This is a genomic window from Alteromonas sp. 07-89-2, assembly GCF_013113925.1.
Classification (GTDB): domain Bacteria; phylum Pseudomonadota; class Gammaproteobacteria; order Enterobacterales; family Alteromonadaceae; genus Alteromonas; species Alteromonas macleodii.
Window position 1 is genome coordinate 115,344 of record NZ_VTYM01000009.1, and the last position, 109,785, is coordinate 225,128.

Genomic DNA, 109,785 nt, shown 5'->3' on the forward strand with positions numbered 1-109,785 from the left:
AGACCTGCATCAACGCCGTGCTCTTCTAGCAAATCGTCAATACTGATTTCAGGCTTATCGTCCTCATCTTCTACGCTTGGCAAAGATGAAACACTTTCTGTTTCTTCGTCAGCGTCAGATAAATCATCAACTGAACTGGCAAGCAACGCGTCGATATCGTCTTCATCAACATTGTCAGATTCAGCGGTTCCGTTGACCTCGGCAAGGATATCGTCAGGGTCTATATCGCCCGACTCATCTAGCTCATCACTCTCAAGTTCTGCCGCGTCTTGGCTTTGTACATCATCAAGCAAGTCATCAATGTCAAAATCATCGTCATCTGTCGATGCAGCCTCGTCAGCAACTTCCGTCTCTGGCTCGCTTTCATCGGCAGAATCTTCATCAAAGATGTCGTCATCCCCTGACAGGTCGAAGCCTTCAAGGTCGTCAGCGTCGTTTTCGTTTAATACTTTATCTGACAGGTCATCGTCATCGAACAGACTATCTAGTTCACTTTGATCAAGCTCATCATCGCCAGCTTCAAACAAGTCATCACTGCCATCGTCTGGCACCAACATATCGTCTTCAAGGTCGGCGAAGGTTTCTAGCTCATCATCTAGGCTTTCTTCTAAATCTGAGGTAAGTACGTCATCGAGCAAGTCGTCGTCATTAAATAAATCGTCATCTGACAACTCTGCTTTGTCATCAAAGTCAGAGGCTAGTGCACTTGAAAGATCGCCTATGTCAGAGTCAGGTACCGGCACTTCATCGTTGTCAGCTGTAATAGTAGGAGCAGCCGCAGGCGCTTCTTGAGGCTTATTGCTGCGTTTAAGCAGCCACATGATAAGGCCACCAACTAACAATAGTGACAGAATTGCCGAGCCTATAATTAGACTCAGAGGGCTGGTAAGTGCGCTCAAAAACGAAGACTGCTTTTCTGCTTCGCGCTGCGCTTGCTCGGCCTTGATCATGTCGAGCAATTCTTGCTGAAGTGCCACTTGCATATCAAGCTGGCTCTTGACGTCGCCTTCGACTTGCCCACGCAAGGTTTCTAGTTCGCCATTAACGGCCTCAACACGCTCGTACAAGCGTCTGTTTTCGTTAAGAATCGCTTCAACATTCTCAAGTGAGGCAGCAAATTGCATACGCAATTCGTCAAATTGTCGGGTTTGTTCCTGATCTAAGCGAGTGATTTTCTGCTCAATATCAGTTTGGGTTTGCGTTAAGTCTTGTTGATTTACTAGAGGCGATGCGGGCTTGATGTTTCTTACGCTACTGCCAGGTTTATTAAGCATTTCAGCAAATGCTCTATCATCCTGCTCAGCGCGCATCTGGGCTTTTTGCTTATCAATTCTGGCGATATACCGCTCTGATGGTAACTTTAATACCGCACCATCAACTAATAAATTTAAATTGCCGTTTTCAAATGCGTTTGGATTGAGCTCGTAAATGGCGGTCATAACCTGATATACGCTCAGGTTATTGTTTTGGCGATAGCGCTCAGCAATGCGCCATAGGGTATCGTTGGCGTCGATGGGCCCATATTCCAGGCCCGAAAACTGATCAGTTGCGTCTTTGGGACCTTTTAAGAAGGTAGCGCGTTCTTGTGCATCAACAGTGATAATAGGGCCAGACAAACAAAGTGTTAGTAAAAGTAAGCCCGTCAAATGCAATTTCATAGCAGTCCTATATGCCCTCAAGCGTCTTTACCACCCGAAACGTATGGGCGGATTTTCTAGCCAATCAGTACGGAAGAAAATATTGGCTTTTATTTTTATTCTTAAGCCACCTTGAAACCATTAATAATCAAGCCAGCGTTTTACAGTCTTTTTTAACTTAGCAGTAAGATTTATTCGCGCTTTATAGAGTTCTTACCCTTCGCCTAAGTGTCTGACTGAGTATTGTTTTTAACGTTGTTCTATTCCTAACTTTACAAACTATAAACCAGTTATTAAGGGTGATCTAGTTAGACAGTAGTATTGAAGCGCTCTAATGCTCAAATTTTCGCTAAAAACCGTCATTTCGTTGCTTCAAATACATTCACTCTATCGTATTGAACACTGCCGCTTTGATGCATTAAATGCTTTTATCAATTGCAACAGGTTATGCCCCTTTCATTGCGTATCGGCAAGCACAGAAAAATGTTTACCTTTTCCTGTGCTTATCCGATTAATCAGAGGCTGAACCTCTGTAGAATATTTACAAGTAGTCGCGAATGAGTGTCTCAGCAATTTGAATGCTGTTTGTCGCTGCACCCTTGCGAATGTTGTCTGACACTACCCATAGGTTTAAACCACAAGGGTGAGTAATATCATTCCTGATACGCCCTACATGCACAATGTCGTTGCCGCTAGCACTGCTTACTTGCGTTGGGAATTGCTCATTACCGTCGTAAACTGTTACGCCTGGCGCATCGGCTAAAAGCTCTTTAACATGCTGCGCATCTATTGGCGAACGCGTTTCAAGGTGAATAGCTTCAGCATGACCATAGAAGACCGGTACACGTACAGCCGTCGCGTTTACCAAAATACTTTGATCGCCCATTATTTTTTGGGTTTCCCACAGCATTTTCATTTCTTCTTTGGTGTAGTCGTTGTCTTGGAATACGTCGATTTGAGGGATAACGTTAAAGGCAATTTGGCGACTAAACGATTCTGGCTTTACCTCACGTGCGTTTAGCAAACCTGCGGTTTGTTTAGCCAGCTCTTCCATGGCTTCTTTACCGGCACCAGAAACTGACTGGTATGTGCACACGTTAATACGGTCAATACCAACCGCGTCTTGAATAGGTTTAAGTGCAACCAACATTTGAATGGTTGAGCAATTTGGGTTCGCAATAATGTTTCTATTGCGAAACTCTGCCAGTGCATGGGCGTTAACTTCTGGCACCACAAGTGGGATATCTGGCTCGTAACGAAACTCTGAAGTATTGTCGATAACAATACAGCCTTCCTCTGCCGCTAGCGGAGCAAATTTTGCAGAAATGCTGCCTCCGGCTGAGAAAAAGCCAAATTGCACTAATGACCAGTCGAAATCATCAGCATCTAATACTTCAATGTCTTCGCCTTTAAACGACACGGTACTACCTGCTGAACGTTTACTGGCAAGCGGATACAAACGGTTTACCGGAAAGTCTCGCTCTTCTAATAGTTCAATCATGGTTTGGCCCACTAAACCTGTGGCGCCAAGTACCGCTACGTCAAACGCTTGCGACATAATGCTTTTTGCTCCTAATGTAAAAATAACTAAACCAGACTTACGTGAAAGCCCAGTTTGGTGAATGTGTCTTGGATTTGCTTACTGGTGTTTTTTGGCAAGTGTAACGCATAGGCGCTGCACTCGCGACGCACTCTGTATTGCTTACGCAATGTAGAGAACGTATTTGCAATGTGTGTCTCTGGCGTTTCATTATGGCCTGACGTAAACGCGTTTCGCGTTATCTTATCGTCAATAGCTACATCATACACATCGTGGAATACGGCAATGAGATCCTCAATCGACAACCGCGATGCCTCTGGCGAATTTAACGCAGCTTTGATCGGGTTGGTTTTCTCTAAAAAGTCGCTAAGCACTTTGTCTGGGGCTGTGCCCACTACGTCACAAATTTGCTCGTAAATCATTTGCGTACCGCGCACTTTGCCTTCTACAGAATGCCCCGCGATATGCGGTGTAACGAACCAAACATAGTCAAATAATGCTGTATTTATGGCAGGCTCATTATCGAATACGTCGAGTACCACCGTTGGCGGTTTTTCCCCTTGAATTACGCTAAGTAGTGCCACTTCATCAATAACCTCACCCCGGCATGCATTGATAAGCAGCTGGTTTGACGTTAACTCTTCCAGAAACGCTTCGTCTATCATCTGATATGTAGGATATTCGCCGCCTTTAATAAAAGGCACGTGAAGCGAGATAACATCGCACTTTGCTATTTGCGCTAAGTCTACAAATGACTGACCGTTATGCTCCTTCTTACCAGATTTTGCTAGCGCTTGCTGTAGCGGTGGGTCATACAGACAGTGTTTAACGCCAATTGCCGTTAAAATTCTTGATAATGCAGTTCCCACATTACCAGCACCTACTATTCCCACTGTCGCATTATATAAATCGAGCTTTTGGGCTTTTTGCGCGTGCAGCAAAGCACTTAACACGTACTCGGCAACCGCTACGGCATTACAGCCTGCTGCACTGCTATGCATAATACCCACGCTATCTAAATGCGTTTTATCTAAATGATTGGTTCCCGCCGTTGCGGTAGTAACAAACTTAAGTTTGTTAGCGCTCGTCAGCAGTTCAGGGGTAACTTTGGTAGTAGAACGCAGCGCAAGAATATCTACATCGCGCAGCATTTCAGGCACAAGAGATTGCCATGCATAGGTTTCAACTTCACCTACGTTATTAAGGTAATCGGTGCCAAACGGAATGGTGTCTTCAAGAAGTATTTTCATGGCGCTAAGTGTACCTCAACTTAGGCTTTTAGTAACCCAGCGCCCACGATTTATCTTGTCGGTGATTCGTTTAATTTACGTCATTTTGATGCACGTTTGGCCGCAACATTAAGAGACGGCCGAAGTTCATACAACCTTTTAAAACGGGAGCGCTTAAACCAAAGCGCTTAAGCTCGCGTTTTTTCTCCACCTCTCGCTTTGCGATCGTGGTGTTTGATAACGTTAACTCTAAATAGTTACTTATCGTATCCAGGGAAACGGCGTTCAACGCGTCGTTTAATACCCGGCCATGCTAACGAACCACCAGCCTGCCGGGTAACTTGATCGGCCTGTGTTCGAATGCCATCTAGAATTGCCGAATGAATTGGAATAAGCGGCTTGCCTGTGGCCTGCGCTTTTAACTGAATTTCACAGGCGCGCTGCATAATAAACATAAACAAGAATGCATCGGGAATATTGTCTGCACAGGTTAAAAGCCCGTGATTGCGCAAAATCATAAATTGGGTATCGCCAAGGTCGCGAACCAATCGCACTTTTTCTTCTGGGTTTAGCGCCACGCCTTCGTAGGCATGATAGGAAAGCGACGCCAGCGGAAAAAGCGATTGCTGCGAGTATGGCTGCAACCCTTCTTCTAAAATGGATACCGCCACACCTTCTGCTGTATGCAAATGCAAGACACATTTTGCATCGTCTCTAGCCTCATGAACAGCGCTATGAATAGTAAAACCTGCTGGGTTAATATCGTATTCACTTTCCATTACTTTGTTACCGTGAAGATCAACTTTAACCAAGCTTGATGCCGTAACTTCATCAAACATTAAACCGTAGGGATTAATCAAGAAATGATGGTCAGGCCCAGGAACACGAGCAGAAATGTGAGTAAAAATGAGGTCGTCCCAACCATACATAGCGACTGCGCGGTAGCATGCGGCTAGATCAACACGGGTTTGCCATTCTTCACTGCTAACTTTCGACTTTACTGAATCTGTCATAGCTTTACTCTTTTAATGTATAAATTAATTTCATTTGAGGCGGGAAAGCCCTAGGTGGAAGGCTCGATACCAAGAGCGTTTCAATGAAACTTCCACTTACTTTTTCTTACTGCCTACATTACGCGCAGTAATTGCTATACACTGTCGGATATACGACATTGTAAGAAATTTGTTAAATGGAAAAATTTAAACCTGTTCTCGCTAGCTCTACTTGGTTTGGCGCGCTCCCACCCTATTTGCAGGAAGCCATGTTCGACAAGATGCGCCTAAAACACCTAAAAGCTGGGCAGCAACTGCATGCCAAAGGTGAAGACGGTGTCGGTTTTTATGGAGTGTGCGAGGGCCGTTTAAGAGTTGTCACTGTGGGCGTGGATGGTCGCGAAATGCTATTTGCGCTACTGGGCCCCGGCACCTGGTTTGGTGAGATATCGATGTTTGACGACCTCCCTCGTACTCACGACAACTTCTGTGAGACAAATTGCACCGTGGCGATTATTCAAAAGAACGCGTTTAAAGCACTGCTTGAGCAGTTCCCTGAACTTTACCCGCATTTCACCCGCCTTTTATGCACACGAGTGCGCAGCGCGTTTCAATTTATTGACTCAAGTGCGGGTCTTAGCCTTAAGCACCAGCTGGTAAAACGGCTTTTAATGCTTACCACTAGCTATGGTCAGCATTTGCCAAAACATAACGCGATTACACTTACGCTTTCGCAAGAGTCTTTAGCGCAAATGATAAATAGCAGTAGGCAGACGGTGAACCAGTTATTAGGTGAACTTCAACAAGAAGGTTTGGTAAAACGGCATTACGGGAAAATCACTATTCCCGAGCCAGATACCTTGTTTAGTCGTTATCAGTTTATTTAACTTGACGCTTCCGCCACATTACTGGGTCTTTCCTTCGTATTTCAATCGCATAGATGTATAGAGTATTTCATCTGTTGATGAAGTACCCTAATGACGAAAATGCCGTCATCGACTTTTTTATAGAAGACCATGTGCCTATGAACTGGCAGTTGAAAGTAATTCTTTCTGATATCCTCTGCTGAAGTACCGATACTAGGGTTTTCCGCCAGAATAACTAGAGCTTCGTGTAGGGCAACAAGATAGGCTTCAGCTTGAGTTACGCCATGAATATTGGCTGAATAATCGTAAATCCTGGAGATATCTTCCTCTGCTTTATTAGAGAGGGTATATTTATTCATTCTGAGGCTCGAGTTTTCTTAGCTTGAATAATATCTAAAACATTCTTATCACTTTCCCCACTCAATTCACCTTCTATGAGAGCTAAGCTAATTGCCTCTCGCTCACTCTGATTGCGACGTACTAAATCGCGAATATAATCACTAGCATTAGCAAATTTGCCAGTTTTTACTTGTTCATCAATCCACGTACGCATTTCGTCAGGAAGCGACACATTTAAAGTTGCCATTGTCTATTTCCGAATGCTCACCACCCTAAAATTATGGCAAACATTGACAAAGATTGCCAATTAAGTAATGAAAGTTAGGTTTAGCCGATGACTCAGAGCACTTAGTTGAACGACAAATTTAGCGACACTCGAAACACTGCGCTTAATAAAAATTTGACATTCTGCTTCACGGACAAAACACACAATTACAATCGCTTAAGCGGCCGCTTCTGAAAACACAGGTTTTATTAAAAATAACAGCAACAAAAAAGGGCGTAAACACAAGCACCCGCGGTGCTCAGGTTTACGCCCTTTTGTCTTCTTTGAAACTTCTTAACTGAAGTTAAAAAAGCTTACTGGTTCAAGCGGTTTTAATTAACCGTTATAACGCTGCATAACAAGCGTTGCGTTAGTGCCGCCGAAACCAAAGCTGTTAGACATAATTGTGTTTAACGTTGCTTCACGTGCTTGGGTAACAATATCTAGCCCTTGTGCCGCGTCGTCTAGCGTGTCGATGTTAATTGATGGCGCAATAAAGTTATTCTCCATCATCAACAAGCTGTAAATAGCTTCGTTTACACCCGCAGCTCCTAGTGCGTGACCTGTCAGCGACTTGGTTGCACTAATTGGCACACCCGCTTGACCAAACACTTCTTGAATAGCGGCAAGTTCTTTCACGTCACCTACTGGCGTTGACGTACCATGAGTATTTAAGTAATCGATAGGCGCATCGATATTTTGCATTGCCATTTTCATACAGCGAATTGCGCCTTCACCCGACGGTGCAACCATGTCGAAACCGTCTGATGTAGCGCCGTAACCTACTACTTCGCCGTAGATTTTTGCGCCGCGTGCAAGCGCGTGCTCAAGTTCTTCAACAACAACCATACCGCCGCCGCCAGAACTTACAAAGCCGTCGCGTGCTGCGTCATAAGTACGTGATGCAACGGCAGGATTGTCGTTATATTTAGAGCTTAGTGCGCCCATAGCGTCGAATTGGCTTGATAGTGACCAATGTAATTCTTCACCGCCACCGGCGAATACTACGTCTTGCTTACCAAGCTGAATAAGCTCTAGCGCATTACCAATACAGTGGGCACTAGTTGCACACGCAGAGGCAATTGAATAGTTCACGCCGCGAATTTTAAACGGCGTCGCTAAGCACGCCGATACCGTAGATGCCATACAGCGAGGAACCATGTATGGACCAACACGCTTAACGCCTTTTTCGCGAAGAATATCAGCAGAAAGCACTTGGTTTTCAGAAGACGCGCCACCTGAGCCAGCAATAATACCTGTACGCTCGTTTGAAATGTCGCTTTCTTCTAAACCAGAGTCTGCAATGGCTTGTTGCATCGCTACGTATGCGTAGCCTGCCGCATCGCCCATAAAGCGCATAGCTTTACGGTCAATATGGTCTTTCAAATCGATGTCGATGTTGCCCCAAACTTGGCTGCGAAGGCCCATTTCGGCGAACTGTTCTGAAAATGTAATTCCAGACTTACCCGCTTTAAGTGAAGCAAGTACGTCTTCTTTATTTACGCCGATGCTTGATACGATACCAAGACCGGTGATAACTGCTCTTCTCATAGTTTACCCTTTGCGTTGTTGCGGCTTATGGTAACGATTTTGAATGGTAAAGTGGTCTGCTCTGCCAATTGCCATACTCAAATTTGCTAAACTTAAGCGTTGCATTACCTGTTTTAATTCTGGGCTTGTGTGTATAAACAGGTAGTTTCCCACTTCCCTTCTTTTTCGTTTTTGCCGTCTTCGTCTAAGCTCTCTTATTCGGAATATTTCCAATGTAGCACGAATGTACAGGGTCATGACCAGCGTTAATTTATACCTTCATAAAACCTTCAAAATAGCTCTAGCGGTTTCTTTTATTGACAAAAGCGAGCTCTAAGTTTGTTCTTAAATATTTTACCCGTATCTTCTCTGGGTAGAGCATCGAGTATTTGCAACATTTTAGGCCACTTGAACCGCGCTAGTTTGCCATCTAAATACTCGTTTAGCGCATCAATCGACAGCGCATTGTCGGGTGAGCATTGAACAGCCACCACGACTTTCTCGCCATACTCAGCATCAGGCACACCGAATACCGCGCAGTCTGCAACCTCAGGCATTTCTATGATGACGCTTTCTATTTCAGCAGGAAATATATTGGCGCCACCTGAGATGATCATGTCTTTTTTCCTATCGCAAATATATAAGTAGCCATCTTCGTCCACATAACCCATGTCACCTAATGTCGTGAATTCACCAACATGTAAGTCGCTTTGCGTGCCCGTAGTATTGGTATATTTGAATGGCGCGAACATGGAAAGGTGTGCATATATAACGCCAACATCACCTACTTCGCACTCCTCTTTATCGTCGCTCAGTATTTTAATCGCGGCACCGGGAATGGGCTTACCCACAGAATTTGGCTTATCTAATGCTTCTTGAGATGAAATTAGGGTCATAAAGCCTAATTCACTAGCGCCATAAGACTCATAGAAAATTGGACCAAACCAGTTAATCATTGCTTCTTTCACGTCGCTTGGCAGTGCTGACCCTGTTGATAAGGCAAATCGCAAGCTTGAAGTGTCGTATTTACTTCTTATCGACGCGGGCAGTTTAAGTAGCCTCACCATCATGGTAGGAACAATATAGGCGTGAGTCAGCTTAAACCGCTCTATGTCTTGTAAAAAGCGTTCGGGGTCGAATTGAGGCTCAATGTATACATCAATATTACCCGCTGCTAAACAGCAGAGCGTAAGCGCGTGTGGTGCACTGTGATAAAGCGGTGCCGAGACGAAAAAGCGATCACCTATTGATAGCTGCATTAACGCTTCAGACAGCCCTTTAAATATTAAATAAGGGTCTGGCCGCGTTAGGTCTACATCTCGCTTAATACCTTTAGGTTTTCCAGTGCTGCCAGATGTGTAGGGAAACATGCCCTTAAAGCGCTTGGCCGGTTCATTGTGGCGCTTTGCGTTTGAGGCAGCTAATAGCGTATCAAGGCACAGATACTGCTCCCCGATTTTCGGTTCTGTCGCCAATTCAGAATCACCTGTAAGATGATAGCGCTCTAAAATGCTTTTTGGCGTTTTAATCGTGTATATCGCAGACAAGGTGGGAACTTGTAATAACGTTTCGTGGGCATTCCCACCCTTTAATAAATCGCGATGAGCGAACAGTACTTTAGCGCCACAGTCGTCCAGAATAGGCAAAAGTTCGGCAACGGGGCTGTGCCAATTAAGCAGAACGTAGCGCGACCCCACATATCGGCATGCCTCGACTATTTCAAATATACCGACGTGGTTTCGCATAAGAATAGCTACCACATCGTTATCGCACACACCTTGCTCAGCAAGTGCACGTGCGATGATACGTGCACGATCATCCATTTCGTCTCTAGTGCGTTTGCAAATGCTTTGACCACATTGGTGAAACACGCCCGCCATACCTTCTCCCTGAACTATCCTCAATAGACTTAGCGCTAAATTTAACAAATCATTTACAACAACAATTAAATAAACGTATTGTTTTTACTGATAGATTGTTATTTGCAGAAGCAATAAGAAAAGAAGAGTTTTAAGCAGGTACAAACTTTTGCGGAAAAACAAAAAGGTGACAGGTAGAATACGCGGCCAAACGTTCGAAATTTAGATAAAACTGAAGATTGCTGTGTTATTAAAAAAGCCAAGAACCATTGCTCTACGCATTTTCCAAAGTGCGGTACCCCGACTTTCTTTCGTAGTGGCTGCCTTTATCATTGCTTCTGCAGCGACTGTCTCTTCAACAGCTGCGCCTATCGTCCTCCCCGCGCTACCAGAGCCAGTTTCAAACAATGCCGTAGCTTCTGTCACCATAAACGACACGCAATATGTAATTAGTTTTATGGGGCTGGGCAAAGGAAAAACCCATAAAGATGTGCACAACCGTGCTTGGCAGCTTGTTATCAATAACAAAGATAAACCTTTACGGTGGCAGGCTCTTTCCCCCGTTCCATCCAGCCTTGCGCTAAAAGGCCGCTTGGCATCAGTAGCAGTGGGCGTAAAAGACAGCGTTTACATTTTTGGCGGTTACACGGTTGATGAAGATCACAATGAAATTAGTACGCCAGATGTTTATAAATACGCTCCTGTAACAGGGGAATATACGCTATTAACGCCTATGCCCGTGCCTGTTGATGATGCAACTGCTTTAGTTTACCAAGACCGTTACGTGTACTTAGTTTCTGGCTGGCACAACGATGGCAACGTAAATCTTGTGCAGGTTTACGATACGCAAACCGGCCAATGGCAACAGGCGAGCCCTTTTCTTGGCAATCCGGTATTCGGTCAAGCTGGCGGCATCGTTAACAGCACTATGGTAATTTGTGACGGCGTTTCTGTAACACCGCACAGTGATAAACGCCGCAGCTTCGCGCCAGAAACCGCCTGCTTTAAAGGCGTAATTGATAAGCAAAACCCTTTAAAAATTGATTGGCGTACACTTGACCATCCAACGGGTACTGCGCGCTATCGCATGGCGGCAGCGGGAGATAAGGCCACCAATAAAATCTATTTTGTTGGCGGCTCAATTAATCCGTACAATTATAATGGCATCGGCTATAACGGCGAGCCTTCAACAGCAGATGACGCCATATGGACCTTTGATATTGCCGAAGGCACTTGGGTTATCTCGAAAACAGAAGCTGAAGCACCTACGATGGATCATCGCGGATTAATTAACGTTAATGGTTCGTGGAGCACTATTGGCGGTATGCTTGGCGCACAGCACGTGACCAGTAAAGTAATTCCTCACTTTTCAACACTCGAAGAAATGTCTTGTTTATCTAAAAGCCAGGCTAATTCTGGCGCTTCAAATCAAGCATCGGATGGGCAAGCTGATGAAGTAGTGAAAACTGCCCCTAGTTCAAAGTGCCAACACCAAAACAATATAAACGGAGAAAAATAAACAGTGAAATCTAAGCATGCACAGGTTCATTTTAATGAGAGCGGTACGCCTGTCGCCGACCATTTTGACGACGTTTATTTTTCTAACGACAGCGGCATTGATGAAACCCAACACGTTTTTGTTGCAGGCAACGACCTTGCTGAGCGCTGGCAACAGTGGCGCAATCCTACTTTTGTCATCGCCGAAACTGGTTTTGGAACTGGGCTGAACTTTTTGGTCGCCATGCGTGCCTTCAACGAATTTAAAGCAGCAAACCCTGACCATCCGTTAAAGCGCCTGTATTTTATCACCACGGAAAAGTTTCCACTGCCTCAACAGGATATGCAGCGTGCGCTAGAAGCTTTTCCTGCTCTTAAAGACGAAGCGCAAGCACTCGCTTCACTTTACCCCATGGGCCTTGAAGGTTGTCATCGCCTTCATTTTGACAACCATTCAACCACACTCGACTTGTGGATTGGTGATGTTCACGAACTTCTACCTCAATGGCATTCTCCTGTAAATGGCCTCATCGATGCCTGGTTTTTAGATGGTTTTGCACCAAGCAAAAACCCTGATATGTGGACCGATGCACTGTTTAGCCAAATGGCTCGGTTGTCAAAAACAGGTACAACCTTTGGAACCTTTACCGCCGCAGGCATCGTAAAACGTGGGCTTGCTGGTGTGGGTTTTACCATTAAAAAACGCAACGGTTTTGGCCGTAAGCGTGACATGCTCACTGGCGTTTTTAACCAAAAAAATGAAAATGTGCAGCATAAACTTCGCCTGCCTGCTGGCCCCTATTACAGGTACGCTAACGGCAGCTTAGATAAAACAAGTAAAGTCGCAGTAGTCGGTTCCGGCCTTGCTGCAGCTACAGCATGCCTGGCTTTAGTAAATCGCGGCATTAGCACTACTTTGTATTTTGATGGTAACACCCTTGCAAGCGGCGCGTCTGGCAACCCGCAAGGCGGTTTTTACCCGCAGCTTCATAGCGAAGCAAGTATTGCCAGCCGCATTCAGGCGCACAGTTTTTTATATGCGCGCCAACGCTACGACCACACCATTGAACATGCAAAAGTCTCTGGCCTAGCCGACGTTGCCCATGATTTCTGTGGCGTTATTCAACTAAGCTTTAACGACAAGGTAGCAGAACGCCAAAATAAACTGGCAGCAGCCGACGTATGGCCTGAAGCTTTGATTAAGCCCGTGGACAGTAAAGAGGTGAGCGATATCGCTAACCTAGCTCTTCCCTACTCTGGCTTATACATTGGTTTGGGCGGATGGATTTCTCCTCCACAGCTAGTTACTGGCATGATTGAAGAAGCACTTCAAAGTGGCAAACTCACGCTGAAACCCAATCATACCTATGTATCTCATGAGGCAGTTGAGACAACAAAGCAGCGGGTGCGGATTCGCTTTAACTTAGATAGCGCTGAGAATGAAGAAGTTATTACTGCCGATCATCTTATCCTAGCCCTTGGTGCAGGTGCGGTAAACGCTAGCGATTTTAACAGCCTATCCCTTCGCCCTGTTCGCGGCCAGGTTGAAGCTATTCCCACCCAAATGCCAATTGAACAGCTTAACACTGTGTTGTGTCACAAAGGCTATATGACACCTGTATTCGAAGGTCGACATGCGTTAGGTTCAACCTACGTTAAAAACGACTTAAGTACCGATATACGAGGCGATGAAACTGAAACGAACCTTGCCACACATGAACAGGCGCTAGCAAACACCGACATTGTGCAAGCATTACACCATGACGGTAAAGCCAGAGCTGCTACCCGTTTAGGTTCACCCGACCACCAGCCTGTTGTCGGTGCACTACATAACTTTGACTCATTAAAAGAACACTACACTATGCTAGGCGTGGGCAAACCGTTGACTAGCGCGCCAGTGTTGCCAAACAGCGTAGTTTCCACCCTTACTTGCCTTGGGTCTCGAGGGTTAACCACAGCGCCTTTAATGGCAGAGGTCTTGGTGAGTAGTCTATGTAATGAGCCGCTACCTTTAAGCAACGATCTGCTTAATGCTGTAAACACAAGCCGCTTTATGACTCGCGAAGCAATAAGAAGTCAGGGTTAATAAACGGAGAGGTCTTTGTGAAAATTCTACCGTGCCTAGACACAAAAGATCGGATGTTTAGAGGTTTTAAAGCGAATATGAAATGAGTTCGCTTTCGAAAACAGAGTGCAAAGGAAGTAAATGGCTAGTTTACGCTAGCCATTTTATTTAAATCCATCACGATAAAAGCGGGAATGTATACGTTGGCGCTTGCCACCACTTGTTTATTTTCCAGCGACACAATACGGGCGTTTACGCGTACGCCTCTGTCATCTTCAATGATGGTGCCAGTTACAACATGGTCCATTTCAACCTGTTTAGCGAGTGCAGTACCATCTCGAGTAAGTACGAAATCGCCGATTGGCGTTACGGTAATGCCACCTGCAAGCTTAAAGTCGACAACCGCTAACCCAAAGTCTTGTAGCTCGGCTATTAGATACTCTGAAAGCTGATTGCCTAACACGGTGCTGTCGCTCAACGACTGATTAAGCCTAACAAAACTCGCCACCCCCACCATATCTTGCTGCGTAAGACGGGTTGCATTGTCCATTAACTCCATCGCAAGTTGCGAGGCGTAATCATTTAAGCGCTTGTGCGTTTGTGAAGGGGAATAGCCATGGTGTAGTGGGTCTTTATAGCCGGGTTCGACTTCCACGTGCTGTTGATATTGTCTATCGCGAGAATCTGGTGTGTACTCCAGCCCTGAACGGCTTGGTACAGGCACTGGCTCGGCGTGATGCGTAATTTCACCGTCTTCACCTAGCCAAAACGAGCCAGTAGACTCTGTGCTAGTGCACCCTGTCGTACATACACTTAGCATTATGCCAACGGCTACCCAACTGCTAGGCAAAAGCTTCTTTGTAAACACCATGCTGAAACTCCTAGCCGCGACTTAGCTTAACGCCATCGCGCATACCGTTTTGCTGGCTACCGTCACTTGGAATAAGTGCATCTACCACGTAGAACGGCACTAACATTTGCGCAGTTGCCACCACTGCGCGCGACTCCATACCCAAAATACGAGCGTTAACTAACACGCCACCTTGGTGCTTGGTCATTGTTCCGGTTAACACGTATTCAATAGGAAGGCTGCTGCTCAATTCCAAATAGTCTCGGCTCAATACAAAATCGCCATCGTCAGTAATGCGAATATACTCGGTGGCTTTGAAGTCGATAACCGGCACGCGGAATTTATGCAGTTCGTGAACAAAAGATTCCGCCATCTGACGACCAAGCAAATCTGTTTTCTGCAAGTCAGTATCTAGTAGTGCGAAATGGGTTACACCAATAGGTGTCTTGTTATTCACATATTCCATATTGGCAATTAAGTCTTGCGCCATGTTCTTCACATAGTCGCCAATATGCTTGGTTAGAGGTCGACCTTTATACGCGCCCTGTACGCTCGAATACAAAGGAGGTTGACCGATAGCGCCGTACGCGTCCATACCCTGAGACTGGGTATCACTGGTATTTTCAACTGGCTTTGAGGGAGCGCGGTCGGCGGCAGTAATATCAATCACGTTCATGGCCGGGCGCTGAGGCGCTTGTTCGGCTACCTCTTCTTCCCCCATCATCATAGAGCACCCGCTGACGCTTAGCAGTGAAGCACAAAGCGAAAGCGCCGCGTATTGATTTCGTCTTTTCATGGGGTTACCTCGTACCTTCAGTTCTGTATAACTTGCCGTTTCTGGTGGTTACTTGTTCTTCGCGCCAAAACAGTTCGGCAGGGAAAAAGCGTGTTGCTGCAGCGACAATGTTTTTATTTCTAGCGTTGATAATTCGAGCGTTAACCACCGCGCCAGACTCTTGATAAACCATAGTGCCGGTTATATAAAAATCGACGCGCTCAATGTTGGAAAGCTTGTCGATATCGCGGGTTAACACTCTGTCGCTTTCGTTACTAACAATTATATCGTTCGAAAGCTTAAATTCTTGAGTAGAAAAGCCTCTTTTCGTGGCCTCAGTAATCATTCCCTGTTCAAGTTGATGACCCAACAACATTAGCGGATGTTGATGATCAGCACTGTATTTCATAGTATCGGCAGGTACAAAGCCAACTACCGCATAGCGAGACTGACGTGCTGGACCCACATCAGCAAAAAGTTCGTTCGCCAGCATATAGGTGTGGTATTCCACATTACCCAATGCCGATACGTCGCTGGCATCGGTTTGCGCAAATTGACTCTTAGGTTCGTCAGATGAAGAGCAACCAGAGAGTAAGCCCAAGATAAGCGCGGTATATGCCAAGGCTTTCGCGACTAAGCGACCATTTTCTGTCAGCAAAGCGTGAGAGACAGGTTTTGTCTTACTTTTCATTACACGTGTCCAGTGAAAAACGTCAAATTTCTATCGGAAAGAAGCAAAAACTCATCGAAAAACAGTGATCAGCTACTACGCAAACCGACATTTCCAGTGTCTTTAAACAGGCTTTTGCAAAATTCACACCAAAGAGAGGCTACAAGTCGCGTTGAGAACGCTACTTTTAAGCGTGTTAGATAAGGCGGCTACTTTCAGGGGGATATAGCTTTTCAGTGCTGAAGGAATTTAAGATTCAACGCCATCCAATTCATAAAAAGCGGAGGGGACTTGCCGCCTTAGGACAGAAAGCTGCCGATAATTAATAGGCAATGATCACAATGCTAAGTGACTAAAGAACTTGAGGACTCCTGGGACTCTCATGCCGCGTTAATGACCAATTAGCTAAATAAACCTGCACATGCCTAAACCTAAGCTCAGACCATCGCGAGGTTCAAAACCGAATTTAAGATAGAAACTTTCCTTACCATGCGCAGCCAACAAGCCAATGGTTGCGCCAGGTGCGCAGCAAGACTCCAAATGTGCAATCAATGTGTTCATTATTTTCGATCCCAAGCCTTTATTCTGATGTTCTGGATGAATAATGACGTCTTGAATATAAAAATACATTGCGCCATCGCCAATCACCCGACCACAGCCTACAAGGTTGTTGTCGAGGTAAATTGTCGCCCAAAACAACGAGGCATCAAGACTTTTTTGAACAACCGATAGACACGGGTTACTCCATCCAATCAATTTTCTTAAACTGGCAAAGTCTTCAACTGACGGAGGGCTTTCTTTAACGGTGTAATTCGTATGCATCATTCGTCATTCCGTCCCTCGTTCTCGCCAAAGCTAGCTACCTAATTCGGTAATGTGAAGTAGTTCGCCCGACGGGCCCCACAGATAGAAAACACTTCCCCAATGTTGTTGCTCAATTGATGAAATTTTCGTTTTATGTAACGAGCGCGAGCACAAATCAAAAGCGTACTGAATGTCTGCTACACATATTTGTAGCATAAAGTTATTCGCCAATTCAGGATTATAAAAGCGCTGAAGAAAGAAGAGACAATCACCATTTTCAAACAGTGTTAGGTCTTCATTTACGTATTCTGCATTAAATCCAATCTCAGAATAAAATGCTTTAGAAATGTCGTAGTTTTTGCTTGGTATAAAAGTCTTAATATCTATGACATCCATATCTTGAGATCCCTCGCATTTCGCTGCTTTAAATTTAAGTCGTGGCTAAATGGCAATAACAGCAAGCATATCTTCGCCATCTTCATCTAACCCCACCTCTTCGAAACCAAAGCTTGAATAGAAGGCTTTGGCGACAGGATTCTTGGGGTTATAGCATATCTCTATCTGTTTGAGCTCAGAAGTTTGCTTTATAAGCGTGATAGCTTGAGATAAAGCAGCTCTGCCAATTCCATTATTCTGATGGCTCTCATCAATCATAAAGCGCCAAATGGACACTTTGGTTGGCGTTTCCTGAACCCACATGAAGAACCCTACGGGCTGGTCGTTGCAATAAATGGCTTTGCAGGTATGGTTCTCGTTGTAAAAAGACTCAACCAACGACCACATATTGCACGCAACAAAGGCTTGCTGATTTTCTGCCACATCCAAGTCACAAACCTGCTCATAGTTAGATTTGTTTATTTCTTTCAGTGAAATTTTCATCCTGTTTTCTTTTTCCAGTTAATTATTAAGAACAAATAAATAATTGTGGCTGTTTTGGTATTTTAAACTTTCTTATCAGCAATTGAGGTAAGTAATTTCGTTATTCATTGTGATATGTTGTTCTTGGTTCGTGTTTTAATCTTTATAATATAGTGACACGCTTTACAGGACTGTTGGTTAAGAGCATAAGGAATAGCGCTTTTTGACAGAGGCAATCTTCCCCACAACAAGCACAACCTCTTTCAGTTATTGAAATAAGGATATTTATATTGAAAAAACTCTCTTTTGTTTTGACCGTAGTACTGTTCACTACTGTGGGTTACTTTATCGGTTCGTTAACCAGTGAACCACTAATTCAGAAGAAAGACCAAGCAACTAACCTGAACAATACAGCAGTTCCCCTAGCGGATAAGTCAGGCTCAACTTCGTATCAAGCACTGACTTCAGCGGAAGAACTTATGGTGACGAAAATTGATACTGACGCTGAGCTAAAAAATGAAAAGCTAACTAGTAATGAAACCAAGGTTCACGCTTTAATTGAACCAGAAGAACCCATTGACGATACAAGTCACATTTTGAAGGTCAATAACGACGTTGCCACATTGGATACTAAGCGTTTAGGTTCTTTAACTATTACAGAATTAAGGGGCCTTGTAGAGACGATAAAGTTTGCTCCAAAAACTAGTGAAACCCTTTCAATAGAAAGCGATCTGCAAGATTCACTTATCGACAGACTAAATGAGCAAGACGCAGCACTGTATCAAGAGGCCGTTTGCAATAATGACCTTTGTGCAATAGAGGTGGTGTCAGATGACGCTGAAATATTAAATAGTCTAGTAGATGACTTAATGTTTGATGCAGACATTAAGTCCAGTATGCAAGGAGGCTTTGTTAGGCTATACAGTGAAGATAATCAGCACGTTGCTACATTTCTTGGCGTCAGAAAAGGTAAGGCATCAACTGTAATAATCGCCAACTGAGTAACCCCAGTCGCCTTTTATTTTACTAGCTAATGCCTTCCCTAGCCAGATTCTGTCTGGCAGTCTGCAGCTTCTATTTGTATTTACCGCTCGACCAATTCCATGACTATAAGGACAGGGCGAGCCTTAGAACCAATGCCGCAAGGTACAACCCTAAGCCAAATACTGCATGGTTTAAAACGCTGTGTAGACGGACAGCGCTAGGATTAGGCGTTTTCGATGCCGCAATACCCGCCCCCATACCTGGCTGCAATATAAAGAACGGTGCAACGACTGTAGCGATACCGAGCGCCACCGCTGGACCCAGCGTCGGTTCGAACAACCAAGATTCTCCGCATATGAAAATAAGCAGTGCTGCATAGGCAATTCCAATTAGGTAATGGGCTGTCCACCCAATAGTACTTTCCCCGTGAACAGCATGGGCACTTGAAATAGAAGTATGACGAACCTGCCCTTTTCTCATGTGCCCTATCCAGCGCCCCACCATGCCCCAATTGGTAGGGGCAATACCAAACAATTGCTTTCTCAACAAGGCCCATAAATCCATCACTAAAGTAGCTCCAATACCTATCAGCAAGATAAAAACAATACTTTCCATATTCACTCTCAATAACTAGTTTCAATTAACATGAGATGCTAGCCTACAACTTCAAGTTAACTTTAAGTCAAGTGCCTTTATGGGTAACAAGTATGGAAATATCTCGAGTAGCAAAAAAGTCAGGAGTGTCGGCATCAACACTGCGCTTTTATGAAGAAAAAGGCCTTATCAAATCTATTGGTCGACAAGGTATACGTCGCGTATTTAGCTCAAACGTACTAGAGCGCCTTGAATTAATCGCACTAGGCCGCGCAGCAGGTTTTTCACTGGAAGAAATTGCAGGAATACTAGGAACCGATGCAAAGCCTGATATAGACCGCGCTCTACTACTTAAAAAAGCGAACGAATTAGATGGAACAATCAAAAAATTAGAAGCCATGCGTGATGGTCTGCAGCATGCAGCTGCTTGCACGGCACCGAGTCATTTGGAATGTCCGAGGTTTCGTCGGTTGATGAACCTTGCAGCCGCAGGGGTGATTGAAGGCGTTGCCGCGAATAAAGCAGTAAAATAAATATCCGTATCAATGGAAACCACTCAACGCTTTGCGGGTCCTAAAGTCACCATCGAAGAGCTACCTCAAAATGGCAAAAATATGGCTATCGTAAAAACGTTCGTTTTTAAAAATGGCGCGTTGCAATATCGCTTCTTGCTTAAACCCTACATCTAGCAGCAGTCTTTGCGAAGCAAGATTGGATGAAAATACACAGGCAAAAATGCGCTCTATACTTGTGTTTGAGAAAGTAAGAGCGATAATTTGGCGCAGCGCGTCACGCATAATCCCTTTTCGCCAATGTGATGAACAAAGCCAGTACCCGACCTCTCCGGCTCTTTCATATTCAAAGTTTCCTGGGTTAACACCAATACACCCTACTAACTCGCCGTCGTACTCTACAGCTCTTATAAAACCTTCTTTGCTCCCCTCTTGAATCCACCATGTGGCATCTTCTTTTGTATAAGGGCTGGGAATTTTTGTCGACAGAAATTGCGTGACTGACGGTTGATTCAAAATATCTACCAGTCTACCCACATCGCTCATTTTAAAATCTCTGAGTGTTATCAGGCGCTTTACTTCCCACCCGCTAAATCAATAAACGACCCTGTAACATATGAAGACTGAGGTGATAGAAGCCAGGCTATCGCCTGTGCGACTTCATCTGCTGTACCGCCCCGCTGCATAGGAATTTGTAAGCTTAACCGCTCTACTCTGCCAGGTTCACCGCCATCGGCGTGAATGTCTGTTTTAATAAAACCAGGCCGGACGCTGTTTACACGAATGTTCTTCGCAGCAAGTTCTAATGAAAGCCCTTTGGTGAATGAATCCATTGCCCCTTTCGATGTTGCATAGTCGACGTATTCAAAAGGAGCACCAGTACGAGATGCAATGGACGAAACATTAACGATTGCGCCTCCAGCAACGCTTTGTTTGACAAAAGCCTTTGAACACAAGAATGCGCTAAGCACATTGGTATTAAGTACTTTAATGAAGCGCTCTGCACTGACGTTAATTAACTCAGTTTTGGTGAACAAAACACCCACATTGTTAACCAGGTGCGTTATTTCACCCCATCGGCCGTTCACAGTCTCAAACATGTTCAGCACTTGCGCTTCATCTGAAACATCGGCTTTATGAGCAAATGCAACGCCACCGTTGCCAGCTATCGACGCGCACACCCTATCCGCAGCATTTTTATCTGATAGGTAATTAACGCAAACCTTATAATCGTTACTTCCCAACAATTTAGCAGTTGCGGCACCGATACCGCGGCTCGCCCCAGTAACAATGACTACTTTTTCCACTCGATATCCCTTTCTAAAAAATTTGTTTACTCTTAACTCAGCAATCGCTTTATAAAATACGCTTGAGTACAACACACAATCACAATTAACGTTACTGAAATTTCTGAAGGCATTCCCAATTGTGCAAGAGCGATAACAGGCTCAGGTAGCTTCCCACCGATAAATATTAAGTGGCGAAGGTCAAAAAAGACTGGGAAAATTGAGTAGCATAGCAGGTCATAAAACATAAAAGCGCCGAATACACACACTTTTCTCAAGATACCCACAGGGCTGCATAGCCAAAGGAAAATGGTACATAGCAAAGAGATTAAGTAAGTTGTACCACTTCCCATCAAAAGCACGACCGCCACACGGTTTTGGTCGTATAAAACGCTGCTATGCTGTATGTTTATGATTGGCTTTATAATGTAAGAGTTAAATTCGCGGTGAATATCAACACTTAAAGATTTTACCTCTGGAATGAAACTAACAACTGCTACCGCACTGCCGGGCCAATGCTTTATATGATTCAGCGCCCCCATTTCCGGAAAAATTTCGAAGCCAGGCCAAACAGCAATGACTAACTGCCCCATCCCTAATATTTTCCCTACTATTCCGTGCCCTAGCTCGTGTATTAAAACTGAAATAATAAAATAAATGAGTGCTACACAGATTAGTGTAAATCCTTTTTTAAACGTAATCATTCCTTGTTCTCTTAGCTAATCGATTTGGGGCAATAAGTATTAAAGTTGAAGCTGTTGGTTTTTAATACAAATACTAAGAGGTGTAAATTACATCAAGGTTCCCAAGATAATCGTGATTAAACATAGAGCACCATTTTCGAAAGGCACAGCAGGCTAATAAGCTCTACTGAGGAATAACACCATTGACAGGTAAACAGAAAACTTCACAATGGTTCTACTTTATATTCACTCGCGATCATTAATGCTGTACCTTTCTGAATTTCAAATAAAGCTTTCTAATCAATACATTACTCCTGCATTTTCGCTAGCGCTCTGTACTGAAAGTGCGCCGTCGCACTTCCTTATCGCAGGCAGAAACAGTAGCGGAAAGTCACTCTTAATTTCCGCGCTTGCCGGTAGTGGGAAGGTCGTAAGCGGTAGTCGTGAATGTAGTTCGGTTGTTGCAGAAGTATCGGTTTTTAAACAGCAAGCGTTAATTGAAGAAGAAAAACAAAAAGACAGTGCGGATATTTTAGACGTAATAGCTGAGCCAACACAGGTTCGCGAACTATTCGCGGGCATCAATAAAGATTACCAAAGTCATCGTTATTACAACGAGCTAGCCTCTGCGCTTAGAATTGAGCATTTGCTAGATAATGGGTTTCTTTCACTTTCAACAGGTGAAACCCGCAAGATTATTATCATGTTGGCATGGTTAAGTAATGCCTCTATTATTTTGCTTGATGAACCCTTCGAAGGTTTAGATGTTGAAGCGATAAGCGCATTTAGTCGCTTTCTTGTCTCTCAGCAGCAAGCTTCTTTAGTACTTACCGCCAACAAACTCGCAGATATTCCCAAGAATATGCAAGCCCAGTTGATTGTCATGGATGACTTGGCTATTACGTGGAAATCTGAAGATAAACTTAACTATGACGGTTTGCGCTCAGAATTAAGCACCTGGTTTGCACTAGAGTCTGATGATATCAATGTTCCCTTAGCCCTTAACGCTAAAGACAAGCACGGCGATGACCCCAATCGCAATGACCGAAACCTCAATGAGCAAAACAGTGAGTTAGATTCACTACCTCATACCTTAATTCAGCTTAAAGATGGGTTCGTGCGCTTCGATGAGCGAACCGTATTTGAAAAGCTTAACTTTACGCTTAACAAAAATGAGCATTGGCAGATCACTGGTCCAAATGGGTCAGGCAAAACCTGTTTGCTTCAAATGTTTACCGGTGATAATTCCCATTGTTATATCAACGATTTAACAATGTTTGGCATAAAACGTGGCACAGGCGAGAGCATATGGGACATTAAAAAGCACATTGGAATTATGTCGAATGCGCTCCACATGCAGTACAAAGTGAATGCAAGTGTTGAGCACGTTATCATTTCAGGCTTTCACGACAGTATTGGTCTGTACACTCGCCCCACGCTAGCGGAACGCATGGTGGCAGAGCAGTGGCTTGAAGTACTGGGGTTGAAACAGAAAAAGAACACGCCGTTTCAGTCACTGTCTTTTGGTGACCAGCGATTAGTACTTATTGCACGTTCTATGGTTAAGCACCCCGCCGTGCTTATTTTGGATGAACCTTGCAATGGTTTAGACGACTTCAACCGACAGAAAGCGCTTAAGCTTATTGATATATTGGCTAGGGCTGGCACAAGTACACTGCTGTATGTGAATCACCATGCAGAAGAACGCATTCCTAGCATTCACAATACGTTAAATATGAAAGACTATAATGTTTAAGGGTATATGTTGAAAAACTTGGCTTTTCAGGTCTTCGCTAAAAAGGTGTGGCACTTGCCTGTTAGGCAATTAGCCTTAAAGCTGGAAGCTTAAAAGCGGATATTTAAGAAGATTAGCGAGGCTAGGTACCGAGAGAGAAAAAAGCGCTATCACAAGGGAAAACTCATGGAAAAAGTGATAGCGCCGAAGTAACCGAGGGTGAGGTACAATAAGTACTTAAAAACTACATGGGATCCAGGGTAAGCAACACGCGATGAGTACCAGAGATGACTTTGCAGGACCGGTGCACGGCGGCAAATTCTTCATGGCCCTGCCACGACTTACCTTTAAGTAAACCCACATCAAACGCGTTCATTTGCCTAACGCTGCTCTCTCGATAATGCTGGCCCAACCTATTCTTAGTAAGCCCTTGTGTATTCGCGTCGTTAAGACCAATCATTGGGCGTGTAACCACACTTTCTTTCGGTAGCCACTCTGTTCCTTCGCCCAAATAGGTATTCACCAACCGAACAGGAATATTGTCCACATGAAAGCTTGGGCACATTGCTGATGAAAGGGGCACTAACCTTACGCCCACACTGTCACAGTCAAATAGCGTGGTGAGCATGTCAGACAGCAAATAAATATCGTCAATGGCAGCCTGCTTTCCGGCACTATTTCTTCCATCAGGTAAAAGCTTTGCGATTTCCTCTTTCAGTGATGTTAAAGAGAAAACACCGCGAATCCCCATTCCTAATGATTTAAAAACGTCGACATAATATTGCGTGACAAGTGGTACTTCAGGCCTTGTCCATAACGCAACGCTTATCCCTTTTTCAAAGATATCGCCCAACACCATCGCATCGGCGCTTGAACGCCAAGAGTCACTGTGTTCAAAGGAAGTAATGTGGTCTTGTAACGCCTGCATATTAGTGCTCCCAAGCAGGAAATGGGTCAGGCATTTCAGCCCAAACATGATGACCTTGAATAAGCTGTTCGTCTGTTAACAAGCAACTATCTAACCGCTCGATAATGTCGTTTTTATTAAGCCCTTGTCCAATGAACACCAGTTCTTGACGCATGTCACCGAAGGGCTCCATCCATTGTTCTTCAATCGCTTTAAGGTATTCAGGGTCTTCAGGCCACTGCTCTTTGGGTACGGCTTTCCAAAACAGCCCAGCGGCCCCATATCTCGCCATACCGCCAGCTTGGCTCCAGCTGCCAGCTAATTGAGGGCGTGTTGCCAGCCAGAAGAAGCCTTTTGAACGAATTAACTTACCTGCAATGTCTTTACTATGAATAAAATCATAAAACTTCTGCGGATCGAACGGACGTCGCGCTTCGTACGAAAAGCTGCTTATACCAAACTCTTCAGTCTCTGGTACGTGCTCGCCACGCATTTCTTTCAGCCAACCAGGCGACTGCTGAGCACGCTCGAAGCTAAACCGCCCTGTGTTCAGCACTTTGTCGAGGGGCACTTTTCCATGCTCGATAGGAACTTGAATAGCCTCGGTGTTGAGGGTTTGCAGAATACTTTTAAGCCGCGCCAACTCTTGTTCAGAGACTAAGTCGGTTTTGCTTATTAGCAATATATCAGCAAATTCCACTTGTTCGACCAACAAGTCTGCCACACTTCGCTCGTCTTCCTCCCCCAAGCTCTCACCCACTTCGTTGAGAAACTTAGCTTCGTCATAGTCTTTAAGAAAATTCAATGCATCGACAACGGTAACCATCGAATCGAGGCGTGATATTTCCGACAAGCTTTTACCGTCTTCATCGGCAAACGTAAAGGTCTCAGCTACAGGCAAAGGTTCCGAAATACCTGTAGACTCTATTACCAGATAATCGTATTTACCTTCATGCGCTAAACGCTCTATCTCTTCAAGCAAATCTTCTCGCAACGTGCAGCAAATACAGCCATTGCTCATTTCAACTAGCTTTTCTTCGGCTCGATTAAAGCTAACTTCATTTTTCACCGTAGCAGCATCGATATTGATTTCACTCATATCGTTAACAATGACGGCTACTCTTAATCCATCACGATTATTCAGAATATGGTTTAGAACCGTGGTCTTACCGGCGCCTAAAAAGCCCGAAAGTACGGTAACGGGAAGCTGAGTTTGAATTGACATAACGACTCGCTAAGTTTCACTTTAAATATCGAATTTAATAAATGTTATAACATAACAATTGAAATGAAAATAACGATATGATTAATTTATTGCAAAACGCTTGCGGTATTCCACCGGACTAAGCCCATACTCTTTACGGAATATCTTCCTAAATGCATTGACGTTTTGATAGCCCACGTTGAATGCAATATCAGCAATGCTGCGCATTGATACTTCAATTCGCTGACAAGCATGATGACGCCATTGGTCATCTATTGGCGCTGGATTCTATGCAAGCACGTGGTATTGACATTGTATCGATAGAAACTGCATTTGCTTAGCTCCGACTTGTTTCGCTCATCACGTTGTTCGACTACTTGATGAGCGCTAACACTTCTCGGAATTTTGGATGCTGGCATGATTTTAAAAGGCCAAAAAGTGTCATCTCAAAACTGCTGATCCGTGCGCCCTGCTCACGCATATTTTGGATGGCGAGTACAGCATTTGAAGACTCTCTTGAAGAAATGCATTCCTGTATTACTTCCACAGTGTGATTATTTTCCAATAAACCCGTTACCGTTTGATAAACGCATACGTGCGCTTCAATTCCTACAACCAGCCATCGACTTAATTCCATTTCACCAATGTACGCCAGTATTTCGGACGAGCACTGGTCAGTACCCGCTACAGCGTTAAAAGTAAACTTCTTAAAGTGAGGGTCGCTTGCGACATGAGTTTCAATTTCAGGGACTGTTCTCCCCAAGCCATCAGGATTTTGCTCAAGTACAACTACGGGAATATTGAGCAATTTACAACACTGTATTAGCTTTGCGGTTTTGCATATCATTGCTTTGCTATCGCTGACTCTTCGAGCCAGCGCGCCCTGAACATCTACGATCAACAACCCTACCTTTTCTTCGTCTAAATGCATCATTCACACCGCTTGTGTTTAAGTTGTGGCTTCATATTCGGCTCTATTCGCCTTGTTTGACGGCGTTAAATTGCTCTCTAAATCCTCACACAAACCGCAATACCAAGGAAATAATGACACCGGTTACTATAAGCTGAACTAAGCAAAAGCCCATAATGTCTTTGGCTTTCAGGCCGGCTATGGCAAGTACGGGTAGCGCCCAAAATGGCTGAATCAAATTGGTCCACGCATCACCCCACGCTACCGCCATGGCAACTCTATTTATTTCGGCTCCAAGTTCAGCGGCAGCCGGCAAGATTACTGGGGCTTGCACTGCCCACTGACCTCCCCCCGAAGGCACAAAAATGTTAACAATGCCTGCGCTAATAAAACTCCATACTGGCAGCGACTCTGCAGATGCAAAGCTAATCAGCCATTCTGACATGGTTTGGGCCAATCCTGATTGAACCATTACCGCCATGATCCCCGCATAAAATGGGAACTGTATAACAATACCACTACCGCCCTGAACGGCTTGCTGCAGGCTGTGCAGTACATTGCGTGGTGTACCGTGAAGGACAATAGCGAGAAAGAGAAATAGCGTATTAACGATATTGAGATTAAGCCCGCCCCCTGAAACAAAGTAGTTAGTGAGATAAGCAAGCCCTGCAAAGCCTACGAGTAACCCAAGCACCTTGCTGTTTTCAAGTTTGTCGGCGGGCCGCTCGTTTGTTGCCGAAGGCAAAGCGTCATCTTTTAGCTTGGCGCTATCGACAATAATGCTTTCAGATTCAGGCGGTAACATTAAACGATTAATAAGAGGAATAATCACGAACATGATTGCCAATAACAGCAAGTTAAACCCACTGAAAATAGTCTCTCCAGTGCCAACTACGCCAATCTGTGCTTCTGAAAAATGACCCGGCGTTGCAATAGTTAAGGGCACAGAGCCCGCTAGACCGCCATGCCATACAATAAAGCCTGAGTACGCGCTTGCCACCAATAACCGATAATCAACCGACACTTTTCTTGCTAAGGCTTTAGCAAACAACGCGCCCACAACAAGACCAAAGCCCCAGTTTATCCAGCTTGCGATAAGCGACACTAACGTGACCAGCACAATGGCGCTCCCAGGACTTTTTGCTAAGCTCGCAAGCCTCTCAAGTAAGGATTTTACTAACGGCGTGCATGCCAGCATAAACCCAGTGACTAGCACTAAGAGCATTTGCATTGAAAATGTGAGCAGCCCCCAAAATCCGTCACCCCACTGTTGAATAGTTGTAAGTGGAGACTGATTTTGAATGACCACTGCAAACGCAAACGTAATTAGGGTGAGTAATAAAACGAAAATGTAGGGGTCAGGAAGATATCGTTCGACGAGTTTGACGAAGGGTTTTGATGCTCGGTTTAGCATTAACGCTCTCACAACATGTTAAAAACTTGTTGCATATTAACGCGTTTATTTCCCCGTTGGCGAGGGTCTAGTTAACTTTGTTGAGCCAGTGCTGTAATGTTGAAGTTACTTTATTGTGCTCTATGGGTTTGGTAAGGAAATCATCCATACCGGCTTTCATACACATATCTTTGTCGCCCTGCATTGCATTCGCCGTCATCGCTATGATGGGTACACGTTTGTAAACGTCGCCGGCTGCACCATAGCGAATAAGCTTGGTTGCTTCGAACCCGTCCATTTCCGGCATTTGGCAATCCATGACAATTGCGCTGTAATGCGCCTTTAGCTTGCTGCTTTTTAACAGTTCTAACGCTTCTACACCGTTGTTGGCAACGTCAACCACATACCCTTCGCTTTCTAGAACATTGGTGGCCACTATTTGATTAATGGCATTGTCTTCTACTAACAAGATTCGATAAGCATTATCATCAGAGGTGTATTTTGCGTTTTCTTCAGGTGATTGCACATGCTGAGTGTTGCCTTCGATAATATGAACCGGATCATCCTCCCGTTTTTTAAAGCGTGGTATAGCTTCATAGTCAGATGTATTTACTGATTCCTCTACAATTCGAATTAAATCTGAAGAGGTCAGTGGCTTAGGAAGACTCTCATCAACGTCTACTCCGCCATAGACAACAGAGCTCTCCATGTCGCTTAGCTGTGTCATTAATACCAAACGCGTATGTTTTGTTCTGGGGTTATTTAAAAGTATCTGGCCGAAGTGTTGTGAAAACTCCTCCTCTTCTGCTTTCTCCAGAAATACAACATCAATGGGTATTGCCGGTATCTCTTGCTCGCTGTCTTTCAAATATAAGCTAATCGCTTCCTCAATCGAAGATGCGGTCAGCGTAAGCACTCCCCAAAGTTTCAGCTGGCTTTGCATGGCACGTCTTGTTGAAGCATTGTCGTCAATAATCAGGCAACACATGTCTTGTTTAGCAAGCTGAGGGCGCACAGCGTTGCGTTGCTCGGCGTAGCGAATTTCGCATGTCACATCAAAACGGCTGCCTTTGCCAAGCTCGGTGGTAACACTTATGTCTCCTCCTAACAATTGGCATAGCTTTTTGGTAATGCTCAACCCGAGCCCTGTTCCGCCATAGCGTCTAGTTGTAGAAGCGTCGACCTGTGTAAACGCATCGAACAAGTGAGGTAGTTTTGACGCGGGAATACCAATGCCCGTATCTGCCACCGCAATGTGCATAAGCGCAGTATTCTGATTGTTAGTAGGAAGCAATTCTGCCGTGACAGAGAGCTCTCCTTGCTCGGTAAATTTAACGGCGTTGCTTAAAAGGTTTGTGAGGATTTGTTGAATTCGGCTGGGGTCTGAGTTTATTTTCGACTCACTGACCTTTGACAAATCTACAACAACATCCAGCCCTTTTTCTTGCGCTAAATGCGCAACCGATTGAGCAATGTTCTCAATCAATTCCCTTACATCAAATTCAACGGACTCAATCTCGAGTTTATCCGCTTCTATTTTAGAGAAATCCAAAATATCATTAATCAGGGCCAGTAGAGAATTAGCGCTTGAGCTTGCGATGTTGACACGCTGTGATTGCTCAGTAGTTAGGTTGCTTTTCTTAAGCAGACCCAGCATCCCTATCACGCCGTTCATTGGCGTTCTAATTTCATGGCTCATATTTGCAAGGAATTCAGACTTCAACTTGGTTGCTTCTTCGGCTTGTTCCAGCGCCTTTTTCAAATCGTTGGCCTGTGCTTTCAACGAGGCTGTTTTTTCTGAAACTTGTTGCTCTAGCGCCTGAACAAAGCGCTTCTGCTTGGTAATTTCTGTTTGCTGTAAGTGGGTTCTTAAGTAAATGATCAACAGAACAATGCCGAGTAAAAACGCAATGTAAATGCTGTATGCCCACCATGTTTTCCAAGGAGCTGCTGCTACATGCAAATTAACCGACATGACTTCACTGCCCCATTCACCATTGGGCTTCATTGCTTTGACCAGAAATGTATAGGTGCCACCATTTAGGTTAGTAAATGAAACGTTGTTGTGATTTCCGATATCAATCCACTGTTCATCGTACCCTTCTAATTTGTAGGAAAAATGCGAACGCTTGGGATCAGAGAAGTCTAGAAGAGCAAATTCTATTGAGAAGAAATAGTCTTCGTAGGAAAGACTGATATCCGTTACGTAGGATAGTGGCTTATCAAGGCTTACTGCTTCGCCCATTTTATTGAACCCAGTTAGCACAATTTTAGAATCGACTAACTCAGACTGTCCTGACACATACTCAAAATATTCAATACCTCGCTGGCTACTGGTAAAGAACGTGTTGTTAGCGGCGCTAAGTAAACTGTTTGAATAGAAGTTCTGACTTACAGCCCCTGCAGTGCTAGTGTAATTAATGGCACTTTCAGTAGCCGGATTAAAAAGAAAGATCCCTTTATTCGTGGTAAGCCAAAGCTGGCCCTCGTCGCCGTCTGCAATCGCTCTTACTAAGGTAGCGGGCAACCCTTTCTGCTCCCCAAACCAATCAAAGGATTTCGATTCAGGCTTATAAAGGTTCAACCCCCGTTGGGTTGCAATCCAAATTTGGCCGTTTTTGGTCTCATGAATATCTTCGACGATGCTGCCCAACAGACCTGCATTGTGATCTTCATTATACTCAATCTGAGTGAAAGTATTGTCCTGAATGGACCATAAATTTACGCCGCTTCCAGTGCCAATCCACATATTTCCTTGAGAGTCATTAACAATGGCGTGAATCTCTGGGTGAGCTAAACCGTCAGTCGTTGAAAGATGTCTAAAGGCGCCAGATTGCACGTTGTATATATAAACACCATGCTTGTAGGTACCTATCCATACATTGCCTTCGTTATCTAACGCTAACGCTCTGAATTCTCTGAACTGGCGATATTTGCTGTCTTCTCGGGGATATTCTAAGCGACTTACATTTCCATTCTTTCTGTTAACATGTGTAATAAAGTTGTCTTGTGCCACCCAAATATTGCCGTGTTTATCGGGGACAATAATAGGTCGTTCTATAACTCCCCTATTTGAATATTCACTTTCTTCTTTAAATACCGAGTCAAATTCCTTTTGGAGTATTTGCTCTTTCACTTTCCATGTATAAATTTCAGCATTTGCTGTAGCAATCAATACATCGCCACTATTTTTGAAGGTATCTATCTCAATGCCACTGGGTGAAACTAATGAGTCACTGTTGATCTGCTTGATTTTACGGCGAGGAGATAGTTTAAATATGCCGTGAACTTCACTGGTTACCCATTTAGTTTTAGTGTGGTCTTCATATATTATGCGAAGCCCGTTGTCATTGCCGAAGTCCATCTTCTCTACGTAATTTCCCTCACCTGTATGTCTATAAAGACCCGTGGTGGTCACAAACCAAATACACCCTTCGTGATCTTCAATCATTGAGTTCACTTGGCCTAATGCTTTGCCGTCTCGCGTAGTTTGTGCAAGGAACACGCCTGAACTTGGAAAGAAAAGAAAAGGGCCTTCCTGAGTCGCCACATAGAATTGACTTGACGACGTACGCAGCAAGCTACGTATTTCATTGGCTCCTGTCGCAGTACGATTATCAGGGTCGGGAAAGAAGTGTTTGGCGGTGAGAGTTCTTTTGTCTAGCAAGTTCAAGCCAAAACTGGTGGCTACCCACAGGCTGTTATCATTATTATCCATAATGTCCCAAATGCGATTATGAGACAGACTGTGGTCCTCATTGTTTTTCTTTTGAACCCTTTCGAACTCCCCATTTCCCAGAAAACGATTTAAACCTTGGTCATACGAACCTAGCCAAATTTGGCCCGTTTTATCGTGGAAGAGCGATTGAATGCGGTTTGAAGAAAGCGAGCGTGAGTCATTCGGATCATTTAAGTAGTGTGAATAGATGCCGGTTCGAGGGTCATACTTGTTTACGCCGCCGCCCCAAGTACCCACCCAAATATTCCCTTCTGCGTCCAGCATCAGGTTACCGGCGTCATTATGAGAAAGCCCTTGACCATGTTCACTATCAGATTCAAACAGTGTGACTTTCCGACCGTCGTAGCGCATTACGCCATTTTCAGCAGTACCAAACCATAAAAACCCTTGGCGGTCTTGGATAATGGAATAAATTTCTGAGGAAACAAAGCCGTCATCAGCGGTTAATAGCTCCACCGAATATTCATTCATAAGCTTATCTGAGCCTGTTGCCCAAGAAAAAGAAGTGTAAAAAAGACTAAGAAGAGCAATTGCAAACACGCGTACTGGAGAAAGTACGAGGCATGATAGATTCGCAGAGGTGATATTCTTCAAAGTAAGAATCGAGACGATAAATTAAACTTTGTTCACCTTAAAACATCTTGCTATTGCAATCTATTCTACAAAAGACGCATTTGTCACATAAAAGAGGTGACTTTTTGACCTGCATCATATTGTCTTAAGCATTATCCTCTATGATTAACTCGAGGCAGGATATATCCATTCATTTATTAGCTTACAAAATATATCAGCAATTGATGAGCCAATTAAATTTTAATAGGAGCGTTCGATGACCAAATCATACAAACAAATTACTGCAAGCTTAAATCCGTACCTAGCTGAAGTTAAAAAAGGGGTCCCAGATGTTATGAAGGGTTTCTCTGATATGGCAAAAGCGGCAACAGCAGACGGTGCATTAGATAAAAAAACGAAAGAACTCATTGCGCTTGCTATTGGTATCGCGACGCGTTGTGATGGGTGTATAGGCTTTCATGCAAAAGCGTTAGTTCAGTTAGGTGCGACGCGAGAAGAGATAGAAGAAGTATGCGGAATGTCTGTCTATATGGGCGGGGGCCCCTCGTTTATGTACGCGGCAGATGCCTTGCGTGCTTTCGATGAATTCAGTGAATAGCAATTAAAGAAAAGGGCCGAAAAAAATTTCGGCCCTTTATTCATTTAAAACTCACACCATCATAGCGAGTTCATGCTTTGTACGCTAACCGGTCCAAGCTCGGCAGCTTCAACTTCTGCTTTAATCTTCTCGGCATCTCCGATGATTATCCAGGTTAATTTCTCTGGGTGCAGCACTTCTTTCGCCGCGTTACTCAAATCGTCTAAAGACAAGCTGTTGTATTTCTCGACCAAAGACTCTGGGTAGTTATATTGTCTGTTAAATCTTTCACTCGACAGCAAGCTATACAATACCGCGTTAGCCGTCTCAAATTGACCTGGCAAAGAGCGAACTTCGTCTAACCGCGCCCTTTCAAGTTCATTCGCCATTGGCGGCTTTTCACCTAAGTAAGCGTTAAGCTCTTTCTTAAGCTCAAGCAGTGATGGACCTGTTTTATCGGTCTGCACCGGCGCATAAACCATAAACGGGCGCTGTCCCCTAGCATCTTGCAGGAAGGTATACGCGCCATAGGACCAGCTTTTATCTTCACGTAGATTCATATTAACGCGAGCAGTAAAAGCACCACCTAAGGTTAAATTCATGGCATTAATTGCAATATTATTGTCAGCCCCTGTTGGTGGCGCTAAATGTGCAGCCAGAATAAGTGACTGTTGTGCACCAGGGCGGTCGATAATAATCGCTTGGCCTTGCTCAGGCATTGACGCTTCAGCAATTTGCTTCGCACCTTTGCTACCTTCTACCTTCCATTTGCCAAACTCTTTCTCAAGCATGGGTTTAATGGCACCTAAAGTGGTGTCACCAACAACAAAAATTGTCGCATTGTCTGGGCGTAGCCACATATTTTTAAAGTTAACAAGGTCATCTCGCGTAATCGCTTGTACGTCTTGTTCAGTTCCGGTACCGGTAAACGGAATACCGTACGCATGGCCTTCACCATAAATAAGAGGCGGAAGTAACGTAAGCGCAATACTTACAGGGCGTGTTTTTTGCTGTGCAATATTACTTAATATAAGCGCTCGTTGACGTTCAATCTCTTCCTTTTTGAACGTTGGTGATTTCAAGATATCACCCATTAGCGCCAAAGAAGGCTCCATGTTTTCCGTTAACATTGACATGCTAACTGTAGTCGTATCCAGGTTTGAGCCGGCGTTTAAATCAGTACCTAACTGCTCAAGCTCTGCCGCAAGTTCTAGCGCATCATATTTTCCCGCGCCTTCGTCTAGCATCTGTGTGGTGAAGCTCGCAAGTCCTAACTTGCCACCCGCATCAGCAGCGTAACCTGCGTCGAATTGCACCGCAACATTCACCAATGGAACCGTAGAGCGTTTTGCAAATACTACCTTTACACCGTTTGAGAGCGTAGTTTCTGTCACCTCAGGAAAACTCAGTTGAGTCTCTGCATCGATTGAAGGCAAGCCAGAGCTGCGGTCAACGCCTTCGGTAGATGCTGTGTGCTCAATAAACGGAACAACCGTGATTTGATGCCACCCTTCTTTTAGCCATTTATTCGCAGCCGCTTTAACCCCTTTAGGAGTAGACTGTCCTAGCTCACTCAATTCAGTTTTGAAGTAGTTAGGGTCGCCAGCAATGAACTCACCACTAGCAAGCGTATCGGCTTTACCGCCAAAGCCCCCAACCTCTTCAAGCCCGCGAATAATTGAAGCACGTCGCTTAGTCGACACCAATTTAACTTCGTCTTTGCTTGGACCTTTACGCAAAAACTCGCTAATGACTTTATCTATTTCTTTTTCCACTGTCGCAACGTCAACGCCATCTTTTACGTCAACCGTCACACCAAAAATAGACGCCATTTGTAGCTCGTAGTTAAACACCGAGGCATTGGTAGCAATTTGTTGGTCGTACACCAGTTCTTTGTAAAGGCGTGAGTTTTTACCATCGCCCATAACACTCGCGGCAATGAACAAGTCTGTTGCGGTTGAAGAGGTATTTTCAGGTGAAACCCAAAGGCGGTAAATGCGCGATTGTGGCACCTTGTCTTGAATCACCTCTCGGGTATTTGCACTGCGCTTGGGTACCCATGCTTCCCATTTAGACAGTGCTGGGCCTGGCTCAATGTCAGCGAAGTACTTGTTAACCAGAGGTTTGGCTTCTTCTGCGTTAATATCGCCACTTAGCACCAGTATTGCGTTATTCGGTCCGTAATATTGGTTAAACCAGCCTTTAACGTCGTCTAACGATGCGGAGTTAAGATCTTCCATCGAGCCAATCACCGTATGATGGTAAGGATGCCCTATGGGAAATAAGCCTTCAAAAATATGCGTGAATACGCTTCCGTATGGCTGGTCTTCGCCCTGACGTTTTTCATTTTGTACAACGCCACGCTGTTCGTCTAATTTCTCTTGTGTTACCGCACCTAACAAGTGCCCCATGCGATCAGATTCCATCCAGAGAATACGATCAAGTGCAGGTGTCGGAACCGTTTGGAAATAGTTAGTACGGTCAAAGTTTGTGGTACCGTTTAATCCTGTTGCCCCAGCTTCTTGTAACGGTCCAAACCATTCATCGTCATAGTTCTCCGTGCCGTTAAACATTAAGTGTTCAAATAGGTGCGCAAACCCTGATTTGCCGTTTGGTTCGTCTTTTGAACCCACTTTATACCAAACCGCAACGGCAACCACTGGGGCCTTGCGGTCTTCATGAACAATTACGGTTAACCCATTATCGGTAGTGAACTTTTCGTAGTCGATATTGATATCGTTTTTAGCAAACGCTGAGCCAACCAGCGTACTACTTACTGCCAGCACACCTACACTTAATTTTAAGCGCTTGGTGAGATGCTTAAGTACAGTCATTTCGTCATCCTTAATCTTATTATCTGTGCTGAACACCAAAATGTGCCAGGCACCACAAAACGGCTTTACGCCAGTACTAAACATAAATCAATTTGGTAGTTTATAAAGAGTTATGATGCAGAAAACTGTAACGGATTGTAAAAGAGAGGAAAAACGACGAACGAAGAAATATTGCTGGGGGAAAGTAGAGAAGAAAGTCGCAATTATATTGCGACTAACCGTGCCCAAAGCGCTTTAACTTGTTTAGCGTCTTCACTTTCTAATTCGTTGTTGGCGAATGCGCTATTAAGGCTCTCGAGCATTTTATCATTAAGCATCGCAACCGTAGCATCTTCTTGCATTTCTAACTGGCGAGCCTCTACTGCAAAGTGACCTTGCAAGTAGCTGGCTATAAACAATTCGTCATCACTACCGTGATTTACCACGTCATCAAGCGATGCCTCAATATCTGCGATGGCGTTAACGACACTTTCTGGTGCTGCAGCAGGTGGTAACACGTCTTACTCCTTCCTGTTTTTAAATATCAAATCTTAGTTCGAGATAAACTCATTTTTTATGGCTATACATGTGCCGTGTTGTATCAAACTACGTCTTTAAATAGCTTGGCAAAGCACTTTATCTTTATACCCAGTGATAACCGTGAACGCGCCTGTAAGTTCAGCGTCTAGCGTTGCATCGCTTGAGTCTAAGCGAAGCGGCTTACCGTTTAATGCCTGTAGTTTTTGTTTAGTGGCAACAACGAGCATATTCTGCTTGCCAATTTGACGGATAAAAGCAGGGCTAAGCTGCTGATTTCCGCGACCTAATATGTGGCCCTGACCACCGATAACCGTCAAAATGACTTTGGTGGGCTTGTCATGAGTCAGCGCAATCAGTTCGCTCGCAGTAACGTCACTTGCGATTAGCTCACCTTGTTTAACCACATCCACACCCAACAAGGTATTTTCTAGGCCAAGAAAGTCCATGACCGCACCTACGGTGGAGCCGGACCCCATGACAAAATAGGTGTCAGGCTCATCGTCAATAATTTCACCAACATAAGCCGCAATGTCGTCAAGCACTAAGGCCTCGTCCTCTTTCCCGCCCATTTTTACCGCTTGAACGTAAGTGAGCTCTGCGGGTACGCGCATTTCACCATAGTGTTTGGCAATAACTTTGCCCTCGCGAAACGCGTTTTCGTCAATATCACGTACTTCGGCGTCCATTTCACTCACAAGCTCGCCTGCGATCATCTGACTTACTACCTGCCCTGCCGCTGACGGCGACACGCAGTAAACGCCAGAGTGAATTTTGCAACCTGCAGGCACACCTAGCACGGGCACCTGTGTGCCAACTACGCTACAGATATTACGGGCTGTGCCGTCGCCGCCGGCAAAAAGCAGTAAGTCGACGTTGGCGTCCACCATTGCTTTAGCTGCACGCTCTGAATCTTCGCCCTCGGTTTGCACGGCATCGGCCGTATAGATTACCTCATAAGGAATACCTAGAGATTCACAAATTGTTTCCCCCATATCGCCCGACGCTGTCACGACGGTAAATTGCCCAGATAAAGCTTCTAGAATACTGAGGGCTTTCGCCATTTTTTCGTTGGCTTTTTTCTCTGCTCCCATGGCCAGTGCTTTTTCGCGAATTTCTGCACCGTCGCTGCCTTTAAGCGCGAGTGCTCCGCCTATGCCAGCAAAGGGGTTTACCACAACACCCAGTTTGAATTTGGGTTTGTTATCAAACGTTGATTGGCTAAGATCAGTATGATTCATTCGGCATCTACTCCTATCCCGCCACCCAATTTGCTGTTAGCGCATTTTTTGACGTGTCTGTTACCGTGCTATTTATTAAGCTGCTACATGAACCAGACGACTTACCTTTACCAAACGTAGATGACAGCGCACTAATAAATTGTTCAGCCCGAGGCGGAAAGCCCTCAGATTTATAGCGTTCAAGCTGAGCGGCTACGTTTCGCGTAAAACCTTCTCTGTCGGGCTCAGCGCCGTTTAAGTTATCCGTGCTTACCTGAAACTTTCTTCCTGCTGCTTCTGTAAACGCCCACTCAATGGCCTGGGGCTTAATTTCTACTTTTTCGAAGTCAGCTTGCTGTGATGCATCGCGGCCATCTGGGCAATACCAGTAACCGTAATCTTCTAATAGTCGACGCTTTTCACCCGCAATACACCAGTGCGCAATTTCATGTAAAGCGCTTGAAAAAAATCCATGAGCAAACACGACTTGATGGTAAGGCGTTGCACTGTCTGCTGGGATGTAAATAGGTTCGTTATCACCTAAAACCAAGCGCGTATTAAAATCTTCAAATGTCGAATTAAACAACGCGATTAACACAGGTACATCAACGTCTGCTTCTGAGTGATCCGACCCCGTAGGCGTTTCTCGGTGCATGCCCGGATATTCACTTTTTAGGCTTTCAACGTTTGAGCCTTTAGTATCGGTATTTTTAGTTTCAATCTGGGCAAACAATGCGTGATGACTTGCGATGTTCATGGCGGCTAATAAATTCTACACAACAGAGCTATATCAATGGCGGTGGAGTATACCAGTAAAACTTTGTCTTCTCACTTGAAAGGCTCGCTTGCTTAGGTCAATCTAGGTTTACAACAACGAATTAGCCACACTATCTCAACAGGGAGTTTGTCATTTGGCGCAAGAGATAATTAAACATATTCATCGGGTTAATGCCCTTCGTGACTTAGCCAATCAGTTGGGTGTAATGCCTATCATTCATCAATTGCAACACTGGCAATGCGAACGCTTACTGGTCACGCACGACGATTTAGCACAGCAAAAACGTTACCAAAAAGCCATGGCTTTTTTTGTAGATGAATTGTACGGGCCAAAAGATTTTAGCCAACGGGACGCTGATTTAGTGCGCGTCATTCCAAAACTCGCAAAAGTACTGCCCGATAAAGCCATGAACGCCATGGATGATGCATTATCGTTAAATGCATTGTCGTTCGATTTAGACATGGCGATGGCACAGTATCTTCAAACCCACTTTCCTGGAGAACCTATTAGTCGGGACAACTACGCCGTTGCTTATCGAAGTGTGGGCAGAATTGAGGATAGAAAGCATCAAATCGACATAATTTCCCATTTGGGCGATCAACTCGCCGACGTGATAAAAATTCGTGGTATAGGTATGTTAATTTCACTTTCTCGTCGTCCAGCTAAATTAGCAGGATTACTCGCACTGCATGAATTTTTGGAACGAGGGTTTGATGCGTTTAAAGCGATAGGTGACGTGCAGAGCTTTATTGACCCCGTATTGGTGAGAGAAAAAGCGATAATGCAATTATTGCTAAGCGATGATTTAACGTTACCTCAAGATAATCCCCTGCCTGTGGTATGAGGCACAATGCCTGAACGTGAAGAAGCAGAGTAGATCAAAGCAAAAATATGAGTAAGGAAAAGATTTGAGCACCCCAACGCTTAATTGGACGTTAGACACTCCCTATGTGCAGCAGTGGCATATTGATGAAACGCACATCGACCACTATCAGCACGTTAATAATGTGGCATACCTGTCGCAGTTAGAAAGCCTAGCATGGGCCCATTCAAACGCGCTTGGGTTGCAGTTTGCCGATTATCAATCGCTTAACCGTGGCATGGTCATTAAGCGCCACGAGCTAAACTACCACCTGCCAACACATCTTGGAGATACGTTAGAATGCGCTACCTGGATAGTGCATTGCGACAGCAAACTTACTTTGAAACGCCAGTTTCAATTTATCTGCCCAAAGCGAGGCAAAACCGTATTTGATGCTATGACCACATTCGTGTGTGTTAGCCTTGATACTGGTGCCCCAAAGCGAATGCCTAAACAATTTGTGGACATATACGGCAAGGCGTGTGTGGCACAATGAAAACGTGGCTAGCGATAGTGCTTTCGCTCTTCCTTGTTGTGTCGCTAGGCATAAACGTTTACCTATGGCTTAGTTTAAAGCAGCACAATGATAAAGCTTATGCACTAGAGGCCAGTTATGAACACCGTTTAGATAGTGATAAGCAGCTAGAAACCCAAGTACAGTTGGTGGATGAAACTCAGGTAAACGAAAAAGCTGAGCCCTTCAACAATGAACGGTCTCCCGCCAACTTTTCACCTATGACAGGCGCTAACACGGCACCCAAAGAACTTGACGATCTGCGCACCTCTTCACCACTCGTTAATCAAGGTCAATTAGATTCACTGACTACCCTACTCAATAACGAGCAATACGCGTTGCTCGCCTCTGAATTAACAAACCTTTTAAAATATGACCCGCTCAACGAATCTCTGTTGTTGCTAGAGGGTGAACTGATTGAGTTAACCAAGCCTCTCTCAACGGCCATAGTGCACTACTACGACTTGGCCGAACTGCCTCTTTCATCTGAAACTCTCTCATTTATCGACGCAAGAATTGCCACTTTGTATCAACAGGCCCAGACGCAGTTAAGTCAAGACGAACAATGGGAACTGGTTGCCAGATTAAATGAGCCACTGTATCAACGCATACCTGACGCTAGGCACTACACCCTTAATTTGGCTGAAGCTTACGCTTATCAGCAAAAGCTTACGTTAATGGAAGACGTGCTTGCTGCACTTCCATTAAACGACAGAGACGCTAATATCATTCGCAATAAAGCCTATGAAATGCGCGATGTTGCCAACGCAGATAACACGCTTGGCGAAAGTGAACCAGCGCCATCAAAAGCTGAGGCGGCGCGTTTTCAAACTCGCGTAGCTTTGCAGCGCATTGGCGATCAATATCGCCTTGAAGCAAAGGCGCTCAATCAAAAAGCCACCATGATTTTAGATACGGGTGCCAGTACCACCGCAATATCATCGCGGCTCTTTGCGCGTTTAGGTCGTATGCGAAACCTCACGTTTATTGGCAACTTCAACGTTAGAACTGCATCGGGAACTATCGAAGCCCCACTGGTACAAATACCGCGCTTTTATTTCGCTGGATACGAGTTTAATGATGTATCTGCCATTGTTCTCCCCGAAGACGCCCTGCCCGATGCTGATGGTTTACTGGGAATGAACGTTTTAGGACAGTTTGACTTTGCGATAATGCCCCAGTCTAGTGAATTGATTTTGACTGAGCGTGATAATTAGCGCGCAAACTTTATTTAACGCTGCTCGTGCCCCTGTGATAAAGTTCAGAGAGTTCACAAATATTCAGACAGCAGTTGTAATGCCACGGTTGGTTTTTCTTTTCAGCATAATTTATCTATCTAGTTTAGTTAAAAGTTTACACGCACAAGAGTATGCTAATTGTGTGAGCTGCCATCAGGAACAGGTTACGTTGTGGCAACAATCAGACCACGCGAAAGCAATGGCCCATGCTAATGATAAAACCGTGCTTGCCAATTTCGATAATGTTTCTATAACTCACTTCACGCAGAAGGCACGTTTTTTCAAAAACGAAAATAAATTTTTTGCCGAACTGACGGAAGCAGGAAGTACGAATATCTATCCAATTACTTATGTTTTTGGTCATTTTCCGTTGCAGCAATACCTCATCGAAACACAAGCAGGTAAACTTCAAGTTTTTCCTTTTGCTTGGGATGCTAGAGACGAATCAAAAGGCGGCCAACGTTGGTACCCCAATTATTCATCTGAGGATATTACTCCTAAAGACAGGTTGCATTGGAAACAACCGATGCAAAACTGGAATGGTATGTGTGCAGACTGCCACTCAAGCGGATTAAAGCGCAATTTTGATACTAAGACGCTTACGTTCGACAGCCAGTTTGATGAAATCAATGTGTCGTGCGCATCCTGCCACGGTGATATGGCATCGCATTATGCTGCAAATACAACAAGCGATAATGACAGCGAACCAAATAAAAAGGACAACGTTATGCATGTTGAAGAAGTTAAGCATCATGGGCCATCGCTCACTTCCCACGATTTGTCTCTTAATGAACAACAAGCAATTGGAAAGTGGCTGTTAAAAGGTGGAAGCACCATCGCCGCTTGGCATGAACCAAAAGATGGCGAGTTTATTCATGCAAAACGAGACAATCGGTTCATGGAAACATGCTATGCGTGTCACTCTCTGCGCACCTCACTTTCTGATGGAATAGACCCTAAAAAACCTTTCCTAGACCAGTTCTCACCCTCGCTTCTTATTTCACCATTGTATTTTGCTGATGGGCAAATACGTGAAGAGGTTTATGTTTACGGCTCTTTTTTACAAAGCCGTATGTATGAAGCTGGTGTTAACTGTATAGACTGCCACAACCCACACTCTATGAAGCTCAAAATAGAGGGAAATGGTTTGTGCCTTCAGTGTCACTCGGCATCGGCTTATGAAGGTGAAAAGCATACAAAGCATGTGGGGAGTGAAAATGTAAATCAGTGCGTAAACTGCCACATGCCTACGCGCACCTATATGGGTGTAGATGCACGGCGGGATCATAGCTTTAGTATTCCAACTCCCAACGTTTCTTCGACTACTGGTGCACCCAACGCATGTTTAAACTGTCACGACCAAGATAATGATTGGGCATCAGAAAAGCTAATCAACTGGTATGGCAAAGACTCTACACTAAGCAAACAAGAAGAAAACTATATCTCTCTTATGCAGGGTAATATTCATAGTAAACAAGCTGTGCTGCGTATTGCCCATTCGTCGTCTCTTCCAGTTATAAAACGGGCTACTGCGCTGAGCTTGTTGGCATCGTCGAACCAGGCACTTACTGATAAAGATTTACGGAAATTTATTCTGCATGAAGAGCCTTTGCTAAGACTGGGGGCGGCGCAAGCCGGTCGTGCCCTTCTTCCTAATGAACGAACGAAATCGTACGCTAATCTACTTGATGATAAGTATAAAGCCATTCGAGTGACTGCAGCTAATAACTTGCTTGGTCAGGGCTTAAACACAGAGACCTTTAAGAAAGCGCTTGGAGAGCTTAGGTTGTCGAATACCGTAAATCAATGGCGGGGGGAAGGTAACCTCAATCAAAGTCTGGTTGAATATCAGCTCGGCAATATTCATCAAACAGAAAATCTGCTTAAACAAGGTTTAACTGTTGACCCATACTTTGAGGCGAACTATATCAACTTGGCAGAGTTGTATCGCGCTCAAAATAAACTTCAGTTGGAAGAACAAACCCTCATTGATGGGATGAGCAATTTGCCTGATAGCGCGCTCATCCATTATTCGTTAGGCATGCTGCATGTTCGTAAACAGGATAAAGCAACTGCAGTTACATTTTTCAAAAAAGCGACAGAACTTGACCCTGACAACCCACAAAATTGGTATATTTACGCCCTTGCTTTAGATAGTGTAGGTCAAACGAAAAGCGCACTCAACGTACTAAGAAAAGCCATAATGAGACAGCCTGATAATTCGCTTATCAGCTTGGGGTTGTCACTTTCACAAAAAATAGGCGATGAAGCGTCGTACCGCTTATTTCAGTCTAAAGCTAGGCGATAAACAAATTAGCGCATTACTGAGGTCATGCTTTGCATGCCCTAATGGGCAAGCGCTCTAGCTGTAAAAAGCCACTAATCAGCATTCACTACAACTAAAGGAAACGTCTCAAACGCCACACCTTCATGCCCTGTCTTCATAAAGTTGCGGATATTGGCGTGGTCGTTACCACTAGGGTTATTAAGTACGTCTTCACGATAGAATCGTCCAAACAAAGCCAGCGTTTGAGCTTGATTTAGGTTTAAGTACTGCCCCAGTGCGAGCAGTTTGCATGAGCCATTATTCTGGTTAGCTTCGTTTGTTACATCACCATTGGTGAACGCGGTTGGCGTAAAAGCAAACACGCTATCAACGAGCGCGATAACATCGTTAAACTCGATAGTCTCTGGTGAATTGCTAACGGCTTGGACTAAGTTTTGAGTGTTGCTGAACGTCATATTTATCTCAGTGAAAAAAGAAAACGATAATAGCAGGTCTAGGTAACTTCAACAGGCTAAAACAGGTGTGGTTTCGGTATTTTCATAAAAACTACAGTTTTCGGCGGCTGGAAAAAATAAACCCCTCTGAAAAAAGTGGGGTTTATTATCAATCTTAAGTACCTCCTAGTGAGGCACTTATATTTCTAACTGTGTTTTTGCGCTAGGTGATTAAACCGCAGCGCACACGCGCGTACCCTGGTCGATGGCGCGTTTTGCATCTAGCTCTAATGCTTCGTCTGCACCACCAATTAAGTGATAAGGCATGTTTAAGCCTTCAACGATATCACGCATCGGCTCTTGGCCTGCACAGATGATGATGTTGTCTACCGGCAATACTTGGCTGTTACCATCAACCGTAATATGTAGCCCTTCGTCATCAATTTTATCGTAGCTTACACCTGGGATCATGGTCACGCCTTTAGCGAGTAGACCCACTCTATGTGCCCATCCCGTTGTCTTGCCTAAACCCGCGCCAACTTTTGTGGTCTTGCGCTGTAGTAGGAAAATTTCTCTTGGAGATGGCTCTGGCTGCGGCTTAACGCCTTCAATTCCCGCACGTGCCGAGAAGGTCATATCAATGCCCCACTCTTTCATAAATGCAGGAATATCTTGGCTTGGCGTTTCTTTGCCATGAGACAAATACTCAGCGGTATCAAAACCAATACCACCGGCACCGATAATGGCCACCTTATTCCCTACAGGCTTTTTCTCTTTTAACACTTCGATATAAGTCAGCACTTTTTCGTGCTCAATACCTTCAATCGCTGGCGTGCGCGGCTTGATGCCCGAAGCAATCATCACTTCATCGAAACCTTCGTCGTTTAGCGCAGCCGCATCAACATAAGTATTCAATTTAAGGGTAATGTTTTTATGAAGCTCGATCTGGCGTTTGAAATAACGCAGCGTTTCGTAAAACTCCTCTTTGCCTGGAATTTGTTTGGCGATATTAAATTGACCACCAATTTCGCTAGATGCGTCATAAATCACAACGTCGTGACCACGCTGGGCAGAGGTCACTGCTGCTGCTAATCCCGCTGGACCTGCGCCTACAACCGCTACACGCTTTTTAGTCTCTGCTGGCTTTACGTTAATTTCAAGCTCGTGGCAGGCTCTTGGGTTTACCAAACAGCTGGTCATTTTGCCGTTAAATACGTGATCTAGACAGGCTTGGTTACAGCCGATACAGGTATTGATTTCGTCGGCTTTATTTTGCTGCGCCTTGCGCACAAAGTCAGGGTCGGCCAAGAACGGACGGGCCATTGATACCATGTCAGCATCACCGCGAGACAACACTTCTTCAGCCACTTCAGGGGTGTTGATACGGTTCGATGTGATTACCGGAATCGAAAGTGCTTCGCGGAATTTAGCCGTTACCCACGTAAATGCCGCACGGGGTACTTTGGTTGCTATGGTTGGGATACGCGCCTCATGCCAGCCAATACCGGTGTTGATAATAGTGGCACCCGCTTTTTCGATTTCTTTACCAAGCTGTACGACTTCTTCATAAGTAGAGCCACCTTCAACAAGGTCAAGCATCGACAAACGATAGATAATGATAAAGTTCTTACCTACTGCCTCGCGCACGCGGCGTACTACTTCAATCGGCAGGCGGATTCGGTTTTCGTATTCGCCGCCCCACTCATCGTCGCGGTGGTTTGTGCGTTTAGCAATAAACTGATTAAGGAAATAACCCTCAGAACCCATTATCTCAACGCCATCGTAGCCTGCGCGCTGGGCTTGGGTTGCGGCGGTAATGAAATCTTGAATTTGCTTTTCAATCTCGTCAGCTTCTAGCGCTTTGGGCTTAAACGGATTAATTGGCGCTTGAACCGCAGACGGTGCAACAAGCTTAGGGCTATACGCATAGCGACCCGTGTGCAGAATTTGCATACAGATTTTGCCGCCCGCAATATGCACCGCGTCAGTCACTTCTTTATGGTTTTTCACTGCTTCGTCTGTGTCTAAACGAAACGTTGATGGATGGGTCGCGCCTTCTTCATTTGGCCCAATACCACCTGTAACGATAAGCCCTACGCCACCTCTGGCACGTTCACCATAAAATGCCGCCATACGTTTGTGGCCGTCGGGTAATTCTTCTAGGCCCGTGTGCATAGAGCCCATTAGCACGCGGTTTTTAAGGGTGGTAAAGCCTAAATCTAACGGACGAAATAAATGAGGGTAAACGGGATGATCGGTAACGGTCTGATTCATGATACATTCCTGAAAGTCGTTTTGGCTTGGTAAAAGCCGTTAAAAAGCCTGTTTAAATATTCTTATTTGATGCGTTTCTGTTGTAGAAGCGCTCATTATCTAAGTGTTTACTTAGTTTAATTTGCTACTTAGTTTATGTAATAGAAATCGTGTCGCGCGCCGGCCTTAATGTATGCTACATCATCATTGGGCCATCAATGAGCAATTTGCTTCAAAGGAAACGCGCTTTCATACATAAACTTACGAACTCATTTTCTTAATGGCTGGGTGTAGTGGCGGATATTCCGGCAGCGTTTTAGTTTTCTGTGCTTCCATGGCTTTAAACACATCTTCCATTTGGAACATGCCCGCTTGCCATGTGGCCATATAGGTCAAGCTCTCTGCCACCGTGTGTTCTACCGCGTAGTTAATCATAGTCTTAGTACCTGAAACTGCTAACGGCGAATTCATTGCAATCTGCTGAGCTATTTTCATTACCGCGTCTAGCATGGCAGTTTGGTCATCGAATACCTGATTCACAAAGCCAAGCTGCTGCGCTTCTGCGGCACCAAAGTTGCGCCCGGTATAAGCCAGTTCTTTAACTATGCCAATGGGAATGAGTTTTGGAAGTCGCTGAAGTGTGCCTACGTCCGCCGTCATACCTAACTGGGTTTCTTTTATGGTAAAAAAGGCGTCTTGGGTGCAATAGCGCATGTCGCATGCACTGAGCAAATCTACTGCACCACCAATTGCCCCGCCCTGCACGGCACCAATAACCGGCATACGTGCCTGCTCTATGGCGGTAAAGCTATCTTGAAGCAACATCACCATACGGCGCATACGCTCTGCTCTGCGCGACGGGTCGCCCTTAAAGTCTTCTTTCATATTCAGGAACACCGATAAGTCCATACCGGCAGAGAAATGCTTACCCGTTGATGAAATAACAATGACACGGGCGTTACCTTCATCGTCTATTTCACGAATAGCCGCTGGCAATTCGGTCCAAAACTCTGGGATCATACTGTTCATTGCGTCGGGGCGGTTTAGTACTACGTGGGCAATATGGCCCTCTCGTTTTACTTCTAATGTAGAGTACTTCATGGTTTGCGCTGTCTCCTTGGGCTGTTCCTGTTAACAAATTTGCAAACTAGACAGCGTCAAGATAAAAGGCTATGTTGACAGTGTCAAGATAAAACGTTATCTATTCGTCTCAATTTTGAAAATGGAAACATCGGGTTTATGGCTAATGCAGTACAAAGCTACCATCACGGCGATTTACGCAGTGCCCTTATAGAGGCGGCTACCGCGCGTTTGTCTGAGCACGGCGTTGATAGTTTATCTCTTAGAAAGCTGGCAGAAGATGCTGGAGTGTCACGTACTGCGCCCTATCATCATTTTAAAGACAAGAGTGCGCTTTTGAGTGCCATTGCAGCCAAAGGCTTTAGCGATTGGCATACCGCAGCTAAACGAATCTTCGAGCAAGAAGACAAAACACCGCAAGCACGTTTCCGCGAATTTGTGCACGAGTACATTGGCTACGCTGCCGACAACCCAGAGATGTACGAATTGATGTTTGGTCGCACTATTTGGCAAAACCAAGCGGCGACCAACGATTTGAAAGAGGTTGCATTTCCCTGCTTTCAGTTTCAGGTGACGATGACGCGCTATTGGCAAGATAAAGGGCTTCTCCCAAATAATCAGGATGCGCTGAGACTCGCACAGGTTACTTGGGGCACGCTACACGGGATTGCACGATTGCTCATTGATGGTATCTACGCTGACAGCAGTCATATCGAGGAAATGTGTGATTGTGCAGCAGATTTGTTTATGCAAAAGCAAATGGATGCTTAGAACGGATGAATTGCCAGAGCGAGACGAAGACTCGCTCGTAGCACTTTTTTAGTTACGCCGATTCCGCTTTAGCCATAGATACTGGCTGACCTTCGTGCGTCGCTTTAATAAACTCAGCAGCACGTTCAGCAATCATAACGGTAGGCGCATTGGTATTGCCGCCAATTAGGCTGGGCATCACCGAAGCGTCTACCACTCTAAGACCTGCTATACCTCTTACCCGCAATTGGGTATCAACCACTGCCATATCATCGTCATCACTGCCCATTTTACAGGTACCAATTGGGTGATAGATGGTTTCAGCACGCTCACGTAAAAACTCTAATATTTCTTCATCTGTTTGTGCTTCTACCCCAGGATATAGTTCACTGCCTTGGAACTTGTCGAAGTCTGGTGCAGATAGCAGCTTACGGGCAATGCGCACACCTTCAATCATGACCTGCTGATCTTCCTCTGCAGTCAAATAATTGGGGTCAATAAAGGCTTGATCAGCAGGATGGTTGCTTTGAAGCGAAATAGTGCCGCGGCTTTTGGGGTATAGACAACATACGTGAAGGCCATAACCGTAACCAAAAGCTAACTGTCTTCCATGGTCGTTTAAAATTGCCGGTAGAAAGTGAAACTGGATGTCTGGACCTTGTGTCGCTAAGCTTGAGCTAACAAAGCCACCTGCTTCGGCTATGTTGGACGAGAAAATACCTTTGCGCCTAAACGCATAGTCTGCGGTGGCTTTTACGTAGGAAGGCAAGGCCCCTAACGCCACGGCATAGCCCTCTCTCGCTTTACAAGTATATTGTACAATTGCATCAAGATGGTCTTGTAAGTTTTGGCCCACACCAGGCAAATCTTGCTGAACAAAAATCCCCTTTTCTTCTAGCTCTGCTCTGGGTCCTATACCTGAAAGCATAAGAAGTTGAGGTGAATTAATCGCGCCGCCACACAGGATAACTTCGCTTTTAGCAAAATAGCGATTTACTACGCCTTTTTCTCGTACCTGAACGCCAATTGCACGCCCCTCTTTTAACAGCACTTTTTCGGCTGCGACTCTTGTAAGTACAGTTAAATTGTTGCGATGTTTGGCCTGCGTTAAATATCCCTTCGCCGTTGAACAGCGCTGCCCGTTGGCCTGCGTAACATGGTAATACCCTAACCCTTCTCTGTCGTCTCGGTTAAAGTCGTCGAGCTGTTGATAGCCTGCAATCGACGCTGAGTTCACAAATGCGTCTGACAGCACGCTGGTATGCCTAAGCTTGCTAACATTTAGTGGGCCGCCTGTGCCGTGGTATTCATCAGCACCTTCTTCAAAGTTCTCAGAGCGTTTGAAATAAGGCAGTACATCATCAAAAGACCAACCTTCAGCCCCTTCTTCATTAGCCCAACGGTCGTAGTCTTCTTTTTGCCCGCGAATATAACACATCGCATTAACCGAACTGCTGCCGCCCAAGGTTTTACCGCGGGGCCAGAACAGTTCTCTGTCATACATCTCTTTTTGGGGTGCTGTGTGATAACCCCAGCCAATCCCCTCAAATCTACTGAGTAAAGACAACCCAAACGGGATATGAATAAGCGGATTAGTGTCCTTTGAGCCAGCCTCTAATAGCAAAATATCTAACGCGGGGTTTTCTGATAAACGGGTGGCAAGCACCGCGCCCGCAGAACCGCCGCCTACAATAATGTAATCGTATTTGCTCAGTACTTCGCTCATTTCGCCAACTCCTTGAGGGCAAGACTATTAAATGTTAAAAAAACGTTGTGGTACGACCAGATTACCAAACAACACTTCGCCAAGAAAAGACTTAAATTGTAAGATTTAAAAAATCTAATAATCCTGATAACTTAAGTGCTATATCGAAGTAGCCCCTACTCTGAAAAAACTAACAACAAGCCACCGCCTAGTAGATTTAGGCTAAGAATGAACGTTGACCAAAAACCTATCGTTTAAAGACAAATGTAAAGTCTACCTTGCACAATGGCTTGTGAAATGGGGCAAGCTGACGCACGACGACTTCACGAAATCAGAGCTTCATGACCTCGTAAAAGGCAGCTTTCCCTACTCATTCACTTTCGATATCCCCATGGGAACCGGGACGGTTACCGTGCTTGAAGGAAATATAACGCTAGATAGTGAAAGCAACCGTATTGGTCTGCAGTGCCTCGCTGCGCTTAATATTGTGGTTGCCACCACGACTATTTATCGCGCTCATGTTGTATTTACCGTGTCGGCTTCACCCTATTACGACAAAAATATGAGTACACTCTATTTGACTGGCGTCGCCACTGACAGCGTCACCTTAGTTAACGATGATTACGCGTTGATTAAAGACACGCAATTTCTGATGTCGCAACTCTTCCCCAAAAGCGTTAATTCTTTGCTTGGTGGCTCTCTAAAATCAGCGTTATCACTGTTTAGCGCCGGCACATCCAATATGGCTGCAGACTATCTAAAGGTCTATTTATCTGGCTCGAAACAAGCAGTGTTGGACTACCACATCCCTCTCATTAACAACGCCATTAAAAAGCAAATTAAGCAGGAAGACTTAAGCCATACCATGCGTAACGACCATTGGCGCGAGGTTCTGTTCTCAAAAGCTGGCCAAAACGTGCGTGTAGAAGACGACGTACTGCGCTTTTACCTCATTGAATGACAACGCTTACTGTTTGGAACAATGCACGCTAGTGATCTGACACAATAGAAACAGGGACGGTATCCACCTGTTCGCCAATATCGTCGATGTTTAGCCTGGGATCGTCCACACTTGCTTCAAGCATATCGAACGCCTCTTTGACGTAGCGCGCTAACGGCTGTAGCGATTCAATATTCTTATTGCAGCACACTAATCCCACATTTGCCGTGCCTGCATATGTCATAAGCGTAATATTTACCCCGCCACCAGGCGTCATGGTAGAAATGGGGTAACAAGCCAGAAGCTCTGCATCTTTTAGATACCGCGTATCTTTTGGCCCAGGTACATTGGAGATTAAGATGTTGGCAATGGGTTTGACTACGCTAGATAGCCTTAACCACTCAAAGACCAGTGCAAGCGATTGAATAACAATGGTATAGCCGCTAAATGCTGCGGGCCGCGCGTGCTGCGCTGCATGTTTTACAATGCGGTGGTTCACTACGATTTGGCGCAAGCGTAAATAAGGATCAGTTTCGCCGTGAGCAAGCTGCACCGGCACAATGGCTATCTTATTACCCGTGGTTTTCTCGCCGGGTTTACGCAAATTTATTGGCATATTGGTGAACAAGGCTTTTTTAAATACTTGCCCGTGGTCTTGCAGCAGTTTATGTACGCCAATATCGAAGGCACATAGCAACACCTCGTTTGCCGTAGAGCGCGTTCGCCTTGCCAGAGCTTTCACACGCTTAAAGTCTAAGTCCATGGTAGCCACAGCCCTTCCCGCTTTCACTTGTCCAGTCAGCACTGTTTTCGTACCAGTGAAAGGAATAGGCATATAATGTGGGTTCACTCGCAGCACTTTCATGAATATACGAATAAAGATAATTAGCAAATCGAGCGCGGTTTTAAGCGCGTAACCCACTCCCACTAAGCGCTTGTAAAAGCTCACAGGCTCTCTGCGCTTATGGCGCAGTCGTTTTACTGCCCATACTGGTGTGAACTTAGTCTCATGAGAGTTTGATACATATCCCGCTTGGAACCAGCGCACTAAGGTTGCCCCATCGCCATACATATGATGAACCCGCGCATAAATAGCAAACGTCTCGCTGTTGTCATCAAAGATGAAATGGTATTGCCAAAGGGGTTTGTCGGGATCTAACCGCGAAGCATGTAATCTTGCTACAAACGCATCGAGTGCTTCGCGATTTGTAACATCAACAACGCGATGAATTTGAACGTGATAATCCATGTTGAGCTTTTTTACCGGCGCAAATCCCACCGGGTATCCCAATACCGTTTTTACCGCACAGTTGAAGGGAGAAGTAGCACGGGCAAAGCTTCTTATTTCTTGGAATAATTGAGGGACATATTCGGTACTTTTTACCCCTCTAGGTATGGCAAGTAGCTGCAAGCAAGCTACGTGTTTTGGATTCTCGTCTGACTCGGTAATCCAAAATGACTTATCTAAGAAACTGAGCGTTTTTGCCATTACTATTCCTTTACGCGAAGTCGAGGGGTGACGGGGTTGAGGCATCTCTCATAAAGTCATGAGAGTCGAGCATCTGTTCTAACTGCTGTTTTTGTTCATCGGATAGCGCCAATCTTGGCAATACGCTTACCATCATCAGCGACAAGGCATGATAGCGCTGCAGCTTACTATCCATATGGCTGTTTAATTCATCAAATTGACAAGACTGTGTGATGATTAAGGACATTAAATCCACCATAAGTGCCCTGTCTGCCTTTGAGGCAATAAGAATGTCTCGTTTCGATAGTGACTCAAAAAGAAACGCTAATTGCTTATTTAAGCTAGACAATATGTGCTGTCTAGGGCGCACGATACTGGGATATTTTTCTGCTAAGTCAGCCGGGCTACGGTAGAAAAAGCGAAATACATGAATACTATCTATAAGCAAATACAGGTAATACATAATTTCTTCAGGATGAAGTGTATCGAGCTTTTCTCGGCTTAGTATCTTCTGCATCTGCTGTTCATGCATTTTCATCAACGCGTTAACCAGGCTGTCCTTGCCTTTAAAGTGGTAGTAGAGATTCCCCGGACTAATATCCAGCTCAATAGCGATATCAACACTGGTAACGGTGTTTTCGCCGTGCTCATTAAATAAGGTTAGCGCGGTGAGTAGTATTTTCTGCGCGGTTTTCATAATTTAGTTCAATCCTTTGCCAACCCAGTGCGTTAATTTTTTTATTCGTGAAACACGCTACATAAACACCAGATAGAGTTGAGCAATACCAGCTACCATACCTAGAATAGCGCCGGTTACGATGAGCTTCCACTCATCCTGTTGATACGCTGGGCGCAAAACGCCTTCAAATTCTTCAACACTTAACGCCTGCATGCGTTCACTTAAATCGTGCCCAATCTGCATAGCATTATTAGCGTAATCAAACGCATAAAGCAGATACTTATCAGAATTATCAAATATCTGACGCACCGCTAGTGCCTTCATTTTATGGTAATTTCCTGACCCCACACCCAACGCAAAATACGGTTGCGCTATTGCAACATAGCGTTCAATAGCGTCGTTGACATGAAGCTCAATGAGTTCTAAAAGCTGGGCTGAGCCTGAACCATGCAAGATTACATGGGTGATGTTTTTAGGCGTTATAAGCTTTTCTTCAATAATGTTTGAATAGACTTCGGACACTTCTTTTTGGCGCTTTAAAAACATACCTTGAATAGTAATAGGCCCCAGTTTTCTTGGCCGTTTGGGTTCGAATATGATTTTGATAGCAATCCAATTAGTGGCATAACCCACAAGCAGCCCACCTAACGGCAGAATCCACCATGCTTGGTAGAAATACCAAAGTAGCATGGTGGGCAAACCAAACAAAAAGCCAAAATAGAAGCCAGAACGCACAATAAACGGAAACTCTTTGCTGCCTGCCGTTAAGAAAATTTCATTAACGAGCTCGGGCGCATTCACCAGCTGCTCTACCACCAGCTCTTTAATATCTAAAATTTCTGAAACATTGTGCTGAAAGTCGTCCACCATTTTATGAACCACATTAGGAATGTCGTTTTCGATCCGTTGATAGACTAAATTTTTGCCCTGTACAGGTAACGCAGCCCAAAGTTGAGGCGCAGATTCTGCCATTACATCGTTAACGACTTTGCGAATAACTTGACTTAAACGCCGCTCAATTGCTTTTGTGAGCTCGTCTGCGTCTAAACGCTGTGCTAACTCTTCAACACTAAGCAGTTTGCCTAGCACTAGTTCAACCTCAATCTCGGCCATTTGGCGGCGTTTCGCAGGAATGAGTCCCTGCCACCCTAAGAAAGGCTTAATACCAACAAACTCAATGGGGTAAAACATCATTTTTACCGCCAGATAGTTGGTTAGCCATCCAACAATAGCGCTAATTAAAGGAATTGATAGCAGACTTAGTGTTTCAAAGTTCCATTCCATACTACGAACATGTGGTCCAATTTATTATTTTCTCTCTCAGGCTACTGAGTGCTTATGAAATGGTCAATGTAAAAAGTGAAATTACTGCTAATTGTTGATTGAAAACAGCTAAATGGAAGTCTAAAAGTTAGAACGTTTGACCTTGTGTGATTCACCTAAAGTGCATCAGTTTTCTCAACAACAAACGATTAGGTAGTGAATTCTAAATTTACGCCATACACTCAAAATAGTGTATGAACCGCTGTTCTCAAGCCCTTGCTTTGAGTCTTCGTTATATGGACATTTAAAGGCCTGCAATTTTTGAGAACTGCGTTCTAAATGAAAACTATCGTTTTGCTGGTGTTTTTCGGGTCAGTGTACTTTTTCCAATGAGTAGAAGGCACAGCCCTCATCAATCAAAAATAGGTACTCGTCATGGCAGTATTCGACTTGCGGTTAAAAAAGCTTGAACATGAAATCGAGCATGCAGGCAATTATGATGAATATAAGGCCGCGTGCTTAGCGCACGATGCATTGTCTGGTGCTGAGGAATGGAAAGCCGAAGACGCTAACGATGATTACGACTACAAACTAATTCGCAAACGGGTTCAGCGCCTACAGCTTGCCAGAGGCAAAGGCGATTTACATGCGCTTATGTCGATTCTGCACGAGGGGCTACACGGCAATTTAGGCAATATTGCCAACCCCGTATTACTTACCCAGTGTAAAATAGGCACTAAATATCTTATTGAACAGTTTATTGACGAAGTGATATTGGCGCTAGAGCAAATTTATCACGCCGATGAGCAAGATGTAGACTTTTACGAGAAACTGTCATTTTTTGAAGAAACTGCACACGCCTTCGGGCGCAGCTGCCTTATGCTTTCAGGTGGCGCAGGCTTAGGCTTTTTCCATGCTGGCGTGGTTAAGTCATTAAACGAAAAGAATTTGTTACCTACCGTAGTGTCTGGCTCTAGTGCTGGTTCTATCATCGCAGCCATGTTGGGTACACGAACTCACGACCAATTATTAGAAGCACTCAGCGCCGACTTTATTTACGAGACTTTTAAACACTGGCGAAGCTTTGCCGGTCTTGGAAAGAAAGGGCTATTTGATAGTTCCGTGCTCGAAAATGCGCTGATTGAACTTTTCGACCTCACCACTTTTGAGGAAGCTTTTAAGAAAACAGGTCGACACATTACTGTGACGGTATCCCCTGCCGACCTCCATCAACATTCGCGCTTGTTAAATGCTAAAACCTCACCGAATGCAATTATTACTCAAGCGGTACGTGCATCCTGTGCAGTTCCCATCATTTTTAGCCCTGTACAGTTAAGAGCGAAAACGCCTTCGGGCGATATTGTGCCTTATATTCCCAACCGTCGTTTTGCCGATGGCTCATTAATGGCCGACCTTCCCTTCGAGCGCTTAGCGAGGCTATATGGCGTAAATCACAGTATCGTGAGCCAAACAAACCCGTTGGCAGTGCCATTCATTTCCGCAAACCGCATTGACCCCAACTCGCTGTGGGACATGTCTGCGCGCCATCTTGGCCAACTAGCGAAAACTAACAGTATTTTCGCCATTGATATCATTGAAAGGTTAACTGGTAATAAAAGTGCCAAATTGGCTATTCATAAAGTTCGTTCTATCATTGATCAGCAATACGTAGGTAACATCAATATTTTACCCAAGCGCCAAATGAGAAATTTATCGCAGGTGTTGTCTAATCCAACGCGCGAAAGCATCGATCAGTTGATTGTCAGTGGCGAACGGGCATCATGGCCGCAACTTCATGTTATTAAAAGAAATACCAAAATTAGCGAAAATTTACGGTATCATTTAGGCCAATTGAAAAAACGTGAGGCAGTAGAGCTTGGGCACGAAGTAAGATAGCGTGTGCGTCGCTTGACCTGTCTTGAATTGCCAATGGCAAAGTAATGGCAATTCGCAGCATCTTTTGAAAGGAAAACGGTGAGCGCACAAAGCCAAAACCCCGACAGCATTTACACGCAGCAAGTAAAACAACTAATCAATATGATTTATCCTCAAGAAACGGGCTACGGTTCGGTGTTCGAGGATGCGAGTCACTATTTTTCGCTTACCCCCTCTCTTGAGCAGCACATTGAAGACTTGAAAGCTCAGCTAAAGAAAATTGAGGGAAATAAAAACAAAGAGGTGCTTGCTGAGCAACTGACCAAGCAAATAACAAACAGCACCGAAAAGCTTGAAGAAGAGCGCCTGGCAAGGATAGAGCGGCTTGACGCTGTAAGCACCAAAATTATTGAGCTTTGTGAGGGCGATAACTGGCAAGAAACACAACAGCTCAGCGCTAAGTTACTTGGTACACTTATGCTGCTCACACGAGGACCAGAGGGCAACTTTGCACGTGTGCACATGCGCTTCAAACCGCTCTACAAAGCGGTGCTTACACTGCGCTTAGTCGATAGACTTTTAGAGCACGACACGATTGCTCACAAATATCTCTCGAAGTATCGCGAAGCTGCATCCCGGTTTCGTGGGAACCGCTATTGGCGCGATAAATGGAAAACTGAGCTTGGACGACCGCTAATTACCGCAGCCTTACTTCAAGATATTGGCCTGCAAAGCCCTGCCGCACTCACCATATTGAAAGGGGAAAATGCCGATCTAGACGAATTTCGTTTGCTGGAAGAGTCGCAGCGAAAGGATCTTCTGAAGCTAAACTATCACTTCACTTTAAAGTACTTATCTGAGGGGTTAGGCCTACCTAAGTATGTAGGAAACATCAAAGAAGAAAGGGATCGCTTTGTTCAAACTCACAAAGAAGCCAATGAATTTTTGCAGCAGCTGGTAAAAGATGCATTTGTGTCGAAAACGGGGCTGGGAGAAATTGTAAAGATCCCTCAAATTTATGTTTCGATTGTGCTTTCAACTAAGTCTGACTACTCACGAATGAGCTTGCCTAAAGGCTACATGCTCATTGAACAATTAGCGAAAAAAGGCGGCTTAAATAAGCAGTTAGCGCAGGATTTTGTTGAGCTTGTGGGGTATTTCCCACAAGGGTTCGGCATTACCTACATACCGATGAATGAGAAAGGTCATGAAAAGGACCAGTACGAATGTGCAATAGTGATTGGCCTCAACCCTGCAAATCCAGCTGAGCCTTTATGTAAAGTGGTAACAAGAAATCAGAAGTACATTACCAGCGGTACGCAAGAAATCATTCCCAAAGGAAGAAACCTTTATTTCCCAGCCAACCGCAAGAAACTCATGCGCGTAGGGAAAGACAGACTAAGTGAAATTATGAGTCAATTGTCGAGCAACTTCACTCCGGACGCACTTGACGATTTAGTACCGAGTTTCTGGGAACCCTATGACTTCTTCGGTTTTAAAAAGCATCAGAATTTGTGGGCGAAAAATAAATAGTGGGCTTAGTTACGTGAAGTTTGTGATAGAAAAATTGAAGTTTCACTTCAATAAAAGCTCATAGTACAACTTCTACAAAACACCTCTCAAGAAAATGTAAAACTAAACTTAGCTACAGCTATCACTATGTCTATTTAAAGCGTTTCTGGACGAAGCTGCGCCAATTAACCACGTATGTAGTTAATTGGCGCTCATGCCAAAAGCGAGGTTTATCTTTAGGAAGTGCTTTTATTCGTCGTTCTTGGTTGTATCAGTCGCGCTCTTAGTCGACGTTGCTTCTGCACTAGCCGCTTTCTTTTGTGCCGCACTCTTAGTAGTTGTCGATTTGGCCGCAGTACGCTTATTAGTTGTTCCCGCAGAAGCTTTTTTAGTCGTACTTGATGATGCAGCTGCCGATTTGGTTGTACTGGCTTTGCGAGCACGAGAAGTTGAAGAAGCAGTCGAAGACGACTTTGTCGATGTACTCCTCGTTGCTTGCGTAGACTTTGGTGAGGTATTCTTGGGCGCTGCAGTCTTGCTAGCAGCGCTTTTAGCCTCGGCTTTTTTAGCAGCCTCTTTTGCTGCTAAAAGGGCTACCTGCTCTACAAGCAAGTCAACTTTTGCGCTTAATAGTTCAAGCTGCTGCTCTTTTTGCTGGCGCTTCTGCCCGCCTGAGAATGCAGAAAAAAGCGGCGTTGACGCCACTAATTTCTGAGCAGCATCAACCAAGGCAAAGGGATTAAGTGTTCGTCTTAACTCGCTTTCAACTTCAAGCCCTTTCGCCTGCATCGAATTTATGGTTTCTTGCGTGTCATCAATTTTCTGACTAACAACGCCTGCAGCGTGGTCTAATTTCGCCGATAACAAATCTGAGCCAGCGTAAAGCCAACCAAATAGAGGTGACGATTTAAGAGGTGAAGTAGCGGTACCGTTAAGTACTGATGAATCTTGATCGACTGTCGACACAGATTCTGTAGATAGAATTTTTTTGTTGCTCATAACGCCTCCAATACGGAGATTTACTAAGCATGACAGCATAAAACGGTTTCTACAGTCATTGAACTTTGTAAAAATGCTTCGCTGTCACTCAATTGCAGCTTTTAAAACGTACTTTCAGCACTGAAAAGCTTATGAAAACTGCATGGAGGGCACCACAAAATGGTGCCCAGAAGGAAAACCGTTTTACTTGCTCGCAGCTAGCTTTGCAACCGCTTCAGTCAAGGCATCGATTTTTGCTGAAAGCTCTTCGATGCGCTGATCAGCTGGCTCTGAATCAAGGCCAAGCTTCTTGCGCACGTCTGCAACGCGATTTTCAACATCGTTAGTCGTAGATTTGAACTTACTCTTTGCGTCTTCTTCTAGCGTTTCGCCCTTTGTCACTAGCTCGTCAAACATTTTGTTCGCTTCTTCGCTTAGCTTCTCGTAACGCCCCTGCGCTTCTTCAACGCTCTTACCATAAGCGCCTAGGCCTGCTAACCAAATTTTACGTGCCATTTCTTCGGCTTCGTTGATTTTACCTTTAATTGTGTCAGTAGTAGTCATGTTCAGCTCCTATGAATGCTAAATGAGAGTGTATTTCAACACCATGGCTTTACTTTACGATTAACAATTAGAATCCGCATACTAAAAACACAAAAAATAAAAATGCCCGAAAAAGCGCTAACTTGTTCGGGCGAAATACCAGAGGAGACTGGTTTTAAAAAGGTGGGTGTAGAGTTAGAGTGGAACACCTGCGAGATGCAATACAAACGCATATTCAAGCGCGGTAGACTCGAATCGTTTGAAACGTCCTGAAGCTCCACCGTGACCCGCTTCCATGTCGGTTTTGAAGAGCAATAAGTTTTCGTCTGTTTTGTATTCTCTTAGCTTCGCCACCCACTTCATTGGCTCAAAGTACTGCACTTGTGAGTCGTGTAGTCCGGTTGTGACCAACATATGTGGATAGTCTTTTGCTTCAATCTGATCGTAAGGCGAGTAGGAAAGCATATAGTCAAACTCAGCTTTGTTGGCTGGGTTACCCCACTCGGTATATTCGCCGGTAGTCAGCGGAATAGACGCATCGCTCATCGTGGTCACTACATCAACAAATGGAACGTGCGCGCTCACACCTTGATAGAGTTCAGGTGCCATATTTACGATTGCGCCCATTAATAAGCCACCCGCGCTGCCGCCCATAGCAAAGACGCGGTCTTTGTCTGCGTACTGCTTTGCCACAAGTCCTTTTGAAACGTCAATAAAGTCGGTAAAGGTATTTATTTTCTGATGCATTTTGCCGTCTTCATACCACTCGCGCCCCAACATTTGACCTCCGCGAATGTGTGCGATCGCGACAACAAAACCTCTGTCTATCAAAGACAACCAGCTGCTTCTAAACGTTGGGTCTACAGTCGAACCGTATGAGCCATAGGCGTATTGATATAATGGATTGGTGCCGTCTTTCTTAAACTTATCTTTGCGATAAACCAACGAAACGGGAACCGACGTACCGTCTCTCGCTTCAATCATCACGCGCTCAGAGGCATAGAGAGAGGAGTCAAAAGTGTCAGATACACGGGTTTGTTTCATCACCTCGCTTTCAAGGGTATCTAAGTTGATATCAATGATAGAACCAGGCGTGGTCAACGAGCTGTAATAAATTCTAAGCTTATTGGTATCCATTTCAGGGTTTGCATTAAAATACGCACCGTAAATTGGATCTTGAGTTGGAATAACTTTCTCTTCGTTTGACGTTAGATTGTGAACGACCAAGCGCAGCATGCCGTTTTCTTTTTCTTTAACCACTAAGTGGTTGTTCATTACTTCAATACTTTGAAGGAAAACGTCTGGACGATGTGCAATCACTTCTTGCCATTTCGACACATCGTTAGTGGCGTCTAATGGTGCTTTCATCACTCTAAAATTCTTCGCACCAATATTGGTCAACACAAAATAACCGTCACTCGCTTTTGCTACACTGTATTCTTGTCCCTCTTCAATGGGCAAGAATACTTTTGTTTGAGACGTTGGGTTATTCGCATCAATCAAAGTCACACCTGTTTTTTCGGTGTTGTCATGGTGAATGTATATGACACTATCGTCTTTACTTTTACTGATATAGGTATAAAAGGTAGGGTCGCTCTCTTCATAAACTAAAACATCTTCGCTTTGAGACGTGCCCAATTTATGGCGGTAGACTTGGTATCCCAAAAGAGTCTGCGGGTCTTTCTTCACGTAAAAGAGGTGGGTATTGTCGTTCGCCCAAACAACACTTCCAGATGTACCTTCTAATACGTCATCAAGCTTTTCTTCACTCTCTAGGCTTTTGACATACACAGTGTAGATGCGTCGGCTAAGCGTATCTTCAGAATACGCAAGCAATTTGTTGTTGCTGCTCACTGCGTAACTGCCAATACTGAAATAATCATGCCCTTCAGACATTCGATTTGCATCAAGCAATACTTGCGGTTCAGCGTCAAGTGAAGGTTTTCTTAAATAAATAGGATACTCGTTTTCACCTGAGTAGCTGGTGTAGTACCAGTAACCATTGTCGAGAACGGGCACGGTTGAGTCGTCCTTCTCAATCCGAGACACGAGCTCCTCATAAAGCGCTTCTCGGTTTTTCTTAAGAGGAGCCAAAACAGTCTCAACATAGCTGTTTTCTTGCTCTAAATGGGACAATATCTCTTCGTCGGTGCGGGAGTCATCACGCATCCAATAGTAATTGTCATTACGGGTGACACCATGCGCGGTCATTTCATGCGGCACTTTTTTCGCCACAGGCGCACTTACTTGAGTATTTAGCATAACGGATGGCGCTGCAGTTTCAGCTAGTTGTTGAGGGTTTTCAGTTTTATTTTCGACGCCACAGCCTGTAACCAGCCCACCTGCAGCAAGTGCTATCCATAGATATTTCATTATTATTCCTGTTGTGCACTTTTATTTGCGCTTTGTTTACTGCCAAACGGTTGAAGACAATCGACTTGTGGTGATTGAAAATATAGGGAGGCAACTAAACTAAGCGGAACTTATAAGTAGACTGAGTATATATAAATACAATTAAGGGTCTAGCGATAGTTAACTCGAATGAGATTAATTAAAGGTTAAAATGTTACAAGATATGTAAAGCTGTATTTCATCGCTGTAAACTCACCAACGAACACTAGTAGAAAGCGATAAAAAAACGCCGCATGTTCAGAAATAATGCGGCGCTTTTGTTGTTTATTGTAAAAGCCGTCGTATGGAAACCAACAGCCTTTGGTAGCCTAGTGTTTAGTCGACCAAATCCTTAGGCATGTCATCACGAATAGCAAGCCACACCTTTCCACTTTCTATACCGTACTTTCTAACTACTACAGGGACACGGTCGTATTCGCCTTTCTCAGCAACATCAAGCAAGTCTGCGTAATACTTGTTTGCCACGTCCCGTGCTTGTTGGTGCGAGAAGAAATAGCCACCAATACGCGAGTACAAACCACGGAAACCGTTCATCATCAAAACAAATACGTTATTGTTAGATGCTAACGCCAAGTCATGAGACATTTGATAGTCGAACTGGGCAAAAGCTAAACCTTCTTGCTCCACATTTTTATAACGGGCAATAATTTCAGCAGACTCTTGAGGGTTGTTTCGAATTGCGCCTCGAATGAAAACCGCACTTAAATTAGTGCGCGCTGCTAATAAATTATCAACCAGTTCTGGGATCCCTTCTTGGTCTAAACGAGCCAGTGTTTCTAAAATGTTTAACCCACACGTTTCCCAGAAGTTGTTAACCTTGGTCGGCTTGCCGTGTTGAATTGTTAACCAACCATCACGAGCTAGACGCTGAAGTACTTCACGCAGTGTAGTACGCGTTACACCAATTAACTCAGAAAGCTCTCTTTCTGCAGGCAAAATGGTGCCAGGTGGAAACCTTCCACTCCAAATAGATTCAACAATATATTCTTCGGCGAATCCAGCTGGACTCTGTGCCTTATAAATCATAACTAATCGCCTGCACGTTATTGTTATTTTGCAACTGATTGTACCAGATGCTGTTTTATTATCACAATGAATTATGCCTCGTCCACTAAAGCTTTTAACAACTTGTTAAAATTAAAGTGTTATTTCAAACACCATTAAACACTGCTTGTACATTTTATGTTCGAAATATTACGTATTTTCAAATTCAATGATAACTATCATAAAAAAACTGATAAATATTCAGTGACTTTCACATGGTGGGGTCTGTGAATTGCTTTCTCAAGACGTTAATATCATGTACGCTTAATTTCCGACTATAATGACAGCAGCAAAACCGCGGTAAGGCGAAATAAATCGCATAGTGCCAGCAGTTTATGTATGCAATAACCGGAACTACACAGTATAAAGATGCGCAAAAATGCGTGCTTTGTTGTAAAAGGAACAGGAACTCATGCAAACCTCAATGATCGCGGCGATCTATAAGAATTTCCTGGGACATGCGCCCGACTGGTATAAAAAAACCATTATTGCCTTTCTCATTGTTAATCCCTTCATCTTTATGGTGGACCCTTATGTAGCGGGCTGGACGCTTGTAATCCAATTCATCTTTACCTTAGCGATGGCATTGAAATGTTACCCGCTTCAACCAGGCGGCCTCCTGCTCATCGAAGCGATGTTTATAGGCATGACATCGCCTGGCCATATGATGCATGAGATTGAAGTTAACTTAGAAGTGTTATTGCTGCTGGTATTCATGGTAGCGGGCATATACTTCATGAAAGACCTGCTTATGTACTTATTCACCAAATTGGTGATTAAGGTTCGCAACAAGCTAATTTTATCCCTATCGTTTATTTTTGCATCTGCATTTCTATCGGCGTTTCTCGACGCATTAACGGTAGTTGCTGTAATTATCAGCGTCGGTTTAGGCTTTTACTCTATCTATCACAAAGTGGCGTCGGGCAAGGAATTTCACTCTGATCACGACCACACTAGCGACGATGAGTTAGGTAGCCACGACTTAGAAGACTTCAGAGCTTTCCTACGCAACCTTATGATGCACTCAGCGGTAGGTACTGCCCTTGGTGGTGTTATGACCATGGTAGGTGAACCACAAAACCTGATTATTGCAGACAAAGCCGGCTGGGACTTCGTTGAGTTCTTTATCCGCATGGCGCCTGTCACACTGCCAGTGTTTGTATTTGGCTTGTTGACTACCGTAGTGTTAGAAAAAACCGGAGTGTTTTCTTACGGTGCAAAGTTACCTGCAGCGGTAAGACAAATTTTGGTCGACTACAACGACCATATGGACAAGGGCCGCAGTAAGCGTGAAACCGCTAAGCTGATAGTCCAAGCGCTAATTGGTGTTTGGTTAATCATTGGTCTTGCTACGCATATGGCGTCAGTGGGTCTTATCGGACTGTCAGTAATTGTACTTGCTACTTCAATGAGCGGTGTTATCGAAGAACACGCACTTGGTAAAGCGTTCGAGGAAGCACTGCCATTTACCGCATTACTTTGCGTATTCTTTGGCGTAGTAGCCGTTATCATTGACCAAGGCCTTTTCCAGCCGGTAATCCATTGGGTACTGTCGTTTGAAGGCGAAACGCAAATGGTTATGTTCTATCTTGCTAACGGTGTGCTTTCGATGGTGAGTGACAACGTGTTTGTAGGTTCTGTTTATATCACTGAAGTCACAGCGGCTCTACAGGCCGGTCAAATCACACGCGACCAGTACGATATGCTTGCCGTAGCAATCAATACGGGAACCAACTTACCCAGTGTGGCAACACCAAACGGTCAAGCTGCTTTCCTATTCTTGCTGACCTCAGCCATCGCGCCACTGCTTCGTTTGTCGTACGGCCGTATGGTTATGATGGCATTGCCATATACCATCGTGCTGACCATCGTTGGTTTGTTAGCAACATACATTGGACTTGCTGATGCTACTCAGGTGCTTTACGACATGCACCTCATTGAACACCACACCGCTGCTGAAGCGGGTGCTCAAGCGGTAGGTCACTAGTCTATGCGCGGAATCATTCACAGCATTAGCCAATGGGCAGAGCACAAGTCTTCATGGCTTGTGCTTTTCGCCACGTCACTGGCATTAGAAATTGCTGCGCTTTACTTTCAGTATGGCATGGGTTTAAAGCCGTGCATTATGTGCATTTATCAACGAACCGCCATGTATGGTATTGTGTTATCAGCACTTATTGTCGTTATTAAAAACAACGGCTTTACACGCATGCTTGGCTTCGCTGGTTGGGCTATATCTGCAGGATGGGGCTTCTTAATTGCCAAAGAGCACGTTGGCATTCTCAATGCTGCGAACCCATTTTTTGCCAGCTGCGAAATTGTGCCAAACTTCCCTTCATGGTTACAACTTCACGAGTGGCTACCCGCTGTATTTGCTGCTGAAGGTGACTGTTTAGAAGATTCGTGGCAGTTTTTGTCTATGGGAATGGCTGAGTGGATGCAAATTATTTTTGCTGCCTACTTTGCTGTGTTCGCTATTGTGTTTGCATGTCGATTATTGGATAAGAAACCCTTTTGATCGACTTATCCATTCTACCGTCTCGCCTACCTCCAATACATACGGAACAAGGCCCCATTTCCATTCAGCGTATTGCAGAGAAACACTGCTATGCGCTTTGTGAGGCTGGGCAACAGTCTATCCATCACGTAAAACCTTGGTTTGGTTCAGCGGTTTGCCCTGTTACACCAGCACTGTCCAAGCAGTGCATCACCAACATGGAAAGGGCCCGAGATACAGGCTATGGACTTACCTACTTGCTAATGCACGAAGAAAAGTGCTTAGGCATGGGCATTATCAATCATATTCACCACACGCACCTTACCGCTAATCTTGGCTACTGGCTTAAACCAGACGCGTGCGGAAAAGGTCTAGCTACCGCGATTTGTGAAGCCTTGAAGAAGCTTGCGTTCTCTCAAATGAATTTGCATAGATTGGAATGCTTTATAGAGCCTAACAACAAGGCAAGTATACGTGTAGCAGAGCGAATTGGTGGTACAAAAGAAGGGCTTTGTCGCAAACGCGTATTCGGGCGCGATGCGTTGCTTTATGCGATTGTTAATGGCGATTAACGCGCGTTCTGCGCGTTAATCTAAGTCTTCTAAAGGCCAAATGGCTATATAGTCTTCAAAGTTATTTAGATCCACATCGGTTTCAAAAACAGTCTTATTACGTACCGACATGCCCTTTGCGTGCATCACGTGTTTCTTCCCCTTGTTTAACAATGGGTGCCACGATGGTATGCCCCTTCCCTCATAAAGGCGACGATAGGTGCAGCTATTAGGCATAAAAAAGATATCCTTCAGATTCTCTTTTGTCAGCTTCACGCAATCAGGCACCAGTTCTGTGCGCCTTTCATATTGGGTACATTCACATTTTTTTGTGTTCAAATACGTACACACAATATTGGTATAGTGAATCTTCTCATTGTCGTTAATGTGGTCGGTCACTTCGTATTCTTCTACCGCGTCATCATCGATAAATTTTTGCAGACAACATTTACCACATCCATCACAAAGTGATTCCCATTCCTTTTGGGTCATCTCCTCTAAAGATTTGGTTTCCCAAAACGCTGCCGTCATTCTGCTATTACCTCAGTTTCCACGGTTAAATGATTGTCTAGCGTTGCAACAATCGTATCTTGCGAACAGAGCTTACCTACCCCTTTGGGCGTACCTGTAAGAATCACGTCGCCGCTGTCTAACGTAAATATAGATGACATATGGGCGATAAGTGGGATGATTTTGTGCAACATCAGTTCGGTATGTCCCTGCTGTCTAATCACCCCATTTATGGTTAAGGTAAAACGCAGGTCTTCCAAGTTGCCTACCTCACTGAACGGCACAAAACCTGATAGAGGTGCACTGTTGTCAAAAGACTTCGCTCTTTCCCAAGGCTGGCCTTGCTTTTTAAGCTCGGCTTGAACCTCGCGAAGGGTTAAATCGAGACCAAGTCCAATACCCCATATCGCGGCTTTTACGTCATCATCACTGGCATTCTTCAATGATGATTTCAGCAGCACGGCGACTTCAAGTTCGTTGTGACACTCGCCTTTGTCGGTAGGAATGGCAATAGGCTTCTGCATATGACATAAGGCAGCCTTTGGCTTCATAAACAGCAATGGTGCTTCAGATACGGTAGAATTCATTTCTTGAATATGGTCGAGGTAATTTCTACCTATACACACTACTTTACTAACGGGTAGTGATATTTCATTGCCTTGAGAATCGATGTGACGATAAGCCATTAGTAACCTCGTTTTATCCGCTCTGATAAATACCCAACCGAAACACCAAAGTAAGACGAGCGGTTCCACTTCATCAGTGTGTGAAAATTGTTATACACCAAGTAAATTCGGCCTTGCTCACCATCTGGCATAATAAGCGATGCATTGATTTCTGCATTCGGGAGTTCATTTCCGTTGTAGCGCTTGACGCCATTCTGCTGCCAAAAGGCCAACGGCTTCATGTTAGATTTCGCTAACCCTGAAAAAGGTACTGGTTTGGTTAGTGTTACTTGGCGTCCCCACGTCCCTCCACTATCCCAACCTTCAGATGATAGGTAGTTGGCGATTGACGCAAAGACGTCTGCCTTGGTTCCCCAAATATCCTTTTTGCCGTCGCCGTCGTAGTCCACTGCGTAGTTTAGAAAGGATATGGGCATAAACTGTGTTTGTCCCATCGCACCGGCCCAAGAGCCTTTAAGCGCCTCGACAGAGATATGCCCTTCATCTAGGATCTGAAGTGCCGCAAAAAAGTTGTCTTTAAACAGCTTTTCTCGTCGCCCTTCATACGCCAAAGATGCCAGTGCAGACAGCACACCAAAGTTGCCCTGAATTTTACCAAAGTTAGACTCATTACCCCACAGCGCAACAATAAAGCGGGCCTGAACCCCATATTTTTGAGCAATTTCATCAAGCAGCACTTTGTGTTCATTGTACTGCTCGACCGCCTGCTTTACTTTCCAGTCGGGTACTCGCGTTGCTAGATAATCATCTAACGTTATTTTTTTCTCTGGCTGGCTTTTGTCAGACTTGACGACCGTGGGCCTGAAAGTAATGTCAGCAAACGCCAAATCTAACTTAGTCTTATCTATGCCCTTTTCGGCCGCTTCTTTTTTCAGTTGAGCAACGTAGCTTTTAAAGCCCGTCTCGCTAAGCACACTGTCATTACTTGGCTGATTTTCGGCATGAGCTGCCAGTGAAAAGCTTAAGGTTATACTCGATAAAACTAAGGCAATATTGCGCGGTTGAGGAAATAAACTACGATTTTTGCGCTTAGCTATAAAGGTAATTCGGCTAACTAAGCGGTTTAGAGTCTTTAATAACATGGATATTTAAAACTTCTTATCGGGCGTTTTTGAAAGCCCTAGAGATTCACGGTGTTGCTCTAGCAAATTATCTTCTTTTGGCGGCATTTGAAGGTAAAAGCCTTTTTCATTAAGCTCGTCGATAAGCTTTTGCTTGTCAACCAGGCCAAGTTTCTCACGCTTTTCTAGGGCGATGATAGTCACTAGCTCTGGGCGACCAAACTTCGCCATAAGCGGCTCTGGCACGTCTTCAAAATGGTCTTTCTTTGGCACGTACAAATACATGCCGTCTTTCTTTCGCGTTTTATAAACTGCGCATAACATAAAATTTTTACTCTTTCTCAATTCGTTTGTTTAGTTCTTTTGTGGTCACTATGCAGATTTAATTGGCCAGAGAGCATACACCTCTCGCCAATACTGCTCACCCATATTACTTTTAAAGCACTATTGGGCCGGAGCGTCGCCAAGTAAACGGGTTACGTGAGAGCGAAACAATGGCTCTCTCCATGTCGACAGTACATCGGGCATTAGTCCCTGCACGCGGGTCTCATCAACCGAAAACCAATACCATTTTAACAGTTGATTCAGCTGTTTTTTAGAGGCAATAACGTCACTATTTACAGCATTGTCTTTCGCTATCTGGTCGCTGATAACTTTAAGCTCGGCCAGCGTTTTTTTGTACTTGGCGATATCAATTAACCGCAGCACAACCGGAAGCCTGAGCTTTTCTGGTGTTTGCGCGTACTTTGCTCTCGCCTCTTCAATTAGCGTGATGATGGTGTCGCCGTAGCGGCGTACCGACTGATGATTCACGCCGTTAATACGCGAAAGGCCAGATTTACTATCAATAAGACGCTGCGCCGCTTCAAACAAATGCCCTTCTTTGAACACAAAGTTTAGGGCCAGATCTTTTTTTCGTGCGGTATTTAAACGCCATGCCGCTAGTGCCTGTAATACAGTGAGCTGCTCGCTGTTCAATCGCCAGTTATTCTTAATGCTTAAGTACGCAAAATCTTCAGGCATTTGAGCGCGCTTTTTATCAACTAACAAAGCGATCTCTTGGTAAATCCAGTGCACTTTCCCCGCCTCTTGTACTTTACTGGCTAACTGTTGGTAGCAAGGCAGTAAATACAGCACATCATTCGCTGCGTAGCTCAGCTGCGCTTCACGTAGAGGTCTGGCTAACCAATCGGTTCGCGACTCCCCTTTGTCCAAACTGATATCACACAGCAACTCTACAAGCTTTGCATAGCCAAGTGACGGCCCCATGTCCAAAATACTTCCCGCAAGCTGCGTGTCGAACACAGGCGTTGGTACGGTATCAAAGGCGGTAAGGAACGCCTCAATGTCTTCAGAACACGAGTGCAGCACTTTCACGACTTCGGTATTCTCCATGAGATCGATAAACGGCTGCATATTGTCTATGGCGAGCGGGTCAATGAGTACCAGCTGATGGCCATCGTAAAGCTGTATTAGGCCTAGATGCGGAGTAAGGGTTTTCGTTCTTACGAATTCAGTGTCTAAGGCTACCGCCTCTTGACGCTGTGCGGCAGTGCACACTTTTTCGAGTTGTTCAGATGTTGTAATTAATTGATATTGCATATTTTTGCACAGTAATAAAAAAGCCGGCTTACGCCGGCTTTCACAAAACTATTTCAACGAAATTAGTCTCGAAGCTCCCGACGCAGTATTTTACCTACATTGGTTTTTGGTAAGTCGTCTTTGAAAACAACTTGCTTAGGCACTTTGTAACCCGTTAAGTGATTACGGCAATGCGCGATAACGTCATTTTCAGTAAGTGAGTCGCTGTTTCGAACTACAAACAATTTCACCACTTCACCACTGACTTCATGAGGAACCCCAACCGCAGCTGCTTCAACAATGTTTTCATGCATTGCAGCCACTTCTTCAATTTCGTTAGGAAACACGTTAAAGCCTGAAACTAGGATCATATCCTTTTTACGGTCAACAATATAGAAGTAACCTTCATCATCTACCGTAGCGATGTCACCTGTGGCTAACCAACCGTCTTTTAGAATTTCTTCTGTCGCTTCTGGTCGGTTCAAATATCCTTTCATTACCTGAGGGCCTTTCACCCACATTTCACCGGGCTCGCCCTTTTCGACAGGGTTACCGTCGTCGTCAAGGAGCTTGATATCTGTAGAAGGAACCGGCATTCCGATTGCGCCTTTATAAGCTTCAATCTGTGGCGGGTTAACCGCTACCACAGGCGAACACTCTGTTAGTCCATAGCCTTCAAGAAGCACAGTACCGGTGACCTTTCCCCACTTTTCTGCTACAGGGCGCTGAACAGCCATACCGCCGCCTAAACCAAACTTAAATTTGCTGAAATCAAGTTCACTGAATCCGGGCGTATTTAACAGGCCATTAAACAAGGTATTTACGCCAGGTAAAATGGTAAACGGATATTTGCTAAGTTCGTTTACAAAAGCCGGCATGTCACGCGGGTTGGTAATAAGCAAGTTACGACACCCGTATTTAACGAACATCAAGCAGTTCGCCAGTAGCGCAAAGATATGGTAAAGCGGAAGCGCGGTAACAACAAAGTCTTCGCCTTCTTCAATCACTGTTTCTAAAATTCCCGAGACCTGCTCGAGATTAGCCACCATATTGCGATGAGTAAGCATGGCGCCTTTAGAAACACCTGTTGTGCCACCTGTGTATTGAAGAAACGCTAAATCGCCGCTATCGATATCTGGGCGTTTATATTCAAGGGTTTGTCCTTTTTTAACCGCCGACATAAACGATGTCGTTTCAGGTAGATTAAACGAAGGCACCATCTTTTTAACGTACTTCACAACTGCGTTCACAATCCAGCGCTTAGGTGCCGGAAGCATATCGCCTAAAGCTGTCAGAAAGACCTCTTGTAGATTTGTATCTGCGATGACTTCTTCTAGAGTACACGCGAAGTTTTCAACAATAACGATGGCTTTTGCATTAGCATCATTTAGTTGGTGCTTTAACTCACGAGCTGTATAGAGAGGATTTACATTAACCACAACCATCCCTGCGCGCAGAATACCAAACATGGCAACAGGGTATTGAAGAAGGTTGGGCATCATGATTGCCACAGCATCACCGCGTTTTAGTCCGCTTGCTTGCAAATAAGCAGCAAACTGAGCTGATAAAGTATCTAACTCTTCAAACGTGATTGAATGCCCCATATTAATGAAGGCTTCTTTGTTTTTAAACTTCTTTACCGACTGCTCGAAAATGTCTACTACAGATGCGTAACGATCGGCATCAATTTCTGCGGAAACGCGAGGGTCGTAATGCTTAAGCCAGGTTTTTTCCACCAAAACCTCCTCTACTTTATTCTTATACTATTTTATAAGCGCATGGGGAGCTGCACTTATATAACTGGTCTGATAACTTGCGAATAGTATAGGATGTGTAAAAAAAAATAAACGGCACAATTTACAATTGCTCAACAAAATGACGAATTAATACCCCTACATCGTCAGTATTTTCCATGTGAATATGGTGACCGCCTACTAATTGTTCGTATTGCGCATTTAAAAACCACCCCTTGCGATTGGGGAAAACAGTCTCAAGGTTTTTAAAACTGTTAGATGCACCAATAAAAAGAATTGGGCATACAATAGCACGCATTAGCGATTCTGCCTGCTTTTCTGTGAGTCTTAGTGTAGATTTTGTACGAAGCTTTGGGTCGCTCGACCAGAAGCAATGTCCCCCCGCATCTTGGGTCAAATTTCTCGATAAAATAGAACGCGCGTGTTCGGCAGGAATATCGGATACCTTGCACCTGGCTTTAACTGCGTCGTCTAAATCAACGATTCGCAGTTTATTTCGCGACTTCGCGTGACGACTCATTATTGCGTCACGCATTTGTGCTGCGGTTGTTTCTTCAGCTTCGGTAAGCGGCCCACAAGCATCAATACTTATTACAGCAGTGACTTTTTCCGGAAAAAGTGCAGCGAAAAGGCTCGCTAGTATTCCGCCGAGAGAGTGTCCTAATAAAATGACTTCTTCCCATTCTTGAGATTCTATTAGCGCATAAAGGTCTTGCAGATAATCAGCTTGATTGTAATGTGCGCCTAGTGCACGGTGACCAGATCGACCATGACCAGCTAGGTCTAGCGCAATAAAGCGGTGAGTTTGTAGGTAGGGTGCTAACAACCGTAAGCTCTCTGCGTTATCCAAGTAGCCGTGTAAACCAAGTACGACTTTGCCGGCACCTTGATTATCTAACGCAGCTAAATGTAATGCCCCAATGTTAAATTCTGTCTCAATCATCTTTATCCCTTATGGCAACTTATTGCCGCTCGTACTCCGTGTTTGTCTTACAAACAAAAAAAAGCGGCAATAACATGCCGCCCTTCTCATTAATTGTTTATTTCTCTTTATTTAACTTTGCTGGCTGTATAGTGGGTTTCATGTTGCTTTTTGTCCGACTCGACTTAGAGGGAAGCGTAGCCTTGCTTGGTGCGTTTTTATAGCGAATTACGCGAGAGTGATTAAATTGGGGATACATCCAAGGGCCATTGAAGCGATAAAAAGGTGAATACCAACCAGTGTGATAATTAAAGAAATAAGTATTTACATCATAAACTTCTTGTTTTCTCCACATATGATAGTCATCAACAGTGATTGTTGGGTAAATATAGGGTTGCTCACCCACCATGCCTGCGGTTGGCGCAGTAATTGTACCTAGAAACGTTGCCGCGCGACCTTCTTCAAAAACTATTGGGTCTACGAAGCCATCAATTTGTACCTTGAATCGACCCGACGTCTCTCCATTTGTTGTAGGCTTGCCATAGTGATTCAGCGGAAAATGAGCGAGTTCGATCAGAGTTTTGTTAGGCTTGTTTTCAACACCAACAATCATGCCTCCCCAACGGGCTCTTTGACCTTGCGCGTTTGCACCAGACGTAACCGCCTTAGAATAGCTAACTAGCTGCGTACCCTCAGGCACATCTATACTGTCTGGAACTAATGTACAGCCCGCAAATAAAAAGACTGAGAGTAAAACCAAATACCGATACATTAACCTGCTCCTTTATATCCTAGAAAATATGCTACGCCTGATCACAATTTAACCTGCAAGCGTTGATTTGTTCAAAACAAGAACTGCGGAATCACGATTACAAATCCGTTTTTATCTTCATGTATCTCTCTATATGCTAAAAAGAAAAACCGCACGTCAGCAATAAAACAGTAGCACTAATACGTATGGACAACCACTGCCGTTCAATCGCTATGTCGCTTAAATGATATAGATCGTCCCAAGCAACACTCTTCAGAGTGTCTAGGGTAGGCTTTTGTTCTATATACACCACGAGTTTTAACAATTTGTTAGAAAATGTAAGTGATTGTGAATGAGACTGGACTACGCGTAGATGTCCACGCCGAACATAGATTGAATAAACTCGCGTTGCTGCTGCTTTTCAAAGCTTGTGTATGACGCTATGGCATTTTGAGAATACGTGTTGCCATCTTCACGAATAAATTGTTGGTACGCTTTGGCGTTATCCGTTCCCTGTTCGTCGGGTGCAACAACAATCGCCCTAGCAGACGATTCGCTTTGCCCTTTACTTTGCTGTTCAGGGTCTTTGTTAATTTTAGCGACGCGGCCTTGCGAAGGTTCGGAAGACGGTACGGCGAAATTATTATTGATAATCATACAGAGTTAACTGAGGCAAGAATCATACCATTGGGAAGCGAGCTTTCACCTTAAGACTCGCTCCTCTTTTCCCGTTGCTCGATTTATTTATTGTTAGTAATGGGCGCCCAATATTTGGCGGCGTGTCGTTACTCTCTGCCTGGTAATTTTTTCCACGTAACTTTATCGCGCAGATATACAGGTTCTACATTCACAGCGTCAGATACTTCGCCTTTACTATGTGCATCTATTGCAAGTTTAAGCATGTATTGCGCGTTTGGAAGTGTGATGTCAGACGCTACCTCACCACATACTTCAGACTTCCAGTTATTAAGCTCCTCGTAGGCAGACCAGCCGGTGCCAGCTGCAATTACAGCCGCGCCGTTTTCTTCTCTAAGTACTTTTAGCAGTTCAATAGCCACTTCGGGCGGACAAACTTGCTCTTCAACGCAAAGTACAAGCCCATTTTGCGACTGAGAGTAAACCGCGAAGTACACTTCACCCATACGCGCATCAGACGCGACGGCAATCAATGCATCTTTATGCTGAGTTTTAGACGCTACTTCAAACGCCATAGCTTCAAGCGTACTCACGCCCGCTACTTTTAAGCCAGTCCCTAACGCTAAACCTTGAATCATTCCCGTCGCTATACGAACACCGGTAAAGCTGCCTGGGCCTCGACCAAAAGCCAGTAAATCTAGGTCGCCCAGCGAAACCTTTGCTTCTTTTAACACCTCATCGACCATGGGAAGAAGTCGTTGACTATGCTGCTGAGGGCATATCTCGAAACGCGTTATGACGGTGTCTTTGAATTGAAGCGCAACCGAACAAGCTTCGGTTGCGGTATCTATAGCTAAAATGTTCATGTTTATCTCTTATTTCATATAAGCTGAAAACGGGGCTAATGGCGTAATACACGCTTACCGCTTTTTCAGTGCTTTAACTTAGGCTTCATCAATGCCGGCTAAAAATTTTTCCACTTCGTCCAAGCTTCTTGTTCTTTTCATATCTGGCAAGCTTCCGACGAAGGTTTTGGCGTAAGGCTTCGTCACTAATCGATTGTCACATATAACCAGCACGCCTTTATCTGAAGGATCTCGGATGAGTCTCCCCGCGCCCTGCTTTAACGTAATAACAGCTTGGGGAATTTGAATAACACCAAACGGGTTTGCTCCACGTTTTTTTACATCTTCCATACGGGCTTGAAGCAGCGGGTCATCAGGTGACGCAAAGGGCAGCTTATCAATCATCACGCAAACCAAGTCGTTGCCGCGCACGTCTACTCCTTCCCAAAACGCGCCTGTGCCCATTAATACCGCTTTTTCATCTGCAAGGTACGCATCCAGCAATGCTTGTTTGGTGGTAGTCCCTTGCACCAGTAGCGGATTATCTATCTCGTCTTCTAGCTTCTGCGCAATTTCTCGAAGCATAGCGTGACTAGTAAACAACAAGAAACATCTCCCGCGACTTGCTTTAATTAGCCGTTTGGCTGTTTCTAGCAAAGTTTCGCGCATAGCGTAGCTGTTTGGTTCTGGTAAATAGCGGGGCACGCACAGCATGGCCTGTTCAGGATAATTAAACGGGCTATCTAATCCTAACGTTTCTGCGTCTTCTAAGCCCATGCGTCGCTGAAAGTGATCAAAACCGCCGTTTACCATTAAGGTTGCCGAGGTAAAAATCCACCCGCGCGGCGGCGATGATACGAAACGTCTGAATTTAGCGGCAATTGATAAGGGCGTTAAATGCATAATGAGGTGGCGCTGAGTTGTTTCATACCACAAACTTACATTTTCTTGCTTGTTGTCGCTTAACGCATCTAACTGCTCTCTTGCAGCCACAACACGTTCATACATGTTGTCTAAATCTTTATCGCGGCCAATATGGAGTTTACACACTTCATGCAGTACACCTAGCGCTTCGGCCAGCTTGCCCACCTGCATGCGCACGTCGTCACGGTCTAACGCCTCAGCCCAGTTGCCGCGTTCAGCCGTATCCGGGAACAATAACCGTAAATCAGAGGCAATCATCCTGCATTTGTCAGCCGCTTTATCTAGCTGCCCAGCATCTTTTAGCACTGTTCTGAACAACAGCGTGATATCTTTCGCAATATCGTGAATTTGTCTTGTCGAAAGTGACTCGCCAAAGTAATCACTCGCAATATCGGGAATTTGATGAGCCTCATCAAAAATAATCGCGTCAGCTTCTGGGATAAGTTCGCCAAACCCTGTGTCTTTCAGTGCCATATCAGCAAAGAAAAGGTGGTGGTTTACCACAATAATATCAGCATCCAGCGCCTTTCTGCGCGCTTTTACCAAGTAGCAATCTTCATAATCTGGGCAATCGCGGCCCAAGCAGTTATCCACTGTAGAGGTAACCAACGGTAAAACACGGGCATCTTCGGGAAGGGTTTTAAGCTCCCCCATATCACCTGTTTTCGTAGTACTAGACCAACGTTTCACTTCTGAAAGCTGACCCAATACCTCTTTTTCAACCAGCGTAGAGTTGCCGCTGTGCTGCGCTACACGGTGTAGACAAAGATAGTTTGAACGGCCTTTTAACAGTGCAGTTTTTCGCTTACTGCCTAAGGCCTTTTTTACCAGCGGTAAATCGCGGTGAAATAGCTGCTCTTGTAAGTTTTTAGTTCCTGTAGAAACAATGGCTTTTCCGTCGCTCAACAATGCCGGAGCGAGATAAGCGAAAGTCTTTCCCGTTCCTGTACCGGCCTCTACTATTAAACTACCTGTGGTATCAATAGCGCGCTTAACCGCCTTTGCCATTTCAGTTTGAGCTTCGCGAGGTACAAACCCCTTGATAGCACCTGCAAGGAGGCCATCTGAAGAGAATACGTTATTTATTGTGGGCATGGTTTAAGCGCTGTCATTACTTTTCTACTTTAGGCCGCGCATTATGCCAAAAAGCCTTTAAAATGCCCATTAAAGGTTTGCATTTTAGCGTCAGCATTTGCTACCTGACGCCTTTTAGAGTCAAAACAATTGTTAAATTTTTGATGAAAAGAATTTGTCTTCTAGAACAAAAAAATTAGCTTTTTAATCTTAACACTTAGGCGCAATATCCAGCTCGTAAATGTTTATACTCAACTATTAAACGAGGTAATTATGAAAGGTTTACGCTTTATAGGTTTAGGCTTACTAGGTTTAAGCGCAATGGCGTTCTCTGTAATTGCAGCTGCATCAGACGAAGCACCTGCAGAGCTGGTAGCGGAATTAACCCAGTTCTGCAAAGAAATCGCTGAAGAAGAAGGCACAAAAGGCAAGTCGGAAGACGTATTTGTATTAGAGTGCGTAAATGATGAGCTAGAAGCTGAAGGTTACCAGAAACTGAAATCTTTAAACTGATCTATTAAGGTGAGTTACTGATTCACTTTAACTGAATGAATGATAAAGCCTCGCCAGAAATGGCGGGGCTTTTTTGTGCTCTGCATTTGAAGTGCCTTTTCGAGTTCTCTAGCATTGTATATAGCAATGCATGCGAAGGTGGCTTTAGTTAAACGCATCAGCGTTCAAAAAATGCATCAACCAAATCGGCGAGCGACTCCTCTAGCTCTTCTTCGAAAGCATCGATATCAATACCAAAGCTATCCATATATTTAGCCGCATTGTCACGGGAAAGTACGGCATTTTTTATCTGGAATTCAAGCTCGGGCAGTGTCTTGTCGTAGCGGGGCTTAATGGTCCATCGCAAACAATGACCATGGTTGTCTTTTAGCTTTTTTTTGGCAAATATACAAAACTCCTCGACGTAGTCAGCACCTTGCGGCCCAAGACAACCCGGTTCTATGCGGTACATTACCAGCAGCTTTTTATATAGCGGAAGTCGCGTTTCCATCACATCTTCAATTAGCTTAAAGAGTTGATTATCGGAAAGTTTGGAGCATTTTGCCAGCCAAGTAAGGGGAGAATGCGAGAAATTTCACACTCCCCCGTATCATTACTCTGCAAGCTCAGGATCTTTTATGAACAAGATGTCCATGATGATTGCAGGATCCCACTCGCGCATTTCTGCTTCGCATTTCAGTCGAATTTCGTCTAACTCACTGATCGTTGCAATCGAGAATGCGTCATCCACGATAATGTGGACTAATAGATAGACATCCCTACCCCGCTTACTAATTCGCACTTCCACATGTTCGTATGGGACGTCAGCCAACGTTTTTTTGAATTTTTTCTCGATTACCGCCGAGATAGCTTCAGGCGGCGCTTTGTTAATTACTTCATTAAGGCTTTCACGCAAAATCTTAAAAGGCACCGGCAACATTGCCGAACCAAGAATAATCAATAAAACAGGATCAACGTACGGCGACAGTGTTCTATATTCCGTCAACTCTAACGCGTAGGCCAAAATAAAAGCGAACAAGATGGATGCACTTAGCACGCCGTCTATCATCCAAGTGTGAGAATCCACTTTTACTAAGTCGGACAGTAAATGCTTACCTTTTACACGCATGTAAAGAGAGATACTAAAACAGCCAACCGTTGCCACAACACCGTAGACCATACCAATACCATATTCAGCTGCATGCCCACCTGCTAATAAACTCTGAACAGAGCTCGCGACGGCATACACACACGTGGCAATGATAATAAGCGACTTAAACATGTTCAGCGTAGGCTCAATTGCCGTGTAACCAAAGTGGAACCGGTCATCATCAGGACGTTGAACCAAGTTAGCCACTTTTAGCGTTAGCATTGACATAACAAAAGCAATTAACGAGTAAGCGGCATCAAATAAAATAGCGCCAGAACTGGTTAAAATGGCAAAGCCAAGTGCAATAACGACAAATGCACCGGCAATATAAAAAGAAAGCGTTAATAGACGCTTTTCTTCAAGGTGATGGAAGCCAATGTCCATGAAAATCACTTCGAAATTAAGGTGCGCGGATTCTACTCCGATATTTTAAAAAAAATAGTGCTTTAAATAAAATATTGCTATTTTTTTAAGCAATTCAGTGATACATAGCGCCTATATTATTTCGACTCAACGCACTGCGTTTTTAGCACCCGTTTTAAACTATGAAAATCGTTACCCATCCTTCTATAAAAAGTTACTTTGATGCTGATGAAAGCCGGCAGGAAGTCAAGCAGGCATTCTCTCGAGGGCTTGCTTATGCGGGCCATTCCCTAATGGTGCCAGAGAAGTTTAGCTATCAAGTACTGCCTCACTTTAACGACCGTTATGCGTTGTTTAATCAAGGTGAGAATTATGAACTTATATCCAATGTTTGCTTACATCGACAAGCTCAACTTCTTGAAGGGCAAGGCTGGGCACGCAGCATAGTTTGTAAACTCCACTGCTGGGGCTATGACAATACAGGCCAGCTTAAAGGTGCACCCCACTTTAAGGATGCCCCTAGCGCTCAGTTGAAAAAGGAATCACTGTCAGTGTGGAACGGTCTTCTATTTCGAGGGCGCTCTCCTAATATGGACTTATCTGCCCTTGGGCTTGAGGACTATCTCGACTTTACCGATTACTTTTACGCCGGTTCTGAAACCACGGAATATCAATTTAACTGGAAGACATTCATCGAAATCTATTTAGAGAACTATCACGTGTACTCCATGCACCCTGGGCTTCGCCAGTTTGTTAAACCCGATGATTTAGAATGGTCGTTTGGCGATGATTTTTCAGTTCAAAAAGTTGGGCTAGGCGACCAGCTTACCAAGCGCACAACACCGCGTTACAGAGAGTTCCAAGACGCATTATTGGCACGATTTGGGCAAACACTTCCTCGCTTTGGCGCAATATGGTGCTTTTTGTACCCTAATATTATGATTGAGTGGTACCCAGATATTATTGTCGTCAGCACGATTTATCCCAAGGGTGCCGGCGCATGTGTAAACCACGTTGAATTTTATTATCCAAAAGCACTTTATAAAGATATACCAGACTACTTTGCAGCGGAAAAAGCGGCCTATATAGAAACAGCGGTAGAAGATGAAGAAGCCTGCCTATTGTTAGAAAAAGGCCGAAGGGCACTTTATTTATCAGGCGAAGAAGAACACGGTCCCATAGAACCGTTTTTAGAAGCAGGCGTGGCGCATTTTTACGATTGGCTTGCTAAACAGTAGCAGTCTTGGTGCTTTAAATAGTGTTATTTCACAAAAAGGGAGTTTTGATGAACATTTACAAAGGGTCTTGTTTATGTGGTTCGGTAACTTTTAAAATTGAGGGTGATTTTGACAGTTTTTATCTGTGCCACTGCAAACATTGTCAAAAGGATACAGGTTCGGCCTTCGCAGCCAACCTGTTTTCAAGTTCGGCTATATTAACTTGGGCATCGGGTGTTGACGCGGTAGTCAACTTCACGCTCGAGAACACGCGTCATAGCAAAAGTTTCTGTAAAATTTGTGGTTCAGCTCTTCCTTGTACTCAACTCGGTGACATTCTAGCCGTACCCGCTGGGTGTCTGGACACGAAACTACTGATTAAACCTACTGCACATATCTTCGGCGTAAGCAAAGCTGCGTGGGCAGAAAGCTTAGAAACTATTACAAAATTCGAACGTTTACCGTAACAAACATTGAGTACTCATACGAAACCTAATGGCTTTATACTAAACAAAACTCGCTGCTTGAATAACGGCAGGTCGATTGTTGCTCGCATTCACAACATTCTCCGCTTAACGTGTTCCGTTTTTGTCAAAAATAGCGAGTAACTTTTTCAGAAAATTCTATAGATTTCACAATTCCGCCTGTCGTCACCCAACCTTTCAAAAAACATAAACCAATGATCTAAAAACATTTTATTGAAATGGCATATGCTGTGAATAACTCCATGTGAATACTCTCCTCCGTTTTTAAGCAGTATGGAGGCCGAAAAACCAAGGAGTTAGATATGAAAAAATTAACAATTGCTACACTAATCAGCGCCGCACTTTCTACTGCCGCGTTTGCCGGCAATGGTATCGAAAAAATAGACACCACATTTGCCGATTTGGATAACGATGACAACGGCTATATTTCACGAGAAGAAGCTGACGACGATGAGATTTATGCGCACTTTTCCAAAATTGATACCAATTCAGACATGCAGCTTTCAATTAAAGAGTTCAATGCTCATGTAACGAAGCACCCTCAACATTTCGATGACGACGTGCTTGCAACGGTAAAATCGATGAAAGAGAGTATGGGTACAGAAGGTACAATGGAAACGGAAGTTAAAGTTAATACTGATGTCGATGAAGTGGTTGCCGCAACGAAAGACAAAAGGCTGACTCACGAGTTAAGAGCTAAGACTGAGTTGAAGGCTAACGGAAACTTAGAAAAGACAAACGTTGACAAAGTGGCTGAAGATACTGTTGTTCACGATAATACGGTTATCGCAGATGAAGCGGTCATTGCGCGAAGTAAATTTGAGATGATGGACGCTAACAGCGACGGTAAGCTTACTAAAGCTGAAGCCTCGCGAAGTGGTGTAACACGTGATTTTGATAATATTGACGCAAATGACGATGAATTAATTACGCGTACGGAATTTAAGCGTTATCAGAGTAAGTCTGAAAATAACTCAAGTGATAGTTCTGAAGAGTAATGACTAAGTTGTACTAGCTCAGATTAGATCTGAGCTAGATTCTTTAGCATCTAACTTTCGGGTGTTGACTTAATCACTTCCTCGATTTCACTGTTACCACTCAAGCGTGCGAGATCAATAAGATAACCTTTTTCTAGCTTATCCAAAGTGTGTCCTTCAAGTCGCGCTTTTACCTCTTCAACATCACCATTGGCAATAGAAGTTTTAAGCGCTGCATGATTATTTAACGATCGGTCTTCTGTTTTTTCAGCTGAATCATTCGCAGTCATAGTTCATCCTTAATTTTCACTTAGTAAAAAAACATTAGTGCTTTTTACCTTTTGTAGTTAAAGATGAGACTAAACGATCACACCGTTATGCCACCCATATCTCGAACTGCCAAGGCGTGAGTTTACACACTGAATCAGCTCCGAAGATTTTCTTTTCGTCGCGCTCCCAGTGCGCATACTCACCTTCAAACAATGGTTCTTCAAACGTTACATCAAGCTGCTCATTTGAGAAATTAATCACAACGAACACTTTTTCATTTTCACTACAACGTACAAAACTAAAAACCTTATCCATCTTAGAGTTTGGCACCTGTATCATTCTTGCCCCGTACTCTCCGTTCCCTAGCACGGCTTTGGACTTTTTAAGAGCAATTAGCTTGCGGTACAAGTTGCCTATTTCATGTTTTTGCCAGTGTATTGGATCGCGCTCAAAGAACGCTAAACGCTTGGTTTCCCCAGCTTCTTGTCCGTTGTGAATGAGCGGCATACCTTCACCTACCACAGACAACGCAATGCAGGCTTCAAGCGCATCACCAAATTGTTCGCGCTGAGTGCCATCCCAGGCATTTTTGTCATGATTACTAACGAAGGTCATTCTGTAAGCGGAGTGAGGCCAGCTGCGTTCGTTCCACGAATAATACTTGCGCAACCTATCCAGCGAACATTGTCCGTGTGCGAGTTCGTGTAGCGTCTCGTTCCAACTCCATGCGTATGTCATATTGAACGCATTTTCGTGAAGGTCGCGATTCTCCCATTCAGCCAACATGAAGACTGGTCTGATTGCGCTTAGCGTTTGCACTGCTTGCTGCCAAAAATCGTTGGGGACATACCCCGCTACATCACAGCGAAACCCATCAATGTCGAACTTTTCAACCCAATAACACAACGCGTTAATCATGTATTTGCGAAGGCCAACCTGTTCATAATCGAACTCAATGATATCGCTCCAGTCCCACCACGGAGATGGGCGAAAATCTCCTTTGTAGTCTTTGGCGTACCACTCGGGGTGCTGTTCAGCCAAAGGATTATCCCACGCACTGTGATTTGGCACCCAGTCTATGATGACTTTTAGCGAAAGCTTGTGCGCTTCTTCCACCAGCGCTTTGAAATCCTCTTCGCTACCAAATTCAGGGTTAATGGGCAGATAGTCTTTTACTGCATAGGGACTTCCAAGCTCTCCCTTTTTATTCTTTTCACCAATAGGGTGTACAGGCATAAGCCAAACAATATCAGCGCCAAGTGATTTAATGTGGGATAACCCCTTTCTCACTCCTTCAAAATTTCCTTCCTCTGAAAACTGTCGTGTGTTGACCTGATAAATAACAGCGTGAGATGACCATTCTGGCTGAAGCACGTTATATCGTTTCTTAGGAACAGGATTGATATCCATATTATCTTTCCCTATCGAGATTAGCGTTTAGAAGAAGAATCTGGTTCTGCGTCGCGTTACTTTTAGGCTTTAAACTGAGGTGAGCTAAGCTGTTAACTGCCGCAAGCTCGTGGCTTAAAGAATAGGTAAACTTGTAACACCTAAAATTAGTACCCAAATACCGAAAAAAAGTTTTAGACGCTGAACCGAAAATGCTAAAACAACAAACTTTGCAATCGTTCCACCGACTATTGCACCTGCCCCAGCAAACAAAACAACCTGCCATACCACAGACTCGCTTATAAAAGCGTGATACGGCAATGCAGACCACACAGTAAAAGCCGACAAGATAACCGCGCTGGCAATAGACAAAGTTACATTAAACCCTCGAATTATGAGGTAAACAGCGACTAACTCTCCTACTCCTACCGAAAGCCACGCGGTGATAATGCCGCCTAAAAAACCAATGAAAGGTAAAAGCAAAAGATCTTTCGTATGTAAGTCTTTTTTGAAATGGGTACGCTTCATTAGCGGAATAGAAGCAAATATTGCGATTGCTAATAGAATAGAAAAACTACCAAAAGCGATGTGAAGGTTATTGGCCCCACCCCACAAATGCTCTAGAAGCCTTGTACTTTGAGAAGAATACTGAGCGAATCCTATGCCGCATATTGACGAGGGAACCGTTAACATCAGTACACTGGGTAATGCCTTCCAATACTGATCATACTTGTGTTGGTGTTTATAATACGCGGCCCAAGTTAGTGCCCCCGCGGTCATACCACAGCATTGGATGGCGAAACTCGTTGCCACAACGCTTTGCGCAGAAAATGACAGGTAGTTAAAAAACGGAACGAAAACCACGCCACCGCCAGCTCCAGTGGCGTTCGCAAATATAGCACCAATAACGCCAAGAACGCTGAAAAGCCCGAACTCTTTAACAAGCTCAATAGGGGCTGGTTGCGCTAGCAAACTGCCGATCCATAAAAATAAAAGTACTATCAACGCTGTTTTGCCAGCGTTTTGCTTGATGAGAGAAATCACATACGTCCTTAAGGCAGAAAATACGGCAAGTTACACGGCATGACTTTTCTAAGCACGCAGCCAACTAGCACCTGTACAATTTTCAAACTATTGTTATCCCACTACGTATAAGGCTTTACTTACACAGATATCATATACAGCATATTAATAAACATGGTTGAAGTATCTACATTTGAGCACCAGGTGCAACTGCATCTTTCGCCAAACCGCTCAGCAACATGGCAACAGACAAAGCACCTTATTGCAGCTTTTGCCCTTTTTATCAGCTCGATAGCTATTGCTTGGTCACTGGCCGGTGCGTGGGTCATATTACCTTTTGCAGGATTGGAGGTCGGGTTACTGACACTGATTATGTATTTAGTTTCTAAAGCAACATACCGCTGGGAGACGCTCTTAATTTCATCAAACAGCATTCAAGTCACTAGCTCAAGCGGTATCAGCATAGAATTCTTCCGACCGGATACGTCCTTGTACTATAAAAAAGACTTGAGCTTAAAATGTGCGCCACAGCTTGTGCTACAAGCCCCTCTACAGCAATTTGAAGTGGGATCATTTTTAAATTTAGAGGACAAAGAGCGTGTCCATAAATGTATGCAAAAGGCGGGGATCGCAGTATGTTCGAATAAGTGGTGGTAATTCGTGTTGCTTTGATTTGCAACTAATGCGTAAGGCTCCTTATCGTGCATGACACAAAATTAATGATCATTGTGGCTATTTTCGACTAATTAGATATAAGACGCAGCTAAAACGAGTTGCGACCTAATGAGGGTTACACTATGAACTTATACATTGAGTCACTAGAAGGCGGCAATTACCTCGCATCAACCGGTATGGGCGCCTCACGCACCTTGGTTCGCGACAACAAGTCACAACCTAAAACGTTTCACTGTTTGAACGAGATTAGGGAGCATTTTGACTCTCAAGCCTTTGAGAAAGTTTGGCTCCGTCAAAGCACACCGTATGAAGAAATGGTTGGTCAAACCGATCATCCCGGTGCGTTAGAGCTTGAAATTGAGTGGTAGCGACTTGCAGGTGTACTAGCAAGTAAGACCAATAGTTTTCAACGTTTCATGCACCACTTAGCACGTTTTTTGCGTACAACTAATGTGACGTAAATTAAAACGGTATTTTATTGAATTAGAAACAGTAAGAATGGTCTTCTTCTGTAGTTAATAAAACACCTACATGCTAAGGAGAATTGCATGAAAATAAGTAAGTTAGCGATTAAATCTGTGTTTGTGGCTGCCGTGTTAGCCTTAACGGCGTGCGCTTCGATGGGCGATGGAACTGTTGCTGAAAAGCGACAAGCTATTTTAGATATGCAAGATAACGCGCTTGCCCGCCTTTATTCTGAAAAGCCCGATACGCGCTCTCAGGTAAAAGACGCTGCCGGCTACGCCGTATTTACCAATGCTAACATCAACGTATTCTTTGTGGCGGCGGGCACAGGCTACGGTGTTGTAAACAATAATGTAACCGGCGCAAAAACATATATGAATATGGCCGAAGGTGGCGTAGGCCTTGGCTTAGGTGCAAAAGATTACCGAATTGTTATGGTTTTCCACACACAAAAAGCGATGAATCATTTTATTGAAAATGGATGGACCGTAGGTGGTAACGCGGATGTAGCAGCGAAAGCCGGTAACAAAGGTGCATCTGCAGAAGGCGAAGGCTACTTGGGTAACGTCACAGTGTATACTATGACTGAAAGCGGCCTTACATTACAGGCCACTGTTAAAGGCACGAAATTTTGGGTAGATAAAGAACTAAACTAATTCTGCCCTAACTATTCCTAACCATATTAGCGATTAGCGCTCCAACACACCGAAGGCCTCTTGAATGCAAGAGGCCTTTTCATTTTTCTGCACAACAGCCCGCTACCGCTCTAAAGCTTTAGGCTGTCTGAATCACCGTAATAAGCAGTGTCGTGTTCCCCATAGCTTCTCTTACCACCGCCGTGTATACAAAAGTCTAAATTTAGGGGGAAACCCTCATAACTGAATTGAACACTCGTGACTACGCTTTACTTGCAAAAGGCTCGCTTAGCAGCACGCTAAGCCATAAACGAGGGTTTCATCATGCAACCAAAAAACAACAAAGTGATAGGAGCAGTAGTAAGAACGATATTAACGAGCGCATTGTTCGCTTCGGCGACGGTAGGCTTTTCAACTAACGCGGCAATAATAGGCAGCAGTTATGGAAATGCAGTCCATGTCGACCTTTCCATTACAAGTAATGTAGGAGGTATGGTCTCTGCAATCGCTAACTCAACTATTAACTTAGCCCATACCAGCGGTAGTGCTCCTGAAAATTATTCACAGATTGACACTATCATTGGCGCAAGCGCAGATGCTTCGGGTACGTTGGGCAGCCCCATCGACGTTACAGAGTTTGATGGCGCGCTGTCCACCGCCATTATTGAAGGCGAATCTCAATCGTCTTTAACGAGTTTTGTTCCGGCAAGCTTTTTTACGTCAGGCCGCGGAACCATAAACGACCTTAATCTTGACTTATTTTCAGACTTACTTGGAATAAGTGGCTTTTTAACGCTAAGTGCTGATGTACTTTCCACAGTCTCGCAAATTGACGGAAACGCCACGACCGGCTCAAACGTGAATCTATCTACAGCAGGTTCATCAGACATCGTGGATGTGGAAGTGAATCTTTGGGGACATACCGTAACGGCTACTGCACTTGAAAATCAGTCTCTCTTTGCAGGTTTGAATATCGCTGACTTTGGCTTGGGAATATTTGTTAATGAAGTCGAAAAGTCGTGTTCCAACACCTCTTGCACAGAATCACGCAACGCGGTTAGAGTATCTTTCGATGATTTCTCACTCAATGCATTTTACGATGCACTATTCCCTGCTGGCGGGCCGTTAACCGGGCCAGTGTTTAACTTGACCAACAACCCTATTGTCAACGGCGAGATCATTTTAGCTAGCTCGTTTGCTACAACCTCTTCTTCAACTGAGGTAAGTGCACCCTCTACGTTTGCAATTTTTATTTTCGCAGTAGGCTTATTGAGTGCAAGAAGATTTAATAAACACAAAATACTACAGAAATAACGTTTGAAAATCTCAAGGCAGAAGGAGCAAGTCTACGGTTTCTCTCTTTCTTGCCTTGAGAATCATATCGCTCACATTTTACTGAGCACGGTTTTCCTCAATCTGCATCCACTGTGCTCTTGTACAATTCTCGAGAAGCTCAAATGCTTCAACAACCACATCTTCTCCTTGTATAAAAGGATGTGCCTGATTATCTTTCCTATCCGTTAACGCCTTAAGCTTATCTCTTGTTCCGTCTCTTCCAGGGTGATTTGACAAAAATACATCAATATTTTTTTCTTTCACCAACGCTTTCATTGCATTGGCCGAGTTTGTATAAGACTTTATTCTTGCGACATCCGGACCATAATTGAGCCCTGTGCCGCCCCATAATACAGCGCGATGCCGTTCATCTCCATCGATCACAGGGAGAACGATAGTAAGCGTACCCGGTGTATGTCCAGGCGTTACATAAAACGCTAACTCAGTGCCATTCACGTTGAGTACATCCCCATCTTCAATCAGTAAATCTTTTTCAGGTTTTGCTCCCCAGCGATAGCTTGCAAACGCGTCGTTTTCTAACACGTGCCACTCAATTTCACTCATCACAATACGTGGACTATAAACTGATTTAATTAGCCCAAAACCACCGTAATGATCGCCGTGTCCATGAGATATGATTAGATGGGAAATCGGCTTATCTCCCAACCCGAGTGCCGAAAGTCCGTTAAGGATATAATGTTGAGCTTGTTGGTTATTATTTAGCGCGTCTACTAAAACTATACTTTCGCCCGTATCAATTGCCCAACTTGCTACGTTGCCAGCGCCGACATAATAAAGGTTATCGAAGACCTGTTGAGGTGGAATTTGACGACGGACTTTAGCATTTCCTTTTACTTCGCTATCACCATTACTGCGCTCGGATCTCTCGCGCCTATTTTCGCTAATAACGAACATATTCCGCGGCTCTTGACTAATATCGCAAAGACTCGCCAATCCAGGAAAATGCTTAGCACTTTTCAATCCTTTATCCGCGTAATATTGCGCAGTGTATGCATCGGCTGAGTAAGTATTATTGGACATCCAAACCGCCAGAAGCATTATTGCAAGCTGCCATATAGACTTTTTTATATTAACCATAACGCTTTCCATTCTAGGTATATAAAACCACGTTGTTTTGCGGTGTTGATTTTTTCACTATTTGGGACAAATGTATTCAGTTTGCATTAAACCATAAACAATATTTTGCATAAGCACTTTTAATTGGGCATATTTTAAACACAACTGACGAAGGGATTTCTTATGATAATCGTGGTGTTTAATCAAAAAGGCGGCGTAGGCAAATCGACCATTAGCACCAATTTAGCTGCGCAAAGCGCTAAGCTGGGTCATAAGACCTTATTAGTAGACTTAGACGCTCAGGGAAATAGTACTCACTACGTGGGATTTAACGCCAGTGAACAAAGCCTTACCGTGGCCGATATGTTCAAACAAGTAGTTGGCATTTTCAGAACAGCCAAGAAGCCTAACGCGTTCGTGCATGCAACGCCTTATGAAAACCTCTTCGTTATGCCTTCTTCTCCTGCGTTGGCAGAAGTCGAGCGAGAGCTCGAATCACGATACAAAATTTTTAAACTTAAAGACGCGTTAAAGGAGTTAAAAGACGAATTCGACAACATTTTTATCGACACGCCTCCTAATTTTAATTTTTATTCTAAAGCGGCACTTATTGCTGCTGATGGCTTTTGTGTCCCCTTTGATTGCGACGACTTCTCGGCACAGGCGATTGAGCGTTTACTTGAAAATGCAATGGAACTAAAAGAAGACCACAACCCTGAACTGCGTTTGTTGGGTATTGTTGTTAATCAATTCAATAGCCAAGCAAAGCTTCCAAGAGAGTTAATTGAGACACTTAAGCAGCAAGATTTGCCAGTGTTAGAAAGTTATATAAGTGCCACGGTAAAAGTGAAAGAGTCTCACTCTAAGCGAATGCCGCTGCCTTTCTACTTACCTAAGCACAAAGTGACGAATCAAATTGCGGCTTTATTTGAAGAACTCAATGCGAGCAAAACCTAACGCTAACAAGTTTCGCTAAACATCAATATCAATATGCTTAAGCCCACCCTCGCTGTTACCTCGCTCTTTATCTTTCGAGTTTTCAGCTGATTTTTCGATAATCTCAGTTCGCTTCACGTCTTGAAACTGATCGCGCTCTTCTTCACTGAAATGCTCGGACTTTTTGGTCTTTTGCACTTTCTTCACGCGGTCGTCCGTCTCAATCGGTACTTTTGTGTTGCGAGGCAAAATGGGAAACAGTAGATCGTTGCTCATACGCCCTCCAGAAGTTTGCATTTGTCTCTATAACTTATCGGCAACGAGTTGCCTAAAATTACGGTTCAAAACTAATTCATAACGAATTGTTTTATTATATACACATTAAATTAGAGTTAATGTGCCAAAAGAGTTCACTTTAGCCTTGCAAATCCTAATTCAAAACGCTAATGTTTCAGCCGTTCGAAATTAGGAATTAAAATTTTCAAAATGATTAACTGCGCGACGAAACATCACCATCACCACAAAGCATAACCTTTCAGGTTCGTGCTGGAAGGTCTATGTATCCTTCCAGTGGCGCAGATAAAACAAATTCTCGACCCTCGGAAGGAAACTTCCGGGGGTTTTTCGTTTTAGGCGCAATCAAAAGTTAAAACACAACGTGTAAGGAACGTTTCAATGAGTAACAGCAAAAGACTTCGAATTGCCGTACAGAAATCAGGTCGATTGAGCGATGACAGCATTGCCCTACTGAAAGCTATAGGCATTAAACTCAATATTCGTGATCGCCTGCTGATTGCGCATTCTACGAACCAGCCTATTGATTTGCTTCGCGTGCGTGACGACGATATTCCAGGTCTTGTTATGGATGGTGTAGTAGACCTAGGCTTTATTGGCGAAAATGAGCTAGAAGAGAAAATGCTAGAGCGTAAAGCTGCGGGCAAGCCATTCGAATATGAAGTATTGCGTCGTCTAGACTACGGCGGCTGCCGCCTGTCTATTGCGGTACCTAATGAGATGGATTATCAAGGAATCCAGTCGCTAGAAGGCAAAAAAGTAGCAACAACTTACCCCTACCTACTTGAGCGCTACTTCAAAGAACAGGGCATAAATGCAAAGGCTGTAATGCTACAAGGTTCTGTGGAAGTGGCCCCACGAGCAGGTGTAGCTGACGCTATCTGTGACCTTGTATCTACCGGTGCAACCCTTGAAGCTAACGGTCTTGTTGAAAAAGACGTTATTTTCCGCAGTAAAGCGGTACTTATTAAGCGCGCTGATGGCGAGCTTAGCGACGAGAAAGAAACACTGGTTAACCGACTAATGCCACGTGTTGATGGCGTATTACTAGCAAAAGAAAGCAAGTACATCATGCTACACGCACCAAAAGCGTATTTAGAGCAGGTGAAAAGCCTACTTCCAGGTGCTGAAAATCCTACGGTTCTACCACTTGCTGGAAATGAAGAACAAGTTGCTATCCACGTTGTTTCTACAGAGACCTTGTTCTGGGAAACCATGGAGAAACTTAAAGCCCTTGGTTGTAGCTCTATTCTTGTAATGCCAATCGAAAAAATGATGGGCTAAAAGGCAGGCAATTATGATTACTTGGTCATCTCTTTCGGTAAATGAGAAAAAACAGGCGCTAGCCCGCCCGGCTATGGCCAATAGCCAACAGTTAAAGCAGACCGTGGGCGACATTATCGCCCGCGTTGAAAAAGAAGGCGATGAGGCAGTACTTGATTACACACGTAAATTTGACTGCCCAGACTTAACTAGCCTTGTACTTTCACAAGAAAACATTGATGCTCTTGCTGCGAAGGTAACGCCAGAGGTAGCAAGTGCTATCGATACTGCGTTCAACAACATAAAAATGTTTCACGAAGCGCAAATGCCTAGTGATATCGCGCTAACCACAACGCCTGGTGTTAAATGCGAGCTGCGCTTCACCGCCCTTGATGCAGTGGGTCTTTATATTCCAGGCGGCAGCGCGCCGCTTCCTTCTACCGTATTGATGCTAGGCGTACCTGCATTGGTGGCGGGCTGCGAAAATAAGCTACTTTGTACTCCACCAAACAAAGAACAGCTTATCGCGCCTGAAATTGCGTATGCGGCCAGAAAGTGCGGTATCGATAAGATCTTTTTATGTGGTGGTGCCCAGGCAATCGCTGCTATGGCCTTGGGAACCGACAGCATTCCTCAAGTAGATAAGATTTTTGGCCCAGGTAACAGCTTTGTGACTGAAGCTAAACAGCAAGTAAGCCAACGTGCTGATGGTGCAGCTATTGATATGCCGGCCGGCCCATCAGAAGTGTTGGTACTTGCTGATGAGTTCGCAAACCCTGAGTTTGTAGCGGCCGACCTGCTTTCCCAAGCCGAGCACGGTCCAGACTCGCAGGCTATTTTGGTGTCTAACAGCGCTACACTTATTGAAGAAGCAAAAGCCGCGGTTGAACGTCAATTAGCAACCCTATCTCGCGCTGAGATTGCACGCCCTGCTATGGAAAATGCGCGTTATCTTTTGGCTGATTCCATTGAGCAAGCCATTGAAGCAAGTAACGCCTACGCTGCTGAGCACTTAATTGTACAAATAGAGAATGCCCGTGATTATTTGCCAAAAATTAAATACGCAGGCTCTATATTCCTAGGCCCGTGGTCACCAGAATCTGCAGGTGATTACGCGTCGGGCACTAACCACGTACTGCCAACCTATGGCTATGCTAAGAATTACTCTAGCCTTGGATTATTAGACTTTATGCGTCGCTACACTATTCAAGAACTAAGCGCAGACGGCATGCGTAATTTAGGCCCTGCGATTATGGCACTTGCAGCTGCCGAGGGCTTGGATGCACACGAACAGGCCGTTGCACTTCGCATGCAGGCACTTAAGCAAGGAGACGCCTAATGTCGGCACTTATCGATAACCTAATTAACGAAAATTTAGTGCCGCTAAAGCCGTATGAATCGGCTCGTCGCTTGTTTTCAGGTGGTCAAGACTGGCTTAATGCCAACGAGTCACCTTATGCCAACGAATACAGCGTAGATAGCAGCAACTTTAACCGCTATCCGTCATGTCAGCCCGAAGCGGTAGTCAGTGGTTACGCAAACTACGCCGGGCTAGACAAATCGCAGCTTATTGTTACCCGCGGCGCAGATGAAGGCATTGAACTGCTTATTCGCACCTTCTGCACGCCGGGTAAAGACAGCATTCTGATATGCCCGCCTACCTACGGTATGTATGCAATCAGTGCTGAAACCTGTGATGTGGGCATTAAGAAAGTGCCGCTTAACGACGACTTTAGCCTTAACGTGAATGCTGTATGCGCTGAAGATGACGTTAACGTGATTTTCATCTGTGCGCCCAACAATCCAACCGGTACGCCAGTTGCTCGTGAAGACATTAAAACCGTGCTCAATCACTTTGCCGATAAAGCACTGGTTGTTGTAGATGAAGCGTATATTGAGTTCGATGCCGACAATACGTGGGCAAATGAGATTAACAACTATCCAAACTTGGTGGTACTTCGTACGCTGTCTAAAGCGTTTGCTCTTGCCGGTCTTCGCTGTGGTTTTACACTTGCTCAGGCACCCGTCATCCAAGCACTACTTAAAGTGATAGCGCCCTACCCCATTCCAGAGCCAGTAGCGCAGATTGCTGCACAAGCATTGTCGGCTGAATCGCTAACGTTACTTGAGCTTCAGGTGGCTACCATTAACCGGGAAAAAGAGGCCCTAGCCGAAGCGCTGGAATCTATCGAAGGCTTTGAATTAGTGGGTGATAGACGAGCAAACTTTATCTTATTCCGCTACGCAAAAGCGCAAGCCCTAATGCAGTACTTGGTAAGCCAAGGCATGCTTATTCGCGATCAATCAAAACAGCTTAACTTACAAAACTGTTTACGCGTAAGCATAGGCACTGAAGAGCAAAACCAGCGTTTAATGCAGCTAATTAACGAATTTAAAAATAATGAGGACGCGGCATGAGTCAGCAAGCCATTTTATTTATTGACCGCGACGGTACACTCGTAGAAGAGCCGCCAGTAGATAAGCAATTAGATAGTTTAGAGAAGCTTGTTTTCGAGCCAAACGTTATTCCTGTGCTACTTAAACTAAAGGCAGCTGGGTTTAAACTCGTGATGGTAAGTAACCAAGACGGCTTGGGTACAGACAGTTTCCCGCAAGAAGACTTCGACAAGCCACACAATGCCATGATGGCCATTTTCGAAAGCCAGGGTGTAGTGTTTGACGACGTGCTTATTTGCCCGCACTTCGATGCTGATAACTGCACATGCCGCAAACCCAAGCTTGGCTTAGTACAAGAATACCTACAGCAAGGCAAAGTGGACTTCACTCGTTCGTTTGTTATTGGTGACAGAATTACCGATGTACAGCTTGCTGAAAACATGGGTATTCGCAGCTTTCAGTACAACCGTGAAAGCTTAAACTGGAACGATATTCAGAAAAGCTTGTTAGCGTCTTCACGTATTGCAGAGGTGGTACGTACCACCTCTGAAACCGACATTCGCGTGCGTGTAGATCTTGATTCGCAGGCTAAGTCGACAATTCAAACCGGCATGGGCTTTTTTGACCACATGCTAGACCAAATTGCTACCCACGGTGGTTTTGAGCTAAACCTCACTACCGATGGCGATTTGCACATTGACGATCACCACAGTGTAGAAGACACCGCGCTTGCCCTTGGTGAAGCGCTTAAAAAGGCACTAGGCGACAAACGCGGTATTGGTCGCTTTGGTTTCGCGTTGCCAATGGATGAATGTCGTGCGGAATGTATTATGGACATTTCTAACCGCCCACACCTTAAGTTTGACGCTGAATTTAGCCGCGACCAGGTAGGTGAAATGGCCACCGAAATGGTACCGCACTTCTTCTATTCGCTTGCACAAAGCATGGGGCTATCGTTACACCTTTCCACCAGCGAAGGTAATGCTCACCACCAAGTAGAAAGCCTGTTTAAAGTATTTGGCCGTGCGCTACGTCAAGCCATTACGCGCCAAGGCGATGCACTACCAAGTAGTAAAGGAGCCCTGTAATGTCAGTGGTAAACCCCAGCCAGCGACAAAAAATAGTCATAGTAAATACCGGCTGCGCGAACATTTCATCAGTACGCTTTGCCCTTGAGCGCTTAGGCGTTGAAGTGGACGTATCTGACGATGTAAACGTAATTAAAAGCGCTGATAAAGTGTTTTTACCCGGCGTAGGAACAGCGGCAGCAGCGATGGCAAGCATTAAGCAAAAAGCGCTAGTGGAAACCCTGCAGTCGCTTACCCAACCTGTGCTAGGCGTATGTTTAGGCATGCAACTTATGGTTGAAACCAGCGCTGAAGGTGGTTTTCAAGGTACAGGCAACATCGACTGTTTGAACCTAATGCCAGGTCATGTGGCTCGCATGGAATCAAAAGGCGTGCGCTTACCTCATATGGGTTGGAACACAGTCTCTCATAAAGAAGAAAGTTTATTTAAGGGCATCCCACAAGATACCTACTTTTACTTTGTGCACAGTTTTGCCGTTCCTGAATACGAGCACACGCTTGCAAGCTGCACTTATGGTAATACTTTTTCAGCAGCGATAAATAAAGACAACTTTTACGGGGTGCAATTTCACCCAGAACGTTCTGGCGAGGCCGGAGCACAATTACTGACTAACTTTGTGAACCTATAATGATTATTCCAGCGATTGATCTTATTGACGGACGCGTAGTACGCCTTTATCAAGGCGACTACGAGCAGAAAACCCAATACGAACTGGACCCCGTTGAAGTGGTTCACGACTATGCTGACCAAGGTGCAACCTGGTTACACATTGTTGACCTAACAGGCGCTAAAGACACCAGTAAGCGTCAGCTTTCGCTCATCAAGTCTATGGTCGACACCAAGCGCATGCAGTTTCAAGCAGGCGGCGGTATTCGAAGCGAAGAAGAAGTGGCGCAGTTACTCGAAACAGGCGTAAGCCGCGTAGTGATTGGTTCTTTGGCTGTAAAACAACCCGAGCTTGTGAAGTCTTGGGTAGAAAAATATGGCCCAGAGCACATTGTACTGGCCCTTGATATAAATATTAGCGACACCGGTGAAAAGCTTATTGCTACCCACGGTTGGCAAGAGAATTCGGGCGTAGCCCTTGAAGGCTTGCTTGAAGACTTCGCTAAAGTGGGCGCAAAGCACGTACTGTGCACCGACATTAGTCGCGACGGCACGCTACAAGGTGCGAACACTAAGCTGTATCAAGAAATGGCAGCCCGTTTCCCACACGTTAGCTGGCAAGCGTCTGGCGGTATAGGTAGCATCGCCGATATTGAAGCGTTGAAGCCGACTAACGTTGGCGGCGTTATTTTAGGCCGCGCGTTACTGGAAGGTAAGTTTACGGTGAAGGAGGCTATCGCATGCTGGCAAAACGCATAATACCGTGCCTAGACGTACGCGACGGCAAAGTTGTTAAGGGCGTTCAGTTTAGAAACCACGAAATTATTGGTGATATTGTACCTCTTGCTGAGCAATATGCGAAAGCAGGTGCCGACGAACTAGTATTCTATGATATTACCGCGAGCTCTGATGCCCGCGTAGTAGATAAAAGCTGGGTAAGCCGTATTGCACAGGTTATTGATATCCCTTTTTGTGTTGCTGGCGGCATTAAGAGTATTGAAGACGCTGGGCGTATTTTGGAAATGGGTGCAGATAAGATTTCGATTAACTCCCCTGCGCTTAATAATCCAGACCTTATTAACCAGCTGCACGACGTTTATGGACAACAGTGCGTCGTGATTGGTATCGACAGTTTCTATAACGAAGCAACCGACCAATACGAAGTGTACAAATTCACTGGTGATGAAGCGCGAACGCAAAAAAGCCAGTGGCAAACCATCGATTGGATTAAAGAAGTTCAGTCGCGCGGTGCTGGTGAAATTGTACTGAACTGCATGAACCAAGACGGCGTGCGCAAAGGCTACGATGTGAAGCAGCTGAAAGCCGTGCGCGATATCTGTGAAGTGCCGCTAATTGCGTCGGGTGGCGCGGGTGAAATTGCCCACTTTACGGATGTGTTTCAACAGGCTGACGTAGATGGCGCGCTTGCAGCATCGGTATTTCACAAAGGCATCATCAACATTGATGAGCTTAAAGCAGAGTTAACCAGCAATGGCGTTGCCATGCGTAAGCGTCACGGATTAACGGCGCAAGCAGAAGGAGTAAACCCGTGATCATTACTAACGAAAACAGCAATAAACTGTCTTGGGACAAAATGGACAACCTACTACCAGCCATTGTGCAAGACGCACTGTCTGGCAAGGTATTAATGCAGGGCTACATGGACCAAGACGCATTGGCGAAAACCCTTGAAACGGGCAAAGTGACATTCTTCAGCCGTTCAAAACAGCGCCTGTGGACCAAGGGTGAAACATCTGGTAACACGCTAGATTTAGTGAGCGTTGCTTGTGACTGCGATCAAGATTCACTGTTGGTACTTGCCACCCCTAACGGCCCGACATGCCACACTGGTGTTGAAAGCTGTTGGTTTGACGGCAACACACCAGCCTTTACGTTTCTTGCAGATTTAGAGCGTGTATTGGCTTCCCGTAAAGACGCTGATCCAAAAAGCAGCTATACCGCTAGCCTTTACAACAAAGGCATTAAGCGCATAGCGCAGAAGGTGGGCGAAGAAGGTGTAGAAACCGCATTGGCGGCTACTGTGCACGACAAAGAAGAGCTTAAAAACGAAGCCGCTGACTTGTTGTACCACTTAACGGTACTGCTTCAAGCTAGCGATATGTCGCTAAACGATGCACTTGATGTGTTGCGTGAGCGCCACAAGTAATCCGTTGTAAAACTCGTTTATTATTCAAAATGCCCTTCTCGTTTTCTACGCGAAGGGTATTTTTGTATCGCAGAGCTTTGCACTTCATTGCAATTAACATTGTTTAGCCTGCCTAAAAATTGAATAAAAAACAATCCATCAGTTAAGGAAACGCGACTAGCGAGGCGTTCCCAATATCCAATCGATCCCTTGGATAGCAACGGTGGGAAACACGGTCGCATGTGACGCACCGCCGATAACATGCAATTGTAGTGTTTTGTTTTGATCTGCCTTAGCGATGATTTTACTTGCCAATGCTTTGCTCCCCGCAACCATATCTTGACCCTCGCCAAACTCAGGCGTTTCTAAGCTTCCCACACCAATGTAAACACGCTTGGGCGATTGAGTTTCAGCCATTTCTAAGGTTAGTAAGTAATCGTCATTAAACCACACTGAAGGGCTAACAAGCACATAGTTAGAAAAGGTTTCAGGAGATTGCATGAGCACGTAGCCGCCAAATAGCCCGCCTAATGAATGCCCAATAAAAGTCCGTCGATTGGCGTCTACTCGATATGTAGATTCAATAAATGTTAATACATCTCGTCTAATAAATGACAGGTACTCAGCAGCAAGACCGGTTTCCAGTTTCCAACTATTGGCTATGGCAGGAGTGTAGTCCCTTACTCTACTCTCTACGCCTTTTGATTCTAGGGAATAAGACAACCCCACTATGACCGCTTCTTCCATTTGGCCTACGTTTACTGGCATTCGCATAGAGCCTACGATAATAGGAAAACTATAAGGCGCATCTGTTGTGTATATTACGGGGTAATCCTTGGAAGGAGATGCGTTATAGCTTTTTGGCAACTGTACAAATAACGTATATTTACGTGCAGTTTCCGTATCTTCTATTGTCACCATTTTGCTTCTAGGTAACGAAACAGACGCTTCAGAAATGATAGGTTTAATGATTGATTCAGCAAAAGCACATGAAAATGCACTTCCGACAAGAATTATTGCTGTTAGAAAGCGAAGCACCGTAACCCCTTAGTGGTTTAAACGGCATGTTATAACGCAGCTAATTTCAATTAACCACTGTTTGCACACCAAGGGTCACTTTTTGACTTCTCTATTTCTCGATTTCCCTTACCACTTGGCCATAAGCCAGCAGCGCGAACAGTCCCGTTCCGCCCACAATATTTCCTAGTAATGTTGCACCAATTAGTGAGAGTGTTTCAAGAACGCTTATTTTATTTTGCAGTGCTAACAAGAAAAGTTCTGTTGAACCGGCTATCACGTGCGTAAAATTTCCTATAGCAATTAAATAAGTAAAAATAACTATCATCAATATTTGAGAATGCTTAACCGATGGCTTCATCCATACAATAGCGGCAATGATAAACCCTGACGTAATGCCGTATGAGAAGGCGTCTGACGGTGATAGCTTGGCATAATGTTCAGAAATAGCGGTCATCCCTTCAACCAGCTCTGGTGGAACAGATTGCAGCGAAAAGCTGAAAAACGCAGCCAAAAAGGTGCCGAACATATTAGCGGCGAAAACAATAGACCACAGACGCGCAATACAAAATCCCATATTTAACGATGGCTTGCTTAACAACGGAAGAATGACCGAAAGCGTATTTTCGGTGAAAAGCTGTAGTCGACCAACGATAACCAACACAAACCCGACGGTGTAGCCTAAATTCTCAATAACAAACTGATTGGGAGAATTTGCAAAGAGGTGATGCAGGATTCCTTCGGCTAGGATTGAAATCGATATACCGATACCTGCTGCAACCCCTGACCACCACAATGACATCATAGGACGCTGGAGTTCTTCTAACCCTTCCCTGTGGACAATGGCATACAAAGAAACAGAATTTAAGCTCTGATTATCTCGTACATCTTTTTCTTCAGTATGACTAAGGGCAACGTCTTGCTCTCTATGCCCAGACTCCTTCACTTTTTCTGTCACTCATGCCTCCTGCAACTCTTTGTGTACATCTATTTTGTTAAAAATCCGGTCTTAGCCGAAAAGTGGACGGTTTGTTAGTAACTATTGATATATGAGACCAACAAAGCCTGCTATTAAGATACGTTAAATGCACGCACTTTCGGTCATTTAGCCCCAACCCGTTACGTATAAAAACCAATACCAATGTACACAGATAAAAACCTAATCTCAAAAAATGATTATATCTGCTGGTGTATGATTGCGCCGTGTAATCCTCAGAATACCTTCAATGTTCGGTTACATTTCAGGTACAGGCGAATTGCTTTTACGCACTAATTACTCGCTGGCAACGTACTTTCATACATTACTTGTCTTTACCAATCTAAGTTGTTTCCTCATGAAAAAAAGTCACTCATTGTCTTCTAAGCTCATGTCAGTTGTTGGCGCGCTGCTAATCTTGATCGCTTCGGTATTTATTGGAGTGAGCTATGTGCTGCTTGATCGCACTGAAAAAGAAATAGACCAGCATGTTAATAATGAAGTTATTGACCAAATACAAAGAACTGTATCAGCGAAAGCGGCACGATATGCAGCGCAAACTGAAACATTAATTAACAGTGCCCATGTTTTACCCAATGCGCTCGCTGCGCAGTTATCATCAAGTATTTCAGCCAACGATGAAGTGTCGTTAAGTCGTGAGCAAACTCAACGTTTAGTGAAAAGCATGCTCGCTAATGGTTTAACTTCAAGTGCATATGCGCAGTTTGAAACCAATTTGTTTGACGGAAAAGCAAAAGAAAACAGCAAAGGAAAGATACATTCAACACCTGGCACTGGAAGCTTTGAAGTGTATTTCATTCGCGGTGAAAACAATAAACCTGAGCAAGTGGTTATTACAGATCCAACGTTAAAACATGATACATCGTTAGATGAATTCGGGTTCAGAGCTGCAGAATGGTATCTGTGTAACAAAGAAACTCGCAGGCCTTGTGTATCCAACCCCTATCAATATGAAATACGTGAAGGATATACAGAACTCATGACCAGCCTGACCGTGCCAGTTATTGCGAACAATCAATTTAGAGGTGTCGTCGGAGCCGACTTAAACCTTCCGGTTATTCAAAAGCGCGCCGAGGATCTTAAGGCATCTCTGTATAGCGGTAATGCTGAAGTATACGTGGTAAGTCAAAATGGGCTGGTTGTTGCGGCTACCAGTGCACAAGATAAGCTTGCCCGCCCTTTCTCGGAAGTTTTTGGTAACGAAGATAAAGCGAGTACCCTGCTAGGAGCTAGCCAGCAGTCTGGACTGATTGAGAGCGATGGTATGCTCTATGTCTCTCAAGAAATCACACTCTCTCTTGCTAACGTCAAATGGAAGATGATTGTGGGAGTGAGTAAGGCCCACGCATTGGCACCCGTTACCTCCCTCGAAACCATGATTTCATCTGCAGTGACATCTTTATTATCTACGCAATTCATTGTTGCAGTCATATGCACCGCAATTGCTCTTGCATTGGTGTTTGCGTTTACAAAAAGTATCATCCAGCCGGTACGCCAAGTGGCTGATAGAATGGAAGAGCTGGCAGGTCAAGGTGGTGATTTAACTCAGGACATTCATGTTCACTCTCATGCAGAGCTGATTCAACTAAGCGAAGCATTCAATCACTTCAAAGAAAAGGTGCGCGAGCTACTCGAACAAGCTAAACAATCCTGTGGTCAAGTGATGGAACAGAGCGAAATAACGCTTGGTCATACAGAGAGTACCAATAAGTTGATTCAAGTTCAGCAAACAGAAATAGATAGTGTAGTAACTGCTATTACTGAAATGTCTCAAACAGCACAGGAAGTGGCTAGAACGGCTGCGGATGCTGCGGACAACGCTGACAATGCAACCGACTCGGTTAAGCAAACAGAAAGCGAAATCTCAGAATCTACACATTCAGTAACTGAACTCTCGAAAAATATGCAAAACGCGTCTAGGGCTGTTAAGGCGGTATCTGAGAGAAGTACGGATATCAGAAAAATTCTCGACGTCATTGGCGCCATCGCTGATCAAACCAACCTTTTGGCACTTAATGCCGCTATCGAAGCTGCTCGGGCTGGAGACAATGGTAGAGGATTTAGTGTAGTGGCTGACGAAGTTCGCTCGCTAGCATCTAAAACCGCTGAGTCTGTGGGAGAAATTGGTAAAGTAATTACAGCACTTCAAAGCGAAGTTGATCATACGGTAGACACCATATACTCAGGGAGTCAAAAAGCCGATGAAGCTGCGCAGCGTTCTCAATCAGCTTTAGAGAAAATGCAGACAACCGTTTTGCAAATCGGTGAAATCAGCGAGCGTATGACACAAATGGCGGCTGCCGCTGAAGAACAAAGCCAAGTAAGTGAGGAGCTCAATAGAAATATGGTTGTTATAGGTAACGCAACTTATGACGTTTCCACCAACTCTCAAGCATCTGCGGAAAGTTCTAAATCCATTTTTGGTGCAGTAAGCGGTTTGCAGCAGCTACTAGCCAAACTAAAAACCCAATAGGTTATTTATCTACCGTTTGAAAACAGCCCACGTGATGTTTGTTCACGTAGGCTGTTTGCGTTTAGACAGCTTCTGCAGAAAAATAATTGACACTCAAAAGTAGTGCCAGTGACCTTAAATTAGGGGTTTAACAATACCGCCTGCCCTAACCCAAGTGCTTCTAAACGCTCAAACTGGGTATCTTTGTCCCCTACTATCAAATAAATCATCTTGTCAGGATGTACATATTCACCGTAAAGGCGCTTTATCTCACCCACGGTTAACGCTTTCACCTCAGCTTCTTGCTGTAAAACGTAATTATTGGGCAAGCCAAAATCGCTGATTTCGCTAACCATACTCAGTTTAGCGCCTAACGTCTCAAACGCCCTTGCACCAGATTTAAGTGTGAATCCTTTCGTAACGCCTAGATCTTCATCTGAATAGTTTGCACCAAACTCTGCTAATATATCCATGATAGCTTGCGTTGCTTCTAAGGTAACGTTCGACCTTACGGCGCTTCGTATGGTGAATTCACCCGTATATTGATCGCTAGAAAACGATGAACGAATGCCATAGGTGTAGCCTTTGTTTTCACGTAGTTCCTGCATAAGCTGTGAGGCGAAACCGCCCCCGCCTAAACGATAATTCATCACACTTACTTTATAAGCATCATCATGAGTAACATTCGGGGCGGAATGGCCGAAATAAAGCACTGACTGTTTGGCCCCTGGCACGTCATAGAAAAAGAGTTGGGCGCTTTCTGGCAGCTTGGGCACTGGTACCCTCGCAAAGGTAACATCCTTTGGTAACCATCGCGCATTAAGTGGCGCTAGGCTTTTTACAACGTCTTGTTGTTTGATGTCTCCCACAACATGGAACTTTGCCAATGACGGTGTGAAGTATTTCTCGTAATACTTCTTAACATCTTCGAGCGTTGTGTCATTTACAGTTTGCTTAGCACCAAGAACCGTTTGAGCAAACGGATGCGCCTTTCCGTAAAGCAGTGTTTTAAACTCAACCGATGCAATGGCATTAGGGTTCGCTTTTACTTGTTCAATCTGGTTGATTGTATCGTCTTTAGCTAATTCAAACTCTTGTTCATCAAAGCGAGGAGAAAGTATCACTTCAGTGACAAGCTGCATTAAGTCACTGTAGTGCTTAGACAATACCGTTCCGCTAATAGTGATGTCAGTTTCAGAAGCACTGGCCTCCAGAGAAGCGCCTAAAAGCTCAATTTCCTGTTCCAGCTGCTCGGGTGTTTTTTCCGCCGTACCTTTAAGCAAGGTTGCGGCGAGTAAATTGGCGGTTCCTGTTTTACCTGCTGAGTCTAGAAGCATGCCACCATCTAGCTTTAACTCAAACGCGACCAATGGCACTTCGTCATTAGCAATACCCGTTATTTTGATGCCAGACGACAGTGTATTTTGCCAAACCTTGGGTGGTGTAATTTCTATTGATTCACCATAAGCAGGCTCTTTTGTGCGATCAAACGATGACGGTGTACGTTCGTATTCAGCCGCAACTGACGCATCAAAGCTCTCTTCCGCCCCCGCGACAATTTGCTCCTCCACTACATTAGCTTCAGTAGAGCCGCTTAACACCAACTCTTGCTGTCCCTTAGGTACAAAGCTAGTGGCGACAAACGGTTTATCCTTGATATAGGTGCTATAGACACGCATTACATCTTGTTGTGAAACGCTCAGAATTTTCTGAACATCTTGGCTGATAAATTCAGCCCCGCCCGCAAAGATTTCGTATTGCGCCAATTGAAAACCTTTACCTAAGACGCTTGAAAGTCCTTGATAAAATTCTGTTTCTTGACCTGCTTTTATGCGCGCCAAATCCTTGGAAGAAATCCCGTCTTTCTCAAAGCGGGCGAACGCCTCGTTAACTCCATCTGCAACAGTGTTTAAGTTCACGCCATTAAACGCCATAACCTGCAGCTGTAGCTGTCCAGCGATCTCAGCATCATAGCCATAAAGAAAAACATCACTGGTGAGCTTCTTCTCGTCAACAAGCACCTTGTTCAGCGGAGCATTTTTGCCTTGGCTTAAGTACTGAGAAAGTACTTGGAGTGGATAATAGTCATCGTGATATTCAGGTACGGTTGGCCACACCATAGTTAAAAGTGGCGCTTGTGCAAAATTATCTATATGGAATCGTTTTATAGTCTCATTGAGCTTAGCAGGTTGAGGCGGTAACTTATTGATTTGCTCTCCCGCAGGAATTTCATCGAAATACTTTTTAACCCACGCTTTAGTTTGATTTACGTCAATATCACCCGCGATGGTAAGCACCACATTATTAGGTACATACCATTTTTTGAAAAACTCTTTCACGTCAGCAAGCGTTGCGTTTTGCAGATCATCTAACGACCCAATCACTTGCCAACTATACGGGTGCCCTTCAGGGTAAAGGTTTTTATCAATCACATATTGATTGTGACCATAAGGACGATTATCCACACTCTGGCGCTTTTCGTTTTTCACCACCTGCTTTTCTTTGGCGAGCACAGGGTCTGTCACGGTATTAATGAAAAACCCCAACTTATCGGCTTCAGCCCAGATCATTTTTTCTAAAGCATCAATGGGTACAGTTTGGAAGTAATTGGTACTATCACGACTCGTCGAGCCATTTGCACCTGAGCCGCCAATTTTCGCGCTGAGTTTATCAAGACCGCCTTTTCCCAAATTCTCTGATTCGAGAAAAAGTAAGTGTTCAAACAAGTGCGCAAAACCTGTTCGCCCTTCTTTTTCTCTGGCTGAACCCACATGCGCAGTAAGGGCGACAGCAGCAACGGGATCAGACCTGTCAACGTGCAGTACAACGGTAAGCCCGTTATTCAGAGTAAAACGCTCGTAGTCCACATTGAACAATGACGTATTTAAGGAAGCAGTACTATTATCTGCATTAGCGGTTTTTTCGCTGGTTATATCGGAAGCAGTTCGTACATTTTGTAGGTCATTGGTGTTATGCGTACACCCTGTCGAAACTGCACTTAGTGTTATTACAGCAATTGCAGTGTACATTCTTGTTCGTTTGAATGTTTCAAGCATTATGTATGTTCTTTGCCAATCAAAAACGTAACAAGTACCACAAGTGCACCACCAGTGCCATGACATTCCTTTTTCGGTCATTTTTAGCATGCCTAAAGAGGCAGCGTTCACTTTTTACAGAGAGAAAAATAAACACCTGATTTGTATAGTTTTTATTGCTTTTTATCAACGTTCAATACCCCGTAGCTAGAGCAAACTTAATTAGCTACCGACATAGTTCGTTACATTTTCCACACCTCAATTTTGAACAAATTAGGTAATTTACAATCTACATCTATTACACAAGTCATGTCGTGATAAAACTTTGATCTAACGAGCAATCTACGAAAAGTGAGAACCGAAGCCGTGTTAAATCTAAAACAGAGCGTTAAGAACAACCTGCCTTTCATTTTATTTATGGTTTTGCTTTTCTCGTTTCGAAGCAGTGTTGCTGACTGGTATTATGTTCCTACAGGCTCTATGGAGCCCACCATTCAAGTAGGCGACCGCGTAGTGGTTGATAAATCAGCTTACACGATAGAACTGCCGTTCACAGACGTTGTTGTCGCGAAAACTGGTAACATCAATCGCGGTGACATTGTAATTATTGACAGTAATGCAGCTGATACCAGACTCATTAAACGTGTGGTTGCCATTGAAGGTGATAAGGTCAAATTAGAAAACAACGTTCTTTTTATCAATGGTGAAAAAGCAACGATAAGCGCCAAAGATCACAATCTTTATTCCGAGGAAATTTTAGGCCAAACACGAACCATAGCGCTTAACCCATTACCTAGCCCTGCGAAAAACTTTAACTTGGTCACTGTCCCCAGAGATCACGTACTGGCAATGGGAGATAATAGGAACAATAGCGTTGATTCTCGATATTATGGCTTCATTCCAATTGAAGAAATTCAGGGCAAAGCCAACTCTGTTGCATTTTCGCTAGACACAGAGAATATGTATCTACCTCGAAAAGAAAGGTTTTTCACTTCTCTTTATTAGATGTCGAGGATAAATTCTCTTTACATTAGCGCAAATAGACCTTTACCTACGCTCAATTTTTAAACACTCGGTTGCTGGTCAAATCAGCTGCGTTTGCCATCAAAAGTTATCTACACGAAAAAGTAGGCAGTATTTTTAATACCTAAAATACGACCATTTTTGCGTTTCTGTTTCTTATCAGAACGCATGGGTTTTATTCCATTTTTTTATTTATTCTTGTCGTAGAAGCATTGTCCCAAGGCTTTTACGCTTCGCAATAATGCCCTATTCCCTCATTTCAAATTCACATTAGTAATACTCGGTTTACACACTTTGTAACCAAGTGTCACATCTTTCGCATTTTACGCTATTGCAACATAAGCATCAGGAGTGCTATTCATAAATCTGCAACAACGTAATGTTGCAGATACACACAACAAGTAAAATGGACATAAGGAAATAACAATGAAACAAGGTCGTAAAGTAAGTGCAATTGCAGTGGGATTAGCACTTTCAGGATTAACCTCTCTATCTCCTGCGTATGCACAGCAAGCTGACGAAGAAGCAGCCAACCTTGAACGAATTGCAGTCACCGGCTCTCGTATCAAACGTACAGATATGGAAGGCCCTTCACCTATTCAATCAATAGATGCAACAATGATTGAAGGCATGGGCTATGAAAACCTTCAACAATTACTAGAGCGTATGCCGGCCACAGGTGCGGGTACCTTCTCGACACGTAATAACAGCCAAGATTCAACAGCCAATGGCGCGGCAGCGGTATCCCTCAGAGGTATGGGACCAGATGCAACGCTTGTTCTAATAAACGGACGTCGCGTGGCTATAAGTGCCTTTGCTGAAAGTATCACTAACTCATTTGTTGATATTAACTCTATTCCTGTTTCCGCCATCGAACGAATCGATATATTAAAAGATGGCGCTTCTGCGATTTACGGCTCAGACGCTGTTGCTGGTGTAGTAAACGTGGTACTGAAGAAAGACTATGAAGGTCTAGAGATTAATGCAGGTTATGGTGGTACAACAGGCCCAAGCTATGATGAGACCACCGCCAGTATTCTATGGGGCTCTCAAAGCGAAAAAAGCAGTGCTACAGTTATCATCGACTATTTCAACAACAGCACGCTTGGCGCTGACGAAATGGGTCGTTACGGTACAGCCAATCAATCTCCTTATGGCGGTATGGACTTCCGTTCGTCGCGAGGTTACCCAGGCTACTTCTATGTGGATGGTGTTAAAACTATCGACCCTGACTGCCCTGAAGATAGCGCAACGGCATCTGGTAGCTGCTTGTTCGATTATGGCCCATTCGGTTTAACCATACCGGCATCTGAACGCGTTGGCTTTATTGGTCAGTTCGACTATAAAGTTGGCGATGAAACCACAGCATTTATGGAAGTTGCAATGCAGCACAATACGTCTGAAGCAGGCGGTGCAGCAACACCTCTTGATGAAGATGCCGGTTTAACCGTTCCGGGTACTCATCCTGATAACCCGTTTGGACAAGACATTGAAATTGGTCGCTACCGCCCTGTTGATGCAGGTGCCCGTCGCTGGGATATCGAATCTGACACCCTTCGTTTAGTCGCTGGCCTTCGTGGCACGTTCAATGATTACGATTGGGAAGCATCTGTACAAAAAGGCCGCAGCCGTTCAGAACAAAGTGGTGATCAGTCACAAGGTTGGGTTCGCGTTGACTGGCTTCAGGAACAAATTAACCTTGGTAACTACAACCCGTTTGGTGGCGTTACTAACCCACAAAGTGTAATTGATGATATTACTACTAGTCTTGTACGCCGTGGTGAATCTCGAATGACCAGCGTTGACGCCCACATTACCGGTGAAGCATTCAGCTTCGGCGACGATGTTGTCATGATGGCAGCAGGTGTTGAATATCGCGAAGAGCAAGTATCTGACGTTCCTGATGTTCAGTTCCAGCGCGGATTAATCTTCGGTACTGAATCGGTTTCAGCCTCAGCTGAACGCGACCAGTATGCAGCATACTTAGAGCTTTCTATACCTTTAGCTGAACAGCTTGAGCTTCAACTAGCTGGCCGTTACGACCATTACAGCGACTTTGGTAGCACAACTAATCCTAAAATCGCATTACGTTGGGCGCCAAGTGATGAAGTAACCGTGCGCGGTTCATGGGCTCAGGGCTTTAGAGCGCCGTCTCTTGCACAAGTTGGCCTTGGTCCGTCACAGAAAAGTGTTTTCTTCGTAGATAAATATCGCTGTGATGCAACAGGTCAAGATTGTGAATCGTTGGATTACAATATCGAGTTTGCGGGTAACCCTAACTTGGATGCAGAAGAGTCAGAATCTTGGAACGTAGGTGTTATCTACGCACCTATTCAAGAATTAGGCCTGAGCATTGATGTATGGAGTATTACGCAGGATAACAAAATTGATGAGCAGCAATTCGGCTTGGTTTACGACGCAGAATGTAATAACCAAGACAGCACGATTTGTGTACGCTTAGATCCACAGTCAGGCGAGTCGCTAGGTGTAATTCAGAAGATTTTCAACACTTACCAAAACGTATCATCTCAAGAAGCGTCTGGTGTTGACTTCAGCGCTAACTATCGCATGGAACTGCAAGAGTTCGGTAACGTACGCTTCAATCTTGATTGGTCTTACATGAACGAATTCGAAAAAGACGGCCTTGAGTACACTGGCGAATACGGCTATCCAGAAAATCGTTGGTTGTTCGGTACAACCTGGTCTAAAGGCGCGTTCGATGCCAACTTGAACATTAGCTTTATCGGCGAATTTGAAGACACGCCTGACATTGATTTCGACGGTGTATTGGATTTTGAAGAAAATACTTCTAGAACGGTTGATTCTCAAATGTTGGTAGACTTGCAGTTTGGTTACAACTACAGCGATAACCTTCGCCTTGTAATTGGTTCAAACAACTTGCTTGACGAAGAGCCTCCATTTGCTATTGGTGATGGCGACTTATACGGCTATGTAGGCGGCGTGCACAACCCGCGTGGCCGCTTCGTATACTCTAAGCTAACTTACCGCTTCTAAAAGCCTATAAGACGAAAAAGCGCTCAACGGCATTGCTTAACAATGGCATGCCTTGAGCGCTTTTTTTCATTCATGTATTAACGTGTGTTTAGAAAAAAGATATTCAAAGAGCACCGTAGTGAACCATGCGAGAATCACAGGCAATACAATCATCACATAAACCGTTACCTCAGAGCCTACCTTTTCGGCGCGCCATGCCTCCATCATCTTCACTTTAAACCTACGCTTCAGCAAGTAGGTGTAAAAAACTAGAAATACCAAAATGATAAGAATCTTTAGCATTTAGACTCCAACCGAATTGGTTAAACGGCCAAACAGGACGAAACTCTTAGGTGGCAAAAGTTCCGTCAAGTCGCTTCGTTGCGTTTTTTTCTCTGTTGCAGGGACTATACCTTCGCAATACACACAGCGAACCTGTCCTCAATATCTGAATTAGCTCAACCTGATTGGAAATGAGGTAAAAAAAATGCCAGCTAAGCTGGCATTTTTTCTATATGTATTTACTTCTTTTGCAACGCTTACAATCCGAAATGAATGAGCACCAAATTACCTATTGCTGCACACAGCATAGCAAGGAAAGTCAGGATCATACCCGCGAAACGCTGCCAGCTAACGCCTGAGTGACGACCTAAGCCATAGGCATGTAATACACGGCCAAATAACAGTGCGCTCCCCAATGCGTGAACAGCCCACACTTGGCCAGTATTAGCTTCAAAACACGCTATCATAATAAGGGTGATAGGTACGTACTCGCTAAAGTTGCCATGTGCTCTAGTCAAACGGCTTAGGTCTTCGTGACCACCATCCCCAATTCCCACTTGGTGGCGACGTCTGGCGCCAATGACTAAAAACGACAAATACAGGTAGCAAATACCCAGTAAGCTGGCGTAAAACGCCGTGATTGGCAAAACCATGGTCTACTCCACATGTTCTAGTTATATCGCGCTGTATTAATCAGCGCTTAATTCAACATTCATGGTTGTCATTAAACGTTATCCGCTAATAACTTACAAGCAACAAAAAAGGCCGCCTAAGCGACCTTTTGTTGACGTTGTTGGCAATTAACCTAAACGCTCAGCAAGTTCAGCACTCACTTCTTCAACTGGGCGTGTACCGTCTAGCTTGTGGTACTCACAGTTTCCAGCTTCCGCTTCAGCACTGTAGTAGTTCACAAGCGGCTTTGTTTGCTCATGGTAAATCGCAAGACGCTTGCGCACTGTTTCTTCTTTATCGTCATCACGAACGATTAGGTCATCGCCTGTTTCATTGTCTTTACCTTCCACCTTTGGTGGGTTGTAAACAACGTGGTAAACGCGACCTGATGCAGGGTGTACACGACGGCCACCCATACGCTCTACGATTACATCATCAGGAACGTCAAACTCGATGCAATGATCAACAGTGACACCTGCTTCTTTCATTGCGTCAGCCTGAGGAATAGTGCGAGGGAAACCGTCTAACAAGAAACCGTCTTTACAGTCATCTTGTGCAATACGCTCTTTTACTAGGCCAATGATAATCTCATCAGATACTAGTTTGCCTTCATCCATTACACGCTTTGCTTCAAGGCCTAGCTCTGTACCTGCTTTAATTGCAGCACGAAGCATGTCGCCCGTTGAAATTTGTGGAATGCCATATTTGCCCATTAAAAACTGAGCTTGTGTGCCCTTACCCGCGCCAGGAGCGCCGAGAAGAATGATTCGCATGAGTGCGTTCTCCGCTTATGATTTTTAAACTTTTTACTTCGGGCACTTTACACATTCAACACTGGGGTGACAAGTGTAAGCAGTACCGTAAAGTTAATCTTAAGACTAATGGCGAATATATGTTCAGCTTATAGGCACTTTTGTAAATTTGCGCCTACACCCATTCAGTAATTCATCCTATTTAAGATGAATAAGCTAACTCTTAGTATGATTAACTTGAAATTTTAGACCGCCGAAATATAGCACAATAAAATGTGTAAACTTACTTTTGTTAGTCGTAGAAATAAAAAAACGGGCATTACGCCTAATGCCAGTCAGTTAAGCTGACTGGCATTTTTCTTTGTGGGGTATTTAGTCGGTCTTTTCCTCACTACTCTGGGGTAATACCTGTCAGGTCGTTTGTCAG

100 protein-coding genes, 1 pseudogene and 1 other annotated feature (1 of these 102 cut by a window edge) are annotated in these 109,785 nt (G+C 44.4%); of the genes and pseudogenes, 39 read left to right on the forward strand and 62 right to left on the reverse strand.

All coding sequences use genetic code 11. The annotated features are described in order from the left end of the window. The 4 genes and pseudogenes from F0261_RS08240 to F0261_RS08255 form a co-directional block, all read right to left on the reverse strand. Positions 1-1,658, reverse strand: a pseudogene (locus F0261_RS08240) (FimV/HubP family polar landmark protein) (it extends 2,883 nt beyond the left edge of the window). Positions 1,659-2,178: 520 nt separating this feature from the next. Next, positions 2,179-3,195 carry an aspartate-semialdehyde dehydrogenase gene (locus F0261_RS08245; RefSeq protein ID WP_014979671.1) on the reverse strand — a complete coding sequence of 339 codons (1,017 nt, stop codon included), beginning with the start codon at positions 3,193-3,195 and terminating at the stop codon, positions 2,179-2,181. Between the two features lie 29 nt (positions 3,196-3,224). After that, on the reverse strand, positions 3,225-4,427 hold the full coding sequence (locus tag F0261_RS08250) for a 4-phosphoerythronate dehydrogenase (protein ID WP_171337647.1): 1,203 nt from the start codon (positions 4,425-4,427) through the stop codon (positions 3,225-3,227). Positions 4,428-4,663: 236 nt separating this feature from the next. Further along, entirely contained in the window at positions 4,664-5,419 is a 756-nt protein-coding gene (locus F0261_RS08255) for a class II aldolase/adducin family protein (protein WP_039225270.1), read from the reverse strand. 176 nt (positions 5,420-5,595) lie between these two features. Between F0261_RS08255 and F0261_RS08260 the strand changes: the two genes are divergently transcribed. Beyond that, positions 5,596-6,285 (forward strand): Crp/Fnr family transcriptional regulator, encoded by a 690-nt coding sequence (locus tag F0261_RS08260; RefSeq protein ID WP_014979674.1) that lies wholly within the window; start codon positions 5,596-5,598, stop codon positions 6,283-6,285. A gap of 41 nt (positions 6,286-6,326) precedes the next feature. On the opposite strand, the gene F0261_RS08265 is transcribed toward F0261_RS08260, so the two are convergent. The 4 genes from F0261_RS08265 to F0261_RS08280 form a co-directional block, all read right to left on the reverse strand. Then, the gene (locus F0261_RS08265; RefSeq protein WP_014979675.1) at positions 6,327-6,623 is read right to left on the reverse strand and encodes a type II toxin-antitoxin system RelE/ParE family toxin; all 297 of its coding nucleotides are present in this window, start codon (positions 6,621-6,623) and stop codon (positions 6,327-6,329) included. Then, positions 6,620-6,850, reverse strand: coding sequence for a type II toxin-antitoxin system ParD family antitoxin (locus tag F0261_RS08270; protein ID WP_171337648.1), 231 nt, complete (start codon positions 6,848-6,850; stop codon positions 6,620-6,622). Before F0261_RS08270 ends, F0261_RS08265 begins: the two co-directional genes overlap by 4 nt. Before the next feature lie 354 nt (positions 6,851-7,204). Beyond that, complete coding sequence (fabB, locus tag F0261_RS08275) at positions 7,205-8,419, reverse strand: beta-ketoacyl-ACP synthase I (protein ID WP_014949953.1); 1,215 nt, start codon at positions 8,417-8,419, stop codon at positions 7,205-7,207. A 293-nt stretch (positions 8,420-8,712) separates the two neighbouring features. After that, positions 8,713-10,278, reverse strand: a complete 1,566-nt coding sequence (locus F0261_RS08280) for an AMP-binding protein (protein ID WP_171337649.1) — start codon at positions 10,276-10,278, stop codon at positions 8,713-8,715. A gap of 223 nt (positions 10,279-10,501) precedes the next feature. Between F0261_RS08280 and F0261_RS08285 the strand changes: the two genes are divergently transcribed. Both F0261_RS08285 and mnmC read left to right on the forward strand, forming a co-directional pair. Further along, a complete protein-coding gene (locus F0261_RS08285; RefSeq protein ID WP_171337650.1) occupies positions 10,502-11,776 on the forward strand; it encodes a galactose oxidase in 1,275 nt (424 codons plus the stop codon). Positions 11,777-11,779: 3 nt separating this feature from the next. Continuing rightward, on the forward strand, positions 11,780-13,840 hold the full coding sequence (mnmC, locus tag F0261_RS08290; RefSeq protein ID WP_171337651.1) for a bifunctional tRNA (5-methylaminomethyl-2-thiouridine)(34)-methyltransferase MnmD/FAD-dependent 5-carboxymethylaminomethyl-2-thiouridine(34) oxidoreductase MnmC: 2,061 nt from the start codon (positions 11,780-11,782) through the stop codon (positions 13,838-13,840). Between the two features lie 124 nt (positions 13,841-13,964). On the opposite strand, the gene F0261_RS08295 is transcribed toward mnmC, so the two are convergent. The 6 genes from F0261_RS08295 to F0261_RS08320 form a co-directional block, all read right to left on the reverse strand. Beyond that, entirely contained in the window at positions 13,965-14,690 is a 726-nt protein-coding gene (locus tag F0261_RS08295; protein WP_171337652.1) for a FlgO family outer membrane protein, read from the reverse strand. Between the two features lie 10 nt (positions 14,691-14,700). Continuing rightward, positions 14,701-15,465 carry a FlgO family outer membrane protein gene (locus F0261_RS08300; protein ID WP_014949957.1) on the reverse strand — a complete coding sequence of 255 codons (765 nt, stop codon included), beginning with the start codon at positions 15,463-15,465 and terminating at the stop codon, positions 14,701-14,703. A gap of 4 nt (positions 15,466-15,469) precedes the next feature. Continuing rightward, positions 15,470-16,135, reverse strand: coding sequence for a FlgO family outer membrane protein (locus F0261_RS08305; protein WP_171337654.1), 666 nt, complete (start codon positions 16,133-16,135; stop codon positions 15,470-15,472). Positions 16,136-16,519: 384 nt separating this feature from the next. Further along, the gene (locus F0261_RS08310) at positions 16,520-16,939 is read right to left on the reverse strand and encodes a GNAT family N-acetyltransferase (protein ID WP_014979681.1); all 420 of its coding nucleotides are present in this window, start codon (positions 16,937-16,939) and stop codon (positions 16,520-16,522) included. Positions 16,940-16,969: 30 nt separating this feature from the next. Beyond that, the gene (locus F0261_RS08315) at positions 16,970-17,314 is read right to left on the reverse strand and encodes a lactoylglutathione lyase (RefSeq protein ID WP_014979682.1); all 345 of its coding nucleotides are present in this window, start codon (positions 17,312-17,314) and stop codon (positions 16,970-16,972) included. 45 nt (positions 17,315-17,359) lie between these two features. After that, on the reverse strand, positions 17,360-17,797 hold the full coding sequence (locus F0261_RS08320) for a GNAT family N-acetyltransferase (RefSeq protein WP_014979683.1): 438 nt from the start codon (positions 17,795-17,797) through the stop codon (positions 17,360-17,362). Between the two features lie 269 nt (positions 17,798-18,066). Here F0261_RS08320 and F0261_RS08325 point away from each other — a divergent pair, with 269 nt between their 5' ends. Then, on the forward strand, positions 18,067-18,777 hold the full coding sequence (locus tag F0261_RS08325; RefSeq protein WP_171337656.1) for a hypothetical protein: 711 nt from the start codon (positions 18,067-18,069) through the stop codon (positions 18,775-18,777). Between the two features lie 106 nt (positions 18,778-18,883). On the opposite strand, the gene F0261_RS08330 is transcribed toward F0261_RS08325, so the two are convergent. Then, complete coding sequence (locus F0261_RS08330) at positions 18,884-19,375, reverse strand: DUF2938 domain-containing protein (protein ID WP_014979685.1); 492 nt, start codon at positions 19,373-19,375, stop codon at positions 18,884-18,886. A gap of 92 nt (positions 19,376-19,467) precedes the next feature. Between F0261_RS08330 and F0261_RS08335 the strand changes: the two genes are divergently transcribed. Then, the gene (locus F0261_RS08335) at positions 19,468-19,887 is read left to right on the forward strand and encodes a helix-turn-helix domain-containing protein (RefSeq protein ID WP_014979686.1); all 420 of its coding nucleotides are present in this window, start codon (positions 19,468-19,470) and stop codon (positions 19,885-19,887) included. A gap of 60 nt (positions 19,888-19,947) precedes the next feature. On the opposite strand, the gene F0261_RS08340 is transcribed toward F0261_RS08335, so the two are convergent. Genes F0261_RS08340 through F0261_RS08350 form a run of 3 tightly spaced genes read right to left on the reverse strand, consistent with a single transcriptional unit; the run spans position 19,948 to position 21,856 of the window. Then, positions 19,948-20,436 carry a GNAT family N-acetyltransferase gene (locus F0261_RS08340; protein ID WP_171337737.1) on the reverse strand — a complete coding sequence of 163 codons (489 nt, stop codon included), beginning with the start codon at positions 20,434-20,436 and terminating at the stop codon, positions 19,948-19,950. A gap of 5 nt (positions 20,437-20,441) precedes the next feature. Continuing rightward, the gene (locus tag F0261_RS08345; RefSeq protein ID WP_171337658.1) at positions 20,442-21,173 is read right to left on the reverse strand and encodes an SDR family oxidoreductase; all 732 of its coding nucleotides are present in this window, start codon (positions 21,171-21,173) and stop codon (positions 20,442-20,444) included. A 32-nt stretch (positions 21,174-21,205) separates the two neighbouring features. Then, positions 21,206-21,856, reverse strand: coding sequence for a hypothetical protein (locus F0261_RS08350; protein WP_171337660.1), 651 nt, complete (start codon positions 21,854-21,856; stop codon positions 21,206-21,208). A gap of 208 nt (positions 21,857-22,064) precedes the next feature. Here F0261_RS08350 and F0261_RS08355 point away from each other — a divergent pair, with 208 nt between their 5' ends. Further along, on the forward strand, positions 22,065-23,591 hold the full coding sequence (locus tag F0261_RS08355; RefSeq protein WP_171337661.1) for an ATP-binding cassette domain-containing protein: 1,527 nt from the start codon (positions 22,065-22,067) through the stop codon (positions 23,589-23,591). 223 nt (positions 23,592-23,814) lie between these two features. Here F0261_RS08355 and F0261_RS08360 read toward each other — a convergent pair whose 3' ends face one another. The 3 genes from F0261_RS08360 to F0261_RS08370 all read right to left on the reverse strand — a co-directional run bounded on the left by F0261_RS08360 (position 23,815) and on the right by F0261_RS08370 (position 25,909). Next, on the reverse strand, positions 23,815-24,498 hold the full coding sequence (locus F0261_RS08360) for a DUF1826 domain-containing protein (protein ID WP_171337663.1): 684 nt from the start codon (positions 24,496-24,498) through the stop codon (positions 23,815-23,817). Position 24,499: 1 nt separating this feature from the next. Next, positions 24,500-25,702 carry a zinc metallochaperone GTPase ZigA gene (gene zigA / locus F0261_RS08365; protein ID WP_171337665.1) on the reverse strand — a complete coding sequence of 401 codons (1,203 nt, stop codon included), beginning with the start codon at positions 25,700-25,702 and terminating at the stop codon, positions 24,500-24,502. Positions 25,703-25,783: 81 nt separating this feature from the next. Beyond that, on the reverse strand, positions 25,784-25,909 hold the full coding sequence (locus F0261_RS08370; protein WP_232306400.1) for an AraC family transcriptional regulator: 126 nt from the start codon (positions 25,907-25,909) through the stop codon (positions 25,784-25,786). Between F0261_RS08370 and F0261_RS19930 the strand changes: the two genes are divergently transcribed. Then, a complete protein-coding gene (locus F0261_RS19930; RefSeq protein ID WP_253819340.1) occupies positions 25,885-26,022 on the forward strand; it encodes a hypothetical protein in 138 nt (45 codons plus the stop codon). The genes F0261_RS08370 and F0261_RS19930 overlap by 25 nt on opposite strands. A 32-nt stretch (positions 26,023-26,054) precedes the next feature. On the opposite strand, the gene F0261_RS08380 is transcribed toward F0261_RS19930, so the two are convergent. The 3 genes from F0261_RS08380 to F0261_RS08390 form a co-directional block, all read right to left on the reverse strand. Continuing rightward, positions 26,055-26,615, reverse strand: a complete 561-nt coding sequence (locus F0261_RS08380) for an isochorismatase family protein (protein WP_253819301.1) — start codon at positions 26,613-26,615, stop codon at positions 26,055-26,057. 82 nt (positions 26,616-26,697) lie between these two features. Beyond that, positions 26,698-28,005: a short-chain fatty acid transporter gene (locus F0261_RS08385; RefSeq protein ID WP_014979692.1), complete on the reverse strand. Its 1,308-nt coding sequence runs from the start codon at positions 28,003-28,005 to the stop codon at positions 26,698-26,700. 67 nt (positions 28,006-28,072) lie between these two features. After that, positions 28,073-32,194, reverse strand: coding sequence for a hybrid sensor histidine kinase/response regulator (locus F0261_RS08390; protein WP_171337667.1), 4,122 nt, complete (start codon positions 32,192-32,194; stop codon positions 28,073-28,075). A 358-nt stretch (positions 32,195-32,552) separates the two neighbouring features. Between F0261_RS08390 and F0261_RS08395 the strand changes: the two genes are divergently transcribed. Further along, the gene (locus tag F0261_RS08395) at positions 32,553-32,894 is read left to right on the forward strand and encodes a carboxymuconolactone decarboxylase family protein (protein ID WP_171337668.1); all 342 of its coding nucleotides are present in this window, start codon (positions 32,553-32,555) and stop codon (positions 32,892-32,894) included. A gap of 59 nt (positions 32,895-32,953) precedes the next feature. On the opposite strand, the gene F0261_RS08400 is transcribed toward F0261_RS08395, so the two are convergent. The 4 genes from F0261_RS08400 to F0261_RS08415 form a co-directional block, all read right to left on the reverse strand. Then, a complete protein-coding gene (locus F0261_RS08400; protein WP_171337670.1) occupies positions 32,954-35,707 on the reverse strand; it encodes a pitrilysin family protein in 2,754 nt (917 codons plus the stop codon). 203 nt (positions 35,708-35,910) lie between these two features. Further along, positions 35,911-36,204 (reverse strand): YfcL family protein, encoded by a 294-nt coding sequence (locus tag F0261_RS08405; RefSeq protein ID WP_014949976.1) that lies wholly within the window; start codon positions 36,202-36,204, stop codon positions 35,911-35,913. A gap of 96 nt (positions 36,205-36,300) precedes the next feature. Beyond that, positions 36,301-37,464, reverse strand: a complete 1,164-nt coding sequence (locus F0261_RS08410; protein WP_171337672.1) for an ATP-NAD kinase family protein — start codon at positions 37,462-37,464, stop codon at positions 36,301-36,303. 13 nt (positions 37,465-37,477) lie between these two features. Further along, the gene (locus F0261_RS08415; protein WP_301338804.1) at positions 37,478-38,200 is read right to left on the reverse strand and encodes an elongation factor P hydroxylase; all 723 of its coding nucleotides are present in this window, start codon (positions 38,198-38,200) and stop codon (positions 37,478-37,480) included. Between the two features lie 154 nt (positions 38,201-38,354). Here F0261_RS08415 and F0261_RS08420 point away from each other — a divergent pair, with 154 nt between their 5' ends. From F0261_RS08420 to F0261_RS08435, 4 genes are all read left to right on the forward strand, one after another. Next, positions 38,355-39,065 carry a hypothetical protein gene (locus F0261_RS08420; protein WP_014979697.1) on the forward strand — a complete coding sequence of 237 codons (711 nt, stop codon included), beginning with the start codon at positions 38,355-38,357 and terminating at the stop codon, positions 39,063-39,065. Between the two features lie 64 nt (positions 39,066-39,129). Beyond that, positions 39,130-39,579, forward strand: coding sequence for a thioesterase family protein (locus F0261_RS08425; RefSeq protein ID WP_171337674.1), 450 nt, complete (start codon positions 39,130-39,132; stop codon positions 39,577-39,579). After that, positions 39,576-40,814, forward strand: a complete 1,239-nt coding sequence (locus tag F0261_RS08430; protein ID WP_171337676.1) for a TIGR02281 family clan AA aspartic protease — start codon at positions 39,576-39,578, stop codon at positions 40,812-40,814. Before F0261_RS08425 ends, F0261_RS08430 begins: the two co-directional genes overlap by 4 nt. 79 nt (positions 40,815-40,893) lie before the next feature. After that, positions 40,894-43,143: an ammonia-forming cytochrome c nitrite reductase subunit c552 gene (locus tag F0261_RS08435; protein WP_301338805.1), complete on the forward strand. Its 2,250-nt coding sequence runs from the start codon at positions 40,894-40,896 to the stop codon at positions 43,141-43,143. 71 nt (positions 43,144-43,214) lie between these two features. On the opposite strand, the gene F0261_RS08440 is transcribed toward F0261_RS08435, so the two are convergent. The 3 genes from F0261_RS08440 to F0261_RS08450 all read right to left on the reverse strand — a co-directional run bounded on the left by F0261_RS08440 (position 43,215) and on the right by F0261_RS08450 (position 46,910). After that, positions 43,215-43,577 (reverse strand): HopJ type III effector protein, encoded by a 363-nt coding sequence (locus F0261_RS08440; protein WP_014979701.1) that lies wholly within the window; start codon positions 43,575-43,577, stop codon positions 43,215-43,217. A 210-nt stretch (positions 43,578-43,787) separates the two neighbouring features. Then, positions 43,788-45,830 carry an NADPH-dependent 2,4-dienoyl-CoA reductase gene (locus tag F0261_RS08445; protein ID WP_171337680.1) on the reverse strand — a complete coding sequence of 681 codons (2,043 nt, stop codon included), beginning with the start codon at positions 45,828-45,830 and terminating at the stop codon, positions 43,788-43,790. A gap of 240 nt (positions 45,831-46,070) precedes the next feature. Further along, entirely contained in the window at positions 46,071-46,910 is an 840-nt protein-coding gene (locus tag F0261_RS08450) for a crotonase/enoyl-CoA hydratase family protein (protein ID WP_171337682.1), read from the reverse strand. 138 nt (positions 46,911-47,048) lie between these two features. Between F0261_RS08450 and F0261_RS08455 the strand changes: the two genes are divergently transcribed. Further along, the gene (locus tag F0261_RS08455; RefSeq protein ID WP_171337684.1) at positions 47,049-47,660 is read left to right on the forward strand and encodes a TetR/AcrR family transcriptional regulator; all 612 of its coding nucleotides are present in this window, start codon (positions 47,049-47,051) and stop codon (positions 47,658-47,660) included. A gap of 52 nt (positions 47,661-47,712) precedes the next feature. Here F0261_RS08455 and F0261_RS08460 read toward each other — a convergent pair whose 3' ends face one another. Beyond that, the gene (locus F0261_RS08460) at positions 47,713-49,365 is read right to left on the reverse strand and encodes a GMC family oxidoreductase (RefSeq protein WP_171337686.1); all 1,653 of its coding nucleotides are present in this window, start codon (positions 49,363-49,365) and stop codon (positions 47,713-47,715) included. Positions 49,366-49,579: 214 nt separating this feature from the next. On the opposite strand from F0261_RS08460, the gene F0261_RS08465 reads away from it, so the two are divergent. Beyond that, complete coding sequence (locus tag F0261_RS08465; protein WP_171337688.1) at positions 49,580-50,305, forward strand: DUF1439 domain-containing protein; 726 nt, start codon at positions 49,580-49,582, stop codon at positions 50,303-50,305. Between the two features lie 28 nt (positions 50,306-50,333). Here F0261_RS08465 and F0261_RS08470 read toward each other — a convergent pair whose 3' ends face one another. Genes F0261_RS08470 through F0261_RS08480 form a run of 3 tightly spaced genes read right to left on the reverse strand, consistent with a single transcriptional unit; the run spans position 50,334 to position 53,715 of the window. Then, positions 50,334-51,773 (reverse strand): wax ester/triacylglycerol synthase domain-containing protein, encoded by a 1,440-nt coding sequence (locus F0261_RS08470; protein WP_014979707.1) that lies wholly within the window; start codon positions 51,771-51,773, stop codon positions 50,334-50,336. Between the two features lie 10 nt (positions 51,774-51,783). Then, positions 51,784-52,449 carry a TetR/AcrR family transcriptional regulator gene (locus F0261_RS08475; protein WP_171337690.1) on the reverse strand — a complete coding sequence of 222 codons (666 nt, stop codon included), beginning with the start codon at positions 52,447-52,449 and terminating at the stop codon, positions 51,784-51,786. Between the two features lie 57 nt (positions 52,450-52,506). Continuing rightward, positions 52,507-53,715 carry a DUF445 domain-containing protein gene (locus F0261_RS08480; protein WP_171337692.1) on the reverse strand — a complete coding sequence of 403 codons (1,209 nt, stop codon included), beginning with the start codon at positions 53,713-53,715 and terminating at the stop codon, positions 52,507-52,509. A gap of 414 nt (positions 53,716-54,129) precedes the next feature. On the opposite strand from F0261_RS08480, the gene F0261_RS08485 reads away from it, so the two are divergent. Together F0261_RS08485 and F0261_RS08490 are read left to right on the forward strand one after the other, a co-directional pair. Further along, positions 54,130-55,590: a DUF3336 domain-containing protein gene (locus tag F0261_RS08485; protein WP_171337694.1), complete on the forward strand. Its 1,461-nt coding sequence runs from the start codon at positions 54,130-54,132 to the stop codon at positions 55,588-55,590. Positions 55,591-55,668: 78 nt separating this feature from the next. Continuing rightward, entirely contained in the window at positions 55,669-57,102 is a 1,434-nt protein-coding gene (locus F0261_RS08490; protein ID WP_171337696.1) for a hypothetical protein, read from the forward strand. Between the two features lie 228 nt (positions 57,103-57,330). Here the strand turns inward: F0261_RS08490 and F0261_RS08495 are convergent, their stop codons facing one another. The 4 genes from F0261_RS08495 to fadR all read right to left on the reverse strand — a co-directional run bounded on the left by F0261_RS08495 (position 57,331) and on the right by fadR (position 62,040). After that, positions 57,331-58,080, reverse strand: a complete 750-nt coding sequence (locus F0261_RS08495) for a hypothetical protein (protein ID WP_171337699.1) — start codon at positions 58,078-58,080, stop codon at positions 57,331-57,333. Positions 58,081-58,263: 183 nt separating this feature from the next. Continuing rightward, positions 58,264-58,623: a phasin family protein gene (locus F0261_RS08500; RefSeq protein ID WP_014949994.1), complete on the reverse strand. Its 360-nt coding sequence runs from the start codon at positions 58,621-58,623 to the stop codon at positions 58,264-58,266. Between the two features lie 174 nt (positions 58,624-58,797). Then, positions 58,798-60,975, reverse strand: a complete 2,178-nt coding sequence (locus F0261_RS08505) for a S9 family peptidase (protein ID WP_171337700.1) — start codon at positions 60,973-60,975, stop codon at positions 58,798-58,800. A gap of 354 nt (positions 60,976-61,329) precedes the next feature. Then, entirely contained in the window at positions 61,330-62,040 is a 711-nt protein-coding gene (gene fadR / locus F0261_RS08510) for a fatty acid metabolism transcriptional regulator FadR (protein WP_014949996.1), read from the reverse strand. A gap of 430 nt (positions 62,041-62,470) precedes the next feature. Here fadR and nhaB point away from each other — a divergent pair, with 430 nt between their 5' ends. The 3 genes from nhaB to F0261_RS08525 are packed head-to-tail and all read left to right on the forward strand — an operon-like array spanning position 62,471 to position 65,127. Next, positions 62,471-64,045 (forward strand): sodium/proton antiporter NhaB, encoded by a 1,575-nt coding sequence (nhaB, locus tag F0261_RS08515; protein ID WP_014979713.1) that lies wholly within the window; start codon positions 62,471-62,473, stop codon positions 64,043-64,045. 3 nt (positions 64,046-64,048) lie between these two features. Further along, positions 64,049-64,576, forward strand: coding sequence for a disulfide bond formation protein DsbB (dsbB, locus tag F0261_RS08520; protein ID WP_061095412.1), 528 nt, complete (start codon positions 64,049-64,051; stop codon positions 64,574-64,576). Next, a complete protein-coding gene (locus F0261_RS08525) occupies positions 64,573-65,127 on the forward strand; it encodes a GNAT family N-acetyltransferase (protein WP_171337701.1) in 555 nt (184 codons plus the stop codon). The genes dsbB and F0261_RS08525 overlap by 4 nt, the downstream gene beginning before the upstream one ends. A 15-nt stretch (positions 65,128-65,142) precedes the next feature. On the opposite strand, the gene F0261_RS08530 is transcribed toward F0261_RS08525, so the two are convergent. The 11 genes from F0261_RS08530 to F0261_RS08580 form a co-directional block, all read right to left on the reverse strand. Next, positions 65,143-65,637 (reverse strand): YcgN family cysteine cluster protein, encoded by a 495-nt coding sequence (locus tag F0261_RS08530; protein WP_014950000.1) that lies wholly within the window; start codon positions 65,635-65,637, stop codon positions 65,143-65,145. Then, complete coding sequence (locus F0261_RS08535) at positions 65,634-66,302, reverse strand: fumarylacetoacetate hydrolase family protein (protein WP_014979715.1); 669 nt, start codon at positions 66,300-66,302, stop codon at positions 65,634-65,636. The genes F0261_RS08530 and F0261_RS08535 overlap by 4 nt, the downstream gene beginning before the upstream one ends. Then, positions 66,302-67,384, reverse strand: a complete 1,083-nt coding sequence (locus tag F0261_RS08540; RefSeq protein ID WP_171337702.1) for a lytic transglycosylase domain-containing protein — start codon at positions 67,382-67,384, stop codon at positions 66,302-66,304. The genes F0261_RS08535 and F0261_RS08540 overlap by 1 nt, the downstream gene beginning before the upstream one ends. A gap of 6 nt (positions 67,385-67,390) precedes the next feature. After that, positions 67,391-67,687, reverse strand: coding sequence for a YcgL domain-containing protein (locus F0261_RS08545; RefSeq protein ID WP_014950003.1), 297 nt, complete (start codon positions 67,685-67,687; stop codon positions 67,391-67,393). Between the two features lie 120 nt (positions 67,688-67,807). Then, positions 67,808-68,965: a ribonuclease D gene (gene rnd, locus F0261_RS08550; protein ID WP_014950004.1), complete on the reverse strand. Its 1,158-nt coding sequence runs from the start codon at positions 68,963-68,965 to the stop codon at positions 67,808-67,810. Between the two features lie 62 nt (positions 68,966-69,027). Continuing rightward, positions 69,028-70,680 (reverse strand): long-chain-fatty-acid--CoA ligase FadD, encoded by a 1,653-nt coding sequence (fadD, locus tag F0261_RS08555; RefSeq protein ID WP_171337704.1) that lies wholly within the window; start codon positions 70,678-70,680, stop codon positions 69,028-69,030. 121 nt (positions 70,681-70,801) lie between these two features. After that, on the reverse strand, positions 70,802-71,641 hold the full coding sequence (locus F0261_RS08560) for an alpha/beta fold hydrolase (RefSeq protein WP_171337706.1): 840 nt from the start codon (positions 71,639-71,641) through the stop codon (positions 70,802-70,804). 97 nt (positions 71,642-71,738) lie between these two features. Continuing rightward, a complete protein-coding gene (locus F0261_RS08565; protein ID WP_014979719.1) occupies positions 71,739-72,392 on the reverse strand; it encodes a Slp family lipoprotein in 654 nt (217 codons plus the stop codon). A 342-nt stretch (positions 72,393-72,734) separates the two neighbouring features. Next, complete coding sequence (locus tag F0261_RS08570; protein ID WP_171337708.1) at positions 72,735-73,028, reverse strand: hypothetical protein; 294 nt, start codon at positions 73,026-73,028, stop codon at positions 72,735-72,737. Positions 73,029-73,156: 128 nt separating this feature from the next. Beyond that, complete coding sequence (tsaB, locus tag F0261_RS08575) at positions 73,157-73,873, reverse strand: tRNA (adenosine(37)-N6)-threonylcarbamoyltransferase complex dimerization subunit type 1 TsaB (RefSeq protein WP_014979720.1); 717 nt, start codon at positions 73,871-73,873, stop codon at positions 73,157-73,159. A gap of 78 nt (positions 73,874-73,951) precedes the next feature. Continuing rightward, positions 73,952-75,871 carry an ATP-dependent DNA helicase gene (locus F0261_RS08580; RefSeq protein ID WP_014950010.1) on the reverse strand — a complete coding sequence of 640 codons (1,920 nt, stop codon included), beginning with the start codon at positions 75,869-75,871 and terminating at the stop codon, positions 73,952-73,954. Between the two features lie 252 nt (positions 75,872-76,123). Here F0261_RS08580 and F0261_RS08585 point away from each other — a divergent pair, with 252 nt between their 5' ends. Then, positions 76,124-76,363, forward strand: coding sequence for a hypothetical protein (locus F0261_RS08585; RefSeq protein WP_014979722.1), 240 nt, complete (start codon positions 76,124-76,126; stop codon positions 76,361-76,363). Positions 76,364-76,520: 157 nt separating this feature from the next. On the opposite strand, the gene F0261_RS08590 is transcribed toward F0261_RS08585, so the two are convergent. Both F0261_RS08590 and F0261_RS08595 read right to left on the reverse strand, forming a co-directional pair. Then, positions 76,521-76,853 carry a hypothetical protein gene (locus F0261_RS08590; RefSeq protein ID WP_014979723.1) on the reverse strand — a complete coding sequence of 111 codons (333 nt, stop codon included), beginning with the start codon at positions 76,851-76,853 and terminating at the stop codon, positions 76,521-76,523. A gap of 102 nt (positions 76,854-76,955) precedes the next feature. Next, positions 76,956-77,876, reverse strand: coding sequence for a cation diffusion facilitator family transporter (locus F0261_RS08595; protein WP_014979724.1), 921 nt, complete (start codon positions 77,874-77,876; stop codon positions 76,956-76,958). Between the two features lie 161 nt (positions 77,877-78,037). Between F0261_RS08595 and F0261_RS08600 the strand changes: the two genes are divergently transcribed. From F0261_RS08600 to F0261_RS08610, 3 genes are all read left to right on the forward strand, one after another. Further along, positions 78,038-79,093, forward strand: a complete 1,056-nt coding sequence (locus F0261_RS08600) for an aromatic ring-hydroxylating dioxygenase subunit alpha (RefSeq protein ID WP_171337709.1) — start codon at positions 78,038-78,040, stop codon at positions 79,091-79,093. 47 nt (positions 79,094-79,140) lie between these two features. Further along, entirely contained in the window at positions 79,141-79,539 is a 399-nt protein-coding gene (locus tag F0261_RS08605; protein ID WP_014979726.1) for a GFA family protein, read from the forward strand. Positions 79,540-79,859: 320 nt separating this feature from the next. Further along, a complete protein-coding gene (locus F0261_RS08610; RefSeq protein ID WP_171337711.1) occupies positions 79,860-80,555 on the forward strand; it encodes a calcium-binding protein in 696 nt (231 codons plus the stop codon). Between the two features lie 50 nt (positions 80,556-80,605). Here the strand turns inward: F0261_RS08610 and F0261_RS08615 are convergent, their stop codons facing one another. The 3 genes from F0261_RS08615 to F0261_RS08625 form a co-directional block, all read right to left on the reverse strand. After that, positions 80,606-80,824: a hypothetical protein gene (locus F0261_RS08615; RefSeq protein ID WP_014976939.1), complete on the reverse strand. Its 219-nt coding sequence runs from the start codon at positions 80,822-80,824 to the stop codon at positions 80,606-80,608. An 85-nt stretch (positions 80,825-80,909) separates the two neighbouring features. Continuing rightward, the gene (locus F0261_RS08620; protein WP_171337713.1) at positions 80,910-82,214 is read right to left on the reverse strand and encodes an alpha-amylase family glycosyl hydrolase; all 1,305 of its coding nucleotides are present in this window, start codon (positions 82,212-82,214) and stop codon (positions 80,910-80,912) included. Between the two features lie 114 nt (positions 82,215-82,328). Further along, complete coding sequence (locus tag F0261_RS08625) at positions 82,329-83,237, reverse strand: sulfite exporter TauE/SafE family protein (RefSeq protein WP_014976941.1); 909 nt, start codon at positions 83,235-83,237, stop codon at positions 82,329-82,331. 153 nt (positions 83,238-83,390) lie between these two features. Here F0261_RS08625 and F0261_RS08630 point away from each other — a divergent pair, with 153 nt between their 5' ends. The 4 genes from F0261_RS08630 (at position 83,391) to F0261_RS08645 (ending at position 86,305) form a co-directional block, all read left to right on the forward strand. Further along, the gene (locus tag F0261_RS08630) at positions 83,391-83,873 is read left to right on the forward strand and encodes a DUF2244 domain-containing protein (RefSeq protein ID WP_014979732.1); all 483 of its coding nucleotides are present in this window, start codon (positions 83,391-83,393) and stop codon (positions 83,871-83,873) included. Positions 83,874-83,989: 116 nt separating this feature from the next. Then, positions 83,990-84,259, forward strand: a complete 270-nt coding sequence (locus tag F0261_RS08635) for a DUF6482 family protein (RefSeq protein WP_257721543.1) — start codon at positions 83,990-83,992, stop codon at positions 84,257-84,259. A gap of 180 nt (positions 84,260-84,439) precedes the next feature. Then, complete coding sequence (locus tag F0261_RS08640; protein WP_014950022.1) at positions 84,440-85,012, forward strand: YSC84-related protein; 573 nt, start codon at positions 84,440-84,442, stop codon at positions 85,010-85,012. Positions 85,013-85,315: 303 nt separating this feature from the next. Continuing rightward, positions 85,316-86,305 (forward strand): hypothetical protein, encoded by a 990-nt coding sequence (locus tag F0261_RS08645; RefSeq protein WP_253819305.1) that lies wholly within the window; start codon positions 85,316-85,318, stop codon positions 86,303-86,305. A 78-nt stretch (positions 86,306-86,383) separates the two neighbouring features. Here the strand turns inward: F0261_RS08645 and F0261_RS08650 are convergent, their stop codons facing one another. Continuing rightward, complete coding sequence (locus F0261_RS08650) at positions 86,384-87,424, reverse strand: MBL fold metallo-hydrolase (protein WP_171337715.1); 1,041 nt, start codon at positions 87,422-87,424, stop codon at positions 86,384-86,386. A 162-nt stretch (positions 87,425-87,586) separates the two neighbouring features. Here F0261_RS08650 and F0261_RS08655 point away from each other — a divergent pair, with 162 nt between their 5' ends. After that, complete coding sequence (locus F0261_RS08655; protein ID WP_075177533.1) at positions 87,587-88,360, forward strand: ParA family protein; 774 nt, start codon at positions 87,587-87,589, stop codon at positions 88,358-88,360. 15 nt (positions 88,361-88,375) lie between these two features. Here F0261_RS08655 and F0261_RS08660 read toward each other — a convergent pair whose 3' ends face one another. Beyond that, on the reverse strand, positions 88,376-88,615 hold the full coding sequence (locus tag F0261_RS08660; protein WP_014950026.1) for a hypothetical protein: 240 nt from the start codon (positions 88,613-88,615) through the stop codon (positions 88,376-88,378). Positions 88,616-88,845: 230 nt separating this feature from the next. Further along, positions 88,846-88,964, forward strand: a sequence feature (His leader region). A 50-nt stretch (positions 88,965-89,014) separates the two neighbouring features. Between F0261_RS08660 and hisG the strand changes: the two genes are divergently transcribed. From hisG to hisIE, 8 genes are read left to right on the forward strand one after another with little or no spacing between them, the layout of a single operon-like run. Then, on the forward strand, positions 89,015-89,917 hold the full coding sequence (hisG, locus tag F0261_RS08665; protein WP_014950027.1) for an ATP phosphoribosyltransferase: 903 nt from the start codon (positions 89,015-89,017) through the stop codon (positions 89,915-89,917). 13 nt (positions 89,918-89,930) lie between these two features. Beyond that, positions 89,931-91,235: a histidinol dehydrogenase gene (gene hisD / locus F0261_RS08670; RefSeq protein ID WP_171337717.1), complete on the forward strand. Its 1,305-nt coding sequence runs from the start codon at positions 89,931-89,933 to the stop codon at positions 91,233-91,235. Further along, the gene (gene hisC, locus F0261_RS08675; RefSeq protein WP_061486115.1) at positions 91,235-92,314 is read left to right on the forward strand and encodes a histidinol-phosphate transaminase; all 1,080 of its coding nucleotides are present in this window, start codon (positions 91,235-91,237) and stop codon (positions 92,312-92,314) included. The genes hisD and hisC overlap by 1 nt, the downstream gene beginning before the upstream one ends. Then, positions 92,311-93,381: a bifunctional histidinol-phosphatase/imidazoleglycerol-phosphate dehydratase HisB gene (gene hisB, locus F0261_RS08680; protein ID WP_014950030.1), complete on the forward strand. Its 1,071-nt coding sequence runs from the start codon at positions 92,311-92,313 to the stop codon at positions 93,379-93,381. The genes hisC and hisB overlap by 4 nt, the downstream gene beginning before the upstream one ends. Then, the gene (hisH, locus tag F0261_RS08685) at positions 93,381-94,010 is read left to right on the forward strand and encodes an imidazole glycerol phosphate synthase subunit HisH (RefSeq protein WP_039225202.1); all 630 of its coding nucleotides are present in this window, start codon (positions 93,381-93,383) and stop codon (positions 94,008-94,010) included. The genes hisB and hisH overlap by 1 nt, the downstream gene beginning before the upstream one ends. Next, positions 94,010-94,747 carry a 1-(5-phosphoribosyl)-5-[(5-phosphoribosylamino)methylideneamino]imidazole-4-carboxamide isomerase gene (gene hisA, locus F0261_RS08690; protein WP_171337718.1) on the forward strand — a complete coding sequence of 246 codons (738 nt, stop codon included), beginning with the start codon at positions 94,010-94,012 and terminating at the stop codon, positions 94,745-94,747. Before hisH ends, hisA begins: the two co-directional genes overlap by 1 nt. Further along, a complete protein-coding gene (hisF, locus tag F0261_RS08695; protein WP_039222819.1) occupies positions 94,729-95,541 on the forward strand; it encodes an imidazole glycerol phosphate synthase subunit HisF in 813 nt (270 codons plus the stop codon). Before hisA ends, hisF begins: the two co-directional genes overlap by 19 nt. Then, on the forward strand, positions 95,538-96,155 hold the full coding sequence (gene hisIE / locus F0261_RS08700; protein ID WP_171337720.1) for a bifunctional phosphoribosyl-AMP cyclohydrolase/phosphoribosyl-ATP diphosphatase HisIE: 618 nt from the start codon (positions 95,538-95,540) through the stop codon (positions 96,153-96,155). The genes hisF and hisIE overlap by 4 nt, the downstream gene beginning before the upstream one ends. Positions 96,156-96,311: 156 nt before the next feature. On the opposite strand, the gene F0261_RS08705 is transcribed toward hisIE, so the two are convergent. Together F0261_RS08705 and F0261_RS08710 are read right to left on the reverse strand one after the other, a co-directional pair. Next, positions 96,312-97,172, reverse strand: a complete 861-nt coding sequence (locus F0261_RS08705) for an alpha/beta hydrolase-fold protein (protein WP_171337721.1) — start codon at positions 97,170-97,172, stop codon at positions 96,312-96,314. A gap of 91 nt (positions 97,173-97,263) precedes the next feature. Continuing rightward, the gene (locus F0261_RS08710) at positions 97,264-98,109 is read right to left on the reverse strand and encodes a formate/nitrite transporter family protein (RefSeq protein ID WP_171337722.1); all 846 of its coding nucleotides are present in this window, start codon (positions 98,107-98,109) and stop codon (positions 97,264-97,266) included. A 376-nt stretch (positions 98,110-98,485) separates the two neighbouring features. Here F0261_RS08710 and F0261_RS08715 point away from each other — a divergent pair, with 376 nt between their 5' ends. Continuing rightward, positions 98,486-100,621, forward strand: a complete 2,136-nt coding sequence (locus F0261_RS08715) for a methyl-accepting chemotaxis protein (protein ID WP_171337724.1) — start codon at positions 98,486-98,488, stop codon at positions 100,619-100,621. Positions 100,622-100,740: 119 nt separating this feature from the next. On the opposite strand, the gene F0261_RS08720 is transcribed toward F0261_RS08715, so the two are convergent. Further along, positions 100,741-103,656, reverse strand: coding sequence for a pitrilysin family protein (locus F0261_RS08720; RefSeq protein WP_171337725.1), 2,916 nt, complete (start codon positions 103,654-103,656; stop codon positions 100,741-100,743). 330 nt (positions 103,657-103,986) lie between these two features. On the opposite strand from F0261_RS08720, the gene lepB reads away from it, so the two are divergent. After that, the gene (gene lepB, locus F0261_RS08725) at positions 103,987-104,640 is read left to right on the forward strand and encodes a signal peptidase I (protein WP_171337727.1); all 654 of its coding nucleotides are present in this window, start codon (positions 103,987-103,989) and stop codon (positions 104,638-104,640) included. Between the two features lie 444 nt (positions 104,641-105,084). Beyond that, the gene (locus F0261_RS08730; RefSeq protein ID WP_171337729.1) at positions 105,085-107,673 is read left to right on the forward strand and encodes a TonB-dependent receptor; all 2,589 of its coding nucleotides are present in this window, start codon (positions 105,085-105,087) and stop codon (positions 107,671-107,673) included. Positions 107,674-108,191: 518 nt separating this feature from the next. Here the strand turns inward: F0261_RS08730 and F0261_RS08735 are convergent. Both F0261_RS08735 and adk read right to left on the reverse strand, forming a co-directional pair. Beyond that, positions 108,192-108,587 carry an MAPEG family protein gene (locus F0261_RS08735; protein ID WP_014976958.1) on the reverse strand — a complete coding sequence of 132 codons (396 nt, stop codon included), beginning with the start codon at positions 108,585-108,587 and terminating at the stop codon, positions 108,192-108,194. Positions 108,588-108,734: 147 nt separating this feature from the next. Beyond that, complete coding sequence (gene adk / locus F0261_RS08740; protein WP_014950043.1) at positions 108,735-109,379, reverse strand: adenylate kinase; 645 nt, start codon at positions 109,377-109,379, stop codon at positions 108,735-108,737. Positions 109,380-109,785: the final 406 nt, after the last annotated feature.

Excerpts from the sequence above, each read along its gene's own strand:
- fabB (WP_014949953.1), bottom strand. The coding sequence starts at position 8,419 with ATGAGAAGAGCAGTTATCACCGGTCTTGGTATCGTATCAAGCATCGGC.
- F0261_RS08250 (WP_171337647.1), bottom strand. The coding sequence starts at position 4,427 with ATGAAAATACTTCTTGAAGACACCATTCCGTTTGGCACCGATTACCTT.
- F0261_RS08260 (WP_014979674.1), top strand. The coding sequence starts at position 5,596 with ATGGAAAAATTTAAACCTGTTCTCGCTAGCTCTACTTGGTTTGGCGCG.
- F0261_RS08255 (WP_039225270.1), bottom strand. The coding sequence starts at position 5,419 with ATGACAGATTCAGTAAAGTCGAAAGTTAGCAGTGAAGAATGGCAAACC.
- F0261_RS08610 (WP_171337711.1), top strand. The coding sequence starts at position 79,860 with ATGAAAAAATTAACAATTGCTACACTAATCAGCGCCGCACTTTCTACT.
- F0261_RS08445 (WP_171337680.1), bottom strand. The coding sequence starts at position 45,830 with ATGAATCAGACCGTTACCGATCATCCCGTTTACCCTCATTTATTTCGT.
- F0261_RS08300 (WP_014949957.1), bottom strand. The coding sequence starts at position 15,465 with ATGAAAAGACGAAATCAATACGCGGCGCTTTCGCTTTGTGCTTCACTG.
- F0261_RS08280 (WP_171337649.1), bottom strand. The coding sequence starts at position 10,278 with ATGGCGGGCGTGTTTCACCAATGTGGTCAAAGCATTTGCAAACGCACT.
- dsbB (WP_061095412.1), top strand. The coding sequence starts at position 64,049 with ATGCGCGGAATCATTCACAGCATTAGCCAATGGGCAGAGCACAAGTCT.
- fadR (WP_014949996.1), bottom strand. The coding sequence starts at position 62,040 with ATGATTTATAAGGCACAGAGTCCAGCTGGATTCGCCGAAGAATATATT.
- F0261_RS08310 (WP_014979681.1), bottom strand. The coding sequence starts at position 16,939 with ATGATGCATACGAATTACACCGTTAAAGAAAGCCCTCCGTCAGTTGAA.
- F0261_RS08265 (WP_014979675.1), bottom strand. The coding sequence starts at position 6,623 with ATGAATAAATATACCCTCTCTAATAAAGCAGAGGAAGATATCTCCAGG.
- F0261_RS08720 (WP_171337725.1), bottom strand. The coding sequence starts at position 103,656 with ATGCTTGAAACATTCAAACGAACAAGAATGTACACTGCAATTGCTGTA.
- F0261_RS08605 (WP_014979726.1), top strand. The coding sequence starts at position 79,141 with ATGAACATTTACAAAGGGTCTTGTTTATGTGGTTCGGTAACTTTTAAA.
- F0261_RS08305 (WP_171337654.1), bottom strand. The coding sequence starts at position 16,135 with ATGAAAAGTAAGACAAAACCTGTCTCTCACGCTTTGCTGACAGAAAAT.
- hisH (WP_039225202.1), top strand. The coding sequence starts at position 93,381 with ATGTCAGTGGTAAACCCCAGCCAGCGACAAAAAATAGTCATAGTAAAT.
- F0261_RS08355 (WP_171337661.1), top strand. The coding sequence starts at position 22,065 with ATGGTTCTACTTTATATTCACTCGCGATCATTAATGCTGTACCTTTCT.
- hisC (WP_061486115.1), top strand. The coding sequence starts at position 91,235 with ATGTCGGCACTTATCGATAACCTAATTAACGAAAATTTAGTGCCGCTA.
- F0261_RS08650 (WP_171337715.1), bottom strand. The coding sequence starts at position 87,424 with ATGGTTAATATAAAAAAGTCTATATGGCAGCTTGCAATAATGCTTCTG.
- F0261_RS08570 (WP_171337708.1), bottom strand. The coding sequence starts at position 73,028 with ATGATTATCAATAATAATTTCGCCGTACCGTCTTCCGAACCTTCGCAA.
- zigA (WP_171337665.1), bottom strand. The coding sequence starts at position 25,702 with ATGTCAATTCAAACTCAGCTTCCCGTTACCGTACTTTCGGGCTTTTTA.
- F0261_RS08560 (WP_171337706.1), bottom strand. The coding sequence starts at position 71,641 with ATGATTGAGACAGAATTTAACATTGGGGCATTACATTTAGCTGCGTTA.
- F0261_RS08370 (WP_232306400.1), bottom strand. The coding sequence starts at position 25,909 with ATGCGCAGCATTGCTGATATTGCATTCAACGTGGGCTATCAAAACGTC.
- F0261_RS08500 (WP_014949994.1), bottom strand. The coding sequence starts at position 58,623 with ATGACTACTACTGACACAATTAAAGGTAAAATCAACGAAGCCGAAGAA.
- F0261_RS08495 (WP_171337699.1), bottom strand. The coding sequence starts at position 58,080 with ATGAGCAACAAAAAAATTCTATCTACAGAATCTGTGTCGACAGTCGAT.
- F0261_RS08530 (WP_014950000.1), bottom strand. The coding sequence starts at position 65,637 with ATGACGGCAGCGTTTTGGGAAACCAAATCTTTAGAGGAGATGACCCAA.
- F0261_RS08245 (WP_014979671.1), bottom strand. The coding sequence starts at position 3,195 with ATGTCGCAAGCGTTTGACGTAGCGGTACTTGGCGCCACAGGTTTAGTG.
- F0261_RS08600 (WP_171337709.1), top strand. The coding sequence starts at position 78,038 with ATGAAAATCGTTACCCATCCTTCTATAAAAAGTTACTTTGATGCTGAT.
- F0261_RS08350 (WP_171337660.1), bottom strand. The coding sequence starts at position 21,856 with ATGATTACGTTTAAAAAAGGATTTACACTAATCTGTGTAGCACTCATT.
- F0261_RS08410 (WP_171337672.1), bottom strand. The coding sequence starts at position 37,464 with ATGAATCATACTGATCTTAGCCAATCAACGTTTGATAACAAACCCAAA.
- F0261_RS08730 (WP_171337729.1), top strand. The coding sequence starts at position 105,085 with ATGAAACAAGGTCGTAAAGTAAGTGCAATTGCAGTGGGATTAGCACTT.
- F0261_RS08660 (WP_014950026.1), bottom strand. The coding sequence starts at position 88,615 with ATGAGCAACGATCTACTGTTTCCCATTTTGCCTCGCAACACAAAAGTA.
- F0261_RS08460 (WP_171337686.1), bottom strand. The coding sequence starts at position 49,365 with ATGAGCGAAGTACTGAGCAAATACGATTACATTATTGTAGGCGGCGGT.
- F0261_RS08400 (WP_171337670.1), bottom strand. The coding sequence starts at position 35,707 with ATGACTGTACTTAAGCATCTCACCAAGCGCTTAAAATTAAGTGTAGGT.
- F0261_RS08395 (WP_171337668.1), top strand. The coding sequence starts at position 32,553 with ATGACCAAATCATACAAACAAATTACTGCAAGCTTAAATCCGTACCTA.
- F0261_RS08545 (WP_014950003.1), bottom strand. The coding sequence starts at position 67,687 with ATGTTATGCGCAGTTTATAAAACGCGAAAGAAAGACGGCATGTATTTG.
- F0261_RS08430 (WP_171337676.1), top strand. The coding sequence starts at position 39,576 with ATGAAAACGTGGCTAGCGATAGTGCTTTCGCTCTTCCTTGTTGTGTCG.
- F0261_RS08270 (WP_171337648.1), bottom strand. The coding sequence starts at position 6,850 with ATGGCAACTTTAAATGTGTCGCTTCCTGACGAAATGCGTACGTGGATT.
- F0261_RS08590 (WP_014979723.1), bottom strand. The coding sequence starts at position 76,853 with ATGGAAACGCGACTTCCGCTATATAAAAAGCTGCTGGTAATGTACCGC.
- F0261_RS08455 (WP_171337684.1), top strand. The coding sequence starts at position 47,049 with ATGGCTAATGCAGTACAAAGCTACCATCACGGCGATTTACGCAGTGCC.
- F0261_RS08640 (WP_014950022.1), top strand. The coding sequence starts at position 84,440 with ATGAAAATAAGTAAGTTAGCGATTAAATCTGTGTTTGTGGCTGCCGTG.
- hisF (WP_039222819.1), top strand. The coding sequence starts at position 94,729 with ATGCTGGCAAAACGCATAATACCGTGCCTAGACGTACGCGACGGCAAA.
- F0261_RS08440 (WP_014979701.1), bottom strand. The coding sequence starts at position 43,577 with ATGACGTTCAGCAACACTCAAAACTTAGTCCAAGCCGTTAGCAATTCA.
- hisG (WP_014950027.1), top strand. The coding sequence starts at position 89,015 with ATGAGTAACAGCAAAAGACTTCGAATTGCCGTACAGAAATCAGGTCGA.
- F0261_RS08565 (WP_014979719.1), bottom strand. The coding sequence starts at position 72,392 with ATGTATCGGTATTTGGTTTTACTCTCAGTCTTTTTATTTGCGGGCTGT.
- F0261_RS08595 (WP_014979724.1), bottom strand. The coding sequence starts at position 77,876 with ATGGACATTGGCTTCCATCACCTTGAAGAAAAGCGTCTATTAACGCTT.
- F0261_RS08330 (WP_014979685.1), bottom strand. The coding sequence starts at position 19,375 with ATGGAAAGTATTGTTTTTATCTTGCTGATAGGTATTGGAGCTACTTTA.
- F0261_RS08385 (WP_014979692.1), bottom strand. The coding sequence starts at position 28,005 with ATGCTAAACCGAGCATCAAAACCCTTCGTCAAACTCGTCGAACGATAT.
- F0261_RS08540 (WP_171337702.1), bottom strand. The coding sequence starts at position 67,384 with ATGTTATTAAAGACTCTAAACCGCTTAGTTAGCCGAATTACCTTTATA.
- F0261_RS08485 (WP_171337694.1), top strand. The coding sequence starts at position 54,130 with ATGGCAGTATTCGACTTGCGGTTAAAAAAGCTTGAACATGAAATCGAG.
- adk (WP_014950043.1), bottom strand. The coding sequence starts at position 109,379 with ATGCGAATCATTCTTCTCGGCGCTCCTGGCGCGGGTAAGGGCACACAA.
- F0261_RS08335 (WP_014979686.1), top strand. The coding sequence starts at position 19,468 with ATGGAAATATCTCGAGTAGCAAAAAAGTCAGGAGTGTCGGCATCAACA.
- F0261_RS08380 (WP_253819301.1), bottom strand. The coding sequence starts at position 26,615 with ATGATGCATTTAGACGAAGAAAAGGTAGGGTTGTTGATCGTAGATGTT.
- F0261_RS08505 (WP_171337700.1), bottom strand. The coding sequence starts at position 60,975 with ATGAAATATCTATGGATAGCACTTGCTGCAGGTGGGCTGGTTACAGGC.
- hisB (WP_014950030.1), top strand. The coding sequence starts at position 92,311 with ATGAGTCAGCAAGCCATTTTATTTATTGACCGCGACGGTACACTCGTA.
- F0261_RS08645 (WP_253819305.1), top strand. The coding sequence starts at position 85,316 with ATGCAACCAAAAAACAACAAAGTGATAGGAGCAGTAGTAAGAACGATA.
- hisD (WP_171337717.1), top strand. The coding sequence starts at position 89,931 with ATGATTACTTGGTCATCTCTTTCGGTAAATGAGAAAAAACAGGCGCTA.
- rnd (WP_014950004.1), bottom strand. The coding sequence starts at position 68,965 with ATGCAATATCAATTAATTACAACATCTGAACAACTCGAAAAAGTGTGC.
- F0261_RS08470 (WP_014979707.1), bottom strand. The coding sequence starts at position 51,773 with ATGGCAAAAACGCTCAGTTTCTTAGATAAGTCATTTTGGATTACCGAG.
- F0261_RS08535 (WP_014979715.1), bottom strand. The coding sequence starts at position 66,302 with ATGGCTTATCGTCACATCGATTCTCAAGGCAATGAAATATCACTACCC.
- nhaB (WP_014979713.1), top strand. The coding sequence starts at position 62,471 with ATGCAAACCTCAATGATCGCGGCGATCTATAAGAATTTCCTGGGACAT.
- F0261_RS08585 (WP_014979722.1), top strand. The coding sequence starts at position 76,124 with ATGAAAGGTTTACGCTTTATAGGTTTAGGCTTACTAGGTTTAAGCGCA.
- F0261_RS08715 (WP_171337724.1), top strand. The coding sequence starts at position 98,486 with ATGAAAAAAAGTCACTCATTGTCTTCTAAGCTCATGTCAGTTGTTGGC.
- F0261_RS08620 (WP_171337713.1), bottom strand. The coding sequence starts at position 82,214 with ATGGATATCAATCCTGTTCCTAAGAAACGATATAACGTGCTTCAGCCA.
- F0261_RS08580 (WP_014950010.1), bottom strand. The coding sequence starts at position 75,871 with ATGCCCACAATAAATAACGTATTCTCTTCAGATGGCCTCCTTGCAGGT.
- F0261_RS08655 (WP_075177533.1), top strand. The coding sequence starts at position 87,587 with ATGATAATCGTGGTGTTTAATCAAAAAGGCGGCGTAGGCAAATCGACC.
- F0261_RS08630 (WP_014979732.1), top strand. The coding sequence starts at position 83,391 with ATGGTTGAAGTATCTACATTTGAGCACCAGGTGCAACTGCATCTTTCG.
- F0261_RS08480 (WP_171337692.1), bottom strand. The coding sequence starts at position 53,715 with ATGGAATGGAACTTTGAAACACTAAGTCTGCTATCAATTCCTTTAATT.
- F0261_RS08360 (WP_171337663.1), bottom strand. The coding sequence starts at position 24,498 with ATGCAGGCGTTACAAGACCACATTACTTCCTTTGAACACAGTGACTCT.
- F0261_RS08435 (WP_301338805.1), top strand. The coding sequence starts at position 40,894 with ATGCCACGGTTGGTTTTTCTTTTCAGCATAATTTATCTATCTAGTTTA.
- F0261_RS08735 (WP_014976958.1), bottom strand. The coding sequence starts at position 108,587 with ATGGTTTTGCCAATCACGGCGTTTTACGCCAGCTTACTGGGTATTTGC.
- F0261_RS08475 (WP_171337690.1), bottom strand. The coding sequence starts at position 52,449 with ATGAAAACCGCGCAGAAAATACTACTCACCGCGCTAACCTTATTTAAT.
- F0261_RS08615 (WP_014976939.1), bottom strand. The coding sequence starts at position 80,824 with ATGACTGCGAATGATTCAGCTGAAAAAACAGAAGACCGATCGTTAAAT.
- F0261_RS08450 (WP_171337682.1), bottom strand. The coding sequence starts at position 46,910 with ATGAAGTACTCTACATTAGAAGTAAAACGAGAGGGCCATATTGCCCAC.
- F0261_RS08415 (WP_301338804.1), bottom strand. The coding sequence starts at position 38,200 with ATGAACATCGCAAGTCATCACGCATTGTTTGCCCAGATTGAAACTAAA.
- F0261_RS08390 (WP_171337667.1), bottom strand. The coding sequence starts at position 32,194 with ATGAATGAATATTCGGTGGAGCTATTAACCGCTGATGACGGCTTTGTT.
- tsaB (WP_014979720.1), bottom strand. The coding sequence starts at position 73,873 with ATGAACATTTTAGCTATAGATACCGCAACCGAAGCTTGTTCGGTTGCG.
- F0261_RS08295 (WP_171337652.1), bottom strand. The coding sequence starts at position 14,690 with ATGGTGTTTACAAAGAAGCTTTTGCCTAGCAGTTGGGTAGCCGTTGGC.
- hisA (WP_171337718.1), top strand. The coding sequence starts at position 94,010 with ATGATTATTCCAGCGATTGATCTTATTGACGGACGCGTAGTACGCCTT.
- F0261_RS19930 (WP_253819340.1), top strand. The coding sequence starts at position 25,885 with ATGCAATATCAGCAATGCTGCGCATTGATACTTCAATTCGCTGACAAG.
- F0261_RS08315 (WP_014979682.1), bottom strand. The coding sequence starts at position 17,314 with ATGGATGTCATAGATATTAAGACTTTTATACCAAGCAAAAACTACGAC.
- F0261_RS08320 (WP_014979683.1), bottom strand. The coding sequence starts at position 17,797 with ATGAAAATTTCACTGAAAGAAATAAACAAATCTAACTATGAGCAGGTT.